Origin of the sequence: Streptomyces sp. NPDC102360, assembly GCF_044766085.1 — a bacterium.
GTDB lineage: Bacteria > Actinomycetota > Actinomycetes > Streptomycetales > Streptomycetaceae > Streptomyces.
In genome coordinates this window covers 129892-240612 of sequence record NZ_JBIWLG010000009.1, presented here as the reverse complement: position 1 = coordinate 240612, position 110721 = coordinate 129892, and the positions used below count along the sequence as shown (strand labels likewise).

Annotated in this window: 120 protein-coding genes and 4 tRNA genes (1 of these 124 only partly in view); 99 read left to right on the top strand and 25 right to left on the bottom strand. The window is 69.2% G+C overall.

What is annotated here, in order from left to right:
• Positions 1-239: 239 nt before the first annotated feature.
• The 3 genes from ACIRHA_RS30725 to ACIRHA_RS30715 form a co-directional block, all read right to left on the bottom strand.
• Entirely contained in the window at positions 240-899 is a 660-nt protein-coding gene (locus ACIRHA_RS30725; RefSeq protein WP_403852881.1) for a LuxR C-terminal-related transcriptional regulator, read from the bottom strand.
• Positions 900-1328: 429 nt separating this feature from the next.
• A complete protein-coding gene (locus tag ACIRHA_RS30720; RefSeq protein ID WP_403852625.1) occupies positions 1329-2747 on the bottom strand; it encodes a sensor histidine kinase in 1419 nt (472 codons plus the stop codon).
• Between the two features lie 117 nt (positions 2748-2864).
• Positions 2865-4058, bottom strand: a complete 1194-nt coding sequence (locus tag ACIRHA_RS30715) for a sensor histidine kinase (protein WP_403852623.1) — start codon at positions 4056-4058, stop codon at positions 2865-2867.
• 254 nt (positions 4059-4312) lie between these two features.
• On the opposite strand from ACIRHA_RS30715, the gene ACIRHA_RS30710 reads away from it, so the two are divergent.
• From ACIRHA_RS30710 to ACIRHA_RS30650, 13 genes are all read left to right on the top strand, one after another.
• Positions 4313-4711 carry an NADH-quinone oxidoreductase subunit A gene (locus tag ACIRHA_RS30710; protein ID WP_326020931.1) on the top strand — a complete coding sequence of 133 codons (399 nt, stop codon included), beginning with the start codon at positions 4313-4315 and terminating at the stop codon, positions 4709-4711.
• Positions 4712-4716: 5 nt separating this feature from the next.
• Positions 4717-5370, top strand: coding sequence for an NADH-quinone oxidoreductase subunit B (locus ACIRHA_RS30705; RefSeq protein ID WP_403852879.1), 654 nt, complete (start codon positions 4717-4719; stop codon positions 5368-5370).
• Complete coding sequence (locus tag ACIRHA_RS30700; protein ID WP_403852621.1) at positions 5367-6386, top strand: NADH-quinone oxidoreductase subunit C; 1020 nt, start codon at positions 5367-5369, stop codon at positions 6384-6386. The genes ACIRHA_RS30705 and ACIRHA_RS30700 overlap by 4 nt, the downstream gene beginning before the upstream one ends.
• Positions 6383-7351, top strand: coding sequence for an NADH-quinone oxidoreductase subunit H (locus tag ACIRHA_RS30695; protein ID WP_403852619.1), 969 nt, complete (start codon positions 6383-6385; stop codon positions 7349-7351). The genes ACIRHA_RS30700 and ACIRHA_RS30695 overlap by 4 nt, the downstream gene beginning before the upstream one ends.
• Entirely contained in the window at positions 7351-7977 is a 627-nt protein-coding gene (locus ACIRHA_RS30690; RefSeq protein WP_403852617.1) for a NuoI/complex I 23 kDa subunit family protein, read from the top strand. Before ACIRHA_RS30695 ends, ACIRHA_RS30690 begins: the two co-directional genes overlap by 1 nt.
• Positions 7974-8576, top strand: a complete 603-nt coding sequence (locus ACIRHA_RS30685; protein WP_403852615.1) for an NADH-quinone oxidoreductase subunit J — start codon at positions 7974-7976, stop codon at positions 8574-8576. The genes ACIRHA_RS30690 and ACIRHA_RS30685 overlap by 4 nt, the downstream gene beginning before the upstream one ends.
• On the top strand, positions 8576-8986 hold the full coding sequence (gene nuoK / locus ACIRHA_RS30680; RefSeq protein WP_403852613.1) for an NADH-quinone oxidoreductase subunit NuoK: 411 nt from the start codon (positions 8576-8578) through the stop codon (positions 8984-8986). The genes ACIRHA_RS30685 and nuoK overlap by 1 nt, the downstream gene beginning before the upstream one ends.
• Positions 8983-11010: an NADH-quinone oxidoreductase subunit L gene (locus ACIRHA_RS30675; protein ID WP_403852611.1), complete on the top strand. Its 2028-nt coding sequence runs from the start codon at positions 8983-8985 to the stop codon at positions 11008-11010. Before nuoK ends, ACIRHA_RS30675 begins: the two co-directional genes overlap by 4 nt.
• A gap of 6 nt (positions 11011-11016) precedes the next feature.
• Positions 11017-12609 (top strand): NuoM family protein, encoded by a 1593-nt coding sequence (locus ACIRHA_RS30670; protein WP_403852609.1) that lies wholly within the window; start codon positions 11017-11019, stop codon positions 12607-12609.
• Entirely contained in the window at positions 12606-14141 is a 1536-nt protein-coding gene (locus ACIRHA_RS30665; RefSeq protein WP_403852607.1) for an NADH-quinone oxidoreductase subunit N, read from the top strand. Before ACIRHA_RS30670 ends, ACIRHA_RS30665 begins: the two co-directional genes overlap by 4 nt.
• An 84-nt stretch (positions 14142-14225) precedes the next feature.
• Positions 14226-14681, top strand: coding sequence for an MscL family protein (locus ACIRHA_RS30660; protein ID WP_403852605.1), 456 nt, complete (start codon positions 14226-14228; stop codon positions 14679-14681).
• Positions 14682-14866: 185 nt separating this feature from the next.
• The gene (htpX, locus tag ACIRHA_RS30655) at positions 14867-15730 is read left to right on the top strand and encodes a zinc metalloprotease HtpX (protein ID WP_403852603.1); all 864 of its coding nucleotides are present in this window, start codon (positions 14867-14869) and stop codon (positions 15728-15730) included.
• On the top strand, positions 15727-16119 hold the full coding sequence (locus ACIRHA_RS30650; protein WP_403852601.1) for a YccF domain-containing protein: 393 nt from the start codon (positions 15727-15729) through the stop codon (positions 16117-16119). Before htpX ends, ACIRHA_RS30650 begins: the two co-directional genes overlap by 4 nt.
• Here ACIRHA_RS30650 and ACIRHA_RS30645 read toward each other — a convergent pair.
• The gene (locus ACIRHA_RS30645; RefSeq protein ID WP_403852600.1) at positions 16116-17384 is read right to left on the bottom strand and encodes an APC family permease; all 1269 of its coding nucleotides are present in this window, start codon (positions 17382-17384) and stop codon (positions 16116-16118) included. The genes ACIRHA_RS30650 and ACIRHA_RS30645 overlap by 4 nt on opposite strands.
• A gap of 168 nt (positions 17385-17552) precedes the next feature.
• On the opposite strand from ACIRHA_RS30645, the gene ACIRHA_RS30640 reads away from it, so the two are divergent.
• Positions 17553-17825, top strand: coding sequence for a GlsB/YeaQ/YmgE family stress response membrane protein (locus tag ACIRHA_RS30640; protein WP_403852598.1), 273 nt, complete (start codon positions 17553-17555; stop codon positions 17823-17825).
• A gap of 94 nt (positions 17826-17919) precedes the next feature.
• On the opposite strand, the gene ACIRHA_RS30635 is transcribed toward ACIRHA_RS30640, so the two are convergent.
• On the bottom strand, positions 17920-18408 hold the full coding sequence (locus tag ACIRHA_RS30635; RefSeq protein WP_403852596.1) for a YajQ family cyclic di-GMP-binding protein: 489 nt from the start codon (positions 18406-18408) through the stop codon (positions 17920-17922).
• A 224-nt stretch (positions 18409-18632) separates the two neighbouring features.
• On the opposite strand from ACIRHA_RS30635, the gene ACIRHA_RS30630 reads away from it, so the two are divergent.
• The 5 genes from ACIRHA_RS30630 to ACIRHA_RS30610 all read left to right on the top strand — a co-directional run bounded on the left by ACIRHA_RS30630 (position 18633) and on the right by ACIRHA_RS30610 (position 22970).
• Positions 18633-18714, top strand: a tRNA-Tyr gene (locus tag ACIRHA_RS30630).
• A gap of 262 nt (positions 18715-18976) precedes the next feature.
• Entirely contained in the window at positions 18977-19909 is a 933-nt protein-coding gene (locus ACIRHA_RS30625) for a calcium-binding protein (protein ID WP_403852594.1), read from the top strand.
• A 236-nt stretch (positions 19910-20145) separates the two neighbouring features.
• Positions 20146-22044 (top strand): RiPP maturation radical SAM C-methyltransferase, encoded by a 1899-nt coding sequence (locus tag ACIRHA_RS30620; protein ID WP_403852592.1) that lies wholly within the window; start codon positions 20146-20148, stop codon positions 22042-22044.
• Entirely contained in the window at positions 22041-22661 is a 621-nt protein-coding gene (locus tag ACIRHA_RS30615) for a DUF5825 family protein (RefSeq protein WP_403852590.1), read from the top strand. The genes ACIRHA_RS30620 and ACIRHA_RS30615 overlap by 4 nt, the downstream gene beginning before the upstream one ends.
• Before the next feature lie 90 nt (positions 22662-22751).
• Positions 22752-22970 (top strand): hypothetical protein, encoded by a 219-nt coding sequence (locus ACIRHA_RS30610; RefSeq protein ID WP_266713014.1) that lies wholly within the window; start codon positions 22752-22754, stop codon positions 22968-22970.
• 71 nt (positions 22971-23041) lie between these two features.
• Here the strand turns inward: ACIRHA_RS30610 and ACIRHA_RS30605 are convergent, their stop codons facing one another.
• Complete coding sequence (locus ACIRHA_RS30605) at positions 23042-23698, bottom strand: SDR family oxidoreductase (protein ID WP_403852588.1); 657 nt, start codon at positions 23696-23698, stop codon at positions 23042-23044.
• A gap of 70 nt (positions 23699-23768) precedes the next feature.
• The gene (locus ACIRHA_RS30600) at positions 23769-25019 is read right to left on the bottom strand and encodes an amidohydrolase family protein (RefSeq protein ID WP_403852586.1); all 1251 of its coding nucleotides are present in this window, start codon (positions 25017-25019) and stop codon (positions 23769-23771) included.
• Positions 25020-25259: 240 nt separating this feature from the next.
• Here ACIRHA_RS30600 and ACIRHA_RS30595 point away from each other — a divergent pair.
• The 9 genes from ACIRHA_RS30595 to ACIRHA_RS30555 all read left to right on the top strand — a co-directional run bounded on the left by ACIRHA_RS30595 (position 25260) and on the right by ACIRHA_RS30555 (position 30202).
• Positions 25260-25332: transfer RNA gene (locus ACIRHA_RS30595), tRNA-Thr, on the top strand.
• A 34-nt stretch (positions 25333-25366) separates the two neighbouring features.
• Positions 25367-25439 (top strand) — tRNA-Met (locus tag ACIRHA_RS30590).
• 89 nt (positions 25440-25528) lie between these two features.
• Positions 25529-25693 carry a 50S ribosomal protein L33 gene (gene rpmG / locus ACIRHA_RS30585; protein WP_351338345.1) on the top strand — a complete coding sequence of 55 codons (165 nt, stop codon included), beginning with the start codon at positions 25529-25531 and terminating at the stop codon, positions 25691-25693.
• A 98-nt stretch (positions 25694-25791) separates the two neighbouring features.
• On the top strand, positions 25792-26244 hold the full coding sequence (locus ACIRHA_RS30580) for a MaoC family dehydratase N-terminal domain-containing protein (RefSeq protein ID WP_403852583.1): 453 nt from the start codon (positions 25792-25794) through the stop codon (positions 26242-26244).
• Between the two features lie 5 nt (positions 26245-26249).
• Positions 26250-26678: a MaoC family dehydratase gene (locus tag ACIRHA_RS30575; protein WP_403852581.1), complete on the top strand. Its 429-nt coding sequence runs from the start codon at positions 26250-26252 to the stop codon at positions 26676-26678.
• A 163-nt stretch (positions 26679-26841) separates the two neighbouring features.
• The gene (locus tag ACIRHA_RS30570) at positions 26842-27405 is read left to right on the top strand and encodes a TetR/AcrR family transcriptional regulator (protein ID WP_403852579.1); all 564 of its coding nucleotides are present in this window, start codon (positions 26842-26844) and stop codon (positions 27403-27405) included.
• 87 nt (positions 27406-27492) lie between these two features.
• Positions 27493-28929 (top strand): DHA2 family efflux MFS transporter permease subunit, encoded by a 1437-nt coding sequence (locus ACIRHA_RS30565; RefSeq protein WP_403852577.1) that lies wholly within the window; start codon positions 27493-27495, stop codon positions 28927-28929.
• A 29-nt stretch (positions 28930-28958) separates the two neighbouring features.
• Entirely contained in the window at positions 28959-29084 is a 126-nt protein-coding gene (locus ACIRHA_RS30560; protein ID WP_403852575.1) for a hypothetical protein, read from the top strand.
• A gap of 62 nt (positions 29085-29146) precedes the next feature.
• Positions 29147-30202: a UDP-N-acetylmuramate dehydrogenase gene (locus tag ACIRHA_RS30555; protein ID WP_403852573.1), complete on the top strand. Its 1056-nt coding sequence runs from the start codon at positions 29147-29149 to the stop codon at positions 30200-30202.
• A 21-nt stretch (positions 30203-30223) separates the two neighbouring features.
• On the opposite strand, the gene ACIRHA_RS30550 is transcribed toward ACIRHA_RS30555, so the two are convergent.
• Positions 30224-30856 carry an NAD(P)-dependent oxidoreductase gene (locus tag ACIRHA_RS30550; protein WP_403852571.1) on the bottom strand — a complete coding sequence of 211 codons (633 nt, stop codon included), beginning with the start codon at positions 30854-30856 and terminating at the stop codon, positions 30224-30226.
• 106 nt (positions 30857-30962) lie between these two features.
• Here ACIRHA_RS30550 and ACIRHA_RS30545 point away from each other — a divergent pair, with 106 nt between their 5' ends.
• Positions 30963-31568 carry a TetR/AcrR family transcriptional regulator gene (locus tag ACIRHA_RS30545; RefSeq protein WP_403852569.1) on the top strand — a complete coding sequence of 202 codons (606 nt, stop codon included), beginning with the start codon at positions 30963-30965 and terminating at the stop codon, positions 31566-31568.
• A gap of 12 nt (positions 31569-31580) precedes the next feature.
• On the opposite strand, the gene ACIRHA_RS30540 is transcribed toward ACIRHA_RS30545, so the two are convergent.
• Positions 31581-32603 (bottom strand): adenosine deaminase, encoded by a 1023-nt coding sequence (locus tag ACIRHA_RS30540; RefSeq protein ID WP_403852567.1) that lies wholly within the window; start codon positions 32601-32603, stop codon positions 31581-31583.
• A gap of 126 nt (positions 32604-32729) precedes the next feature.
• A complete protein-coding gene (locus tag ACIRHA_RS30535) occupies positions 32730-33977 on the bottom strand; it encodes a pyridoxal phosphate-dependent aminotransferase (protein ID WP_403852565.1) in 1248 nt (415 codons plus the stop codon).
• 202 nt (positions 33978-34179) lie between these two features.
• Between ACIRHA_RS30535 and ACIRHA_RS30530 the strand changes: the two genes are divergently transcribed.
• From ACIRHA_RS30530 to tuf, 16 genes are all read left to right on the top strand, one after another.
• Positions 34180-34252, top strand: a tRNA-Trp gene (locus ACIRHA_RS30530).
• A gap of 107 nt (positions 34253-34359) precedes the next feature.
• Positions 34360-34644, top strand: a complete 285-nt coding sequence (gene secE / locus ACIRHA_RS30525; RefSeq protein ID WP_403852563.1) for a preprotein translocase subunit SecE — start codon at positions 34360-34362, stop codon at positions 34642-34644.
• 79 nt (positions 34645-34723) lie between these two features.
• Positions 34724-35599 carry a transcription termination/antitermination protein NusG gene (gene nusG / locus ACIRHA_RS30520; RefSeq protein ID WP_403852561.1) on the top strand — a complete coding sequence of 292 codons (876 nt, stop codon included), beginning with the start codon at positions 34724-34726 and terminating at the stop codon, positions 35597-35599.
• A gap of 203 nt (positions 35600-35802) precedes the next feature.
• Positions 35803-36237 (top strand): 50S ribosomal protein L11, encoded by a 435-nt coding sequence (rplK, locus tag ACIRHA_RS30515; protein WP_040252631.1) that lies wholly within the window; start codon positions 35803-35805, stop codon positions 36235-36237.
• A gap of 77 nt (positions 36238-36314) precedes the next feature.
• Positions 36315-37046: a 50S ribosomal protein L1 gene (rplA, locus tag ACIRHA_RS30510; RefSeq protein WP_351338310.1), complete on the top strand. Its 732-nt coding sequence runs from the start codon at positions 36315-36317 to the stop codon at positions 37044-37046.
• Positions 37047-37176: 130 nt separating this feature from the next.
• Positions 37177-37875 (top strand): hypothetical protein, encoded by a 699-nt coding sequence (locus ACIRHA_RS30505; protein WP_403852559.1) that lies wholly within the window; start codon positions 37177-37179, stop codon positions 37873-37875.
• A gap of 74 nt (positions 37876-37949) precedes the next feature.
• Positions 37950-38909, top strand: coding sequence for a hypothetical protein (locus ACIRHA_RS30500; RefSeq protein WP_403852557.1), 960 nt, complete (start codon positions 37950-37952; stop codon positions 38907-38909).
• A gap of 265 nt (positions 38910-39174) precedes the next feature.
• A complete protein-coding gene (gene rplJ / locus ACIRHA_RS30495) occupies positions 39175-39705 on the top strand; it encodes a 50S ribosomal protein L10 (RefSeq protein ID WP_351338303.1) in 531 nt (176 codons plus the stop codon).
• Positions 39706-39849: 144 nt separating this feature from the next.
• Positions 39850-40236: a 50S ribosomal protein L7/L12 gene (gene rplL / locus ACIRHA_RS30490; RefSeq protein ID WP_403852555.1), complete on the top strand. Its 387-nt coding sequence runs from the start codon at positions 39850-39852 to the stop codon at positions 40234-40236.
• 584 nt (positions 40237-40820) lie between these two features.
• Positions 40821-44306, top strand: coding sequence for a DNA-directed RNA polymerase subunit beta (gene rpoB, locus ACIRHA_RS30485; protein ID WP_403852553.1), 3486 nt, complete (start codon positions 40821-40823; stop codon positions 44304-44306).
• A gap of 97 nt (positions 44307-44403) precedes the next feature.
• Complete coding sequence (locus ACIRHA_RS30480) at positions 44404-48303, top strand: DNA-directed RNA polymerase subunit beta' (protein ID WP_327662002.1); 3900 nt, start codon at positions 44404-44406, stop codon at positions 48301-48303.
• Positions 48304-48422: 119 nt separating this feature from the next.
• Positions 48423-48953, top strand: a complete 531-nt coding sequence (locus tag ACIRHA_RS30475; protein ID WP_403852551.1) for a DUF1707 and DUF4190 domain-containing protein — start codon at positions 48423-48425, stop codon at positions 48951-48953.
• 264 nt (positions 48954-49217) lie between these two features.
• Positions 49218-49589 (top strand): 30S ribosomal protein S12, encoded by a 372-nt coding sequence (gene rpsL, locus ACIRHA_RS30470; RefSeq protein WP_003948652.1) that lies wholly within the window; start codon positions 49218-49220, stop codon positions 49587-49589.
• Positions 49590-49591: 2 nt separating this feature from the next.
• The gene (gene rpsG, locus ACIRHA_RS30465; RefSeq protein WP_266713060.1) at positions 49592-50062 is read left to right on the top strand and encodes a 30S ribosomal protein S7; all 471 of its coding nucleotides are present in this window, start codon (positions 49592-49594) and stop codon (positions 50060-50062) included.
• 39 nt (positions 50063-50101) lie between these two features.
• Positions 50102-52228, top strand: coding sequence for an elongation factor G (fusA, locus tag ACIRHA_RS30460; RefSeq protein WP_403852549.1), 2127 nt, complete (start codon positions 50102-50104; stop codon positions 52226-52228).
• 152 nt (positions 52229-52380) lie between these two features.
• Positions 52381-53574: an elongation factor Tu gene (gene tuf, locus ACIRHA_RS30455; protein ID WP_403852547.1), complete on the top strand. Its 1194-nt coding sequence runs from the start codon at positions 52381-52383 to the stop codon at positions 53572-53574.
• A 121-nt stretch (positions 53575-53695) separates the two neighbouring features.
• On the opposite strand, the gene ACIRHA_RS30450 is transcribed toward tuf, so the two are convergent.
• Positions 53696-55687, bottom strand: coding sequence for a PIG-L family deacetylase (locus ACIRHA_RS30450; protein WP_403852545.1), 1992 nt, complete (start codon positions 55685-55687; stop codon positions 53696-53698).
• A 576-nt stretch (positions 55688-56263) separates the two neighbouring features.
• Between ACIRHA_RS30450 and rpsJ the strand changes: the two genes are divergently transcribed.
• The 31 genes from rpsJ to truA all read left to right on the top strand — a co-directional run bounded on the left by rpsJ (position 56264) and on the right by truA (position 73881).
• Entirely contained in the window at positions 56264-56572 is a 309-nt protein-coding gene (rpsJ, locus tag ACIRHA_RS30445) for a 30S ribosomal protein S10 (RefSeq protein WP_003948644.1), read from the top strand.
• 17 nt (positions 56573-56589) lie between these two features.
• Positions 56590-57234 (top strand): 50S ribosomal protein L3, encoded by a 645-nt coding sequence (gene rplC / locus ACIRHA_RS30440; protein ID WP_403852543.1) that lies wholly within the window; start codon positions 56590-56592, stop codon positions 57232-57234.
• A 7-nt stretch (positions 57235-57241) separates the two neighbouring features.
• Complete coding sequence (gene rplD / locus ACIRHA_RS30435; protein WP_351338280.1) at positions 57242-57895, top strand: 50S ribosomal protein L4; 654 nt, start codon at positions 57242-57244, stop codon at positions 57893-57895.
• The gene (gene rplW, locus ACIRHA_RS30430) at positions 57895-58314 is read left to right on the top strand and encodes a 50S ribosomal protein L23 (protein WP_403852540.1); all 420 of its coding nucleotides are present in this window, start codon (positions 57895-57897) and stop codon (positions 58312-58314) included. The genes rplD and rplW overlap by 1 nt, the downstream gene beginning before the upstream one ends.
• Positions 58315-58352: 38 nt before the next feature.
• Entirely contained in the window at positions 58353-59189 is an 837-nt protein-coding gene (gene rplB / locus ACIRHA_RS30425; RefSeq protein ID WP_266713074.1) for a 50S ribosomal protein L2, read from the top strand.
• A gap of 12 nt (positions 59190-59201) precedes the next feature.
• Positions 59202-59483 (top strand): 30S ribosomal protein S19, encoded by a 282-nt coding sequence (gene rpsS / locus ACIRHA_RS30420; RefSeq protein ID WP_266713077.1) that lies wholly within the window; start codon positions 59202-59204, stop codon positions 59481-59483.
• A 42-nt stretch (positions 59484-59525) separates the two neighbouring features.
• A complete protein-coding gene (gene rplV, locus ACIRHA_RS30415; RefSeq protein ID WP_266713079.1) occupies positions 59526-59873 on the top strand; it encodes a 50S ribosomal protein L22 in 348 nt (115 codons plus the stop codon).
• On the top strand, positions 59873-60715 hold the full coding sequence (rpsC, locus tag ACIRHA_RS30410) for a 30S ribosomal protein S3 (RefSeq protein WP_266713081.1): 843 nt from the start codon (positions 59873-59875) through the stop codon (positions 60713-60715). The genes rplV and rpsC overlap by 1 nt, the downstream gene beginning before the upstream one ends.
• A 5-nt stretch (positions 60716-60720) precedes the next feature.
• Positions 60721-61140: a 50S ribosomal protein L16 gene (gene rplP, locus ACIRHA_RS30405; protein ID WP_018528356.1), complete on the top strand. Its 420-nt coding sequence runs from the start codon at positions 60721-60723 to the stop codon at positions 61138-61140.
• On the top strand, positions 61140-61364 hold the full coding sequence (gene rpmC / locus ACIRHA_RS30400; RefSeq protein WP_010036720.1) for a 50S ribosomal protein L29: 225 nt from the start codon (positions 61140-61142) through the stop codon (positions 61362-61364). The genes rplP and rpmC overlap by 1 nt, the downstream gene beginning before the upstream one ends.
• A complete protein-coding gene (rpsQ, locus tag ACIRHA_RS30395; protein WP_266713085.1) occupies positions 61364-61648 on the top strand; it encodes a 30S ribosomal protein S17 in 285 nt (94 codons plus the stop codon). The genes rpmC and rpsQ overlap by 1 nt, the downstream gene beginning before the upstream one ends.
• Before the next feature lie 104 nt (positions 61649-61752).
• On the top strand, positions 61753-62121 hold the full coding sequence (rplN, locus tag ACIRHA_RS30390; RefSeq protein ID WP_003974257.1) for a 50S ribosomal protein L14: 369 nt from the start codon (positions 61753-61755) through the stop codon (positions 62119-62121).
• A 2-nt stretch (positions 62122-62123) separates the two neighbouring features.
• Entirely contained in the window at positions 62124-62447 is a 324-nt protein-coding gene (gene rplX, locus ACIRHA_RS30385) for a 50S ribosomal protein L24 (RefSeq protein ID WP_160506664.1), read from the top strand.
• Positions 62447-63004 (top strand): 50S ribosomal protein L5, encoded by a 558-nt coding sequence (gene rplE, locus ACIRHA_RS30380; protein WP_403852538.1) that lies wholly within the window; start codon positions 62447-62449, stop codon positions 63002-63004. The genes rplX and rplE overlap by 1 nt, the downstream gene beginning before the upstream one ends.
• A 5-nt stretch (positions 63005-63009) precedes the next feature.
• Entirely contained in the window at positions 63010-63195 is a 186-nt protein-coding gene (locus ACIRHA_RS30375; protein WP_003948630.1) for a type Z 30S ribosomal protein S14, read from the top strand.
• Between the two features lie 207 nt (positions 63196-63402).
• Entirely contained in the window at positions 63403-63801 is a 399-nt protein-coding gene (gene rpsH, locus ACIRHA_RS30370) for a 30S ribosomal protein S8 (RefSeq protein WP_266713091.1), read from the top strand.
• A gap of 24 nt (positions 63802-63825) precedes the next feature.
• Positions 63826-64365, top strand: coding sequence for a 50S ribosomal protein L6 (rplF, locus tag ACIRHA_RS30365; protein ID WP_266713093.1), 540 nt, complete (start codon positions 63826-63828; stop codon positions 64363-64365).
• 3 nt (positions 64366-64368) lie between these two features.
• Positions 64369-64752 (top strand): 50S ribosomal protein L18, encoded by a 384-nt coding sequence (gene rplR, locus ACIRHA_RS30360; protein ID WP_403852536.1) that lies wholly within the window; start codon positions 64369-64371, stop codon positions 64750-64752.
• Positions 64753-64819: 67 nt separating this feature from the next.
• Positions 64820-65425, top strand: a complete 606-nt coding sequence (gene rpsE / locus ACIRHA_RS30355) for a 30S ribosomal protein S5 (protein ID WP_266713097.1) — start codon at positions 64820-64822, stop codon at positions 65423-65425.
• Positions 65425-65604 (top strand): 50S ribosomal protein L30, encoded by a 180-nt coding sequence (gene rpmD / locus ACIRHA_RS30350; protein WP_326020845.1) that lies wholly within the window; start codon positions 65425-65427, stop codon positions 65602-65604. The genes rpsE and rpmD overlap by 1 nt, the downstream gene beginning before the upstream one ends.
• A 2-nt stretch (positions 65605-65606) precedes the next feature.
• Entirely contained in the window at positions 65607-66062 is a 456-nt protein-coding gene (gene rplO, locus ACIRHA_RS30345) for a 50S ribosomal protein L15 (RefSeq protein WP_266713101.1), read from the top strand.
• A 269-nt stretch (positions 66063-66331) separates the two neighbouring features.
• Positions 66332-67645, top strand: a complete 1314-nt coding sequence (secY, locus tag ACIRHA_RS30340; protein ID WP_351338255.1) for a preprotein translocase subunit SecY — start codon at positions 66332-66334, stop codon at positions 67643-67645.
• Positions 67645-68292: an adenylate kinase gene (locus tag ACIRHA_RS30335; protein ID WP_403852533.1), complete on the top strand. Its 648-nt coding sequence runs from the start codon at positions 67645-67647 to the stop codon at positions 68290-68292. The genes secY and ACIRHA_RS30335 overlap by 1 nt, the downstream gene beginning before the upstream one ends.
• A 125-nt stretch (positions 68293-68417) precedes the next feature.
• Positions 68418-69254 (top strand): type I methionyl aminopeptidase, encoded by an 837-nt coding sequence (gene map / locus ACIRHA_RS30330; RefSeq protein WP_403852531.1) that lies wholly within the window; start codon positions 68418-68420, stop codon positions 69252-69254.
• 431 nt (positions 69255-69685) lie between these two features.
• The gene (gene infA, locus ACIRHA_RS30325) at positions 69686-69907 is read left to right on the top strand and encodes a translation initiation factor IF-1 (protein WP_003948620.1); all 222 of its coding nucleotides are present in this window, start codon (positions 69686-69688) and stop codon (positions 69905-69907) included.
• Positions 69908-69965: 58 nt separating this feature from the next.
• Complete coding sequence (rpmJ, locus tag ACIRHA_RS30320) at positions 69966-70079, top strand: 50S ribosomal protein L36 (RefSeq protein ID WP_003974245.1); 114 nt, start codon at positions 69966-69968, stop codon at positions 70077-70079.
• A gap of 208 nt (positions 70080-70287) precedes the next feature.
• Positions 70288-70668, top strand: a complete 381-nt coding sequence (rpsM, locus tag ACIRHA_RS30315; RefSeq protein ID WP_403852529.1) for a 30S ribosomal protein S13 — start codon at positions 70288-70290, stop codon at positions 70666-70668.
• Positions 70669-70733: 65 nt separating this feature from the next.
• Complete coding sequence (gene rpsK, locus ACIRHA_RS30310) at positions 70734-71138, top strand: 30S ribosomal protein S11 (RefSeq protein WP_003948617.1); 405 nt, start codon at positions 70734-70736, stop codon at positions 71136-71138.
• Between the two features lie 120 nt (positions 71139-71258).
• Positions 71259-72281, top strand: a complete 1023-nt coding sequence (locus ACIRHA_RS30305) for a DNA-directed RNA polymerase subunit alpha (RefSeq protein ID WP_003966937.1) — start codon at positions 71259-71261, stop codon at positions 72279-72281.
• Between the two features lie 166 nt (positions 72282-72447).
• Positions 72448-72945 (top strand): 50S ribosomal protein L17, encoded by a 498-nt coding sequence (gene rplQ / locus ACIRHA_RS30300; protein WP_403852527.1) that lies wholly within the window; start codon positions 72448-72450, stop codon positions 72943-72945.
• Between the two features lie 81 nt (positions 72946-73026).
• A complete protein-coding gene (truA, locus tag ACIRHA_RS30295) occupies positions 73027-73881 on the top strand; it encodes a tRNA pseudouridine(38-40) synthase TruA (RefSeq protein WP_403852525.1) in 855 nt (284 codons plus the stop codon).
• Positions 73882-73902: 21 nt separating this feature from the next.
• On the opposite strand, the gene ACIRHA_RS30290 is transcribed toward truA, so the two are convergent.
• Positions 73903-74751, bottom strand: a complete 849-nt coding sequence (locus ACIRHA_RS30290; protein ID WP_403852524.1) for a hypothetical protein — start codon at positions 74749-74751, stop codon at positions 73903-73905.
• Positions 74752-75108: 357 nt separating this feature from the next.
• Between ACIRHA_RS30290 and rplM the strand changes: the two genes are divergently transcribed.
• The 3 genes from rplM (at position 75109) to glmM (ending at position 77570) form a co-directional block, all read left to right on the top strand.
• Positions 75109-75552, top strand: a complete 444-nt coding sequence (gene rplM, locus ACIRHA_RS30285) for a 50S ribosomal protein L13 (RefSeq protein WP_403852522.1) — start codon at positions 75109-75111, stop codon at positions 75550-75552.
• A gap of 44 nt (positions 75553-75596) precedes the next feature.
• Positions 75597-76112 carry a 30S ribosomal protein S9 gene (gene rpsI, locus ACIRHA_RS30280; RefSeq protein WP_327661994.1) on the top strand — a complete coding sequence of 172 codons (516 nt, stop codon included), beginning with the start codon at positions 75597-75599 and terminating at the stop codon, positions 76110-76112.
• A gap of 99 nt (positions 76113-76211) precedes the next feature.
• Positions 76212-77570, top strand: a complete 1359-nt coding sequence (glmM, locus tag ACIRHA_RS30275; protein ID WP_403852520.1) for a phosphoglucosamine mutase — start codon at positions 76212-76214, stop codon at positions 77568-77570.
• Here glmM and ACIRHA_RS30270 read toward each other — a convergent pair.
• Together ACIRHA_RS30270 and coaA are read right to left on the bottom strand one after the other, a co-directional pair.
• The gene (locus ACIRHA_RS30270) at positions 77567-78517 is read right to left on the bottom strand and encodes a DUF389 domain-containing protein (protein ID WP_403852518.1); all 951 of its coding nucleotides are present in this window, start codon (positions 78515-78517) and stop codon (positions 77567-77569) included. The two genes, glmM and ACIRHA_RS30270, sit on opposite strands and share 4 nt — an antisense overlap.
• Before the next feature lie 17 nt (positions 78518-78534).
• Positions 78535-79548: a type I pantothenate kinase gene (coaA, locus tag ACIRHA_RS30265; protein WP_403852516.1), complete on the bottom strand. Its 1014-nt coding sequence runs from the start codon at positions 79546-79548 to the stop codon at positions 78535-78537.
• Between the two features lie 176 nt (positions 79549-79724).
• On the opposite strand from coaA, the gene ACIRHA_RS30260 reads away from it, so the two are divergent.
• Together ACIRHA_RS30260 and ACIRHA_RS30255 are read left to right on the top strand one after the other, a co-directional pair.
• Complete coding sequence (locus ACIRHA_RS30260; RefSeq protein WP_403852514.1) at positions 79725-79970, top strand: hypothetical protein; 246 nt, start codon at positions 79725-79727, stop codon at positions 79968-79970.
• 48 nt (positions 79971-80018) lie between these two features.
• The gene (locus ACIRHA_RS30255) at positions 80019-80390 is read left to right on the top strand and encodes a holo-ACP synthase (protein WP_403852511.1); all 372 of its coding nucleotides are present in this window, start codon (positions 80019-80021) and stop codon (positions 80388-80390) included.
• A gap of 29 nt (positions 80391-80419) precedes the next feature.
• Here the strand turns inward: ACIRHA_RS30255 and infA (ACIRHA_RS30250) are convergent, their stop codons facing one another.
• The 3 genes from infA (ACIRHA_RS30250) to ACIRHA_RS30240 all read right to left on the bottom strand — a co-directional run bounded on the left by infA (ACIRHA_RS30250) (position 80420) and on the right by ACIRHA_RS30240 (position 83082).
• Complete coding sequence (gene infA / locus ACIRHA_RS30250; RefSeq protein ID WP_403852508.1) at positions 80420-80668, bottom strand: translation initiation factor IF-1; 249 nt, start codon at positions 80666-80668, stop codon at positions 80420-80422.
• Entirely contained in the window at positions 80665-81459 is a 795-nt protein-coding gene (locus ACIRHA_RS30245; RefSeq protein WP_403852505.1) for a GNAT family N-acetyltransferase, read from the bottom strand. Before ACIRHA_RS30245 ends, infA (ACIRHA_RS30250) begins: the two co-directional genes overlap by 4 nt.
• Before the next feature lie 177 nt (positions 81460-81636).
• Positions 81637-83082, bottom strand: a complete 1446-nt coding sequence (locus ACIRHA_RS30240) for an NAD(P)H-hydrate dehydratase (RefSeq protein WP_403852503.1) — start codon at positions 83080-83082, stop codon at positions 81637-81639.
• A gap of 145 nt (positions 83083-83227) precedes the next feature.
• Here ACIRHA_RS30240 and alr point away from each other — a divergent pair, with 145 nt between their 5' ends.
• The 3 genes from alr to tsaE all read left to right on the top strand — a co-directional run bounded on the left by alr (position 83228) and on the right by tsaE (position 86270).
• Positions 83228-84409, top strand: a complete 1182-nt coding sequence (alr, locus tag ACIRHA_RS30235; protein ID WP_403852500.1) for an alanine racemase — start codon at positions 83228-83230, stop codon at positions 84407-84409.
• A gap of 120 nt (positions 84410-84529) precedes the next feature.
• The gene (locus tag ACIRHA_RS30230) at positions 84530-85768 is read left to right on the top strand and encodes an alpha/beta fold hydrolase (RefSeq protein WP_403852497.1); all 1239 of its coding nucleotides are present in this window, start codon (positions 84530-84532) and stop codon (positions 85766-85768) included.
• The gene (gene tsaE / locus ACIRHA_RS30225) at positions 85731-86270 is read left to right on the top strand and encodes a tRNA (adenosine(37)-N6)-threonylcarbamoyltransferase complex ATPase subunit type 1 TsaE (protein WP_403852494.1); all 540 of its coding nucleotides are present in this window, start codon (positions 85731-85733) and stop codon (positions 86268-86270) included. The genes ACIRHA_RS30230 and tsaE overlap by 38 nt, the downstream gene beginning before the upstream one ends.
• Positions 86271-86591: 321 nt before the next feature.
• On the opposite strand, the gene ACIRHA_RS30220 is transcribed toward tsaE, so the two are convergent.
• The gene (locus tag ACIRHA_RS30220; protein ID WP_403852491.1) at positions 86592-87146 is read right to left on the bottom strand and encodes a hypothetical protein; all 555 of its coding nucleotides are present in this window, start codon (positions 87144-87146) and stop codon (positions 86592-86594) included.
• 116 nt (positions 87147-87262) lie between these two features.
• Between ACIRHA_RS30220 and tsaB the strand changes: the two genes are divergently transcribed.
• From tsaB to ACIRHA_RS30200, 4 genes are read left to right on the top strand one after another with little or no spacing between them, the layout of a single operon-like run.
• Entirely contained in the window at positions 87263-87928 is a 666-nt protein-coding gene (gene tsaB, locus ACIRHA_RS30215) for a tRNA (adenosine(37)-N6)-threonylcarbamoyltransferase complex dimerization subunit type 1 TsaB (protein WP_403852488.1), read from the top strand.
• 26 nt (positions 87929-87954) lie between these two features.
• Positions 87955-88446, top strand: a complete 492-nt coding sequence (rimI, locus tag ACIRHA_RS30210; protein ID WP_403852877.1) for a ribosomal protein S18-alanine N-acetyltransferase — start codon at positions 87955-87957, stop codon at positions 88444-88446.
• Positions 88439-89533, top strand: a complete 1095-nt coding sequence (tsaD, locus tag ACIRHA_RS30205) for a tRNA (adenosine(37)-N6)-threonylcarbamoyltransferase complex transferase subunit TsaD (RefSeq protein ID WP_403852485.1) — start codon at positions 88439-88441, stop codon at positions 89531-89533. The genes rimI and tsaD overlap by 8 nt, the downstream gene beginning before the upstream one ends.
• Positions 89530-89778: a hypothetical protein gene (locus ACIRHA_RS30200; RefSeq protein WP_403852483.1), complete on the top strand. Its 249-nt coding sequence runs from the start codon at positions 89530-89532 to the stop codon at positions 89776-89778. Before tsaD ends, ACIRHA_RS30200 begins: the two co-directional genes overlap by 4 nt.
• Here the strand turns inward: ACIRHA_RS30200 and ACIRHA_RS30195 are convergent.
• Both ACIRHA_RS30195 and ACIRHA_RS30190 read right to left on the bottom strand, forming a co-directional pair.
• Positions 89775-90089 (bottom strand): class I SAM-dependent methyltransferase, encoded by a 315-nt coding sequence (locus ACIRHA_RS30195; protein WP_403852875.1) that lies wholly within the window; start codon positions 90087-90089, stop codon positions 89775-89777. The two genes, ACIRHA_RS30200 and ACIRHA_RS30195, sit on opposite strands and share 4 nt — an antisense overlap.
• Positions 90090-90140: 51 nt before the next feature.
• On the bottom strand, positions 90141-91337 hold the full coding sequence (locus tag ACIRHA_RS30190) for a methyltransferase domain-containing protein (RefSeq protein ID WP_403852873.1): 1197 nt from the start codon (positions 91335-91337) through the stop codon (positions 90141-90143).
• A gap of 82 nt (positions 91338-91419) precedes the next feature.
• Here ACIRHA_RS30190 and ACIRHA_RS30185 point away from each other — a divergent pair, with 82 nt between their 5' ends.
• The 4 genes from ACIRHA_RS30185 (at position 91420) to groL (ending at position 95361) form a co-directional block, all read left to right on the top strand.
• Entirely contained in the window at positions 91420-92376 is a 957-nt protein-coding gene (locus tag ACIRHA_RS30185) for a polysaccharide deacetylase family protein (protein ID WP_403852480.1), read from the top strand.
• The gene (locus ACIRHA_RS30180; protein WP_403852477.1) at positions 92373-93095 is read left to right on the top strand and encodes a polysaccharide deacetylase family protein; all 723 of its coding nucleotides are present in this window, start codon (positions 92373-92375) and stop codon (positions 93093-93095) included. Before ACIRHA_RS30185 ends, ACIRHA_RS30180 begins: the two co-directional genes overlap by 4 nt.
• Before the next feature lie 213 nt (positions 93096-93308).
• Positions 93309-93617 (top strand): co-chaperone GroES, encoded by a 309-nt coding sequence (groES, locus tag ACIRHA_RS30175; RefSeq protein WP_018528412.1) that lies wholly within the window; start codon positions 93309-93311, stop codon positions 93615-93617.
• A gap of 118 nt (positions 93618-93735) precedes the next feature.
• Entirely contained in the window at positions 93736-95361 is a 1626-nt protein-coding gene (groL, locus tag ACIRHA_RS30170; protein ID WP_403852474.1) for a chaperonin GroEL, read from the top strand.
• A 143-nt stretch (positions 95362-95504) separates the two neighbouring features.
• Here the strand turns inward: groL and ACIRHA_RS30165 are convergent, their stop codons facing one another.
• The 3 genes from ACIRHA_RS30165 to ACIRHA_RS30155 form a co-directional block, all read right to left on the bottom strand.
• On the bottom strand, positions 95505-96278 hold the full coding sequence (locus tag ACIRHA_RS30165) for an SDR family NAD(P)-dependent oxidoreductase (RefSeq protein WP_403852471.1): 774 nt from the start codon (positions 96276-96278) through the stop codon (positions 95505-95507).
• Positions 96279-96298: 20 nt separating this feature from the next.
• A complete protein-coding gene (locus ACIRHA_RS30160; RefSeq protein WP_403852468.1) occupies positions 96299-97840 on the bottom strand; it encodes a multicopper oxidase family protein in 1542 nt (513 codons plus the stop codon).
• A gap of 163 nt (positions 97841-98003) precedes the next feature.
• Positions 98004-98678: an MOSC domain-containing protein gene (locus tag ACIRHA_RS30155; RefSeq protein WP_403852466.1), complete on the bottom strand. Its 675-nt coding sequence runs from the start codon at positions 98676-98678 to the stop codon at positions 98004-98006.
• 81 nt (positions 98679-98759) lie between these two features.
• Here ACIRHA_RS30155 and ACIRHA_RS30150 point away from each other — a divergent pair, with 81 nt between their 5' ends.
• A complete protein-coding gene (locus ACIRHA_RS30150; protein WP_403852463.1) occupies positions 98760-99656 on the top strand; it encodes a LysR family transcriptional regulator in 897 nt (298 codons plus the stop codon).
• A gap of 89 nt (positions 99657-99745) precedes the next feature.
• On the opposite strand, the gene ACIRHA_RS30145 is transcribed toward ACIRHA_RS30150, so the two are convergent.
• On the bottom strand, positions 99746-100087 hold the full coding sequence (locus ACIRHA_RS30145; protein WP_266713167.1) for a WhiB family transcriptional regulator: 342 nt from the start codon (positions 100085-100087) through the stop codon (positions 99746-99748).
• Positions 100088-100479: 392 nt separating this feature from the next.
• Between ACIRHA_RS30145 and ACIRHA_RS30140 the strand changes: the two genes are divergently transcribed.
• The 4 genes from ACIRHA_RS30140 to ACIRHA_RS30125 all read left to right on the top strand — a co-directional run bounded on the left by ACIRHA_RS30140 (position 100480) and on the right by ACIRHA_RS30125 (position 104861).
• The gene (locus ACIRHA_RS30140) at positions 100480-101091 is read left to right on the top strand and encodes a response regulator transcription factor (protein WP_003948568.1); all 612 of its coding nucleotides are present in this window, start codon (positions 100480-100482) and stop codon (positions 101089-101091) included.
• Between the two features lie 279 nt (positions 101092-101370).
• Entirely contained in the window at positions 101371-101958 is a 588-nt protein-coding gene (locus ACIRHA_RS30135; protein ID WP_351334597.1) for a sigma-70 family RNA polymerase sigma factor, read from the top strand.
• Between the two features lie 149 nt (positions 101959-102107).
• Entirely contained in the window at positions 102108-103616 is a 1509-nt protein-coding gene (gene guaB / locus ACIRHA_RS30130; RefSeq protein ID WP_403852459.1) for an IMP dehydrogenase, read from the top strand.
• Between the two features lie 120 nt (positions 103617-103736).
• Positions 103737-104861 (top strand): GuaB3 family IMP dehydrogenase-related protein, encoded by a 1125-nt coding sequence (locus ACIRHA_RS30125; RefSeq protein WP_403852456.1) that lies wholly within the window; start codon positions 103737-103739, stop codon positions 104859-104861.
• A gap of 179 nt (positions 104862-105040) precedes the next feature.
• Here the strand turns inward: ACIRHA_RS30125 and ACIRHA_RS30120 are convergent, their stop codons facing one another.
• Positions 105041-106294 carry a nucleotide sugar dehydrogenase gene (locus tag ACIRHA_RS30120; protein ID WP_403852453.1) on the bottom strand — a complete coding sequence of 418 codons (1254 nt, stop codon included), beginning with the start codon at positions 106292-106294 and terminating at the stop codon, positions 105041-105043.
• Positions 106295-106607: 313 nt separating this feature from the next.
• Here ACIRHA_RS30120 and ACIRHA_RS30115 point away from each other — a divergent pair, with 313 nt between their 5' ends.
• On the top strand, positions 106608-108314 hold the full coding sequence (locus tag ACIRHA_RS30115) for a glycerol-3-phosphate dehydrogenase/oxidase (protein WP_403852450.1): 1707 nt from the start codon (positions 106608-106610) through the stop codon (positions 108312-108314).
• A 664-nt stretch (positions 108315-108978) separates the two neighbouring features.
• Positions 108979-110721: the 5' portion of a serine/threonine-protein kinase gene (locus tag ACIRHA_RS30110; RefSeq protein WP_403852447.1), read on the top strand. It continues 267 nt past the right edge of the window; the window shows 1743 of its 2010 coding nt (coding positions 1-1743); it begins with the start codon at positions 108979-108981; its stop codon lies beyond the right edge, outside the window.

Genomic DNA, 110721 nt, shown 5'->3' with positions numbered 1-110721 from the left:
TCCCTCGAGGCGGCTGTGCGGGCACGGCCGGCCCACCGGCCCTACCACGGCCCCACCCTACGTCTGTAAGGGTCGCCTTCCTGAGGTGATTCGCATGGTGGACCGCCAAATGAGACGGCTGGTCGCCCCGATTTGTGTGGTGATTCCCCTGTGAAGACGCGCTCGGCCGGTCGGTGGTTCTTCGGTGCCCCTACGGTGCTCCCTGCGTTGCTCGCGATATCTGACAGGGTGTCAGGTATTCAGGAGTTCAGGTAGGTGAGCACCGCCAGTACGCGGCGGTGATCCCCGTCACTCTGGGAAAGTCCCAGCTTCAGGAAGATGTTGCTGACGTGCTTCTCGACCGCGCCGTCGCTCACCACGAGCTGCCGGGCGATCGCCGAGTTCGTACGCCCCTCCGCCATCAGCCCGAGCACCTCGCGCTCGCGGGGCGTGAGGTTCGCCAGCACGTCCTGCTTGCGGCTGCGCCCGAGCAGCTGCGCGACGACCTCGGGGTCGAGCGCGGTGCCACCCTCGGCGACCCGCACCACCGCGTCCACGAACTCCCGCACCTCGGCGACCCGGTCCTTGAGCAGGTACCCGACGCCACGGCTCGATCCGGCGAGCAGTTCCGTGGCGTACTGCTCCTCCACGTACTGCGACAGGACCAGCACCCCGAGGTCCGGGAACCGGGCCCGCAGGCGCACCGCCGCGCGCACGCCCTCGTCCGTGTGCGTCGGCGGCATCCGTACGTCCGCGACGACCACGTCCGGCAGCTGTGCCTGGTCCCCCAGCTCGATGATGGTCTTGACCAGCGCTTCCCCGTCGCCGACGCCCGCGACGACCTCGTGCCCGCGGTCCGTGAGCAACCGGGTCAGGCCCTCCCTGAGCAGCACTGAATCCTCGGCGATGACGACCCGCACCTTGTCCTCCACGTTCTTAGGCCCCCCAGCGCACGAGCGTCCCGACACGGTGTGTGCCGGGATCGATCGATCCTGATGCCCCAGCATCCCAGGATCGGGGGGTGTGCGCGGGGGAGCGGACGCCTCCGGTTGAGGGGGCGGCCCCCTTCGGTGATGGAGGCCGGGCCAATCAAGCCCCTGCGGCGCTTGAGCAGCGGGGTCCGGGGCGGAGCCCAGGTCTTTCCAGCCTGCCGGCGATGGAGGCCAGGTCTTTCCAGCCTGCCGGCGATGGAGGACAGGTCTTTCCAGCCCCGCCGGCGTTTGAGGCGCGGGGTCCGGGGCGGAGCCCCGTGGCGTGGGGGCGGCGCCGCGCAACGGGGACAGGGGCCCGGCCCCGGTGCGGCGAAGGCCCCGGGGCCGGGCGAGGGTGACCGGGGGCTCAACCCCGGGTCAGGCCCGGCGCCATGGCAGCTCCGCCGTCACCCGGGTGGGCCCACCCGTCGGCGACTCGACCACCAAGATCCCGTCGACCGCATCGAGCCGCCCGGCCAACGCCGCCAACCCCGAACTGCCGGAGGCCACCGCTCCGCCGCCCCCGTTGTCGTACACCTGCACCATCAACCGGTCCTGCGACCGCCACACGTCGACCATCGCCCGCGTGGCCCGGCTGTGCTCGCTCACGTTCTGGAGCAGTTCGGAGACCGTGAAGTACGCGATGCCCTCGATGGCCGGCGCCGGCCGCTCCGCCAGGTCGACCTCCACCTGTACCGGCACCGCACACCGCGACGCCACCGCCGACAACGCCGCGTCGAGCCCCCGGTCCGTGAGCACCGCCGGATGGATCCCGCGCGCCAGGTCCCGCAGCTCCTGCAACGCCGTCTTCACCTCGCCGTGCGCCTCGTCCACCATGCGCGCCGCCGTCGCCGGGTCCTCGCCGAGCTTCTCCTTGGCCACCCCGAGATCCATGGCCAGGCTGACAAGCCGGGCCTGCGCCCCGTCGTGCAGATCCCGTTCTATGCGGCGCAGGTCGGCCGCCGCCGTGTCGGCCACCACGCCCCGGTCCGACTCCAGCTCCACCACGCGCGACGCGAGCCGCGAGGGGCCGAGCAGCCCCACCACCATCACCCGGTCCACCGTCGTCAGCGCCCGGATCACCCACGGCGTGGCCAGCGTGACGAGCAGCCCGAGCCCCGCCGTCACCGCGATCTCGAAGGGGTTGTCCAGATACACGGCGTGGCCGGCGTCCCCGTACAACTGAATCCCGTCCTGCCCCACGTACGTGGGGAACACCCAGCGCCACACCGGATACGTGAGCATCGTCCAGCCGGTCGCCCAGAAGCTCAGCCCCACGGCGAACCCGAACACCGCCCACGGCAAGTGCAGCACCCCGTACAGCAGATGCCGCCACGAGACACCGCTCTTGAGCGTCGCCCCGATCCACGCCATCGGCCCGCCCGTGCGCGGCCGCAGCGGCTCCGGCGTACCGACCTCGACGCCGAGCAGCCCGCGCGCCCGCACCCGCTCCAGCGCCCCGAGCCCGCGCGACCCGGCGAGCGCCGCCGCGAGCACCGGAACCCCGATGAACGTGATCAGCAGGCCCATACCCAGCGACGTCATCGTCACGGCCCACACGAACCCGATGATGCCGAGCGGCAGGCTGAGCATCAGATACCCGAATTCCCGCCACGTCCGCCCCTCGATCGGCGCCCGCAGCCCGGCCGGCAGCCGCCGCAGACCCCGGCGGGGGCCGGAGCCGGCGCCACGACCACCGTCGTAGCTGCCGTCGGAGCCGTAGCCGTGGTCCTCGTAGGAGGACGAGTACGCGGATGCGTCGCTCTGCTCGCGATATCCGTACTGGTGCGTGGCCATCGGTGTCCGTCCGTTCTGCTCAGGTCTGCCGGGGTAGCCGTTGTTCTGCTTCCAGCCTCCTCGCGGGCGCGTCCCGCGACCATGCGGCGGGTCGGCGTCTTCGACCGGGGGTTTTCCCTACCCCTGCCGTATCGGCTCGGTCCGGTCGCGCCACGGCAGCTCCGCCGTGACCGTGGTCGGGCCGCCGTCCGGCGAGTCCACGACGAACAGACCGTCGACCGCGTCGAGCCGCTCCGCGAGGCCCGACATGCCGGTCCCCTTGTCCAGGCTCGCGCCGCCCCGCCCGTCGTCCCACACCTGTATGAGCAGCCGGTCCTGCGAGCGCCACACATCCACCGAGGCGGACCGCGCGCCGCTGTGCTTGCTCACGTTCTGGAGCAGCTCGGAGACGGTGAAGTACGCGATGCCCTCGATCGCCTCCGCCGGCCGGCCCGACAGCTCGGCCGTCACCTTCACCGGCACCGTGCAGCGCGAGGCCACGGCGGACAGGGCCGCGTCGAGCCCGCGGTCGGTGAGCACCGCGGGATGGATGCCGCGCGCCAGGTCCCGCAGCTCCTGCAGCGCGAGCTTCACCTCGCCGTGCGCCTCGTCGACCATCGCCGCCACCACCTCGTCGGCCTGGCCCTCCAGGAGCTTCTCCTTCGCGAGACCGAGGCCCATGGCCAGATTGACCAGCCGGGCCTGCGCCCCGTCGTGCAGATCGCGCTCGATGCGCCGCAGGTCGGCGGCGGCCGTGTCGACGACGACGCCACGGTCCGACTCGAGTTGGGCGATCCGTCGCTCCAACTCGTCGGAGGGGGAGAGCAGTGCCCGCACCATCGCCCGGTCCGCGTTTCCCAGACCGCGCACGATGAACGGCAGCACCGGCCACAGCACGAAAAGGCCGACCAGCGTGATCGTGAACGTCAGCACGGCCCACGGCAACCGGATCACTTCGTACAGCACCGTGCGCCAACCCACCGGGTCCTTGAGCCCGGTCCACAGCCAGCCGAAGAAGCCGCCCGTGCGCCGCATCGGAAGCGGGCTCGGCTCCTCGATGCGCACGCCGAGCAGCGCCCGCGCCCGCCCCCGCTCCGCCTTGCCGAGCAGCCGCGCGCCCCTGAGCCCGGCGGCGATCAGCGGAAGCCCGATCACCGTGACCGTGAGCCCCGCGCCGAGGGCCACCATCGTGACGGCGTACACGAACCCGAAGACGGACAGCGGGAAGCTGCTCAGGAGATAGGCGATCTCCTTCCACGTGGCGCTGTCGTACCCAAGTCGTGGCGGAGGCAGCACCGGATGGTCTTCGGGAGTGTCGAGTGGCTCGGTCATAGCGGCAAGAGTGCCCTGGCCCGGGGCGGGGCGCCATGAGGGCGACCTCCAAGTTGAGCGGGGGTTAACCCCACCACGAACGCGACCTCGGATCCCGTCCCGGATCCCGTCCCGGATCTCGTCCCGGATCCCGTCCCGGACTCCACCTCGCCCAAGCCGCTCGGCCCCGGGCTGCTTACCGTCCCTTTAACAGGGCCTAGACTCCCGTGCGTACAGATCGTCGAACACAACGAACTCGCGAGGGGCGCAGGTACGTGACGGGATCGGACGTGACCGTCATCGCGGCGGACTACTTCCAGTCGTACTCGGTGGTCGGGCTGCTCGCCGTCGTCGGCGTGCTCTTCGTCGCCGTCGCCTTCGGCTCGGGGAAGCTGCTGCGCCCGGTGGTTCCCACCAGGGAAAAGTTCCTCACGTACGAATGCGGCGTCGACCCCGTCGGGGACGGCTGGGCCCACACCCAGGTCCGCTACTACGTGTACGCGTTCCTCTACGTGATCTTCGCGGTCGACTCGATCTTCCTCTTCCCTTGGGCCACGGTCTTCGCCGCGCCGGGATACGGCGCGACGACCCTCGTCGAGATGTTCATCTTCCTCGGCTTCCTCACCGTGGGCCTGCTGTACGCATACAAGAAGGGCGTCCTTACGTGGACGTGAGCGCCGTGACTCCTGCTCCCGAGACCCCTGCTCCCGTGACTCCTGCTGCCGAGGCCCCAGCGCCCGTGGATCTGCCGGATCCCCTCGGGCCGAAGAAGCTGGGCGTGCTCTCGCGGCTCGCCCCCGAGCCGATGAAGGTGGTCCTCAACTGGGGCCGCCGCTACAGCTTGTGGGTCTTCAACTTCGGCCTCGCCTGCTGTGCCATCGAGTTCATCGCCGCGTCCATGGCGCGCCACGACTTCATCCGGCTCGGCGTGATCCCGTTCGCACCGGGCCCGCGCCAGGCCGACCTGATGGTCGTGTCCGGCACGGTGACCGACAAGATGGCGCCCGCCGTGAAGCGGCTCTACGAGCAGATGCCCGAGCCGAAGTACGTCATCTCGTTCGGCGCCTGCTCCAACTGCGGCGGCCCGTACTGGGATTCGTACTCGGTGACCAAGGGCGTCGACCAGATCATCCCCGTCGACGTGTACGTGCCCGGCTGCCCGCCCCGGCCCGAGGCGCTCCTCCAGGGCATCCTCAAGCTCCAGGAGAAGATCGCCCGCGAGTCGCTCGGCGAGCGGTACGTGTCCGCCGACGCGGCGGCCGGGCGGCCCTCCGCGGCGGCGCTGAGCAGCGGTCTCGTACAGCCGCCCGCGCCTTCCGGGGGTGAGCGATGAGCTGGCTGCCGAGCCCCGTCGAGGAGCTGTTCGGCGCCGAGGCCACGGTCGAGGAGGCGTACGACCTACTGACCGTCGATGTGCCGGCGGCCGAGTGGATCGCGGCTCTGACGACGGCCCGTACGACGCTGGAGTGCACGTATTTCGACTGGTTGAGCGCCGTCGACGAGCCGGAGGCCGGGTTCCGCGTGTGCGCGCACGTCGCCGCCGTGGCACCCGGGTCCGTACGTCGCCTGCTGTTGCGTACGACCGTTCCGCACGCGGCACCCGTGCTCGCGTCGGCGGTCGACGTGTACGCGGGCGCGGCCTGGCACGAGCGCGAGACGCACGAGATGTTCGGCGTCGACTTCACCGACCACCCGGGCCTCGACCCGCTCCTCCTGCCCGACGGCTTCGAAGGCCACCCGCTGCGCAAGGACTTCGTGCTCGCGGCCCGCGTCGCGAAGGCGTGGCCCGGCGCGAAGGAGCCCGGCGAGTCCGAGCACGGCGGCCCCAAGCGGCGCCAGATGCTGCCACCCGGCGTCCCCGACCCGAACGAATGGGGCCCGATGAAGGGGCAGTTGCCGCCCGCACCGGCCCGACCCGCGCGGGGCGCGCGCGCCGCGGGCGCCGGTGCGGCCGGGCGTGCGGCGGGCGCGGCGGGGGCCGCGGGACGTGCGGCGGGGGAGCGTCCTCCGCGGCGTACCCGGTCCGCGAGCCAGGGCTCGGCTAGTCAGGGCTCGGCGAGCCAGGGCTCGGCGAGCCAGGCGGCCGCACCTGCGGAGGCCCCGGAGCCCGCGTCCGCGCCCGCGCCCGCGCCGAAACCCGCCACGAGCGACGCCCCTTGGCACCACGCCAAGCCGGCCTTCGACGAGGAGTCGCCGAAGCGGGAAGCCACTCCGGAAGCCGCTCCCGAAACCACCCCGGAAGCCGCTCCCGAAGCCGCCCCGGAAACCACCCCGGAAGCCGTTCCCGAAGCCACCCCGGATGCCGCTCCGGACGAGAACCCGACAGACAACAACGGAGGCAACGAGTGAACGACGCCCTCGACGTCGCTCTGCGCCTCGTCGTCGTCTTCGTCGCCTTCCTGGTGCTGCCCCTGGTCGTCGGTCAGACCGAACACAAAGTCATGGCGCACATGCAGGGCCGCCTCGGCCCCATGTACGCGGGCGGCTTCCACGGCTGGGCCCAACTGGTCGCCGACGGTGTCAAGTTCGCGCAGAAGGAGGACGTGGTCCCGGCCGATGCCGACCGCCGCGTCTTCCAGCTCGCCCCTGCCGTGGCCCTCCTCCCGTACCTCCTCGTGCTGCTCGCCATCCCGGTCGGCCCCGGCGACGGCGCGGTCGGCGCGGTCATCGACGCGGGCATCTTCTTCGTCCTCGCGGTGATGGGCGTCGGCGTCCTCGGCTCGCTGATGGCGGGCTGGGCGAGCGCCAACAAGTTCTCCCTCCTGGGCGGCCTGCGCACCGCCGCCCAACTCCTGGCGTACGAACTCCCGATGCTGCTCGCGGCGGCCTCCGTGGCCATGGCCGCGGGAACGGTCTCCCTCCCCGGCATCCTCGACGCCTTCGAGTGGTGGTGGCTGCCCTGGCAGATCGTCGGGGCCCTGGTCTTCTTCGTGGCGGGTCTTGCGGAGCTGCAGCGCCCGCCGTTCGACATGCCGGTCGCCGACTCCGAGATCATCTTCGGCGCGTACACCGAGTACACGGGCCTGCGCTTCGCCCTGTTCCTCCTCGCCGAGTACGCGGGCATCGTGGTGCTCTGCGGACTGACCACGGTGCTGTTCCTGGGCGGCTGGCACGGGCCGTGGGGCGCCGAAGGACTGGGCTGGGTGTGGACCCTGCTCAAGACCGCCGTCCTGGCCTTCGTCGTCATCTGGCTCCGCGTCACGTACCCGCGACTGCGCGAGGACCAGCTGCAGAAGCTCGCCTGGACCACCCTCGTCCCCCTCGCCCTCGCGCAGATCGCGCTCACCGGAATCGTGAAGGTGGCGATCAACTAATGCCCGCGAACTTCCCGGGGTCCGGCCTGGCCAAGGGCCTCGCCGTCACCCTCCGCACGATGACGCGCAAGACCGTCACCGAGCAGTACCCCGAAGCCCAGCCCGAACTCCCGCCCCGTACCCGCGGCGTGATCGGTCTGTTCGAGGAGAACTGCACGGTCTGCATGCTGTGCGCCCGCGAGTGCCCCGACTGGTGCATCTACATCGACTCCCACAAGGAGACGGTGCCGCCCGCCGTCGAGGGCGGCCGCGAGCGCAGCCGCAACGTCCTCGACCGTTTCGCCATCGACTTCTCCCTCTGCATGTACTGCGGTATCTGCATCGAGGTGTGCCCCTTCGACGCGCTGTTCTGGTCCCCGGAGTTCGAGTACGCCGAGACCGACATCCGCGAACTCACCCACGAACGCGACAAGCTCCGCGAGTGGATGTGGACGGTCCCGTCCCCACCCGCCCTCGACCCCGCGGCCGAGGACCCCAAGGAACTGACGGCGGCCCGCAAATCCGCGGACAAACTGGCGGCAGCCCAGGAGGCGGCTGCCGAGGAGGTGGCTGCCCAGGAGCCGTCCGCGCCGGGAGCCGACCCGAAGGCCACCCCCAACGACCCCGGAGAGGAGCCCACCGCATGATCCTCGCCGCAGCGGCGGCCGTCGCCACGGCAGCCGACAGTCCTGGCTTCCTCTCCCCGTCGGGCGTCGAGATCGCCTTCGTGCTCGTGGGCCTCGTGACCTTCGCCGCGGCGATCGTCACCGTCACCACGAAGCAACTGGTGCACGCCGCCCTGTGGCTGGTCGTCGCCCTCGGCGGGCTCGCCGTCGAGTACCTCCTGCTCACAGCCGAGTTCATCGCCTGGGTGCAGGTCCTCATCTACGTCGGTTCCGTCGTGGTCCTCCTCCTGTTCGGCCTGATGCTGACCCGCGCGCCCATCGGCCGCTCCCCGGACGCGGACAGCCCCAACCGCTGGGCCGCCCTGACCGTGGCCATCGCCTCCGCCGCCGCCCTGATCTGGGTCGTCGTCGACGCGTTCCGTACGACCTGGATCGACCTCGACGGTCCTGTGCAGGGCAGCACGGACGTGACCGGCTCGATCCTCTTCAAGCACTGGGTCCTGCCGTTCGAGGCGCTCTCGGTCCTGCTCCTCGCCGCCCTGGTCGGCGCGATCGTCCTGTCCCGCAGGCAGAACACCACCGCGGCCCCCGCGACGTCCGAAGGTGAGGGAACCCGCTGATGCACCTCGCCTACCCCGCCGTTCTCTCCTCCCTCCTCTTCTGCACGGGCCTGTACGGCGTACTGGCCCGCCGCAACGCGATCCTGGTCCTGATGTCGGTCGAGCTGATGCTCAACGCCGTCAACCTGAACCTCGTCGCCTTCGACGTCTGGCTGCGCGACACCCTCCACGCGGGCCAGGCCCTGACCCTCTTCACCATCGCCATCGCCGCCGCCGAGATCGGCATCGGCCTGGCGATCGTCCTGGCCGTCCACCGGAACCGCGGCACGTCGGACATCGACAAGCTCCGCGACTCCGCCGAGCCCCAGGACCCGGCCGACGATCCGGACGACGACCCGCACCACCCGTCCGAGACCCCGGCGGCCGCCACCGCCGGCACCACGGACGAGAAGGCCGAGGCCACCGCGTGACCACGACGAACCTCGCCGTCCTCGTCCCCCTCCTGCCGTTCCTCGGCGCCGTCGCCGGCCTGCTCCTCGGCCGCACGGCCCCCGCCTTCGCCCGCCCGCTGGCCGTCCTGCCGACGCTGGCGGCGCTGGCCCTCGCCGTCGTGGTCGCCCTCGACCAGGGCGGCGGCACGGGCAACGGCACTGCCGCCCTCGACGCGCACACCCAGCTCGCCCCGACCGGCTCCGTACCGATCGAACTCGCCCTGCACATCGACGGATTCGCCGCCCTCGTCGCCGTCCTCGTCGGCCTGGTGTCGACCTGCGTGCAGATCTACTCCACGGGCTATCTGCGCGACGACCCGCGCTACCCCTCGTACGCCGCTCTCGTTTCCCTCTTCACCTCCGCGATGCTCCTGGTCGTCTACTCGGGCGACCTGATGGTGCTGCTGGTCGGCTGGGAAGTCATGGGCATCTGCTCGTACTTCCTCGTCGGCCACTACTGGGAGACCCCCGAAGCGCGCGCCGCCTCCCTCAAGGCGTTCCTGGTCACGAAGCTCGGCGACGTCCCTTTCCTCATCGGCCTGTTCGCGCTCGCCGTGGACACGGGCTCGTTCCGCATCACGACGATCCTGGGCAAGGTCACGAGCGAGGCGGGCCTCGACCACCCGACCCTGATCGCCCTTCTGCTCCTCGCCGGTGTGGCGGGCAAGTCCGCGCAGTTCCCGCTGCACACCTGGCTGCCCGACGCGATGGCGGGCCCCACGCCCGTCTCCGCCCTGATCCACGCCGCGACGATGGTCGCCGCCGGCGTCTACTTCGTCGCTCGTCTCCTCCCGGTCTTCGCCGCCTCCCAGGCAGCGCTGATCGTCCTCGCCGTCATGGCCGCCGTGACCATGCTCGGCTCGGCTCTCGCCGCGCTCGCGCAGGACGACATCAAGCGCGTCCTCGCGTACTCGACCGTCGGTCAACTCGGCTACATGACCGGCGCCCTGGCCGTCGGCAGCCGCGACGCCGCCGTCTTCCACCTCCTCTCGCACGGCGCCTTCAAGGCGCTGCTGTTCCTCGGGGCGGGCGTGATCATCCACGCCGCCGGCACCAACTCGCTGGCCGCGATGTCCCGGATGAAGGGCCTGCGCGACCGCGTGCCCGACGCCTTCTGGACCATGACCGTCGCGCTGCTCGCGCTCGCCGCGATCCCGCCGTTCAGCGGCTTCTTCTCCAAGGAGGCCGTCCTTGGCGCCGCCGAGTACACCGCCATCGGCCATGAGCACGGCGCCCTGACCGCGCCGACCGCCTCCGGCTGGATCGTCCTCGTGGCAGGCCTGATCACGGCCCTGCTCACCGCCGCCTACGCGACCCGGCTCTGGCTCCTCGCGTTCAAGGGCAGCGGTGCCGAGGCCCCCGACCACGGCAAGCAGCCGGTCACGATGAACGTCGTCCTGTGGGTCCTGGCGATCCCCTCCCTCGGCTTCGGACTGCTCGCGGGCGTGCTCCCCGACTGGTTCGACGGCGTGTCCCTCACCCCGACGCTGACCACCTCCGTCCTCGGCACCGGCTTCGCACTCGTCGGCGGCCTGGTCACCTACGCGGCCTGGCGCCACACCACGTCGATGGCGGCCCGCCGCACCCCGATCGGCGCCGTCGCCGTCGATACCGAGTCCGGCGACGCGGGTCTGGTCGAGGCCGAGGCCATCGCGACCCACACCCCCGCGTACGGCGACATCGCGGCGGCCCCCGACCCGGCCGACCCCGGTCGTCTCCTGCTCGGCCCGCTGCACCGACACGCGGCCGTCGGCTTCCACCTCGACGCCGTCTACGCGGCGCTCTTCGTCCGCCCGGTGCAGGCCGGCGCCGCACTGGTCGGCTTCCTCGACCGCGCCGTCGTCGACACCTACGTACGCGGAGCGGCTGAAGCGCCGAAGGCGCTGGGCTGGGCCGTGCGCAGGGCCCAGACCGGAAACGTGCAGACCTACCTCAGCGCACTGCTCGCAGGCACCGTCGTCCTGGTGGTCGCCGTCGTCCTCGTCGCCACCGCCGGAGCGTGAGCAGCCGTGATCGATATCAGCGAATCCGTGATGCAGTTCTTTCTCGCATTGATCGTCGTCGGCCCGCTCATCGGTGCCGTGCTCGCCCTTCTCCCGGCCCCTCCCGGGCTGAAGGGGAAGTCACCCGACCAGGCCGTGCTCCGCCACGGCGTGACCGTGACCGGCGTGATCCTCATCGCCGCGATCGTCCTCGCGCTCGGCTTCGACCACGACCAGCCGTCGAAGATGCAGGCCACGACCGACATCAGCTGGATCCCCGCGCTCGACGTGCGTATCCACCTCGGCATCGACGGCATCTCCCTCCCCCTCCTCGTGCTCACGGCGCTGCTGACGTTCCTGTGCGCGCTGTACTCCTACTTCCACATGCCGGCCGGGCCGTCCCCCAAGGCGTTCGTCGCGCTGATCCTCGTCCTGGAATCGGGAACGCTCGCGACCTTCGCCGTCCTGGACCTCCTGCTCTTCTTCCTCGCGTTCGAGATGGTCCTCATCCCGATGTACTTCCTCATCGCCCGCTGGGGCGGTGCGCAACGGACGCAAGCCGCCTGGAAGTTCATCCTCTTCACGCTGCTCGGCTCGGTCGTGATGCTGCTCGGCCTTCTCCTTATCGGCGTTAAGTCGGGCACGTTCGACATGATGGCACTCGCCACTGACAACGGCCGGGGTCTGACCGCGTCCGTGCAGGTCATCGCCGTTCTGGCGATCGGGATCGGGCTCGCGGTGAAGACCCCGATGTGGCCGCTGCACAGCTGGCTGCCCGACGCCCACACCGCTGCCCCGACCGTCGGGTCGGTCCTCCTCGCCGGTGTCCTGTTGAAGATGGGTACGTACGGGTTCGTCCGGATCCTGCTCCCCATCGCGCCCGACGGGATGCGGACCTTCGATCCGTACCTCGCCGCGCTCGCCGTCGTCGGGATCATCTACGGGTCCCTGGCCTGCCTGAACCTGTCCAAGCAGGGCGCGAAGGGTGACCTCAAGCGCCTCATCGCGTACTCCTCCGTCGGTCACATGGGCTTCGTGCTGCTCGGCATCGCGACGATGACCCCGACCGGCGTGAACGGCGCGCTGTTCGCCAACATCGCCCACGGCCTCATCACCGGCCTGCTCTTCTTCCTCGTCGGCGCGCTCAAGGACCGGACGGGCACCAGTGACCTCGACGCCCTCGCCGAGCAGGGCGGCATGGCCCTGTACGGCAAGGCGCCGCGGCTCGGCGGCCTGCTCGCGTTCGCCGCCGTCGCCTCGCTCGGACTGCCGGGGCTCGCCGGTTTCTGGGGCGAAATGCTGGCGCTGTTCGGCGCGTTCAAGCCCGCCGACGGCCTCAGCCGCCCTGCGTTCCTGGTCTTCATGGCGATCGCGGCCCTCGGCACGCTGCTCACCGCCGCGTACATGCTGATCGTGGTCCGCCGCATCTGCATGGGCCCCCGCCCGAAGGAAGCCCCGGCGGCTCCGGAGGCGCCCGTGTTCGCCGATGTGCGCGGCTACGAGTTCGCCGCCTGGACCCCGCTCGTCGTCCTCACCGTCCTCGCGGGCCTGTGGCCCGCAGCCCTGCTCGGCCTCACGAACCCCGCCGTGCAGAAGCTCCTCGCAGGAGGCCTCCAGTGATCGCCGTCGCCGCGCCCTCCGTGGCGTCCCTCGTCCAGTCCGTCGACTGGGTCGCCATCGCGCCGCCCACGATCGCGGCGGTCGTGGCCCTCGTCGTGCTGGTCGCCGACCTGTTCGTGGCGGAGCGCCGCAAGCCGCTCCTGGGCTGGATCTCCATCGCGGGCCTTGCCGCCGCGGCGCTCGCACTGCTGCCGCTGATCGGGGACGAGCGCTCCACGTTCTGCCTCAAGGGCGCGCCGTACGATGCCTGCAGCTACACGGCGGACCGTTTTACGCTCGTCATCCAGTTCCTGGTTCTGGCCGGCGCCCTGCTCACCGCGCTGCTCTCGGTCAGCTCCCTGAAGGACGCCAAGAACGCGAACAGGCCTCTCCCCGAAGGGGAGTTCTGGTTCCTCCTCCTGTCCTCGGCCGCGGGGGCGGCCCTGCTGCCCGCCTCCCGTGACCTGGCCACGCTCGTCGTCGCCCTGGAAGTCGCCTCGCTCCCCGCCTTCGCCCTCGTGGGCCTCAAACAGGGCGACAGGCGCTCCTCCGACGCGGCCCTGAAATTCTTTCTCTCCTCGGTCACCGCGACCGCCGTCACCCTGCTCGGCGTGAGCTTCGTGTACGCGTCCACGGGCAGCCTGCACCTGACGCGGGTCGCCACCGAACTCACCCACGTGGACGGGCAGTTCCACACCCTGGCCCAGACCGGTGTCGCGCTCACCCTCGTGGGCTTCGCCTTCAAGACGGCCGCCGTACCGTTCCACTTCTGGGTACCCGACACCTACGTAGGCGCGCCGTTGCCGATCGCCGCCTACTTGTCGGTCATCGGCAAGGCCGTCGGCTTCTCCGGCCTCATCCTCGTCACGGTCGTCGCGTTCCCCTCGTACGCCGACGTATGGGGTCCGGCCCTGGCCGCGCTCGCCGCGCTGACCATGACCGTCGGAAACGTGGCCGCCATCCGCCAGCAGGCCACGCGCGCGTACAGCGCCGTCCGCCTGCTCGCCTGGTCCTCCGTCGGCCAGGCCGGCTACCTCCTGGTACCGATCGCCGCGGCCGCCTACTCGGACGACCCCCAGAAGTCGATCGGCTCCACCCTCGCGTACGCCCTCATGTACGCCGCGGTGAACCTCGGCGCGTTCGCGGTGGCCGCCCTGGTCGCCCGTACGAAGCCGCTGAACCGCATCAGCGACTACCGGGGCCTGTACGCCTCGAACCCGCTCGCCGCGCTCGTCCTGGGCTTCTTCCTGCTGTGTCTCGCGGGCCTGCCGCCGGGCATCATCGGCCTGTTCGCGAAGGTCACGGTCTTCTCGGCGGCCGTCGACGCGGGGCTCGGCTGGCTCGCCGTCGTCATGGCCGTGAACGTCGTGATCGCGCTCTTCTACTACCTCCAGTGGACCGCGACCCTGTTCCGCGCCCCTGAAGGCGCACCCGCCGTCCACCGCGCGACCAGGCCGCTCACAGCGGCGATCGCCGTCACAGCCGTCATCGGAGTGGCCCTCTCCGGCGCACCCCAAATGGTCCTGCGTTTTGCCTCGACGGGCCTCTTCTAGGCACCCTCGTACGGCACCACATGTACGGGCCGGTCACCGGCCCCCCACCAATGACCACAGCCCCACATCAAGGAGACAGGCGTCGTGCTGAGCGGGTTCAAGGACTTCATCCTTCGCGGAAACATCATCACGATGGCCATCGGCCTCGCGGTCGGAACCGCGTTCACGGCTGTGGTCACCGCACTCAGTACGGCGTTCATCGCGCCACTCATCGGCGTCGCCACGAAGTCCACCGGCGACTTCGGTGAGGCGCACTTCACGGTCGAGGGCACCGACTTCCCGTACGGCAAGTTCGTCAGCGCGATCATCGCCTTCCTGATCACCGCCGCGGTGCTCTACTTCTGCATCGTCGTCCCGATGATGAAGCTCCAGGCGCGCCTGGACCGCGGCAAGCCCGTCGACATCAAGGCGGCCCTGCGCGACTGCCCGCGCTGCTACACCCAGATCCCCGGCGTCGCCACCCGCTGCGCGCACTGCACGAGCGAGATCGAGGCGGACCCGGAGGCCCTGGAGCTGGCGGGTCTGCCGCAGCAGCGCTGACCCGGTCGGCCTACACGACCGCACGGGCCCGTCCCGAGCGGACAAGGGAACTCGTCCTCCTCGTCTGGCGTTGACCAGTCAGGGAGGGTCCACTGGACGTGGAAACACACACGACTCCAGACCCAGTGGAAGCAGCAGACAAGCAAGCAGTGGGTTCCCCTGCCGCACCATCAGGAGGACGTACCGTGCACCGCCGGCACAACGGGTTGAAGACCGCCGTACTCCTCGGAGGCCTGTCCGCCCTCATCCTCGTCATCGGCAGCTTCTTCGGCCGTACGGGGCTCATCGTCGGGCTCGTCATCGCCCTGGGGACGAACGCGTACGCGTACTGGAACAGCGACAAGCTGGCCCTGCGCGCGATGCGCGCCCGCCCGGTGAGCGAATTCGAGGCGCCCGCGCTGTACCGGATGGTGCGCGAGCTCTCCACGCAGGCGCGTCAGCCCATGCCGCGCCTGTACATCTCTCCTACGGAGGCGCCGAACGCGTTCGCGACGGGCCGCAACCCGCGCAACGCCGCGGTGTGCTGCACCGAGGGAATCCTGCGCATCCTGGACGAGCGCGAGCTGCGCGGTGTCATCGGGCACGAGCTGAGCCACGTCTACAACCGCGACATCCTGATCTCCTCGGTCGCCGGAGCCCTCGCCTCCGTGATCATGTTCCTCGTCAACTTCGCTTGGCTGATCCCGGTCGGCCGCTCGAACGACGACGACGGACCCGGCATCTTCGGAATGCTCCTGATCATGATCCTGGGGCCGCTCGCGGCATCCCTGATCCAGCTCGCCATCAGCCGCTCCCGCGAGTACGAGGCCGATGCCTCGGGTGCCCAGCTGACCGGGGACCCGCTGGCCCTGGCGAGCGCCCTGCGCAAGCTCGAGGCGGGCACGAAGCAGCTGCCCCTGCCGCCGGAGCCGCGCATCGAGACGGCGAGCCACATGATGATCGCCAACCCCTTCCGCCCCGGCCAGGGAATGTCGAAGATGTTCTCCACGCACCCGCCGATGGCGGAGCGCGTTTCCCGGCTGGAGCAGATGGCAGGTCGCCAACAGTGAAGACAATCCTCAACGTCATCTGGCTGATCCTGAGCGGCTTCTGGCTGTTCCTCGGCTACCTGCTGGCCGGCGTGCTGCTCTGCATCACGATCATCGGGATCCCCTTCGGTATCGCTTCCTTCAGGATCGGCGTCTACGCACTGTGGCCCTTCGGGAAGACGACCGTCGAGCGCAGGGACGCGGGCGCGCCCTCCTGCGTCGGCAACGTCCTGTGGCTGATCCTCGCGGGCTGGTGGCTGGCCCTGGCGCACATCTTCACGGGCCTCGCCCTGTGCGTGACGATCATCGGGATCCCGTTCGGCATCGCCAACTTCAAGATGATCCCGCTCTCGCTGCTGCCCCTCGGCCGCGAAATCGTGCCCACGAACCAGCCGTTCGCGGCGCGCTAGGCCGCGCCGCCTCCGGTGCCGTGCGCACTACGCGCGCGTAGCCGGACCGCGTAGGCGAGCGCCCCCAGGGCGATGACACCCGCACCCGCCGCAACGGACGAAGCGGGCAGCGAGCACGCCAGCGCCAGGCATCCCGCGGCCCCGAGCGCCGGCAGCGCCCGCGCGCGTACCGCGGAACTCAGCGTCCACGCCGAGGCGTTGGCGATCGCGTAGTACACCAGCACGCCGAACGACGAGAACCCGATCGCCCCGCGTACGTCGCCGAAGGCCGCTACGACGGCCACCACGGCCCCGACCGTGAGCTCGGCCCGCCGCGGCACCCGGAAGCGCGGGTGCACGGCCGCCAGGGCGCCCGGCAGATGCCGGTCCCGCGCCATCGCGAGCGTCGTCCGGGACACACCCAGGATCAGCGCCAGCAGCGACCCGAGCGCCGCTACCGCCGCCCCCGCCCGCACCACCGGTACGAGGCCGTCGCCGCCCGCCTCCCGTACGGCGTCGGCCAGCGGGGCCGAGGCCCGCGCGAGCCCGTCCACGCCGAGCACGGCGACGGCGGCGGCGCCCACGGCGGCGTACACGACCAAGGTGATCCCGAGCGCCGTGGGGATCGCCCGCGGAATGGTCCGCGCCGGATCCCGCACCTCCTCGCCGAGCGTCGCCACGCGCGCGTACCCGGCGAACGCGAAGAACAGCAGCCCGGCGCCGCTCAGCACGCCGCTCAGGCCCTCGGAGAGCCCGGGAGCGAGCCGCCCGCCCTCGGCGCTCCCCGAGCCCGCGCACACCACCGCGACGGCCGCCAGCACGGCGAGCACGACCGCGACGACGATCCGTGTCAGCCAGGCCGACTTCTCCACCCCGAAGCAGTTCACGGCAGTCAGCGCCACGACCGCGGCGACCCCCACCGCATGAGCCTGCCCCGGCCACACGTACGTCCCCACGGTCAGCGCCATCGCCGCGCACGAGGCCGACTTGCCGACGACGAACGCCCAGCCCGCCAGATACCCCCAGAAGGGCCCGAGCCGCTCCCGCCCGTACACGTACGTGCCTCCGGACACGGGATACACGGCCGCGAGCCGCGCCGACGACATCGCGTTGCAGTAGGCCACCACAGCCGCCACCGCGAGTGCGTACAGCACCCCGGTGCCGGCTGCCCGCGCCGCGGGCCCGAGCGCGGCGAAGACGCCCGCCCCGATCATCGATCCGAGACCGACGACCACGGCGTCCCGCACACCAAGCGCCCTGCGAAGCGGGGTTCCCGACTGTGTCATGTGACGCACATTAAAGGGCTCGTGCAACCACACCATGTCTACCCGTCGTCCTTCTGGGCAGCAGGGAGCCGGGGCGGCGACGCACTCGGCGACCCGGCGAGAAGGACGCAACAAGGCGCTACAGCAAGGCAGTAGGCGCCACAGCACTACAGAGGGGCAGAACGCGGCATGGGCATCATCGGCTGGATCATCCTTGGACTACTGGCCGGTGCCATCGCCAAGTTCCTGTTGCCCGGCCGGGATCCGGGCGGCTTGATCGGCACGACCCTCATCGGCGTCGCGGGCTCCTTCATCGGCGGCTGGATATCGTCCCGTTGGCTGGACCGCCCCATATCCACGGACTTCTACGACGGCGCGACCTGGGTCGCCGCGATCGGTGGCGCCCTCGTCCTCCTGGTCGCCTACCGCATCTTCTTCGGCAACTCACGCAGTCGCCGCTGAGCTGCAGCCGGCAGCAAGGAGGGGCGGCACCCGTCGGGTGCCGCCCCTTCGCTTACGTAGACCGCTGTAAAGCTGCCCTGCAGGCGGTCCAGTCCTACCGGTAGTTCACAAACTGCAGCGCGAAGTCGAAGTCCTTGCCCTTGAGCAACTGCTGGACGGACTGCAGATCGTCACGGCTCTTGGAGCTGACGCGCAGCTCGTCGCCCTGAACCTGTGCCTTGACGCCCTTCGGCCCCTCGTCGCGGATGGTCTTCGCGACCTTCTTGGCGTTCTCCTGGGAGATGCCCTCCTCGATCGAGGCGAAGATCTTGTACTCCTTGCCGGACAGCTGCGGCTCACCGGCGTCCAGCGACTTCAGCGAGATCCCACGCTTGACCAGCTTGGTCTGGAAGATGTCGAGGATGGCCTTGACCCGCTCCTCGCCGTTGGCCTCCATCAGGATCTTCTCGCCGGACCAGGAGATCGAGGCGCCCACGTTCTTGAAGTCGTAGCGCTGCGAGATCTCCTTGGCAGCCTGGTTGAGGGCGTTGTCGACCTCCTGCTGCTCGACCTTCGAGACGATGTCGAAACTGGAGTCGGCCATGTCCTGTGGCTCCTTGTATCGGGGGTGGATCGGGTGCTGGTCGGGTTCCGACCGGGTTCTGCTCGGGCTGCGCGCCGGGGAAGTCGCGCCAGGAGCAGCCTAGCCACCGTGCCGTGCCCGGCCGCCGTTCAATCGGGTGGCGAAGCACCCCTGTGCATCAGGTATTGTTTACGTCGTTGCCAGCGAGCACCGCCGCAAAGCGGGGCCCGGGGCAGCGAACCCAAGGCGGTGTGCCCGAGCGGCCAAAGGGAGCAGACTGTAAATCTGCCGGCTCAGCCTTCCCAGGTTCGAATCCTGGCGCCGCCACACTTGGGATAGACCCCTCCGAACTGCGGAAACGCAGCGCGGAGGGGTCTTCTTTTTGTTCGAACGCCGATTGTTCGAACGCCGATCGTCGACGAGTGCCGGGTGATGCACCTCACAGGCCCCAATCGTCACGCGCGTACAACCCTCTCGCTTCATCGCCGATCAAGACTGTGCGGCCGCTGTGGCCGTGCGTGATGTGAGTCCGCCCGAGCCCGTCCGTGACCTGCATCCGCCCGTCGTGAGTCGATAACGGAGCCTCCTCATGCCCCAGCACTCCCGCAGTAAGTTGACGTCCGGCAAGAAGGTGATCCTGGGTGTCAGCGCACTGGCCGCCTCCGGGGTCGCCGTCGGCCTGCTCGTCACACCGTCCGCGACGGCGGGTGGGACCGGCGCGGCCGAGGCGCTGGAGCAGAGCAAGGCCGCGGTCGCCGACGCGTCGGATGCGAAGGACGCCGCGCCGAAGCCCAGAGCCCTGGCCGCCGACGGCACTGCCGACGCCACCGTCGTCTCCGGCATCACCGTCAACGGCGGCAACAGCGCCCAGGTCGGGACGACGAACACGCAGACGATCACCGTGAAGTGGACGGTCGGCGGCGGGTCGAAGCTCTACGGCAGCCACGCGTCGATCTGGCGCGGCACCGACCAGGACAGCGGACTGAAGCAGTACATGAACTCCGAGCAGTTCGATGCGGACACGGACCCCTGCGTCCAGTCCGGGGAGGCCACGTTCAGCTGCAAGGCCACCTTCAAGATCGACCCCGAGTACGACCTGAAGAACGAGGACGCCGGAGCCTGGAAGATCGACCTCTACGCGATCACCGAAGCGACCACCGACGTGCGCACGGAGAACGCCAAGACCTGGTACCTCAAGCGCTGGTCCCGGCTGAGCAACAACGCGGCCCCCGAGCCCGTCGCCAAGGGCAAGAAGATCACGATCACCGGCAAGCTGGAGCGCGCCAACTGGGACACCCACAAGTACGCGGGCTACACCCAGCAGACCGTCCGCCTCCAGGAGCGTTCGCTGACCGGCTCGTACGCCACCACCAGCAGCCACAGCACCGGCACCGGAAGCCTGGCGGGCGTCGAGAAGCAGACTCGCACCGCCACCACCGACCGCTGCTACCGCTACAAGTTCGAGGGCACCTCCACCACGCCGCCGGTCACCGCCACCGGTGACTGTGTGGACGTGCGCTGAGCCCACTGGCCTGGCTGACCACACCGGGTCAGCCAGGCCACGGACCCTTGGGCGCCGTACCGCTCGGTGTGGGCTGCGCCGAAGCCGTACAGGTGGGTGCGGCGTCTATGTGGGGTCTATGTGGGGCCTCTGAGGCCCTCCCGTACGCCCTTGTGCGACGGGTGGGACGCCCATAGGGTGAGTCGGCTTGTGGTGGCAAGAAGAGGCGGGACGTCATGCGCGTTGGGCTGGTGACCATGCCCTGGCATGCGATCGACCTGCCCTCCCTCCAAGTAGGTCTGCTGCACCAGCTGCTGCGGGAGGTCCGCCCGGACGACGAGGTGCGCGAGTTCCACGGCTCGCTGCGCTGGGCGGAGCTGCTTCTCGAGCGCACGGGCGGTCGACTGAACCCCAGCGACTACGAAGCGATCGGCAGCGACTCGATCTTCCACGGGATCGGCGACTGGGTGTTCTCCGGAGTCCTCTACGACGACGAGGACTGGGGCGCCGCACAGCTGCGGTCGTACGCGCGCGAGCGCGGTGTGCCCGCAGACACCCTGGACACGGCCTTCGAGATGCGTCGCCATGCCGCCGAGTACATCGAGCGCTGCGCGACCGAGGTGCTGGCGCACGAGCCCGACGTCGTCGGGTTCACGAGCACGTTCATGCAGAACGTGGCGTCCCTCGCCCTCGCCAGGGAACTCAAACGCCGTCACCCGAAGTTGACCGTTGTCTTCGGCGGCAGCAACTGCGAGGGCCCCATGGGGCACGCCCTGCACCGCAACCACCCCTACGTGGACCACGTCGTGCGCGGCGAAGGTGAGTACGCCTTCCCGGCCCTCCTCGCCCACCTGGACGCGGGCACGCCCCCCGACGACGTTCCGGGCCTCTGCTGGTGGGACGGCGGCGTCTCCCGGGTCAACACCGAACCCCACCGCACTGTGGCTCCGGCCCACATACCGTCGCCCGATTACGACCAGTGGCAGGCGGACATCGAGGCGTCGACGGTCCTCGAATACCTGTATCCCAAGCTGGTCGTCGAGGGAGCCCGCGGCTGCTGGTGGGGCGAGAAGCACCACTGCACCTTCTGCGGCCTCAACGGCAGCACCATGGCGTTTCGCGCCAAGCCCGGCGAGCGGCTGTGGAGCGAGATCGAACGCCTCGTGCGCCGCCACCGCATCCTCGACATCGTCACCGTCGACAACATCATCGACATGGCGTACTTCAAGGACTTCCTGCCGCTCGCCGCCAACAGTGGCTGGGACCTGCGGATCCACTACGAAGTGAAGTCCAACCTCAGCCGGGAACAGATCGGCCAACTCGGCGCCGCGGGCGTCGTGCTGATCCAGCCCGGCATCGAAAGCCTCAGCAACCGCGTCCTCGACCTGATGGACAAGGGCGTCACCGGCGCCCGCAACATCCGCACGCTGCGCGAGTTCGACAACCATGAGGTCACCTGTACCTGGAACTACCTCTACGGGTTCCCCGGCGAGACAGTGCGGGACTACGCGCGCGTGCTCGACCAGCTGCCCGCCCTCGTACACCTCCAGCCGCCGAGTGGCGCCTTCCGCATCCAACTGGAGCGCTTCAGCCCGCACTTCACCGATCCCGCCCTGGGTTTCGGCAAGCGGCGTCCCGCCGACATGTACCAGCACGTGTACGAGCTGCCTGAGTCCGAACTCGCCGAGCTGGTCTACCTGTTCGACACCGAGGACGCCGGCATCGGCGGGGATACGGAGGACCGGCTACTGCGGGCCGTGGCGCAATGGCGTGCGCAGCACGCCACGTCGACCCTCGTCATGGAGCAGGCGGGAGAGGACGAGAACACCCTCCTCGTACGGGACCGCCGCGAGGGCTGGCCGCGCCGCACCTACTGGTTCAACGGCTGGGAGGCGGCCGCTCTGCGCATCCTGGAGGAGGGCGCGGGCGAGCCCGCCCTGCAGCGCAAACTCGCCGACGCGGGCCACGACGTACCGGTCGAAGAGCTGGGGGAGTGGGTCGCGCAGGCCGTCACGTTCGGTCTCCTCTTCCGCGACACCGGCACCTACGTGTCCCTGCCCACCCGCACCGCGCCGATCCGCGTCGATAGCGCAGCCTCCACCGCCTCCACCGCCTCCACCGCCTCCACCGCCTCTGCCCCGGCGGCCTCCGGATGACCGCGCTCCCTGCCCTCGTCCCGCACCGCGTCATCGGCACCCGCGTCCGCGTGAGCGAGCCGCTGCCCTTGCGTGGTGACGGCCGCGCCATCACTCGGGCGGTCCAGTTCCTGCGTGAGTGCCAGGCTGCGGGGCTGAGCACGCACTGGGAGGCGGCCACCGACCCGCGTCATACGTATGACGGACCCGGGGCCTCTGAGGGCGCGGCAGGTGTTACGTATGACGGCTCCGCCCTCACGGACCGTGTCACGTATAACCTCCGCACCCTGCATCACCTTCCACCCCCAGCCCAACAGGCCGACGAGCCAGGCGAGTTGGCGACATGGCGGGCCGAGCACACCTACGGGATGCTCTACCACCGCCGCGGCCCGGGATTCGTCACCGTCATGGACCGTCGAGAGCGCCCCGCCTCGGCGCGATTCACGCTCGACCACCCCGACCTGCTCACCGCGTTCGACACGCTGAGCGACGCCACACCGCTCGACACGCTCGCTCCCGCCCACCAAGAAGCGGCCCGCCACCTGGCCGAGGAAGGGCTCGCACTGATCGTGGACGGGTGGGCAGTGGCGCTGCCGCCACGCATGCGCCGCTGGCCCGTGCCGTGCATGGGGATCTGACGCCGCGTCGCACGACAAGAAACCCCCTCAGGGCCCGTCCTGAGGGGGTTTCACCGTGTGTCCGCGGCGATCACCACGCAGACTGAACCCATGCCGACCACATCCCGCCGCCGACACTGCCCCGAATGCCGCCGTGAGATCGCGGTCGTGGCGGGCCGTTTCGCCCGCCACGATCCGCCCGGCACCCGCGCCGCGGGAGAGCTGGTCTCCTGCCCCGGCTCACGGCGCCCCGCCCAACTGGGCGCCGTCCAGGACGCGCTCGACGGCTACGTGGTCCCGCACGTGCCGGGCCAGATGCCGCTGTTCTGAAGCCCGCGTGCCGCTGTTCCGAGGCACGCGCGCGGACCGGCCGCCCGCCCGTCCGCGCCCCCGCCCGCGACTCAGTTGCCCGCGACCGACTTCACCGCCACCGTGACCGGCGTGGAGCCGGAGATCAGCTCCAGCGTCAGCCCCGCCGTGGCGGCCGTGTCCACCAGCTCCGCGAGGACGGCCGCCACGTCGTCGCGCGGCACCGGCCCGCGCCCGGTCGAGGCCTCCAGGCGGACGAGCCCGGTCCCCGCGTCGTTCGTCAGCTGACCGGGCCGCAGGATCGTCCAGTCGAGCCCGGTACGGCGCCGTACGTTGTCGTCGGCCGCACCCTTGGCCCGCAGGTAGACGTCGAAGACGTCGTCGCCCTGGTGCGCGGCGTCCGCCGCCATGGCCGACACCACGATGTAGCGGCGGACCTTGGCCCGCTCCGCGGCATCCGCGAACAGCACGGCGGCGTCCCGGTCCACGGTGTCCTTTCGGCCGACGCCGCTGCCCGGACCCGCGCCCGCCGCGAAAACGGCCGCGTCCGCACCCTGCAGATGCGCCGCGACCTCCTCCACGGACGCCGACTCCAGGTCGCACAGGACGGGTTCCGCGCCGGCCGACCGCAGGGCGTCACCCTGCTCCGGCTTGCGGATGATCCCCGCTACTTCGTCCCCGCGCGCGGAGAGCAGCCGCTCGAGCCGCAGCGCGATCTGACCATGACCCCCAGCGATGACAATGCGCATGTCTTCGACGGTACGCCCGGGACGGGCGGTTCACCGTGCAACCATGCGCGACCGGGCCCCGTACGAGTGTTCAAGCGGGGCTCCCGCCGCCGTACTTGGCCGCCCGCCCCTGCCGCGGCAGATCGAGGGCGACCGCGGCGGCCGAGTCGCAGTACTCCCGCACCGCGCTGGTCCTCGCCACGACGCGCCCCCGGTGCACGACGATCCGGCTGTACGCGAGGGAGAGCGCCCCCGCGAGCCGTTCGCCCCGCACCGCGAGCAGCTCCGCGGGGAACCCCGCCTCCACGCGCACCTCCGGCAGGCCGAGCGCCGCCCTGGCCGTCGAACTCACCGCTTCGTAGGCGTCCTGCGGTCGCATCCCGTAGCGCGATGCCAGCAAGTAGGCGGCCTCCAGCGGGTCGCCGCGGCCCACGGGGTTCGACACGTCGCGCAGCGCCCCGCTGCCCGCCGCGATCGGCACCCCGGCCGCCCGCAGCAGCCGCACCGGCGCGACGGTCCGCTCGTCCACCCCCGCACACCCTCCCTGCGGCAGGCACGTCACCGTCACCCCGGCGGCCGCGAGCCGGTCCACGGCGGGCCGTGCCGCCTCCTCCGGAAGCCTGGAGAGTCCGCCCAGTGGTCCGACGGTGACGCCCGTGCGCAGACCGCCGACCGCCGCCGCGAGCCGACCGAGCCGCACCGGATCGGCCCCGTCCGTGTGCAGGTCGACCGGGCACCCGTGTTCGGCGGCGACTTCAAGCACCGCCTCTACGTAGCCCGTTGGGTCGGGGTCCAGATCGGGGCAACCGCCTACTACGGAGGCGCCCATTTTGACGGCGTCCCGCAACATGGCGAGCCCGTCGACCCCGGCGAGCCCAGTCAGCAGCCGGGGCATCGCCACCGTCCGCAGATCCGCGAGCCCCACCAGCGACCGCCGGGCCTGGAGCACCGCCTCCATGGAACCGAGCCCCTCCATGTCGCCGATCCGCACATGGGAACGCAGGGCGGTCGCCCCGTGGCCGAGTTGCAGCAGGGTGCTCTCGGTGGCCCGGCGCTGGATGTCCTCGGGGGCGTACGAGACGGGGCCCTCGCAGTCGGCCGAAAGGGCCGTGTCCGCGTGCGCGTGGGGTTCGACGGGGGCAGGAAGCAGCAGGCAGCCGGTGAGGTCCAGGCGTGAGCCGCGCGCGGTGAGGCTGCCGGCCGTGCCGACCGCCTCGATGTGCCCGCCGTCGAGCCGCACGTCCACGGTCCTGCCGTCGGTGAGCCGGGCGCCGCTCAGCAACAGTCCGGAGCCCTCGGGCACGTCGGGTGACGGTGGCTGCTGTGAGGGGCTGTCGGACATCGCGCTCCTGAGGGCTCGGCTGAGGGCTCGGCGAGGACGCGTATCGCGTCCAAGATCACGCAGGGTGGGTCGAGCCTAGAACCGGGACAGGGGCGCTTCGAGGACCGCCGAAATAGTCGTACCGGTGGGGCCCGAGGGGCTCATGTGCCTGGCACGGAAACGCGGCATCGTTCCCGGCGGGTGGGGGCGTGAAACGGATTTGGGCGATCGGCGCGCGACCGTGTAATGTCTTCATCGCTCGCCCCAATAGCTCAGTCGGTAGAGCGTCTCCATGGTAAGGAGAAGGTCTGCGGTTCGATTCCGCATTGGGGCTCTGGTGCACGCGTCCAACGCAGCGCATGCATCGCAGCGGTGTAGCTCAGTCGGTAGAGCAAGCGGCTCATAATCGCTGTGTCACCGGTTCAAGTCCGGTCACCGCTACTAACAGTAGCCGATTGCGGGGTCGGTCCTTCAGTCGGCTACTCTTTTATGCGTTAATCCATCCGTCCCGTCCGTCAAGGAGCACTCACGTGGCTGCCACCGACGTCCGCCCGAAGATCACGCTGGCCTGCGTGGAGTGCAAGGAGCGGAACTACATCACCAAGAAGAACCGGCGTAACAACCCGGACCGTCTTGAGATGAACAAGCACTGCCCGCGTTGCAACGCGCACACCGCGCACCGCGAAACGCGATAAATCAGGCTCGTACACGAGGCCGTCCCCACTTCGGGGGCGGCCTCGTGTCGTTTCGTTGATCAGGCAGATCGAGAACACATCCAGGAGGTGCCGAGCCCATGGCGCTCGACCAGTCCTTCGTGGGGCGGACCTATCCGCCCACCGACCCGTACGAGGTCGGCCGGGAGAAGATCCGTGAGTTCGCGGAGGCGGTGGGGGACACGAATCCCGCGTACGTCGACCGTGCCGCCGCCGAGGAGCTCGGTCACCCCGATGTGATCGCCCCGCCGACCTTTGTGTTCGCGATCACCTTCAAGGCCGCGGGTGAGGTCATCCACGACCCGGAGCTGGGGCTCGACTACAGCCGCGTCGTGCACGGCGACCAGAAGTTCGCCTACACGCGCCCGGTGCGGGCCGGCGACCGGCTGACCGTCACCTCGACCATTGAGGGCATCAAGTCGCTCGCGGGCAACGACATCATCGACGTACGGGGTGAGGTGCACGACGAGGCCGGTGAGCACGTCGTGACCGCCTGGACCAAGCTCGTCTCGCGCGCCGCAGAGGAGGCCTGATCGCCATGGCGACGAACATCAAGTACGCCGATGTCGAGGTCGGCACCGAACTGCCCGCACAGTCCTTCCCTGTGACACGTGCCACGCTCGTGCAGTACGCGGGCGCCTCCGGTGACTTCAACCCGATCCACTGGAACGAGAAGTTCGCGGTCGAGGTCGGCCTGCCGGACGTGATCGCGCACGGCATGTTCACGATGGCCGAGGCGATCCGTGTCGTCACCGACTGGGCCGGCGACCCGGCCGCCGTCGTCGAGTACGGTGTCCGCTTCACCAAGCCGGTCGTCGTGCCGAACGACGACAAGGGCGCCGAGATCGAGGTCAGCGCCAAGGTCGCGGCCAAGCTCGACGACAACCGCGTACGGGTCGACCTGGTCGCCATGAGCGCGGGGCAGAAGGTGCTCGGGATGTCGCGGGCGGTCGTTCAGCTGGTCTGATCGCTGCCTACGTAGCTGTGAGTAAGGGGCGTCTCCCTGGGGAGGCGCCCCTTACGCGTGCCGTGCCCCTGCGTGTGCCGAAATGAGGCCCCTGCGCGTGCCGGATACGCGTGCCGGTTCGGAGGGATTGACGTAGATAGTGATTGGCCACTAACTTGGCCACATGGTCAGGATGAGTGCGGAGGAGCGGCGCGAGAGTGTCATCCGCGCGGCGATCACCGAGTTCTCGCGGGGTGGCTACAACGGCACCTCGACCGAGACGATCGCCAAGCGGGTCGGTGTCTCCCAGCCGTATCTCTTCCGCCTCTTCGCAGGGAAGCAGGCCATCTTTCTCGAAGCTGCCCGGCGCTGCTGCCGGGACGTCACCGACGTATTCCAGAAGGCGTACGACGGGGCGGCGGCCGAGGGGGAGGAGTCGATGCAGTGCATGGGTGCGGCGTACCAGTCGCTCATCTCGGACGACCCCGAGAAGCTGCACATGCAGATGCAGATGTACGTGGCCGTCTCCGCCGCAGAGGCGGCTGGTGACCACGAGTTCGGCGAGGCACTGCGCGCCGAGTGGATGAAGATGTGGGATGTGGTCAACGAGGCCATGGGTGCGGACGTGGGGGAGACGACCCAGTTCCTCGCCTACGGAATGCTGATCAACGTCCTTGTCTCGATGGGCTTCCAGCCCGATCACCGGGTCTGGGCGGGATTCGACACCTCGGCTCAGCCGGGGCGGTAAGCAGCCACCTGTGTCACGGGGGTGCGCACTTTTGTGCCCATCAAAGTTAGTCATCAATAACTAACCTAGGGATCTCAAGGGGAAGCAATGTCACAGCAGCCAACCGCACAGAACCGCGGAGGAGCCCTCTGGGCCCTCCTCATCACCAGCGTCGCCGGATTCATGGCGGCCCTCGACAACCTCGTCGTCACCACGGCCCTGCCGTCCATCCGTCAAGATCTCGGCGGCGCGCTCGACGACCTGGAGTGGACGGTCAGCGCCTACACGCTGACCTTCGCCGTGCTGCTGATGTTCGGCGCGGCACTGGGGGACCGCTTCGGGCGCAGGCGGCTCTTCCTGGCCGGTCTCACGGTCTTCACCGTGGCCTCCGCCGCCGCGGCCATGGCGCCCGGCATCGACTCCCTGATCGCGGCCCGTGCCGTGCAGGGCGTCGGTGCCGCGATCATGATGCCGCTCACCCTGACCCTGCTCACCGCGGCCGTCCCGGTGGCCAAGCGCGGCTTGGCGTACGGGATATGGGGCGCGGTCAACGGGCTCGCCGTCGCCTCCGGCCCGCTCATCGGCGGCAGCCTCACCGAGCACATCTCCTGGCACTGGATCTTCTGGCTGAACGTTCCGCTGGGCCTCGCCCTGCTGCCGCTCGCCCGGCTGCGCCTGAAGGAGTCGTACGGCTCCGGTGCCCGGCTCGACGTCGTGGGCACCCTGCTCGCCAGCGGCGGTCTGTTCGGCATCGTGTACGGCCTGGTGCGCGCGCCCGTCGTCGGGTGGACCGACCCCCTCGTGCTGACCGGCCTGTTCGCGGGGACGGCGCTGCTCGCCGGGTTCGTGCGCCACGGGATCCGCAATGAGAACTCCATGTTGCCCATGCGGCTCTTCCGCTCCCGGGCGTTCGCCGGGATCAACGCGGCGAGCCTGCTGATGTTCCTCGGGATGTTCGGCTCGATCTTCCTGCTCAGCCAGTTCTTGCAGGGCGTGCTCGGCTACTCGCCGACCGAGGCGGGCCTCAGGATGCTGCCCTGGACCGGAATGCCGATGCTCGTCGCACCGATCGCCGGGATCCTCTCGGACCGCATCGGCGGCCGGCCCGTCGTCGCGGCGGGGCTGTTTCTGCAGGCCGTCGGACTCGGCTGGTTCGCCGCCGTGGTCTCCGCCGACGTCTCGTACGCCGCCCAGCTGCCGGCCCTGATCGTCAGTGGCGTCGGCATGGCCCTCTACTTCGCCCCGGCCGCCAACCTGGTCATGTCCAGCGTCCTGCCGCAGGAGCAGGGCATCGCCTCCGGCGCCAACAACGCGCTGCGCGAGGTCGGCGGTGCGCTCGGCATCGCGGTCATGTCGTCGGTCTTCTCAGCTCAGGGCGGCTACGACTCCGCACAGCACTTCGTGGACGGGATCGAACCCGCGCTGTGGGTGGGCGCGGGGATCGTGGCCGTGGCCGGTGCCGCCGCCCTGTTCATTCCGCGGAAGGGGCGCGCTACGCCCGTCCCGCGGGACCCTGAGCCTGCGCCGGTCCTGGAAAACGCCTGATCACTGGAGATCCACCCGGGAGGAACGCCATGCCGACCCTGCCCTGGACCACCCCGAACACCCCACCCGCGCGCGTGGAGGCCCACCTCACCTGGAAGGCGTCGACCGGCGAGCTGCCGCTCCGTTGGAAGGACGTCCTGCCGCGCTTTCAGTGAGCCCGGCCCCGGCAATGGCGTCCCCGTCCGAGCGGCGGGGCCGTTCTCGTACCCTTGAGCGCGTGCAGGAACTCCACGACGCCCCTCTCGCCCCCCTGACCACCTTCCGGCTCGGCGGGCCCGCCACCCGGCTGCTCACCGCGACCACCGACGCCGAGGTGATCGACGCGGTGCGCGAGGCCGACGCCACCGGCACGCCGCTGCTGATCATCGGCGGCGGCAGCAACCTCGTCATCGGCGACAAGGGCTTCGCGGGCACCGCCCTGCGCATCGCCACCAAGGGCTTCGAACTCGACGGTACGCAGCTGGAACTGGCGGCCGGTGAGGTCTGGACCGACGCCGTCGAGCGCACCGTCGAAGCCGGACTCGCGGGCGTCGAGTGCCTCGCCGGGATCCCGGGCTCCGCCGGCGCGACGCCGATCCAGAATGTGGGGGCGTACGGCCAGGAGGTCTCCGCCACGATCACCGAGGTGATCGCCTACGACCGCACGGCCGGCGAGACCGTCACGATCCCCAACGCCGAGTGCGCCTTCTCCTACCGGCACAGCCGCTTCAAGGCCGAACCCGACCGCTACGTAGTGCTGCGTGTGCGGTTCGAGCTGGAGGACGCGGGCGGCCTCAGCGCGCCCCTGAAGTACCCGGAGACCGCGCGCGCCCTCGGCGTCGAAGCGGGCGAGCGCGTGTCGGCCGTCCTCGCGCGCGAGACCGTCCTGAAGCTGCGCGGCGGCAAGGGCATGGTGCTCGACCCGGAGGACCACGACACCTGGTCGGCGGGCTCGTTCTTCACCAACCCGATCCTTACGGATGCGGAGTTCGCGGCCTTCCACGCGCGCGTGGTCGAGCGCCTGGGGCCGGACGCCAAGGCCCCCGCGTTCCCCGCGGGGGAGGGCCTCACCAAGACCTCGGCGGCCTGGCTCATCGACAAGGCGGGCTTCACCAAGGGCTACGGAACCGGCCCCGCCCGCATCTCCACCAAGCACACGCTCGCCCTGACCAACCGCGGCGAGGCCACCACGGAGGACCTGCTCGCGCTCGCCCGCGAGGTCGTCGCCGGGGTCAGGGACGTCTTCGGTGTGACGCTGGTCAACGAGCCGGTGGCGGTCGGCGTCAGCCTCTGAGCCGCCCCCACCGGGGAGCCTTCAGTAGGCGACCCCGACCCCCTGCTTCACCGTCGCCGGGTCGTCCACCATCGCCAGCATCGCGTGCGCCACGTCCGCGCGGCCGGCGAAGCGCCCCGCGCGCGGGAAGCCACCGACGACCGTGCGGTACGAACCGGTGACCGGCTTGTCCTGGAGGCGGGGCGGCCGCACCGAGGTCCAGTCCGTGGCGCTGCGCGCCAACTCCGCCTCCATGTCGGCCAGGTCCACGTAGACGGGCTTCAGGATCCGGCCGATCATGCCGATCATCATGCGGTCGACGAGCGGCGAGTCGGCGGGCTGCGGCCCCACAGGGCCCGCGCTGACCACCACCAACCTGCGCGCTCCCTCCGCCTCCATCGCCTTCAGGACCGACCGCGTGAGCTCGGCGGCGATGCCCGCGTCCGCGCGCCTGCGGGCGCCCAGGCCGGACAGCACGGCGTCCCGGCCCGCGACCGCCGGGCGCAGCGACTCGGGGTCCTTCAGGTCGGCCCTGAACACATCCAGGCGCTCGCCGGTCACGGTGAAGCGCGCCGGATCGCGGACCACCGCCGTGACCTCGTGCCCTGCCTCCAGGGCCTGCCTGACGATCTCCTGTCCGATCCCGCCCGTCGCGCCGAAAACCGTGAGCTTCATGGCGTACCTCCAGGTGCGCTCGCGTAGTGGGTGAGTGTTCACTCACCACGGTTCACCTTTAGAGTGAGTGAGTACTCACCCCGCGTCAAGGTTGGTTGGAGCCCACATGGACCAGAAGCCGGCCCGTGTCCGCATCGTCGACGCGGCCCACGAACTCATGCTGAGTATCGGTCTCGCCCGGACGACCACCAAGGAGATCGCCAAAGCGGCGGGCTGCTCCGAAGCGGCGCTCTATAAGTACTTCGCCAACAAGGAAGAGCTCTTCGTGACGGTGCTGGGAGAGCGCCTTCCGAAGCTCGGTTCCCTGCTCGGCAGGCTCCTCAAGGAGGGGGCCGGGGACCCCGACCGTACGGTCGAGCAGAACCTCACCGACATCGCCTACGAAGCGGCGCTCTTCTACGAGCAGACGTTCCCGATGGCGGCGTCCCTGTACGCGGAGCCCAAGCTCAAGCGCCGCCACGAAGAGGTGATGCGGGAACTGGGCACAGGGCCGCACAAGCCGATCCAGGGACTGGACGCCTACTTGAGGGCGGAACAGAGGTCCGGGCGCATCAGCGCCGAAGCCGACACGCACGCCGCCGCCTCGCTCCTCCTGGGGGCCTGCTCCCAGCGCGCCTTCGCCTACGAGATGTCCCCGGACGGCAAGCCGCCCCAGCCGGTGGACGAGTTCGCGGCCCACATCGCGCGCACGCTCCTCAACGGGATCGCCTGAGCCCCCGCCCGGTCAGGCGGCCAGCCACTCCTCGATGCCGCCCAGAAGCTTCTCCTTGACGTCGTACGGCGCCGCGGAGCCGCGCACCGACTGCCGGGCCAGCTCGGCCAGTTCGGCGTCGGAGAAGCCGTGGTGGCGGCGTGCGATGTCGTACTGGGCGGCGAGCCGCGAGCCGAACAGGAGCGGGTCGTCCGCGCCCAGCGCCATCGGCACCCCGGCCTCGTACAGCGTGCGCAGCGGCACGTCCTCGGGCTTCTCGTAGACGCCGAGGGCGACGTTCGAGGCCGGGCACACCTCGCAGGTCACGCCCCCGTCCGCGAGGCGCTTCAGCAGCCGCGGATCCTCGGCGGCCCGCACGCCGTGGCCGACCCGCGTCGCGTCCAGGTCGTCGAGGCAGTCGCGCACGGACGAGGGCCCGGTCAGCTCGCCCCCGTGCGGCGCGCTCAGCAGCCCGCCCTCCCTCGCGATGTGGAAGGCCCGGTCGAAGTCCCGCGCCATGCCCCGCCGTTCGTCGTTGGAGAGCCCGAAACCGACGATGCCCCGGTCCGCGTACCGCACCGCGAGGCGCGCCAGCGTACGGGCGTCCAGCGGATGCTTCATACGGTTCGCGGCGACCAGGACGCGCATCCCGAGGCCGGTCTCCCGCGCGGCGCTGTCCACGGCGTCGAGGATGATCTCCAGAGCCGGGATCAGGCCGCCGAGACGCGGCGCGTACGACGTCGGGTCGACCTGGATCTCCAGCCACCCGGACCCGTCCGCGATGTCCTCCTCCGCGGCCTCCCGCACCAGACGCTGAATGTCCTCGGGCTCCCGCAGACAGGACCGCGCCGCATCGTAGAGCCGCTGGAAGCGGAACCAGCCGCGCTCGTCCGTCGCGCGCAGCTTCGGCGGCTCGGCCCCGGTCAGCGCCTCGGGCAGCCGCACCCCGTACTTGTCGGCGAGTTCCAGCAGGGTCGTGGGCCGCATCGACCCGGTGAAGTGCAGATGCAGGTGGGCCTTGGGCAACTGACGTACATCACGTCCTACACGCTCCATCCCAAGATCCTGCCGTACACACCTGTCGTACCGGTAGCGCCTTTCCACCTTCGGGGCCCTGCCCGAACGAACAAGCGGGCCGCCTCCGTAGGGAGACGGCCCGCTTGCACACGCTTACGTAGAAGCTCAGTCGCGCGCCTCGGCGAGCAGCTTCTGGATGCGCGATACGCCCTCGACGAGGTCCTCGTCACCGAGCGCGTACGAGAGCCGCAGGTAACCCGGCGTACCGAAGGCCTCGCCCGGCACTACCGCGACCTCGGCCTCCTCCAGGATGAGCGCGGCCAGCTCGACGGAGCTCTGCGGGCGCTTGCCGCGGATCTCCTTGCCGAGCAGCCCCTTCACCGTCGGGTACGCGTAGAAGGCGCCCTCGGGCTCCGGGCAGACGATGCCGTCGATCTCATTGAGCATCCGCACGATCGTCTTGCGACGCCGGTCGAAGGCCTCACGCATCTTCTCCACGGCCGTCAGGTCGCCGGACACGGCGGCGAGCGCGGCCGCCTGCGCCACGTTGGAGACGTTCGACGTGGCGTGCGACTGCAGGTTCGTCGCGGCCTTCACCACGTCCTTCGGGCCGACGATCCACCCGACGCGCCAGCCGGTCATCGCGTACGTCTTCGCCACGCCGTTGACCACGATGCACTTGTCGCGCAGCTCCGGGACGATCGCCGGCAGCGACGTGAACTTCGCGTCTCCGTAGACGAGGTGCTCGTAGATCTCGTCCGTCATCACCCACAGGCCGTGCTCCACGGCCCAGCGGCCGATGGCCTCGGCGTCGGCCTCGCTGTAGACGGCGCCCGTCGGGTTCGAGGGCGACACGAACAGGACGACCTTGGTGCGCTCGGTACGCGCGGCCTCCAGCTGCTCCACGGAGACGCGGTAGCCGGTCGTCTCGTCGGCGACGACCTCCACCGGCACACCGCCCGCGAGGCGGATCGACTCCGGGTACGTGGTCCAGTACGGGGCCGGGACGATGACCTCGTCGCCCGGGTCGAGGATCGCGGCGAACGCCTCGTAGATGGCCTGCTTGCCGCCGTTCGTCACCAGGATCTGCGAGGCGTCGACCTCGTAGCCGGAGTCGCGCAGCGTCTTCGCGGCGATCGCGGACTTCAGCTCGGGCAGCCCGCCGGCCGGGGTGTAGCGGTGGAACTTCGGGTTCTTGCAGGCCTCGATGGCCGCCTCGACCACGTAGTCCGGCGTCGGGAAGTCGGGTTCACCGGCGCCGAAGCCGATCACCGGGCGACCGGCGGCCTTGAGGGCCTTGGCCTTGGCGTCGACGGCGAGGGTCGCGGACTCGGAGATCGAGCCGACCCGGGCCGACACCCGACGCTCGGTGGGAGAGGAACCTGCGGACGGAGAAGGAGTTGCAGCGCTCATGGCCCCATCGTTCCAGACCGGAAACCCGCGGGGCACACGGGTTTCGAAGACCGGGACACCGCTCTTGATCCACTTGCGGATGTCGCTCGTTCGACGGGGGGCTCCGGAACACGTACACTCACTGCTCGTTGGCCTTCAACGGCCGCGCCTTCCGAACCGCACTCCGTGCGTCCGGGCGGATGCGGTACGTTGGGGGAGACAAAGGGTCGTAGCTCAATTGGTAGAGCACTGGTCTCCAAAACCAGCGGTTGGGGGTTCAAGTCCCTCCGGCCCTGCTACACACTCCTTCGCCAGGATGTGTGCGCATGTACGTACTGCATTGCACCGCCGTGCGGCTCCACCGGGCGCGGCACGGCCACGACCCGGAATCAGGTGAGGACGAGTGACGGACGCCGTGGGCTCCATCGACAAGCCTGATGCCCAGGATGAAGCGCTGGAGTCCAAGAAGGCCCGCAAGGGCGGCAAGCGCGGCAAGAAGGGCCCCTTCGGCCGTCTCGCGCTCTTCTACCGCCAGATCGTCGCGGAACTCCGCAAGGTCGTCTGGCCGACTCGCAATCAGCTCTCGACGTACACCACAGTGGTGATTGTGTTCGTCGTCATCATGATCGGTCTTGTCACCGTGATTGACTATGGCTTCAACCACCTTGTCAAGTACGTATTCGGCTGAGCCGAAAAGCGGAGGGCGCCGAAGTCCGGCGCCCCTTTCGCGCGTTCCACCCCTATGTATCCAGGAAGAAGCAGCCACAGTGTCTGACCCGAACCTGAACGAGGCGATCGAGCCGGTCGAGTCCGCTGAGGACGAGCTCGACATCGTCGAGGCGGCGGACGCCGAGGACCCGGACCAGGCAGAGGCTGCCGACACCGCAGCCGGCGAGCCCGCCGAGGAAGCCGCGGTCGAGACCGTGGTGGACGCCGAGGCCGAGGCCGCCGAGGAAGCCCAGGCGGAGGAAGCCCCGGCCGATGCCGAGGACGCCGCCGAGGCCGAGGCCGTAGCGGAAGAGCCGGTCGACCCGATCACCGCGCTCCGTGACGAGCTGCGCGGCCTGCCCGGCGAGTGGTACGTGATCCACACCTACGCGGGCTACGAGAAGCGCGTGAAGGCCAACCTGGAGCAGCGCGCCGTCTCGCTCAACGTCGAGGAATTCATCTACCAGGCTGAAGTCCCCGAGGAAGAGATCGTCCAGATCAAGAACGGCGAGCGCAAGAACGTCCGGCAGAACAAGCTGCCCGGTTACGTGCTCGTCCGCATGGACCTGACGAACGAGTCCTGGGGCGTCGTCCGCAACACGCCCGGCGTCACCGGCTTCGTGGGCAACGCCTACGACCCGTACCCGCTGACCCTGGACGAGATCGTCAAGATGCTCGCCCCGGAGGCCGAGGAGAAGGCCGCCAAGGAGGCCGCCGAGGCCGAGGGCAAGCCGGCTCCGGCCCGCAAGGTCACCGTCGAGGTCCTGGACTTCGAGGTCGGCGACTCGGTCACCGTCACCGACGGCCCGTTCGCGACGCTGCAGGCGACGATCAACGAGATCAACGCCGACTCGAAGAAGGTCAAGGGCCTCGTCGAGATCTTCGGTCGCGAGACCCCGGTCGAGCTGAGCTTCGACCAGATCCAGAAGAACTAGCCCTTCCGGCGCCTTCTGGGCACACGCTTCCGAACAGGTCAGATGGGCTGCAAAGCCCGTCTGACCTGCTCGGTTTTTAGCCGCGCATGGATACCCGTTATCGTTGTGCGGTATGCCTCCATCCGGATGATCTGGACGATCATCGATCAGCCTTGATCAGGATGGCGGCTGAACACTCTCACTAAGACCCGGAGAGAGAGCACATGCCTCCCAAGAAGAAGAAGGTCACGGGGCTCATCAAGCTCCAGATCCAGGCCGGCGCCGCCAACCCGGCCCCGCCTGTCGGCCCCGCGCTGGGCCAGCACGGCGTGAACATCATGGAGTTCTGCAAGGCCTACAACGCCGCGACCGAGTCGCAGCGCGGTTGGGTCATCCCTGTGGAGATCACGGTCTACGAAGACCGTTCGTTCACCTTCATCACCAAGACCCCGCCGGCCGCGAAGATGATCCTCAAGGCCGCTGGTGTCGAGAAGGGCTCCGGCGAGCCGCACAAGACCAAGGTCGCCAAGATCACCGAGGCGCAGGTCCGCGAGATCGCCACCACCAAGATGCCCGACCTCAACGCCAATGACCTGGACGCCGCGTCCAAGATCATCGCCGGCACCGCCCGCTCCATGGGCGTCACGGTCGAGGGCTGACCTCCACCTCGCAGATCCATCCGTGGCAGGGCCTGCTCGGCCCGCACCACGACTCCTCTAGAACTCAGGAGAAGCAAGTGAGCAAGCGCAGCAAGTCTCTCCGCGCTGCGGACGCCAAGATCGACGGGGCCAAGTCCTACGCCCCGCTCGAGGCCGTCCGTCTCGCCAAGGAGACCTCCACGTCGAAGTTCGACGGCACCGTCGAGGTCGCCTTCCGCCTGGGCGTTGACCCGCGCAAGGCCGACCAGATGGTCCGTGGCACCGTGAACCTCCCGCACGGCACCGGTAAGACCGCCCGGGTCCTGGTCTTCGCGACCGGTGACCGTGCTGCGGCCGCGGAAGCCGCCGGCGCCGACATCGTCGGCTCCGACGAACTGATCGCCGAGATCGCCAAGGGCAACCGCCTGAACGAGTTCGACGCCGTCGTCGCCACCCCGGACCTCATGGGCAAGGTCGGCCGCCTCGGCCGCGTGCTCGGCCCGCGTGGCCTCATGCCGAACCCGAAGACCGGCACGGTGACCCCGGACGTGGTCAAGGCCGTGAACGAGATCAAGGGCGGCAAGATCGAGTTCCGCGTCGACAAGCACGCGAACCTGCACTTCATCATCGGCAAGGTGTCCTTCGACGACACCAAGCTGGTGGAGAACTACGGCGCGGCCCTGGACGAGATCCTTCGTCTGAAGCCGTCCGCCGCCAAGGGTCGCTACATCAAGCGGGCCGCCATCAGCACCACGATGGGCCCCGGCATTCAACTCGACTCCAACCGCACCCGGAACCTCCTCGTCGAGGAGGACCCGGCCGCGGTCTGAGCCCTACAAGGCTCGCTGTAGTCGCTACGGGCCCCGCACCTTTCGAGGTGCGGGGCCCGTTCCGCTTTTCCGGTCCGCGGGGTGCCGTGGCTGCGCTAGCTTCGCGGTGACCGACCGGGGGAGTGAGTGGATGCTGCGGTACGCGCGCGTGGGGACTCTGGCCGCTGTGGGCATCCTGCTGACCGCTTGCGGCGGGACACCGGAGCACCGGGCCGGCGAGACGCGCGAAGCGCGCGAGGCGCTGCGCGCGGCCCGGCAACAGGTCGCCGCTGCGGGCTCGGCTGGCGTCGACGCGACGATGGCCACCGGCGAGCGGCTGACCTCGCGCAGCACGGGCGTGCTCGGCTGGGCGGACGGCGTCGAGGGCACCCTGACCGTGCGGGTCACGGGCGGCGAACTGGCCTCCTCCACGCGCGCGTTGGGCGGCGACCCGTCCCAGACCCGCTTCCTTCCGGACGCCCAGTACACGCGCATGAGCGACCGGTTCGCCGATCTCAAGGGCGGCCGGCACTGGATCCGCCGCCCGTACGACACCCGCAGCGACCTCACCCCGGCCGACACGCTCAAGGCCCTCATCGGCGCCGCGGACGTCCACAGGGTCGGGCCGGAGGCCGTGCGCGGCACCCGGACCACCCACTACCGGGGGACCGCGGGCCGTCGGCACATCGACGTATGGCTCGATGCCCGGCATCGCCTGGTGCGGCGTACTCAGCACGTGGGTGATGTCACGGTGACCGTTCACTACCGCGACTACGGCGCCCCGGCCGCGGCCGAACGCCCGGCCGCACGCGACACCGTGGACTTCGCGGACGTGACAGGCGCCGGATGAAGCTGTGGCCGGGCTGTCCGAGGCGTCCGCTATCGTGCGGGCAGATCAAGACGCGCCAAGGGGTGGGATTCAAGATGACTGTTTCCGTACGACGTGTGGTCGGCGCCGCTGCCGCCACCGCCCTGCTCTGTTCGGCCGTCGCCGCCTGTGGTGGCGGGGACGACAAGGGCAGCGAGAAGAAGGCCTCCGGGACCGGGTCCCAGTCGGTCGCGCAGGCCGTCACGGCCGCGTACAAGAAGACCTCCGCGGCCAAGTCCGCCAAGGTCGACATGACCATGAAGATGCCGACGGCGGCCCAGGGCGGCGGCGACATGAAGATGTCCGGCACCATGGGCTGGGACCCGACCGTCATGGATATGACGATGTCGGGCTCCGCGTTCTCGGCCGGCGGTCCTGACGCGCCCAAGAACATCCGCATGCTCATGAAGGACAACGTGATGTACATGGACATGGGCGCGTCCGCGGCCAAGTCCATGGACGGCAAGCGCTGGATGAAGATGGACCTCGCCGCCATGGCGAAGAAGTCCGGCGACGAGAAGCTGGCGAGCCAGATGACCGGCAGCCTGGACAACATGAACCAGGACCCGGCCAAGCAGATCGCGGTCCTGCTCGACTCGCCGAACCTGAAGCACCTCGGCTCGGCCACGGTGGACGGCGCCGAGACGGAGCACTACAAGGGCAAACTGACGGTCGACGAGATGCTGGCGAAGAACGACTCGCTGAAGGTCCTCGGCAAGTCCGAGCGCGACCAGCTGCTCAAGAACGTCAAGAAGGCCGGTATCAAGACCTACGACACCGAGCTCTGGATCAACAAGGACGACCTGCCGGTCCGGCTCGACGTCACGATGGACAGCTCGCAGGGCGCCATCCAGATGTCGGAGAAGTTCTCCGACTACGGCGCCGCGGTGAAGGCCGCCACGCCGCCCGCGAGCCAGACCTTCGACATGATGCAGATGCTCAAGGAGCTCGGCGGGGCATCCGGCGCCGGCGGCGCCACCGGTTCCGGTTCCTCGGGTGTTGACAGCGGCGTCTGAGCGGATTTGCTCGACACGCCCCGCTTCACGTAACCTTCTACAGAAGCCAAAGACCGCTGGTCGTTGCCGTCCGCTCGCAAGAGGGGCCGGTGGCCGAAGGATCCGCTGAAACTGCGGACGACCCGCGCAGGTGTTCGTGGAAGTGCTCCCTCATGGATTCGTCCGTGACGGTCGAGCTCACGCCCCGTGCGCCTGCGCCGGGGCGTTTCGTTTTCCCAGCCTCCTTGCGAGCGGTCCTCATCACCCGGAAGGAGGCCGACGCTCTATGCCGACGCCCGACAAGGCTGCCGCGGTAGCCGAGCTCACGGACAAGTTCCGCAGCTCGAACGCCGCTGTGCTGACCGAGTACCGGGGTCTCACCGTGGCCCAGCTCAAGCAGCTGCGCCGTTCGCTCGGTGAGAACTCCGAGTACGCCGTGGTGAAGAACACGCTGACCAAGATCGCGGCCAACGAGGCCGGGATCAACGCGCTGGACGACCTCTTCGCGGGTCCGACGGCGGTTGCCTTCGTCACCGGTGACCCGGTGGAGTCGGCGAAGGGTCTTCGTGACTTCGCCAAGGACAACCCGAACCTCGTCATCAAGGGCGGTGTCCTTGACGGCAAGGTGCTGTCCGCCGACGAGATCAAGAAGCTTGCGGACCTCGAGTCCCGCGAGGTTCTGCTCTCCAAGCTGGCCGGTGCCTTCAAGGCGAAGCAGTCGCAGGCTGCCTCCGTCTTCAACGCGCTGCCGACGAAGCTCGTCCGCACCGTGGACGCGCTCCGTGCCAAGCAGGACGAGCAGGGCGGTGCCGAGTAATTCGGCTCGCTTTCTGATCCTCGCCGCCTGAGACGGCGGCAGGGATCGCAGCGGGCCGAACTTCTACGAAGTAATGCCGACAGGCATACGCCCGCCTCACCCAGTACATCCGGCACCTGCCGATTTAGTGGAAGGACCGCCATCATGGCGAAGCTCACCCAGGACGAGCTGCTTGCGCAGTTCGAGGAGATGACCCTCATCGAGCTCTCCGAGTTCGTGAAGGCCTTCGAGGACAAGTTCGACGTCGAGGCTGCCGCTGCCGCCCCGGTCGTCGTCGCCGGTGCCGCTGGTGGCGCCGCCGCCGAGGCCGCCGAGGAGCAGGACGAGTTCGACGTCGTCCTCACCGGCGCCGGTGACAAGAAGATCCAGGTCATCAAGGTCGTGCGCGAGCTGACCTCCCTGGGCCTCAAGGAGGCCAAGGACCTCGTCGACGGCACCCCGAAGCCGGTCCTCGAGAAGGTCGCCAAGGACGCTGCCGAGAAGGCCAAGGAGCAGCTCGAGGCTGCCGGCGCGGCTGTCGAGGTCAAGTAAGACCTCTTCGAGTCTGTCGACTCCTCTCCGGTGAAACTGCTCCCCCGGGAGCTGTAACGCCGAGGTACCGAAGGGCGATCACCCAGTTGGGTGGTCGCCCTTCGGCGTTGTCCGGATCGCAGGCCGAGGGTGCCTTGCGCTGTCGGACGCGCAGAGTATGGTGATCTTCGTTGTGCCTGGCGCCACCCTTGTTCGGCCAAGAGGGGGCCTTGACGAACAGCACGCAGCGCGCAATTCTCAGGACGCGTCGTCACAACGATCCGGATCCGAGGCATGGATCGACGGCGAAGAGGGCAGTAAGGATGTGCGCTCAGCGCACAGGGAACGCCGCAGACGGTGAACGGTTGAGAACAACGAGGGTCTCAAAAAACCCGCACTGGACATCAGTGGGCCTTCTGGCTACACTGTCCCTTTGCGCTGCCTGTTAGCTGCTCCCTGCCCGTCACCAGGGGCATGCCCTCGCCTCAGCACCGTGGATTGAACCGGCTCTGATCTGGCCATACGCCAGATCAGGGGCTCTGTCCCGTGTATGGCTTGGGACCGGTACGCGCGTAGTGAGTCCGAGCCCTCGGAAGGACCCCCTCTTGGCCGCCTCGCGCAACGCCTCGATCGCGAATACGAACAACGGCGCCAGCACCGCCCCGCTGCGCATCTCCTTTGCAAAGATCAAGGAGCCCCTCGAGGTTCCCAACCTGCTCGCGCTGCAGACCGAGAGCTTTGACTGGCTGCTCGGTAACACCGCTTGGCAGAGTCGGGTCGAGGAGGCTCTGGAGTCGGGTCACGACGTCCCCACGAAGTCCGGTCTGGAGGAGATCTTCGAGGAGATCTCCCCGATCGAGGACTTCTCCGGGTCGATGTCCCTGACTTTCCGCGACCACCGCTTCGAACCGCCGAAGAACTCGATCGACGAGTGCAAGGACCGCGACTTCACGTACGCCGCCCCGCTCTTCGTCACCGCCGAGTTCACCAACAACGAGACCGGCGAGATCAAGTCCCAGACGGTCTTCATGGGCGACTTCCCGCTCATGACCAACAAGGGCACCTTCGTCATCAACGGCACCGAGCGTGTCGTTGTCTCCCAGCTGGTCCGCTCGCCGGGTGTCTACTTCGACTCCTCCATCGACAAGACGTCCGACAAGGACATCTTCTCCGCCAAGATCATCCCGTCCCGGGGTGCCTGGCTGGAGATGGAGATCGACAAGCGCGACATGGTCGGTGTGCGCATCGACCGCAAGCGCAAGCAGTCCGTCACCGTTCTCCTGAAGGCTCTCGGTTGGACGACCGAGCAGATCCTCGAGGAGTTCGGCCAGTACGAGTCCATGCGCGCCACCCTGGAGAAGGACCACACTCAGGGCCAGGACGACGCGCTGCTCGACATCTACCGCAAGCTGCGTCCGGGCGAGCCGCCCACGCGTGAAGCCGCGCAGACGCTGCTCGAGAACCTCTACTTCAACCCGAAGCGCTACGACCTCGCGAAGGTCGGCCGCTACAAGGTGAACAAGAAGCTCGGTGCCGAGGAGCCGCTGAACGCGGGCGTGCTCACGACCGACGACATCATCGCCTCCATCCGGTACCTCGTGAAGCTCCACGCGGGCGAGACCGAGACGGTGGGCGAGTCGGGCCGGGAGATCGTCGTCGAGACCGACGACATCGACCACTTCGGCAACCGCCGTATCCGTAACGTCGGCGAGCTGATCCAGAACCAGGTCCGTACGGGTCTCGCCCGTATGGAGCGCGTCGTGCGCGAGCGCATGACGACCCAGGACGTCGAGGCGATCACGCCGCAGACCCTGATCAACATTCGCCCGGTCGTGGCGTCGATCAAGGAGTTCTTCGGTACCTCGCAGCTGTCCCAGTTCATGGACCAGAACAACCCGCTGTCGGGGCTGACGCACAAGCGTCGTCTGAACGCCCTCGGCCCGGGTGGTCTGTCCCGTGAGCGGGCCGGCTTCGAGGTCCGTGACGTTCACCCGTCGCACTACGGCCGCATGTGTCCGATTGAGACCCCTGAAGGTCCCAACATCGGTCTCATCGGTTCGCTCGCCTCGTACGGCCGGATCAACCCGTTCGGCTTCATCGAGACGCCGTACCGCAAGGTCACCGAGGGTGTCGTCGGCGACGAGGTCGACTACCTGACGGCCGACGAGGAGGACCGCTTCGTCATCGCGCAGGCCAACGCGCCGCTGACGGAGGAGCTCACCTTCGCCGAGGCCCGCGTCCTGGTCCGCCGCCGTGGCGGAGAGGTCGACTACGTCCCCGGTGACGAGGTCGACTACATGGACGTCTCGCCGCGCCAGATGGTGTCGGTCGCGACCGCGATGATCCCGTTCCTCGAGCACGACGACGCCAACCGTGCCCTCATGGGCGCGAACATGATGCGTCAGGCCGTGCCGCTGATTAAGTCCGAGGCGCCGCTCGTCGGCACCGGCATGGAGTACCGCTGCGCCACCGACGCCGGCGACGTGCTCAAGGCCGACAAGGACGGTGTGGTCCAGGAGGTCTCCGCGGACTACATCACCACCGCCAACGACGACGGCACGTACAGCACGTACCGCCTGCACAAGTTCTCCCGCTCGAACCAGGGCACTTCTGTCAACCAGAAGGTCGTCGTGGACGAGGGCGCGCGGATCATCACCGGCCAGGTCCTGGCCGACGGTCCCGCGACCGAAGAGGGCGAGATGGCCCTCGGTAAGAACCTGCTCGTGGCGTTCATGCCGTGGGAGGGTCACAACTACGAGGACGCGATCATCCTGTCGCAGCGCCTCGTGCAGGACGACGTCCTCTCCTCGATCCACATCGAGGAGCACGAGGTCGACGCCCGTGACACCAAGCTCGGCCCGGAGGAGATCACCCGGGACATCCCGAACGTCTCCGAGGAGGTCCTCGCCGACCTCGACGAGCGCGGCATCATCCGTATCGGTGCCGAGGTCGTCGCCGGCGACATCCTCGTCGGCAAGGTCACGCCCAAGGGTGAGACCGAGCTGACGCCGGAGGAGCGCCTGCTCCGCGCGATCTTCGGTGAGAAGGCGCGCGAGGTGCGCGACACCTCGCTGAAGGTGCCGCACGGTGAGATCGGCAAGGTCATCGGCGTCCGCGTCTTCGACCGCGAAGAGGGCGACGAGCTGCCGCCGGGCGTGAACCAGCTGGTTCGTGTCTACGTGGCGCAGAAGCGCAAGATCACCGATGGTGACAAGCTCGCCGGCCGTCACGGCAACAAGGGCGTCATCTCGAAGATCAACCCGATCGAGGACATGCCGTTCCTGGAGGACGGCACCCCGGTCGACATCATCCTCAACCCGCTGGGTGTGCCGTCCCGAATGAACCCGGGACAGGTTCTGGAGATCCACCTCGGCTGGCTCGCCAGCCAGGGCTGGGACGTCTCCGGTCTGAGCGACCAGTGGGCCCAGAGCCTGCAGTCGATCGGCGCCGACCAGGTCGAGCCGCGTACGAACGTCGCGACCCCGGTCTTCGACGGCGCGCGTGAGGACGAGCTCGCGGGTCTGCTCGAGAACGCCCGGCCGAACCGCGACGGCGACCGCATGGTCCTCCCGTCCGGTAAGGCGAGGCTGTTCGACGGCCGCTCCGGCGAGCCGTTCCCGGACCCGATCTCGGTCGGGTACATGTACATCCTCAAGCTGCACCACCTGGTCGACGACAAGCTGCACGCCCGGTCGACCGGTCCGTACTCGATGATCACCCAGCAGCCGCTGGGTGGTAAGGCCCAGTTCGGTGGCCAGCGCTTCGGTGAGATGGAGGTGTGGGCGCTGGAGGCGTACGGCGCCGCTTACGCCCTCCAGGAGCTGCTGACCATCAAGTCCGATGACGTCACCGGCCGCGTGAAGGTCTACGAGGCCATCGTCAAGGGCGAGAACATTCCCGAGCCGGGCATCCCTGAGTCCTTCAAGGTGCTCATCAAGGAAATGCAGTCCCTGTGCCTCAACGTGGAGGTGCTGTCCTCGGACGGCATGTCCATCGAGATGCGCGACACCGACGAGGACGTCTTCCGCGCTGCGGAAGAGCTCGGCATCGACCTGTCCCGGCGCGAGCCGAGCAGCGTCGAAGAGGTCTGACGGGAGTCCGGCCGGGGGCTCGTCACGAGCCCCCGGCCGACCCCGCGACCCCCGTTTCAGACCACAGACTTACAACCCTGAGAGGGATTGACGCATAGTGCTCGACGTCAACTTCTTCGATGAGCTCCGGATCGGTCTGGCCACCGCTGACGACATCCGTCAGTGGAGCCACGGCGAGGTCAAGAAGCCCGAGACCATCAACTACCGCACGCTCAAGCCGGAAAAGGACGGGCTCTTCTGCGAGAAGATCTTCGGTCCGACCCGGGACTGGGAGTGCTACTGCGGTAAGTACAAGCGCGTCCGCTTCAAGGGCATCATCTGCGAGCGCTGCGGCGTGGAGGTCACGCGCGCCAAGGTGCGTCGTGAGCGGATGGGCCACATCGAGCTGGCCGCTCCTGTCACCCACATCTGGTACTTCAAGGGCGTCCCGTCGCGCCTTGGCTACCTGCTCGACCTCGCCCCGAAGGACCTCGAGAAGGTCATCTACTTCGCGGCGTACATGATCACGTTCGTCGACGAAGAGCGCCGTACCCGCGACCTGCCCTCCCTCGAGGCGCACGTCCAGGTCGAGCGTCAGCAGATCGAGAACCGTCGCGACTCCGACCTGGAGGCCCGCGCCAAGAAGCTCGAGACCGACCTGGCCGAGCTCGAGGCCGAGGGTGCCAAGGCCGATGTGCGCCGCAAGGTGCGCGAGGGTGCCGAGCGCGAGATGAAGCAGCTGCGCGACCGTGCGCAGCGCGAGATCGACCGTCTGGACGAGGTCTGGTCGCGCTTCAAGAACCTCAAGGTCCAGGACCTCGAGGGCGACGAGCTGCTCTACCGCGAGCTGCGTGACCGTTTCGGCACGTACTTCGACGGCTCGATGGGTGCCGCGGCGCTGCAGAAGCGCCTGGAGACCTTCGACCTCGAGGAGGAGGCCGAGCGCCTCCGCGAGATCATCCGTACCGGCAAGGGCCAGAAGAAGACCCGTGCGCTCAAGCGCCTCAAGGTCGTCTCCGCGTTCCTGCAGACCAGCAACAGCCCCAAGGGCATGGTGCTCGACTGCGTGCCGGTCATCCCGCCGGACCTGCGTCCGATGGTGCAGCTGGACGGTGGCCGCTTCGCGACCTCCGACCTGAACGACCTGTACCGCCGCGTCATCAACCGCAACAACCGCCTGAAGCGGCTTCTCGACCTCGGTGCTCCCGAGATCATCGTGAACAACGAGAAGCGCATGCTCCAGGAGGCCGTGGACGCCCTCTTCGACAACGGTCGTCGTGGTCGCCCGGTGACCGGTCCCGGTAACCGCCCGCTGAAGTCCCTGAGCGACATGCTCAAGGGCAAGCAGGGTCGTTTCCGTCAGAACCTTCTCGGTAAGCGTGTGGACTACTCCGCGCGTTCCGTGATCGTCGTCGGTCCGCAGCTGAAGCTGCACCAGTGTGGTCTCCCGAAGGCCATGGCGCTGGAGCTCTTCAAGCCGTTCGTGATGAAGCGCCTGGTCGACCTGAACCACGCGCAGAACATCAAGAGCGCCAAGCGCATGGTGGAGCGCGGCCGCACGGTCGTGTACGACGTCCTCGAAGAGGTCATCGCCGAGCACCCGGTTCTGCTGAACCGTGCTCCCACCCTGCACCGCCTCGGCATCCAGGCCTTCGAGCCGCAGCTGGTCGAGGGCAAGGCCATTCAGATCCACCCGCTCGTCTGCACCGCGTTCAACGCGGACTTCGACGGTGACCAGATGGCCGTGCACCTGCCGCTCTCCGCGGAGGCGCAGGCCGAGGCCCGCATCCTGATGCTGTCCTCGAACAACATCCTGAAGCCCGCCGACGGCCGTCCGGTGACGATGCCGACCCAGGACATGGTCCTCGGTCTGTTCTTCCTCACCACCGACGGTGAGCTCCGTGACGTCAAGGGCGAGGGCCGCGCGTTCGGCTCCACGGCCGAGGCGACCATGGCGTTCGACGCCGGCGAGCTGGCGCTCCAGTCGGCCGTGGACATCCGCTTCCCGGTCGGCACCATGCCGCCGCGCGGCTGGACCCCGCCGCCCGTCGAGGAGGGCGAGCCCGAGTACCAGCCGGGTGACAGCTTCCGGCTGCGGACGACCCTGGGCCGCGCGCTCTTCAACGAGCTGCTGCCCGAGGACTACCCGTTCGTCGACTACTCGGTGGGCAAGAAGCAGCTCGGCGAGATCGTCAACGACCTCGCGGAGCGCTACCCCAAGGTCATCGTGGCGGCGACGCTCGACAACCTGAAGGCGGCCGGCTTCTACTGGGGCACCCGCTCCGGCGTCACCGTGGCCATCTCCGACGTCGTCGTTCCCGAGGCGAAGAAGGAAATCGTCGCGGGCTACGAGGCGCAGGACGAGAAGGTCCAGAAGCAGTACGAGCGCGGTCTCATCACGAAGGAAGAGCGCACTCAGGAGCTCATCGCGATCTGGACCAAGGCGACCAATGAGGTCTCCGAGGCGATGAACGCGAACTTCCCGAAGACCAACCCCATCTTCATGATGGTTGACTCGGGTGCCCGAGGAAACATGATGCAGATGCGTCAGATCGCGGGTATGCGTGGTCTGGTGTCGAACGCCAAGAACGAGACGATCCCGCGTCCGATCAAGGCCTCCTTCCGTGAGGGCCTGTCGGTGCTGGAGTACTTCATCTCGACTCACGGTGCTCGTAAGGGTCTGGCGGACACCGCCCTGCGTACCGCCGACTCGGGTTACCTGACCCGTCGTCTGGTGGACGTCTCGCAGGACGTCATCATTCGCGAGGAGGACTGCGGCACCGACCGTGGCCTCAAGCTCCAGATCGCGGAGCGTGGCGCCGATGGCGTGCTGCGCAAGACCGAGGACGTCGAGACCAGCGTCTATGCCCGCATGCTCGCCGAGGACATCGTCGTCGACGGCAAGGTCATCGCGCCGGCCAACGTCGACCTGGGTGACGTGCTCATCGACGCCCTCGTCGCCCACGGCGTCGAGATCGTCAAGACCCGCTCGGTGCTCACCTGTGAGTCCGCGGTCGGCACCTGTGCCTTCTGCTACGGCCGCTCGCTGGCCACCGGCAAGCTGGTCGACATCGGTGAGGCGGTCGGCATCATCGCCGCCCAGTCCATCGGTGAGCCCGGTACCCAGCTGACGATGCGTACCTTCCACACCGGTGGTGTGGCAGGTGACGACATCACCCAGGGTCTGCCCCGTGTCGTCGAGCTCTTCGAGGCTCGTACGCCGAAGGGTGTCGCCCCGATCTCCGAGTCCGCGGGCCGTGTCCGCATCGAGGAGACCGAGAAGACCAAGAAGCTCGTCGTCACCCCCGACGACGGCAGCGACGAGATCCCGTTCCCGATCTCGAAGCGTGCCCGTCTGCTGGTGGGCGAGGGCGACCACGTCGAGGTCGGCCAGAAGCTGACCGTGGGTGCCACCAACCCGCACGACGTGCTGCGCATTCTGGGTCAGCGTGCGGTCCAGGTGCACCTGGTCGGCGAGGTCCAGAAGGTCTACAACTCGCAGGGTGTGTCGATCCACGACAAGCACATCGAGATCATCATCCGGCAGATGCTGCGCCGCGTGACGATCATCGAGTCCGGCGACGCCGAGCTGCTGCCCGGCGAGCTGGTCGAGCGCTCGAAGTTCGAGGGCGAGAACCGTCGTGTGGTCACCGAGGGCGGTCACCCCGCCTCCGGCCGTCCGCAGCTGATGGGTATCACCAAGGCCTCGCTGGCGACGGAATCCTGGCTGTCGGCCGCCTCCTTCCAGGAGACGACCCGAGTCCTGACGGATGCGGCGATCAACGCCAAGTCCGACAGCCTCATCGGCCTCAAGGAGAACGTCATCATCGGTAAGCTCATCCCGGCCGGTACGGGTCTGTCCCGCTACCGCAACATCCGGGTGGAGCCCACCGAGGAGGCCAAGGCCGCGATGTACTCGGCCGTCGGCTACGACGACATCGACTACTCGCCGTTCGGCACCGGCTCCGGCCAGGCCGTTCCGCTGGAGGACTACGACTACGGTCCGTACAACCAGTAGGCGAATAGCTGCTTGAAACCGCAGGGCGGTCACTCCGGGGAGAACCGGGGTGGCCGCCCTGCGGCGTATTGACGCATGATGGACACCACAACATGTCCGGGTCCCGGGGGAGTGGTCTCGTGTCGAATCCGTCGTGGCAGCCGGTCCCGTGGCCGGGCCAGCAGGGTCATCAGCCGTCGATGCTGGCCGCGCACGCGGACCGGGAGCGCGCCGTCGATGTGCTGCGCGCGGGGTTCGCGGAGGGACGCCTGCAGCAGAGCGAGTACGAGCGGCGGATCGAGCGGGCCTATCAGGCGCGCACGGTCGGGGAACTGACCACGCTCGTCGCCGATCTGCCGCAGGGGCCGGCGCCGCAGCAGCAGTTCCAGCAGCAGATGATGGGCGTGCCCCAGACGTTCCTGCCGCCGCCCCCGCCGGCTACCAACGGCAAGGCGATCGGGGCCCTGGTGTGCGGTGTGGGCACGATTTTCAGCGGTGGGGTGTCCAGCATCCCCGCGGTGATTCTGGGCCACATGGCGCGCAAGGAGATCCGCGAGCGGGGCGAGACCGGTGACGGCATGGCGGTGGCCGGGCTGGTGCTCGGGTGGCTGTTCGTGGCCTTCTGGAGCCTGATCATCGTCGTGGCAGTGGTGTCGGCGGGCAGTCAGTAGGAGCGGTCGCGCCCGGCGTGTCCTGGCTCCGGGGTATTTGTTTTGACCACAGCGTATGAGATAGGTACGCTCAGACCTTGTGCCTGGGGTGTGCCTGGGCTCGTGTGCGTGTCATCAGCCGCACGGCGAGTCCGATCAGGGCCACCGCAATCTGCCGTTTTCCCACCTTCGGTGGGGGTCTGCAGTATTCGACACACCCGACCGCGTGGGTCGGGAAAGTTCCAGGTTAGCTTTACTACTCGGCACACAGAAACCGGAGAAGTAGTGCCTACGATCCAGCAGCTGGTCCGGAAGGGCCGGCAGGACAAGGTCGAGAAGAACAAGACGCCCGCACTCGAGGGTTCGCCCCAGCGCCGTGGCGTCTGCACGCGTGTGTTCACGACCACCCCGAAGAAGCCGAACTCGGCCCTCCGTAAGGTCGCGCGTGTGCGTCTGACCAGCGGCATCGAGGTCACGGCCTACATTCCGGGTGAGGGACACAACTTGCAGGAGCACTCCATCGTGCTCGTGCGCGGCGGCCGTGTGAAGGACCTGCCCGGTGTTCGTTACAAGATCATCCGCGGTTCGCTTGACACCCAGGGTGTCAAGAACCGCAAGCAGGCCCGCAGCCGCTACGGCGCCAAGAAGGAGAAGTAGAAATGCCTCGTAAGGGCCCCGCCCCGAAGCGCCCGGTCATCATCGACCCGGTCTACGGTTCTCCTCTGGTGACCTCCCTCATCAACAAGGTGCTGCTGAACGGCAAGCGCTCCACCGCCGAGCGCATCGTGTACGGCGCCATGGAGGGCCTGCGCGAGAAGACCAGCAACGACCCGGTCATCACCCTGAAGCGCGCGCTTGAGAACATCAAGCCGACCCTCGAGGTCAAGTCCCGCCGTGTCGGTGGCGCGACCTACCAGGTTCCGATCGAGGTCAAGCCCGGCCGCGCCAACACCCTCGCGCTCCGCTGGCTCGTCGGCTACTCCCGCGCCCGTCGCGAGAAGACGATGACCGAGCGTCTGACGAACGAGCTGCTCGACGCCTCGAACGGCCTCGGCGCTGCCGTCAAGAAGCGCGAGGACACGCACAAGATGGCCGAGTCCAACAAGGCCTTCGCGCACTACCGCTGGTAGTCGCAACCCACATCGAGACCGAGAGAAGACTGAAGCCTTATGGCTACCACTTCACTTGACCTGGCCAAGGTCCGAAACATCGGCATCATGGCCCACATCGACGCGGGCAAGACGACCACCACCGAGCGGATCCTCTTCTACACCGGCGTCTCGTACAAGATCGGTGAGGTCCACGACGGCGCTGCCACGATGGACTGGATGGAGCAGGAGCAGGAGCGTGGCATCACGATCACGTCTGCTGCGACGACCTGCCACTGGCCGCTCGAGGACAACGACTACACGATCAACATCATCGACACCCCGGGGCACGTCGACTTCACCGTTGAGGTGGAGCGCTCCCTGCGTGTGCTCGATGGTGCCGTGACGGTGTTCGACGGTGTCGCCGGTGTCGAGCCGCAGTCCGAGACGGTGTGGCGTCAGGCCGACCGTTACGGCGTGCCGCGCATCTGCTTCGTCAACAAGCTGGACCGTACCGGCGCCGAGTTCCACCGCTGCGTGGACATGATCTCGGACCGCCTGGGCGCCCAGCCGCTCGTCATGCAGCTCCCCATCGGGGCCGAGGCCGACTTCCAGGGTGTCGTCGACCTCGTCACGATGAAGGCGTACGTCTGGTCGGCCGAGGCCGCCAAGGGCGAGGCCTACGACACCGTCGAGATCCCCGACACGCACAAGGAGGCTGCGGACGAGTACCGCGGCAAGCTCCTTGAGGCCGTCGCGGAGAACGACGAAGAGATCATGGAGCTGTACCTGGAGGGCCAGGAGCCCTCTGTGGAGCAGATGTACGCCGCGATCCGTCGTATCACCATCGCGTCCGGCAAGTCCGACGGCACCACGGTCACCCCGGTGTTCTGCGGTACCGCGTTCAAGAACAAGGGCGTTCAGCCCCTGCTCGACGCGGTCGTGCGCTACCTGCCGACCCCCCTTGACGTCGACTCCATCGAGGGTCACGACGTGAAGGACCCGGAGAAGGTCATCGCGCGCAAGCCGTCCGAGGACGAGCCGCTGTCGGCCCTCGCCTTCAAGATCGCGAGCGACCCGCACCTGGGCAAGCTCACCTTCATCCGGGTTTACTCGGGTCGCCTGGAGGCCGGCACCGCGGTGCTGAACTCCGTCAAGGGCAAGAAGGAGCGCATCGGCAAGATCTACCGCATGCACGCGAACAAGCGTGAGGAGATCGCGTCGGTGGGCGCCGGTGACATCGTCGCCGTCATGGGCCTGAAGCAGACCACCACCGGTGAGACGCTGTCCGACGACAAGAACCCGGTCATCCTGGAGTCCATGGACTTCCCGGCGCCGGTCATTCAGGTCGCCATCGAGCCCAAGTCCAAGGGTGACCAGGAGAAGCTGGGTGTCGCCATCCAGCGTCTCGCGGAGGAGGACCCCTCCTTCCAGGTGCACTCGGACGAGGAGACCGGCCAGACCATCATCGGTGGTATGGGCGAGCTCCACCTCGACGTCCTTGTCGACCGCATGAAGCGGGAGTTCAAGGTCGAGGCCAACGTCGGCAAGCCGCAGGTCGCGTACCGCGAGACCATCCGCAAGACGGTCGACAAGGTCGACTTCACGCACAAGAAGCAGACTGGTGGTACCGGCCAGTTCGCGAAGGTGCAGATCTCGATCGAGCCGATCGAGGGTGGCGACGCGAGCTACGAGTTCGTGAACAAGGTCACCGGTGGTCGTATCCCGAAGGAGTACATCCCTTCGGTCGACGCCGGCTGCCAGGAGGCCATGCAGTTCGGCATCCTCGCCGGTTACGAGATGACCGGTGTTCGCATCACGCTGCTCGACGGTGCCTTCCACGAGGTCGACTCCTCCGAGCTCGCCTTCAAGATCGCCGGTTCGCAGGCGTTCAAGGAGGCCGCGCGCAAGGCCGGTCCCGTGCTTCTCGAGCCGATGATGGCCGTTGAGGTCATCACGCCCGAGGACTACATGGGCGATGTCATCGGTGACGTCAACTCCCGCCGTGGCCAGATCCAGGCCATGGAGGAGCGGATGGGCGCCCGCGTCGTCAAGGGCCTGGTACCGCTGTCGGAGATGTTCGGCTACGTCGGCGACCTCCGCAGCAAGACGTCGGGTCGCGCGAGCTACTCGATGCAGTTCGACTCCTACGCCGAGGTTCCGCGGAACGTCGCCGAGGAGATCATCGCGAAGGCCAAGGGCGAGTAACTCACTCGAGTTCACGCTTTAGGCTTGACTCCGGAGCTCTTGGGGCATTTCCCGGCAACAGCCACGAAATGCCCCGGGGCCCTGGCTTTCCAGCAAAGATCACCTGGCGCCGATGAAGCAAGGCGTACAGAACCACTCCGCAGGAGGATTCAGTGGCGAAGGCAAAGTTCGAGCGGACTAAGCCGCACGTCAACATCGGCACCATCGGTCACATTGACCACGGTAAGACGACCCTCACGGCCGCCATTACCAAGGTGCTGCACGACGCGTACCCGGACCTGAACGAGGCCTCGGCCTTCGACCAGATCGACAAGGCTCCCGAGGAGCGCCAGCGCGGTATCACGATCTCGATCGCGCACGTCGAGTACCAGACCGAGGCGCGTCACTACGCCCACGTCGACTGCCCGGGTCACGCGGACTACATCAAGAACATGATCACGGGTGCCGCGCAGATGGACGGCGCCATCCTCGTGGTCGCCGCCACCGACGGCCCGATGCCGCAGACCAAGGAGCACGTGCTCCTGGCCCGCCAGGTCGGCGTTCCGTACATCGTCGTCGCGCTGAACAAGGCCGACATGGTGGACGACGAGGAGATCCTGGAGCTCGTCGAGCTCGAGGTCCGTGAGCTCCTCTCCGAGTACGAGTTCCCGGGCGACGACGTTCCGGTCATCAAGGTCTCGGCGCTCAAGGCGCTCGAGGGCGACAAGGAGTGGGGCGAGTCCGTCCTCAACCTGATGAAGGCCGTCGACGAGGCCATCCCGGCCCCCGAGCGTGACGTCGACAAGCCGTTCCTGATGCCGATCGAGGACGTCTTCACGATCACCGGTCGTGGCACCGTCGTCACCGGTCGTATCGAGCGTGGCATCCTCAAGGTCAACGAGACCGTCGACATCATCGGCATCAAGACCGAGAAGACCACCACCACGGTCACCGGCATCGAGATGTTCCGCAAGCTGCTCGACGAGGGCCAGGCCGGTGAGAACGTCGGTCTGCTCCTCCGTGGCATCAAGCGCGAGGACGTCGAGCGCGGCCAGGTCATCATCAAGCCCGGTTCGGTCACGCCGCACACCGAGTTCGAGGCCCAGGCCTACATCCTGTCCAAGGACGAGGGTGGCCGCCACACGCCGTTCTTCAACAACTACCGTCCGCAGTTCTACTTCCGTACGACGGACGTGACGGGCGTTGTGACCCTCCCCGAGGGCACCGAGATGGTCATGCCGGGCGACAACACCGAGATGTCCGTCTCGCTGATCCAGCCCGTGGCCATGGAAGAGGGCCTGAAGTTCGCCATCCGTGAGGGTGGCCGGACCGTGGGCGCCGGCCAGGTCACCAAGATCAACAAGTAAGTCTCACTTACCTGTTGGGCTTGATGCCTGGTAGCTCATAGAGCACCTGCTCCAAGAGCACCTGAGAGGGCCCGTACGACTTCGGTCGTACGGGCCCTTTCTGCTGTCCTTTTTACGTTGGTCAGGCGCGCGCCTGCGTCGGCCGCCACAGCCACGGCCGGGCATCGGGGGAGAGGCCCGCGGCAGCCGGCCCGCGGGCGGTCAGGACCAGGGCAGGGCCGTCCAGGGCGACCGGCGCCGTGTTCGGGCGGATGGTGCGGCCCGCGTGGTGCAGCCGGACGTTGCCGTCGGTGTCACGGCCGAGGAGGTACGCGCCCGCCGCCGCCACCGGCCCGTAGCCGGGGAAGTCGACGCGTGGGCCGCCGGGGGACAGTAGCTCGGCGGATGCGGGCGGACGGTAGTAGAGCCGGTCTCCGGACGCGGCGACGGCGTCCGCGGGGGCGGGCAGGCCGGACAGCGGCGCGGGGCCCCGAGGCGTCCAGTGGTGGACGGTGTCACGGCCCGCGGCGTACACGTGCACGTCTCCGTCCTCGCCGACGACCGCCGTGAGCCCGTCCTGGACCGGGCCGCCGCCGAGCTCGCGCCACGGGGACCAGGACCCGGACCCGTCGCGCACCCGCGTGCTGACGCCCTGCCCCGCATCGCGTACGAAGAGGTGGACGCGGCCGTCCGGAGCGGCGGCCGCCACCGGGACACCGATGCGGCGGCCGCGGTCGGGATCGCTCTCCGGGTTGCCGAGGCCCTTCCACGCCTGCCGTTCCAGGGCCACGATCTCGCGCACGTCGGCGCCGTCCTGGACGGACGCGAGGCGCAGGCCGAGGACGAGGTGGCCGCCGTCGGGGAGCGCGACCGCCGTGAGGGCCGGAGCGAGCGGGCCGCCGCCGAGGTCCGCCGGATTCCCGAATTCGCCGTCCTTCTCGGTGTACCGGACGGCGCGCAGCCCCAGCACCCCGTACGCGGTGAGCCGCCCGTCGGCGTCCGGGGCGAGGGCGAGCCGGGGCCCCGGATAGCGGTAGTGGGTGGCGCGGACCCAGCCCTTGCGGTTGGTGAGGGGGCGGTCGCCGCCGACGTTGTAGTCGCCGCAGCCGGAGGGGTTGCCGCAGCTCCAGTCGGGGGCGGCGCCGTACGGGACGAGCTGGGCGGCCTTCGCCCGGAGGACCTGTGGTGGCAGGTTCTTCGGCCAGTGGTTGTTGTAGTAGCCGCGGAAGGCGGTCGTGGCGAACGCGGGCGGCCCGCCCTTGGCGCGCTGCGTCCAGCGGATCAGCGCGGCCCAGCTGAAGCAGGCGACGGCGGTGTGGTCGGCGTGGTCGGAGTAGCCGGGCTGCTCGCTGTCGCGGATCCGCGTGAGCCGGTCGCTGTGCTGGATGTCGGGGTCCGGGTCCAGGGTGTGCACGAGGGTGGGGCGATAGCGCTCGAAGAGCGCGACGAGCACATCGGTCAGGGACTCGCGGTCGTACGTCTGGACGGCGTGCAGCGGGGAGCCGACGGGGACGAGGGTGCGCAGGATCAGGCCCGGTTCGCGCCAGAGCGCGGGGACGCCCATATGGCCCTCCGGGGTGTGCATCGCGAGGTTGAGGTGCACCAACTCGACGCTGTGGCCCCGGTGTTGGAGCGAGTCGACCTCGACCTGGAAGCCGCCGGGCAACCGGACGGCGGCCGTGGTCCAGCGGGTGAAGACGGGCAGGCCGAGCTGGGTCGCGTACGCCTGGCGCAGGCCCTGGTGGCGGGCGGCGGAGTAGGCCGCCTTGTCGGGGGCCGGGTCGCGGTCGGCCGGCGTCTTGTTCCGGCCGTCGGCCTCGCCCGCGGTGACGTACACGCAGACGACCGGGGCGCCCGCGTCGAGGGCGTGCCGGGTGTCCGGGTTCATGAAGTACAGGTCGTCGTCGGGGTGGGCGAGGATCTGGAGCAGCAGGGCGCGCTCGGCCTGTGCGGCGGTGCGGCCGGTGGCGGGGGAGGGGACGGTGCTGCGGGGCGGCGGTGCGGGGGTGGCGCGGGAGCAGGCGGAGAGGGTGCCCGCGGCGGCGAGCGCGGCGGCGCCGATGAGGGTGCTCCGGCGGCCGGGGCCGCGCCCAACGAGTATGTGGGGAGGGGGAGTTGCAGGTCTTTCCCGCACGGTGGCGCACACTCCGTTCGCTGCCGAGGCAGCGTTCGGGGGGTGGTGCGCTCGCCTCTGTTCAGGTGGTTCACCTCAACAGAGGGGCAATGTGACGCCAGGGTTCCGGTGATCTCGGTCTCGGGGCGAGGGGGCCTTGTGCGCGGGACACGGACACCCCTGGTTTGACCTTCGTCACTGAGGGGGTACTCTCTACGGCTCGATTGGCCCCGGACGTGCCCTGTGTGGCAGACTGTCGGGGTTGCTCGGTTGAGTGCCGATGCTGCGCGCCTCCCGCCGGGAGGACCGAAAGCGAGTCCCACAGTACTCGTCGGCTGTATCTACCTCTCGGGGTAGCAATCGGCCGGACGTACGGGAATCTTTCGGGAAGCGTCAGCGAGGTTCCTCTGCCAGGCGCTCGGTGGGTTTCTTCCCCCGTGTACATGCGGTCTTGGCCGCAGACCCCTTAGCAGGGACATCCATGCGGATATTTCTGTGAGCGGGACTGCGACACGCCCGACCGCGTGGGGCGGAGGAAGTGTGAAACAGGGCCCCCGGGTTCCAGAGCGTTACGAGAGACAGGACTACTAAGTAGCCATGGCGGGACAGAAGATCCGCATCCGGCTCAAGGCCTACGACCACGAGGTCATCGACTCCTCGGCGAAGAAGATCGTCGAGACGGTGACCCGCACTGGTGCGTCGGTCGCGGGCCCGGTGCCGCTGCCTACCGAGAAGAACGTGTACTGCGTCATCAAGTCGCCGCACAAGTACAAGGACTCTCGCGAGCACTTCGAGATGCGCACGCACAAGCGCCTCATCGACATCCTCGACCCGACTCCGAAGACCGTTGACTCCCTGATGCGACTCGACCTTCCGGCCGGCGTCGACATCGAGATCAAGCTCTGAGGGCCGGTGATCTGAAGATGACTAAGCAGATCAAGGGCATCCTGGGCGAGAAGCTCGGCATGACGCAGGTGTGGGACGAGAACAACCGTGTTGTTCCGGTCACCGTCGTCAAGGCCGGTCCGAACGTGATCACCCAGGTTCGCACCAACGACGTCGACGGTTACGACTCCGTCCAGCTCGCCTTCGGCGAGATTGACCCGCGCAAGGTGAACAAGCCCCTCAAGGGCCACTTCGCCAAGGCCGATGTCACCCCCCGTCGCCACCTCGTCGAGATTCGTACCTCGGACTCCTCCGAGTACACCCTCGGCCAGGAGATCACCGCTGAGGTGTTCGATGGTGGCGTCAAGGTCGACGTGACCGGCCAGAGCAAGGGCAAGGGCTTCGCCGGCGGCATGAAGCGCCACAACTTCCGTGGTGGCAAGGCATCGCACGGTGCCCACCGCGTGCACCGCAAGCCGGGTTCCATCGGCGGTTGCGCCACCCCCGGCCGTGTGTTCAAGGGCACCCGCATGGCGGGCCGCATGGGCAACGAGCGGGTCACCACCCAGAACCTGACCGTCCACGCCGTTGACGCGGAGAAGGGTCTGCTGCTCATCAAGGGCGCGGTTCCTGGTCCGAACGGCGGCCTCGTCCTGGTCCGTACCGCGACCAAGGGGGCCTGAGGTAACGATGAGCACTGTTGACATCCTTTCGCCGGCGGGCGACAAGGCCGGGACCGTCGAGCTCCCCTCGGAGATCTTCGACGTTGAGAAGATCAGCATTCCGCTGATCCACCAGGTCGTCGTCGCACAGCTGGCCGCTGCCCGTCAGGGCACGCACAAGACCAAGCGCCGCGGTGAAGTCCGCGGTGGTGGCAAGAAGCCGTACCGCCAGAAGGGCACCGGCCGCGCCCGCCAGGGCTCGACGCGTGCGCCGCAGTTCGCCGGCGGTGGCATCGTCCACGGCCCGCAGCCGCGTGACTACTCGCAGCGGACCCCGAAAAAGATGAAGGCCGCGGCCCTGCGCCACGCCCTCACCGACCGGGCCCGCAACGCTCGCATCCACGTCGTCTCCGGCGTGGTCGAGGGCGAGGCCTCCACGAAGGCCGCCAAGACGCTGTTCGGCAAGATCTCGGAGCGCAAGCACGTGCTCCTGGTCGTCGACCGCGCCGACGAGGCCGCGTGGCTGTCCGCCCGCAACCTGCCCCAGGTCCACATCCTGGAGCCGGGCCAGCTGAACACGTACGACGTTCTCGTCTCGGACGACGTGGTCTTCACCAAGGCCGCTTTCGAGTCCTTCGTGTCTGGCCCCAAGGCCGCTGACACCGAAGGGAGCGAAGCCTGATGGCTATTCGTCACCAGAGCATCGCGTCCAAGGCTGCGAAGGCCGCGAAGGCCGCGCGCGTCGCCAAGGCGAAGCGCATCGCGACCGAGGGCAAGATCGCCGTTGAGCCCACCCCGCTGAGCAAGTCCTTCTCGGACCCGCGCGACGTCCTCGTCAAGCCGGTCGTCTCCGAGAAGTCGTACGCGCTTCTCGACGAGGGCAAGTACACGTTCGTCGTGGCCCCCGGCGCCAACAAGACCCAGATCAAGCAGGCCGTCGAGGCGGTCTTCTCGGTCAAGGTCACCGGCGTCAACACGATCAACCGTCAGGGCAAGCGGAAGCGTACGCGCAGCGGGTTCGGCAAGCGTGCCGACACCAAGCGCGCCATCGTGACCCTCGCTGAGGGCGACCGTATCGACATCTTCGGCCAGGCCTCCTAACGGAGCGCCCGGTCCGAATATCGGACGAGGACTGAGAAATGGGAATCCGCAAGTACAAGCCGACTACGCCGGGCCGTCGTGGCTCCAGCGTCGCCGACTTCGTCGAGGTAACGCGGTCCACGCCGGAGAAGTCGCTGGTCCGCCCGCTGCACAGCAAGGGCGGCCGTAACAACGCCGGTCGGATCACCGTTCGCCACCAGGGTGGCGGACACAAGCGCGCCTTCCGAGTGATCGACTTCCGTCGTCACGACAAGGACGGCGTGCCGGCGAAGGTCGCTCACATCGAGTACGACCCGAACCGCACTGCGCGCATCGCGCTCCTGCACTACGCGGACGGCGAGAAGCGCTACATCCTGGCTCCGCGCGGTCTCGCGCAGGGCGCCAAGGTGGAGAACGGCCCCGCTGCCGACATCAAGCCCGGTAACAACCTGGCGCTCCGCAACATCCCGGTCGGTACCACGATCCACGCGATCGAGCTCCGTCCCGGTGGTGGCGCCAAGTTCGCCCGCTCCGCGGGTGCCTCCGTGCAGCTGCTCGCGAAGGAGGGCTCGATGGCCCACCTTCGTATGCCCTCCGGCGAGATCCGCCTGGTCGACGTGCGCTGCCGCGCCACCGTCGGCGAGGTCGGCAACGCCGAGCAGAGCAACATCAACTGGGGCAAGGCCGGCCGCATGCGCTGGAAGGGCGTCCGCCCGACCGTGCGTGGTGTCGTGATGAACCCGGTCGACCACCCGCACGGTGGTGGTGAAGGCAAGACCTCCGGTGGTCGTCACCCGGTCTCGCCGTGGGGTCAGAAGGAGGGTCGTACTCGTGATCGCAACAAGGCGAGCAACAAGTACATCGTCCGCCGCCGCAAGTCGAACAAGAAGCGCTAGGAGCGGGTTTAGATGCCGCGCAGTCTCAAGAAGGGACCCTTCGTCGACGGCCACCTCGTAAAGAAGGTGGACGTACAGAACGAAGCCGGTTCCAAGAACGTCATCAAGACCTGGTCCCGCCGCTCGATGATCATCCCCAGCATGCTGGGTCACACGATCGCGGTGCACAACGGCAAGACCCACATCCCGGTGTTCGTCACCGAGTCGATGGTCGGCCACAAGCTCGGCGAGTTCTCGCCGACGCGCACCTTCCGGGGTCACGTCAAGGACGACCGGAAGTCGAAGCGCCGCTAAGGCGGGGTGGAATCGACTATGACTAACACCGAAGGGACAACCATGGAAGCCAGGGCCCAGGCGCGGTACATCCGCGTCACGCCCATGAAGGCCCGCCGCGTGGTGGACCTCATCCGTGGCATGGACGCCACGGAGGCTCAGGCGGTCCTGCGATTCGCCCCGCAGGCCGCGAGCCAGCCGGTGGGCAAGGTGCTCGACAGCGCCATCGCCAACGCCGCGCACAACTACGACCACCCCGACGCGTCTTCGCTGGTCATCAGCGAGGCGTACGTGGACGAGGGTCCGACCCTGAAGCGGTTCCGTCCGCGTGCTCAGGGCCGTGCCTACCGGATCCGTAAGCGGACCAGCCACATCACCGTGGTCGTCAGCAGCAAGGAAGGAACCCGGTAATGGGCCAGAAGGTAAACCCGCACGGGTTCCGGCTCGGTGTCACGACCGACTTCAAGTCGCGTTGGTACGCCGACAAGCTGTACAAGGACTACGTCAAGGAAGACGTCGCCATCCGTCGGATGATGACGTCCGGCATGGAGCGCGCCGGCATCTCGAAGGTTGAGATCGAGCGCACCCGTGACCGCGTGCGGGTGGACATCCACACCGCTCGTCCCGGCATCGTCATCGGCCGCCGTGGCGCCGAGGCCGACCGCATCCGCGGTGACCTCGAGAAGCTCACGGGCAAGCAGGTCCAGCTCAACATCCTCGAGGTGAAGAGCCCGGAGACCGACGCTCAGCTGGTGGCCCAGGCCGTCGCCGAGCAGCTGTCCTCCCGCGTCTCCTTCCGCCGCGCCATGCGTAAGAGCATGCAGGGCACGATGAAGGCCGGCGCCAAGGGCATCAAGATCCAGTGTGGCGGTCGTCTCGGCGGTGCCGAGATGTCCCGTTCGGAGTTCTACCGCGAGGGCCGCGTGCCCCTGCACACGCTCCGCGCCAACGTGGACTACGGCTTCTTCGAGGCCAAGACGACCTTCGGCCGCATCGGCGTGAAGGTCTGGATCTACAAGGGCGACGTCAAGAACATCGCCGAGGTTCGCGCCGAGAACGCCGCGGCCCGCGCCGGTAACCGTCCGGCCCGTGGCGGTAACGACCGCCCGGCCCGTGGTGGTGGCCGTGGTGGCGAGCGTGGCGGTCGCGGTCGTAAGCCGCAGCAGCAGTCCGCGCCGGCTGCCGAGGCCCCCAAGGCCGACGCTCCCGCCGCTGCCGCTCCGGCTGCTGAGAGCACCGGAACGGAGGCCTGACCGAAATGCTGATCCCCCGTAGGGTCAAGCACCGCAAGCAGCACCACCCGAAGCGCAGCGGTATGTCCAAGGGTGGCACGCAGGTTGCGTTCGGCGAGTACGGCATCCAGGCGCTCACGCCGGCGTACGTGACGAACCGTCAGATCGAGGCCGCTCGTATCGCCATGACGCGTCACATCAAGCGTGGCGGCAAGGTCTGGATCAACATTTACCCGGACCGCCCCCTCACCAAGAAGCCTGCCGAGACCCGCATGGGTTCCGGTAAGGGTTCGCCGGAGTGGTGGGTCGCCAACGTCAAGCCCGGACGCGTGATGTTCGAGCTGTCGTACCCCAACGAGAAGACCGCGCGTGAGGCCCTGACTCGCGCAGCTCACAAGCTGCCGATGAAGTGCAAGATCGTTAAGCGCGAGGCAGGTGAAGCGTGATGTCGGCCGGAACCAAGGCGTCTGAGCTGCGCGAGCTGGGCAACGAGGAGCTCCTCAACAAGCTCCGCGAGGCCAAGGAAGAGCTGTTCAACCTCCGCTTCCAGGCGGCGACGGGTCAGCTCGAGAACCACGGCCGGCTCAAGGCCGTCCGCAAGGACATCGCGCGGATCTACACCCTCATGCGCGAGCGCGAGCTGGGCATCGAGACGGTGGAGAGCGCCTGATGAGCGAGAAGACTGTGACTGAAGAGACTGCCGCCCGCGGCTTCCGCAAGACCCGTGAGGGTCTTGTCGTCAGCGACAAGATGGACAAGACCGTCGTCGTCGCTGTCGAGGACCGCGTCAAGCACGCCCTGTACGGCAAGGTCATCCGCCGTACGAACAAGCTCAAGGCGCACGACGAGCAGAACGCTGCCGGCGTCGGCGACCGCGTCCTCCTGATGGAGACGCGTCCGCTGTCGGCGAGCAAGCGCTGGCGCATCGTCGAGATCCTCGAGAAGGCCAAGTAATTCTCTGAGGCATCCCTCAGAGTTCGTTCCGCCAGGCTCGGCAGGGGCCCATCTCGTAAGAGAGAAGCCCCTGCCGGGAACCGGCAGACAAACAGGAGATAGACGTGATCCAGCAGGAGTCGCGACTGCGCGTCGCCGACAACACGGGTGCGAAGGAAATTCTCACCATCCGTGTTCTCGGTGGCTCGGGTCGCCGCTACGCGGGCATCGGTGACGTCATCGTCGCCACCGTGAAGGACGCGATCCCCGGTGGCAACGTGAAGAAGGGTGACGTCGTCAAGGCGGTCATCGTTCGCACCGTCAAGGAGCGTCGCCGTCCGGATGGCTCGTACATCCGCTTCGACGAGAACGCCGCCGTCATTCTGAAGAACGACGGCGACCCCCGCGGCACCCGTATCTTCGGCCCGGTCGGCCGTGAGCTGCGCGAGAAGAAGTTCATGAAGATCATCTCGCTCGCGCCGGAGGTGCTGTAAGCATGAAGATCAAGAAGGGCGACCTGGTACAGGTCATCACCGGTAAGGACAAGGGCAAGCAGGGCAAGGTCATTGCCGCTTACCCGCGCGACGAGCGCGTCCTGGTCGAGGGTGTCAACCGGGTCAAGAAGCACACGAAGGCCGGCCCGACCGCCAGCGGTTCGCAGGCCGGCGGCATCGTGACCACCGAGGCCCCCGTCCACGTCTCCAACGTCCAGCTGGTCGTGGAGAAGGACGGCAACAAGGTTGTCACGCGTGTCGGTTTCCGCTTCGACGATGACGGCAACAAGATCCGCGTTGCCAAGCGGACGGGTGAGGACATCTGATGACGACCACCACCACTCCGCGTCTGAAGACGAAGTACCGCGAGGAGATCACGGGCAAGCTGCAGGAGGAGTTCTCGTACGAGAACGTCATGCAGATCCCCGGTCTCGTGAAGGTCGTCGTGAACATGGGTGTCGGCGACGCCGCCCGTGACTCGAAGCTCATGGACGGTGCCGTCCGTGACCTGACGACGATCACCGGCCAGAAGCCGGCCATCACCAAGGCTCGCAAGTCCATCGCGCAGTTCAAGCTGCGTGAGGGTCAGCCGATCGGTGCCCACGTCACGCTCCGTGGCGACCGCATGTGGGAGTTCCTGGACCGCACCCTGTCGCTCGCGCTGCCGCGCATCCGCGACTTCCGTGGTCTGTCCCCCAAGCAGTTCGACGGCCGTGGCAACTACACCTTCGGTCTCACGGAGCAGGTCATGTTCCACGAGATCGACCAGGACAAGATCGACCGCGTCCGGGGTATGGACATCACCGTGGTCACCACGGCGACCAACGACGACGAGGGCCGTGCCCTTCTGCGTCACCTCGGCTTCCCGTTCAAGGAGGCGTAAGCGAGATGGCGAAGAAGGCACTTATTGCCAAGGCTGCTCGTAAGCCGAAGTTCGGTGTTCGTGGCTACACGCGCTGCCAGCGCTGCGGCCGCCCGCACTCCGTGTACCGCAAGTTCGGCCTGTGCCGCGTCTGCCTTCGTGAGATGGCTCACCGTGGCGAGCTGCCGGGCGTGACCAAGAGCTCCTGGTAGTCCCTTAATTGGGACTGCCCGGATCTCTCGGTAAGTAAAGGGTCGGCAGAGCCCGTCCCCCGCATGGCTTAGGCTTGTGGGGTTGGGCTCTGCTGCCCTACCGACTTACTACGCCGTAGGTCCCCGCGCCGCACCCGTCCCGCCCCTGTGTGGGGAGAGGGATGGCGCATACAGGAAACCCCGGCGAGAGAGGCCGAAGGCCAATTCATGACCATGACTGATCCGATCGCAGACATGCTTACGCGTCTGCGGAACGCGAACTCGGCGTACCACGACTCCGTGGCTATGCCGCACAGCAAGATCAAGTCGCACATCGCCGAGATCCTCCAGCAGGAGGGTTTCATCACCGGCTGGAAGGTCGAGGACGCCGAGGTCGGCAAGTCCCTCGTCCTGGAGCTGAAGTTCGGCCCGAACCGTGAGCGTTCGATCGCCGGCATCAAGCGCATCTCCAAGCCGGGTCTGCGTGTGTACGCGAAGTCCACCAACCTGCCGAAGGTTCTCGGCGGCCTGGGCGTGGCGATCATCTCCACGTCCCACGGTCTCCTGACCGGCCAGCAGGCAGGCAAGAAGGGCGTGGGTGGGGAAGTCCTCGCCTACGTCTGGTAGCGGAAGGAATCGGAGGAAACAGCTATGTCGCGTATTGGCAAGCTCCCCATCACGGTTCCCGCCGGCGTGGACGTCACCATCGACGGCCAGACGGTCGCGGTGAAGGGCCCCAAGGGTTCCCTGAGCCACACCGTTGCGGCGCCGATCGAGATCGCCAAGGGTGAGGACGGCGTTCTGGCCGTCACCCGCCCGAACGACGAGCGTCAGAACAAGGCCCTCCACGGCCTGTCCCGCACGCTGGTGGCGAACATGATCACCGGCGTGACCACGGGTTACGTGAAGAAGCTCGAAATCAGCGGTGTCGGTTACCGCGTCCTGGCGAAGGGCTCCAACCTGGAGTTCTCGCTCGGCTACAGCCACCCGATCCTGATCGAGGCGCCCGAGGGCATCTCCTTCAAGGTCGAATCGGCGACCAAGTTCTCGGTCGAGGGCATCGACAAGCAGAAGGTCGGCGAGGTTGCGGCCAACATCCGCAAGCTGCGCAAGCCCGACCCGTACAAGGCCAAGGGCGTCAAGTACGAAGGCGAAGTCATCCGCCGCAAGGTCGGAAAGGCGGGTAAGTAAGCCATGGCATACGGTCAGAAGATCGCTAAGGGCGACGCTTACAAGCGTGCGGCCATCAAGCGCCGCCACATCCGTATCCGTAAGAACATGTCGGGTACGGCGGAGCGTCCGCGCCTGGTCGTGACGCGCTCGAACCGGAACATCGTGGCGCAGGTCATCGACGACGTTAAGGGTCACACCCTCGCGTCGGCGTCGACCCTGGACACGTCGATCCGCGGCGGCGAGGGCGACAAGTCCTCGCAGGCCAAGTCGGTCGGCGCCCTGGTCGCCGAGCGCGCCAAGGCCGCCGGTGTCGAGGCTGTCGTGTTCGACCGTGGTGGTAACCAGTACGCCGGGCGCATTGCCGCCCTGGCGGACGCCGCCCGCGAAGCCGGACTCAAGTTCTGAGTCTTGCCCGTTCGCGCAGCGCCTTTTGATGCTGCGTAGCTAGCGGAAACAGAGAGAGGTAATTCCAATGGCTGGACCCCAGCGCCGCGGTGGCGGTGCCGGTGGCGGCGAGCGGCGGGACCGGAAGGGTCGCGACGGTGGCAACGCCGCCGAGAAGACCGCGTACGTTGAGCGCGTTGTCGCGATCAACCGCGTCGCCAAGGTTGTGAAGGGTGGTCGTCGCTTCAGCTTCACTGCGCTCGTCGTAGTGGGCGACGGTGACGGCACCGTGGGTGTCGGTTACGGCAAGGCCAAGGAGGTGCCGGCCGCCATCGCCAAGGGTGTTGAGGAGGCCAAGAAGCACTTCTTCAAGGTCCCCCGTATCCAGGGCACCATCCCGCACCCGATCACGGGCGAGAAGGCTGCGGGCGTCGTCCTGCTCAAGCCGGCTTCCCCCGGTACCGGTGTTATCGCCGGTGGCCCGGTGCGTGCCGTGCTCGAGTGCGCGGGCGTGCACGACATCCTGTCGAAGTCGCTCGGTTCGTCGAACGCGATCAACATCGTGCACGCGACCGTGGAGGCCCTCCGGGGTCTGCAGCGTCCCGAGGAGATCGCGGCTCGCCGTGGTCTGCCCCTCGAGGACGTCGCTCCCGCGGCCCTGCTGCGTGCGCGTGCCGGGGCTGGTGCAGCGTAATGGCACAGCTCAAGATCACGCAGACGAAGTCGTACATCGGCAGCAAGCAGAACCACCGTGACACCCTGCGTTCCCTTGGTCTCAAGGGGATCAACACGCAGGTCGTCAAGGAGGACCGCCCCGAGTTCCGCGGCATGGTTCAGACCGTGCGCCACCTCGTGACGGTTGAGGAGGTCTGATCATGGGTGAGCAGAACCCGCTCAAGATCCACAACCTCCGTCCGGCCCCGGGCGCCAAGACCGCCAAGACCCGTGTCGGTCGTGGTGAGGCGTCGAAGGGTAAGACGGCCGGTCGTGGTACCAAGGGCACCAAGGCCCGTTACCAGGTTCCGGAGCGCTTCGAGGGTGGCCAGATGCCCCTCCACATGCGTCTCCCGAAGCTCAAGGGCTTCAAGAACCCCTTCAAGGTCGAGTTCCAGGTCGTGAACCTGGACAAGCTCGCCTCGCTGTACCCCGAGGGTGGCGAAGTCACCGTCGAGGGTCTGGTGGAAAAGGGTGCTGTCCGTAAGAACAGCCTCGTCAAGGTCCTGGGCCAGGGCGAGATCACCGTGGCGCTGCAGGTGACGGTCGACTCCGTCTCCGGCTCCGCCAAGGAGAAGATCACCGCCGCAGGCGGTACGGTCACCGAGCTCGTCTGAGGCAATCGGGCGTCTTGATGACGTGAACGTCCCTACCGGGGATGCCCCATCTTTGGGGCATCCCCGGTTGGTCGTTCCTAGGGGAGCAGTTACGCCGGTAAGGTGGCGTCCGTTGTTGCTGTATCCCATTAGTGGGCTCTGCCCTCGGGCCGGGCTCAGTGTGCCCCCGGCACCAAACCCGGTCCTTGGCCGTTAGACCGTTTACGTATTTGTCGAATCCTCAAGACCGTCACCTCTGGCGCACGCGCGCGGGGGTCGCAGGAGGCACCGTGCTCACCGCGTTCGCCCGGGCGTTCAAGACGCCCGACCTGCGCAAGAAGCTGCTCTTCACGCTGGGCATCGTCGTGATCTACCGGCTCGGCGCTCATGTGCCGATCCCAGGGGTGGATTACCAGAACGTCCAGACGTGTATGAACCAGGCCAATTCCAGCTCGGGCCTCTTCGGCCTGGTCAACATGTTCAGCGGTGGCGCGCTGTTGCAGATCACGGTCTTCGCGCTCGGCATCATGCCGTACATCACCGCGAGCATCATTCTGCAGCTGCTCACCGTGGTGATCCCGCGTCTGGAAGCCCTCAAGAAGGAGGGCCAGGCCGGCACGGCGAAGATCACGCAGTACACGCGCTACCTGACCGTGGCGCTCGCCATCCTTCAGGGCACCGGCCTCGTCGCCACCGCCCGCACCGGCGCGCTCTTCCAGGGCTGCCCCGTCGCCAGCGAGATCGTGCCGGACCAGTCGATCTTCATCACGATCACGATGGTCATCACGATGACCGCCGGCACCTGCGTGATGATGTGGCTCGGCGAAATGATCACCGACAAGGGCATCGGCAACGGTATGTCGATCCTGATGTTCATCTCGATCGCCGCGACGTTCCCGTCCGCGCTGTGGGCCATCAAGAAGCAGGGCTCCCTGGCCGACGGCTGGATCGAGTTCGGCACCGTCATCCTGGTCGGCCTCGTCATGGTCGCCCTGGTGGTCTTCGTCGAGCAGGCCCAGCGCCGTATCCCGGTGCAGTACGCGAAGCGCATGATCGGCCGCCGTTCCTACGGCGGTACGTCCACGTACATCCCGCTCAAGGTGAACCAGGCCGGTGTGATCCCGGTCATCTTCGCGTCGTCGCTGCTCTACATTCCGGCACTGGTCGCCCAGTTCGCCGGGGGTGATTCGCAATGGAAGGTCTGGATCGACGACCACCTGACCAAGGGAAATCACCCGATTTACATCGTCACGTACTTCCTCCTGATCGTTTTCTTCGCGTTCTTCTACGTGGCGATCTCGTTCAACCCCGAGGAAGTCGCCGACAACATGAAGAAGTATGGTGGCTTCATCCCGGGCATCCGGGCTGGCCGACCGACCGCTGAGTACCTTTCGTACGTGCTCAACCGGATCACCTGGCCGGGTTCGCTGTATTTGGGCCTGATCGCTCTCGTGCCGACGATGGCGTTGGTTGGTTTCGGGGCAAACCAGAACTTCCCGTTCGGTGGCACGAGCATCCTGATCATCGTGGGTGTCGGCCTGGAGACGGTGAAGCAGATCGAGAGCCAGCTCCAGCAGCGCAATTACGAAGGGTTCCTCCGCTGATGCGTATCGTCCTCGTCGGGCCGCCCGGTGCTGGCAAGGGAACGCAGGCCGCGTTCCTGGCCAAGAACCTGTCGATTCCGCACATCTCCACGGGCGACCTCTTCCGTGCCAACATCAGCCAGGGCACGGAGCTGGGCAAGAAGGCCAAGTCCTACATGGACGCCGGCCAGCTGGTTCCGGACGAGGTCACCATCGGGATGGCGAAGGACCGCATGGAGCAGCCGGACGCCGTGAACGGCTTCCTGCTCGATGGTTTCCCGCGCAACGTCTCGCAGGCCGAGGCGCTCGACGTCGCCCTCAAGGCCGACGACGTCACGCTGGACGCGGTCCTGGACCTGGAGGTCCCCGAGGACGAGGTGGTCAAGCGCATCGCCGGCCGCCGCATCTGCCGTAACGACTCCGCACATGTCTTCCATGTCGAGTACAAGCAGCCGAAGGCCGAGGGTGTCTGTGACACCTGCGGCGGCGAGCTGTACCAGCGCGACGACGACAAGGAAGAGACCGTGCGCAAGCGGCTCGAGGTCTACCACACGCAGACCGAGCCGATCATCGACTACTACCGGGAGCAGGGGCTCGTCGTGACGATCTCCGCCCTGGGCAAGGTCGAGGACGTCACGACGCGGGCCATGGAGGCCCTGAAGCGCTGAGCGCTTTCCGTACGTACCACGTGCCTGAGGCCGCGGTTCCCCGTCGGGGGGGATCGCGGCCTTAGTGTTGGGGTGGACTGGACGTACGTAACCCTCGTACCGGATGACGGAGAGCGCAGGCCCCCATGGTGCAGATCAAGACCCCCGACCAGATTCGCAAGATGCGGGAGGCGGGGCTTGTCGTCGCGGCGATCCACGCGGCGACCCGTGAGGCGGCCGTGCCGGGCGCGACCACCAGGGATCTGGACGAGGTCGCCCGCAAGGTGCTCGCCGAGCACGGGGCGAAGTCGAACTTCCTCGGGTACGGGGGGTTCCCCGCGACCATCTGCACCTCGAAGAACGAGGTCGTGGTGCACGGCATCCCGAGCGAAGAGGTCGTCCTTGAGGACGGCGACATCATCTCGATCGACTGCGGGGCGATCGTCGACGGGTGGCACGGTGACGCCGCGTACACCGCTTTCGTCGGGTCCGGGCACTCCGCGGAGCTGATCGAGCTGTCGCGGGTCACCGAGGAGTCGATGTGGGCCGGGCTCGCCGCGATGAAGTCGGGTAACCGGCTGGTCGACATCTCCCGTGCCATCGAGTCGTACATCCGCCGACAGCCGAAGCCGGGCGGCGGGAAGTACGGGATCGTCGAGGACTACGGCGGCCACGGCATCGGGACCGAGATGCACATGGACCCGCACCTGCTGAACTACGTCGAGCGGCGGCGGGGGAAGGGTCCGAAGCTGGTGCCCGGCTTCTGCCTCGCCATCGAGCCGATGGTCTCCCTCGGTACGCCGAGGACGGAGACGCTGTCCGACGACTGGACCGTCATCACGACGGACGGCACCTGGTCCTCCCACTGGGAGCACTCCGTCGCCCTCACCGAGGACGGCCCCCTGGTCCTCACCGCCCCCGACGGCGGCAAGGCGAAGCTGGCGGAGCTTGGTGTGACGGCGGCGCCGGACCCGCTGGGCTGATCGCGGGGCGCGGCATCGGGGTGGGGCTGGACGTTGCGCTTGCCCCGCGACGGGGTGCCGCCTTGCCCACCCTGCCGCCCCTGGCGGCAGATTGCCCAAGGCGGCCGGGGCGGCGGCGATTGCCCAAGGCGGCCGGGGCGGCGGCAGATTGCCCAAGGCGGGCGGGGCGGCGGCGATTGCCCAAGGCGGCCGGGGCGGCGGCAGATTGCCCAAGGCGGGCGGGGCGGCGGCGATTGCTCAAGGCGGCCGGGGGTGGCGGCAGATTGCCCGGGGCGGCGCGGCGGGGCTTAATGATCTTCCTCGTGGGGCAGAATCACGAGATTCGTCTTTCCGGGGGTACTGACGTAGACTGACTCGTCGGCTCTCGTGTATGCGCATGTCTCCATGCGGACACGGAAGTCGATCAAGGTAGTCGATTCGAAGGGCGAAGCGTGGCCAAGAAGCAAGGTGCCATCGAGATCGAGGGCACTGTCGTCGAGTCTCTGCCGAACGCCATGTTCAAGGTCGAGCTCCAGAACGGCCACCAGGTCCTGGCACACATCAGCGGCAAGATGCGCATGCACTACATCCGTATCCTCCCTGACGACCGGGTCGTGGTGGAGCTGTCTCCGTACGACCTCACGCGTGGCCGGATCGTCTACCGGTACAAGTAGATCTTGCCCTAGTCCCGCTTCGGCGGGCCGCCGGCAACTGACCCGGAGAACCTCACCCATGAAGGTCAAGCCGAGCGTCAAGAAGATCTGCGACAAGTGCAGGGTGATCCGCCGTCACGGTCGGGTCATGGTGATCTGCGACAACCCGCGCCACAAGCAGCGCCAGGGCTGACGTAGACCCGTTCACTGCAGTTCGTTCGTAGATCTCGCGCGACGCAGCACATCAAGTACATACGCAGAGCCCGCCGGCGACGGTTCGTCGTGGCGACACCTTCGGTCGGAGGCCGAGGACTCAGTTCGTACCAACCCTTTGGAACAAAGGGGACGGCGGCTGGGAGTGGTTCTGCTACAGACCTCCGAAGAATCAACAGGAGCCATGAATGGCACGCGTTGAAGGTGTTGACCTCCCGCGCGAGAAGCGCATTGAGGTCGCCCTCACCTACGTGTTCGGCATCGGCCGCACGCGCGCCCAGGAGACCCTGGACGCGATCGGTGTCGACCGCAACATCCGCGTTCGCGACATCAGCGAGGAAGACCTCGTAAAGATCCGCGAGTACGTGGACCAGAACTTCCAGACCGAGGGTGACCTCCGTCGCGAGATTCAGGCCGACATCCGCCGCAAGGTCGAGATCGGCTGCTACCAGGGTCTGCGCCACCGTCGCGGCCTGCCGGTGCACGGCCAGCGCACCAGCACGAACGCTCGTACCCGCAAGGGCCCGCGTCGCGCCATCGCCGGTAAGAAGAAGCCGGGCAAGAAGTAGTCCTCAGCGGACGCTCATCAGCGGTCTTCGCTGTAGGACCGACCACCTCCCTGTAGGAGAACGACATGCCCCCCAAGGGTCGTCAGGGCGCTGCCAAGAAGGTGCGCCGCAAGGAAAAGAAGAACGTCGCTCACGGCCACGCGCACATCAAGAGCACGTTCAACAACACGATCGTGTCCATCACGGACCCGACCGGCAACGTGATCTCGTGGGCCTCCGCCGGCCACGTCGGCTTCAAGGGCTCGCGTAAGTCCACGCCGTTCGCCGCGCAGATGGCCGCCGAGTCGGCTGCCCGTCGCGCGCAGGAGCACGGCATGCGCAAGGTCGACGTCTTCGTCAAGGGCCCGGGTTCCGGTCGTGAGACCGCCATCCGCTCCCTGCAGGCGACCGGCCTCGAGGTCGGCTCGATCCAGGACGTCACGCCGACGCCGCACAACGGCTGCCGTCCCCCCAAGCGCCGTCGCGTCTGACGCACGTCGCTTGACTTGAGGTTTACGGGCGGTACGGCTCTTCGGGGCGGTATCGCCCGTACCCTTGGCAGTACTCAAGGGCATCAAATAGTGGGTGCCCATGACTGAAGGATTCATTTCATGCTGATTGCTCAGCGTCCCTCGTTGACCGAAGAGGTCGTCGACGAATTCCGCTCCCGGTTCGTGATCGAGCCGCTGGAGCCGGGCTTCGGCTACACCCTCGGCAACTCCCTCCGCCGCACCCTCCTCTCGTCGATCCCCGGCGCTGCTGTCACCAGCATCCGTATCGACGGTGTCCTGCACGAGTTCACCACCGTGCCGGGCGTCAAGGAGGACGTCACCGACCTCATCCTGAACATCAAGCAGCTGGTCGTCTCCTCGGAGCACGACGAGCCGGTCGTGATGTACCTGCGCAAGCAGGGTCCGGGTCTGGTCACCGCCGCCGACATCGCGCCCCCGGCCGGTGTCGAGGTGCACAATCCCGACCTGGTCCTCGCCACGCTGAACGGCAAGGGCAAGCTGGAGATGGAGCTGACCGTCGAGCGCGGTCGCGGTTACGTCTCCGCGGTGCAGAACAAGCAGGTCGGTCAGGAGATCGGGCGCATCCCGGTCGACTCGATCTACTCGCCGGTTCTCAAGGTCACGTACAAGGTCGAGGCCACGCGTGTCGAGCAGCGGACCGACTTCGACAAGCTGATCGTCGACGTCGAGACCAAGCAGGCGATGCGTCCCCGCGACGCCATGGCCTCCGCCGGTAAGACGCTGGTCGAGCTGTTCGGTCTCGCCCGCGAGCTGAACATCGACGCCGAGGGCATCGACATGGGTCCGTCCCCGACGGACGCCGCTCTTGCCGCCGATCTGGCGCTGCCGATCGAGGAGCTCGAGCTCACCGTTCGGTCGTACAACTGCCTCAAGCGCGAGGGCATCCACTCCGTGGGTGAGCTCGTCGCCCGCTCCGAGGCGGACCTGCTCGACATCCGCAACTTCGGTGCGAAGTCGATCGACGAGGTCAAGGCGAAGCTGGCCGGCATGGGCCTGGCCCTCAAGGACAGCCCGCCCGGATTCGACCCGACCGCCGCCGCCGACGCCTTCGGCGCCGACGACGACGCGGACGCCGGGTTCGTGGAGACCGAACAGTACTGAGTCGCTCCGCTTCGGCGGACGGTTTGCTGCTGCGGGACCGTGGTTGCGGTTGCGCAGTTCCCCGCGCCCCTTTCAGGGGCCCGGGGTCTTCGACGGGCAACCCTGCCCGCTCGAACACTGACCCTGGTACCTCGTACGGCCAGGGCAGACACCTAGGAGAAACATCATGCCGAAGCCCACCAAGGGTGCCCGTCTGGGCGGCAGCGCCGCGCACGAGAAGCTGCTTCTCGCGAACCTCGCGAAGTCGCTCTTCGAGCACGGCAAGATCACGACGACCGAGGCCAAGGCCCGTCGTGTGCGTCCGTACGCGGAGCGTCTGGTCACCAAGGCGAAGAAGGGCGACCTTCACAACCGCCGTCAGGTGCTCCAGGTCATCACGGACAAGAGCGTCGTCCACACGCTCTTCACCGAGATCGCCCCGCGCTACGAGAACCGTCCGGGTGGTTACACCCGTATCACCAAGATCGGTAACCGTCGTGGCGACAACGCGCCCATGGCTGTCATCGAGCTGGTCGAGGCCCTGACGGTCCAGCAGCAGGCCACCGGTGAGGCCGAGGCCGCCACCAAGCGTGCCGCCAAGGACGCCGAGGCCAAGACCGAGGTTCCCGCCGAGACCACCGAGGCGCCGGCCGAGGCCGCCGCCGAGGAGTCCAAGGACGCCTGAGGCTGACGCCTTGTGTGTGAGCGGGTCCGCCCTTCCGGGGCGGGCCCGCTTTCCGTTTCTCCTAGCTAGGGACTGTGGGTTGTGAGTGATGAGGTGGCGGACGGGTTCGTCCGGCTGCGGCTCGATGTGAGCTACGACGGCAGGGACTTCTCCGGCTGGGCCAAGCAGGCCTCCGGGCGGCGGACCGTGCAGGGGGAGATCGAGGACGCGCTCCGTACGGTGACCCGGGCCGAGCGGACGTACGACCTGACGGTCGCCGGGCGGACCGACGCCGGGGTGCACGCGCGGGGCCAGGTCGCGCACGTGGACCTGCCGGCCGAGGTCTGGGGCGAGCACCGGGAGAAGCTGCTGAAGCGGCTCGCGGGGCGGCTGCCGAAGGATGTGCGGGTGTGGTCGGTGGCCGAGGCGCCGAGCGGCTTCAACGCGCGTTTCTCGGCGATCTGGCGGCGGTACGCGTACCGGGTGACGGATCATCCGGGCGGCGTCGATCCGCTGCTGCGGGGCCATGTGCTGTGGCACGACTGGCCGTTGGACGTCGACGCCATGAACGAGGCCGCCGAGCGGCTGCTCGGCGAGCACGACTTCGCCGCCTACTGCAAGCGGCGGGAGGGCGCGACCACCATTCGTACGCTGCAGGAGCTCAGCCTCGTGCGCGACGAGGAAGGGATCGTCACGGCGACCGTGCGCGCCGACGCCTTCTGCTACAACATGGTGCGATCCCTGATGGGGGCGCTGCTGTTCGTGGGGGACGGGCACCGGGGGCCCGAGTGGCCCGGGAAGGTGCTCGCCGCCGGGGTGCGGGACTCCGCCGTGCACGTGGTGCGGCCGCACGGGCTGACGCTGGAGGAAGTCGGCTATCCCGCCGACGAGTTGCTCGCCGCGCGCAACAAGGAGGCGCGCAACAAGCGGACGCTCCCGGGCGCCGGATGTTGCTGAGGGCGGCGCCCGGGGTGGCGGTCAGCCCGACGTCGCGGCCGCGGAGGCCTGGATCTCGCCGCGCCGCTTGATCTGCTGGAAGGTGAATTCCTGGAGGTCGTCGCCGAGGGAGAACACCGTGGTGTCCTTCTTCGTGGCGTCCTGGCCGTCGGTGCGGCCGCCGTTGGTGAAGTACGTATAGCGGCCCACGGAGTTCGCGGTGAAGCGGCACGTCGTGGTGCGGCAGAACGTGGGCACCCCGGAGCCGGGCAGCGAGACGACCGAGCCGTCGAAGTCGTACTGCTCCTTGGCCTTCGTCGCCTGCGCCTTCGTCTTGAAGACGGCGACACCGATGGTGACCGCGGAGTTGCCCTTGTAGTACGTGGCGCGGATCAGCTGGTTGCAGTCGTTGCTCTTCAGCACCCCGGAAAGACCCTTCTGTGCGGCCGACGCGCAGTCGGTCGCGCGGGCCGTGGCGCCCTTCGTGTAGACGCGGTCACCGAAGGTGAGCTTCTTGCCGGGGAAGAGCGTGTCCGCGCTGAGCGGGGCGCTGTCCTTCGCGGCGTTGTTGATGAAGTCGTTCGGATCGAGCGGGGGCGGCGGGGTCGTCGCGTCGAAGGACGGCCCTCCCGACTTGCCCTCGCTGGGAATGTCCGCCGTGCTCGGCAGCTGGTCGGCCGGTTTGTTGGCGGCGTCGTTCCTGCTGTTCGTCGAGACGATGCCCCACGCGACCGCCGAGCCGACGGCGAGCGTGGCGACGATCGCGCCGCCGATCACCATCCAGCGCTTCTTGCGCGCGCGTGCCTCTGATGCCTCCGCGAGCGACGCCCAGTCCGGGGTCGACCCGTTGTCATTGGGCCCCCACGGGGATCCCCCTTGCCCGAAACTCATGGGGCGCATCTTAGAGGTACGGCCTGGTGTGGCATCGCCCTCGTCCCGTGGTGGAGGTGTGAGGGGTTCTCGCGCGTTACCGTGAAGGGACACGGCACAGTGGAGTACAGGGCCTCCGGATTCACCGGGGCCCACGCGTTTTGACCCGTACGGGGCAGCGCGGGTACTCTCGACAGTTGTTATACGTATTGGCTTGGTCGTTCTCACGCGAAGGGCCCTTACGTAGGTTCCCTGGAGCAGTTACCAGTGGCTCGCATACGGGCAGCGTCCCCGGCACTGTGAGCCCCAGCTGCATGATCGCTTCAGTGGTGCCGTGTGTCAGGACCCCATTCACTGAAGAAGCGAAGGCATACGACCGTGCGTACGTACAGCCCCAAGCCCGGCGACATCTCTCGCCAGTGGCACGTCATTGACGCCCAGGACATCGTCCTGGGTCGTCTGGCGACCACCGCTGCCACCCTTCTGCGTGGCAAGCACAAGCCGACCTATGCGCCGCACATGGACATGGGCGACTTCGTCGTCATCGTCAACGCCGACAAGGTGCACCTGTCCGGCAACAAGAAGACCCAGAAGATGGCGTACCGCCACTCCGGCTACCCGGGTGGTCTGCGCTCCGTCCGTTACGACGAGCTCCTGGAGAAGAACCCGGAGAAGGCCGTCGAGAAGGCCATCAAGGGCATGCTCCCCAAGAACACGCTCGGCCGTCAGATGCTCTCGAAGCTGAAGGTCTACTCGGGCGACACGCACCCGCACGCTGCCCAGCAGCCGGTGCCGTTCGAGATCACCCAGGTCGCGCAGTAGTTCCGGCCACACCCCCTAAGACAGAAAAGAATCTGAGGAGAATCGTGGCCGAGACCACTGCCGAGACGCCGGTCGAAGAGATCGCCGACGTCGAGAGCTACACCACCGAGTCCGACGCCCCCGTCGAGGGCGAGTACACCTCGGAGTCCAACCCGGCCCGCTTCGGTGACCCGCAGCCGGCCGCCGGCCTGGGCCGTCGCAAGAACGCCATCGCGCGCGTTCGCATCGTGCCCGGCACCGGCAAGTGGAAGGTCAACGGGCGCACGCTCGAGGACTACTTCCCGAACAAGGTCCACCAGCAGGAAGTCAACGAGCCCTTCAAGGTGCTCGAGCTCGACGGCCGCTACGACGTCATCGCCCGCATCTCGGGCGGCGGCGTCTCCGGTCAGGCCGGCGCCCTGCGCCTCGGCGTGGCCCGCGCGCTGAACGAGGCCGACGTGGACAACAACCGCGGCGCCCTCAAGAAGGCCGGCTACCTCCGCCGCGACGACCGTGCGGTCGAGCGCAAGAAGGCCGGTCTCAAGAAGGCCCGCAAGGCCCCGCAGTACAGCAAGCGCTAAATTCCGCTGCCTGCTTGTTCTTCCGTTCGCCCCGGCGGCACGTATCGTGCCGCCGGGGCGTTCGGCTTATGACGATGTGAAGGTTCGGAGGACATCAAGGTGGGACGACTCTTCGGCACGGACGGCGTGCGCGGCGTCGCCAACGCGGATCTGACGGCGGAGCTCGCGCTCGGTCTGTCGGTGGCGGCGGCACATGTTCTGGGCGAGGCAGGCAGTTTTGAGGGCCATCGCCCGGTGGCCGTGGTCGGCCGAGATCCGCGCGCCTCGGGCGAGTTCCTGGAGGCCGCGGTCGTCGCGGGCCTGGCCAGCGCCGGAGTCGACGTGCTGCGCGTGGGCGTGCTGCCCACGCCCGCGGTGGCGTACCTGACGGGCGCGCTCGGCGCGGACCTCGGCGTGATGCTCTCCGCGAGCCACAACGCCATGCCGGACAACGGCATCAAGTTCCTCGCCCGCGGCGGCCACAAGCTGGACGACGCCCTGGAGGACCGGATCGAGGCGATCTACGAGGAGCACAGCACCGGTGCCCCGTGGGCCCGCCCGACGGGTGCGGGCGTGGGCCGCGTGAAGTCGTACGGCGAGGGCCTCGACCAGTACATCGCGCACCTCGCGGGCGTGCTGCCGAACCGGATCGAGGGCCTGAAGATCGTCCTCGACGAGGCGCACGGCGCGGCCTCCCGGGTCTCTCCGGAGGCCTTCACCCGCGTCGGTGCCGAGATCATCACGATCGGCGCGGACCCCGACGGGCTGAACATCAACGACGGGTGCGGTTCGACGCACCTGGACCTGCTGAAGGCCGCCGTCGTCGAGCACGGCGCCGACTTCGGCATCGCGCACGACGGGGACGCCGACCGCTGCCTGGCCGTGGACCACACCGGCTCCGAGGTCGACGGCGACCAGATCATGGCGGTGCTCGCGCTCGACATGAAGGCGCGCGGCGTGCTGCGCGACGACACGCTGGTCGCGACCGTCATGTCGAACCTGGGCCTGAAGCTGGCGATGGAGCGCGAGGGCATCAACCTCGTGCAGACCGCCGTCGGCGACCGGTACGTCCTGGAGAACATGAAGGAGAACGGGTTCGCGCTCGGCGGCGAGCAGTCCGGGCACGTCATCGTCCTCGACCACGCGACGACCGGCGACGGCACGCTGACGGGCCTGCTGCTCGCGGCGCGCGTCGCGCAGACCGGGCGGACGCTGAAGGACCTCGCGAGCGTCATGGAGCGGCTGCCGCAGGTGCTCATCAACGTGCCGGACGTGGACAAGTCCCGCGTCACCACGTCCAAGGACGTCGCGACGGCCGTGGCGGACGCGGAGCGTGAACTCGGCGCGACCGGGCGGGTGTTGCTCCGCTCGTCCGGTACGGAGCCGCTGGTGCGGGTGATGGTCGAGGCCGCGGACATCGCGCAGGCCCGGTCCGTCGCGGAGCGCCTGGCCGACGTCGTGAAGTCGGCGCTCGGCTAGTCGACCGCCGGTTTCCTGGCGGTACGTTCGCGCTGCTTGGCCCAGAAGAACTTCTGGGCGAGGAGCGTGACCGTACCGGCCAGGACGATGCCCAGCAGGTTCAGCAGGAGCTGCTCGGTGGAGCCCCACGTCTGCTTCATGTCGCCGTAGCTCAGCGCCACCGCGGCGTTCGCCGCCGCCGGGACCGTGGTCACCGAGATGGCGACGCCCACCAGGGCGCCGGACTTCGCCGAGGTGAGCGAGAGGGTGCCGGCCGCGCCCGCGAGCACGGCGACCACGAACGAGAACCAGTCGGGCGCGTAGACGAACCCGGTGTTCGGCCGGTCCGCCTCCAACTGGCCCTCGCTGAACAGGTTCACGGCGTCCATGAAGTAGCTGAAGCCCACCGTCACCGCCATCGCCACGGCGAAGCCGACGAGCAGGGCGACCAGGGAACGCCACGCCAGGCGCGGCGCCTTGCGCACCAGGGCCGTGCAGAACCCGGCGAGCGGGCCGAACTCCGGGCCGACCGCCATGGCGCCCACGATCAGGATCGCGTTGTCGAGCACGACACCGCACGCCGCGATCATCGTCGCGATGACCAGGAACGCCACGTACGTGATCGTGAGCGTGGACTCCTCGTGCGTGGCGTCCGAGAGCTGCTCCCACAGGACCGCGTCCGCGCCCTCGCCCGGCGCGTCCTCCTCGGCCTTGTCGGCGCGCAGGGACAGCGACAGGTCGATGTTCTCGACGGAGATCGAGCCCGACCGGTCGATTCCCAACTTCCGCAGACCGCCGATGAGTTCGTCGCCGGCCTCGCGGGCGACGTCGCACATGACGACATCGCCCGAGGGGTCGCGGGCGGCGTCCGGGAGCACCACCAGGTGCGTGGTGCCGGTCGTCTTCCCGATCAGACGCACCACGTCGTCCGTGGTGTCGGACGGCGTGATGAGGCGCAGATGCAGCATGGAGGTCTTTCTAGCAGCTACAGCTTGCGCAGGCGCAGGCGCTGCACCTTGTGGTCGGGGCCCTTGCGGATCACGAGTCCCGCGCGGCCGCGGGTGGGGGCCACGTTCTCCAGGAGGTTGACCTTGTTGACGGTGCGCCAGGTGGTGCGCGCGTAGTCCAGGGCCTCCTCCTCGGAGACCTGCGTGTACTTCCTGAAGTACGAGGACGGGTCCTGGAAGGCCGTCGCGCGCAGCTTGCGGAAGCGGTTGAGGTACCAGGCCTCGATGTCCTCGGCGCGCGCGTCGACGTACACGCTGAAGTCGAAGAAGTCGGCGAGGCCGACGCGGGTGCGGCCGTCCTTGCCGGGCAGGGCAGGCTGCAGCACGTTGATGCCCTCGACGATGAGGATGTCGGGGCGGCGCACCACGAGCTTCTCGTCGGGCACGATGTCGTAGATCAGGTGCGAGTAGACCGGGGCGGTCACCTCGTCCTTGCCCGCCTTGATGTCGGCGACGAAGCGGGTCAGGGCGCGCCGGTCGTACGACTCGGGGAAGCCCTTGCGCGACATCAGGCCGCGGGCCTCGAGCTCCTTGGTGGGAAGCAGGAACCCGTCGGTGGTGACCCGCTCGACGCGCGGGTGCTCGGGCCAGCGGGAGAGCAGGGCCTGGAGGAGGCGGGCGACGGTCGACTTGCCGACCGCCACGGAGCCGGCGACCCCTATGACGAAGGGTGTGCCGGACTGGGCCGCCTTCTTGTTCGTCTCGCCGAGGAACGTGTTGAGCGCCCCGCGCAGGCCGTCGGTCGCGCCCACGTACAGATTCAGCAGGCGGGAGAGCGGCAGGTAGATGTCGCGGACCTCGTCCAGGTCGATCACGTCACCGAGGCCGCGCAGTCGCTCCAGCTCTTCCGCTGTCAGCGGCAGTGGCGTCTTGTCGCGCAGTGCGCTCCATTCGGTGCGGGTGAGGTCGACGTAGGGAGTCACCTCCGGCTTCTGCCGGTGGGTGCTCCGGGAGGTCGCTTGTGGCTTGGACTCGGAGACCGGAGAGATCACAGTCCATTGTTACGGCAGTGTGGCCCGCGGCGGCAGGTGGGGTGTGTCACGCCGGGGGATGCGGGAACCCCGTTCGTCACAGGTTCGCCACAGGTATGGACCGTACGTGGGGGTGGCGATACATTCCGTGCACCCGTGGGACGCAAGGCTGCTCGCGGGGTGGGAGGGGAACCGTGATGGCAGCGCTTCGTGTGCCGAATTTCGTCCGCCGCAAGGCGGTGGATGCCTCCGCGATGGACGACTGGGCGAGTCACGTCTGCAGCGAACTCGCGCTCGAACTGCCCGACGAGGACATCGCCGAGGATCTGGACGACTGCCTCGACCTCTACCGCTACGGCAGCAAGCCGCGCTGCGAGGAGATCGAGTACCTGGAACTCGTGCGGGACGCGCAGGACCGGATCGACAGGGGACGGACGGCCTGAGGCCGCCCTGGCGGGGGAGCGCGGCCCGGCGACCGTAAGGTCTGCTGCATGAGCATCATCGGGGTCGGTATCGACGTGGCCGAGATCGAGCGGTTCGCGGCGTCGCTGGAGCGCACGCCGAACCTGGCCGGACGCCTTTTCCTGGACGGCGAGCTGCTGCTGCCCAGCGGGGAGCGGCGCGGGATCGCCTCGCTCGCGGCCCGGTTCGCGGCGAAGGAGGCCGTCGCCAAGGCGCTCGGCGCGCCGGCCGGGCTGCGCTGGACCGACGCGGAGGTGTGGGTCGAGGAGAGCGGGCAGCCCCGGCTCCGGGTGACAGGGACGGTGGCCGCGCGGGCGGCGGAGCTGGGTGTGCGGGGGTTCCATGTGTCGCTGAGCCATGACGCGGGGGTCGCGTCCGCGGTGGTGGTGGCCGAGGGGTAGACCGCCCCTTCGGCCACCACCGGCAGGCCCTACGACCGGTAGCGGAACACGATGCGGCCCCTGGTCAGGTCGTACGGAGTGATCTCCACCTGGACCCGGTCCGCCAGCAGGATCTTGATGTAGTTCTTGCGGATCTTGCCGCTGACGTGCGCGAGCACCCGGTGCCCGTTGTCGAGCTCCACCGTGAACATCGCGCTGCGCAGGCACTCGACGACGGTGCCCTCGGCGTGGACGCCGCTGCCTCCGGTGTTCTTCGCGGTTCTCCTCGTCTCGCTCATCGGGCCAGCTCCAGTGCGCGGTTCACGCGCCGCGCGCCGATGCCGTCGAACAGCGCCTTCGCCGCTTCGTTCGCCTCGTCCACCTCGGCCGACGCGGCCTGTGCGCCGCAGCGGTGCAGGGTGTTCAGTACGTCGGCCAGGAGGGCCCGCGCGATGCCGCGGCGCCGCGCGTCGGTGCGGACCGCGAGCAGGCCGATGCGGGGGCGCCGGGTGGCCGTCGCCAGGCGCAGCAGGCCCAGGTAGGCGCCGTCCGGGGCCTCGGCCACGGTGTACTTCGTGGGATCGACGACGGTGACCCCCGGTGGCAGCGGCCGCACCTCCGCGGGCATGGTGCGCCAGCCGGCCGCGGCCTCGACCTCGTCCCGGATCGTCCGGTCGAGGGCGCGCAGCCGCGCCTCGTCGGCCGCGCCGTACGGGACGACGGCGACGTCCGCGGGCGGGAGCGCCGCCCCGAGCCCGGTGACGGCGGGGTCGGTGGGTACTTCGTACTCCCACTCGGCGCGGCCGACCGTGAAGCCGAACTCCCGCCATTTCGACGTCAGTTCGGTGTCGTTCTCGTCGACGACGGTGTGCAGCGGGCCCGGCAGGTCCGCGAGCAGGGTCTCGGCCAGCGCCGCGAACGCGGTGTCGTGCCAGGCGTCGACGCTGATGAAGACGCGGCCGTCGGGCCGGTGCGCGGCGTGGCCGCGGCCGATCACCTCGTCGTTCTCCAGCGCGTGCCATTGGTGGTCGGCCACGCGGGTGACGACGAGTGGGGGTGGGGCTGTGCGGCGAGTGCGGTGTGTGGTCATCGGTGTCCCCTTTCGGAGGCCCTCGATCGTGAGATCTTCGGGGTGCTCCCGGCGACACCTGCTGTCAGCCGCCGGACCGTGACGAGCTGAGGGAGCACCCATGGGTGACTGCGTTCACGGGTCTCACCTCCAAGCTCTGACTGCACGGTCGTCGACGACGGTAGCAAGGGGCGGGCGTCAGCCGAAGTGGTTTTCCGTGACGTCCTGCCAGGCGCTCCGCAGCGCCCCCGCCACGTCCTGTGCGGACACCGGTGCGCCCTGCGCCGCGTGCCGGGCCGCCAGGCCGTGCAGGTACGCGCCCGTCGAGGCCGCGTCGAGGGGGTGCAGGCCCGCCGCGAGCAGCGAGCCCGTCAGGCCGGAGAGGACGTCGCCGCTGCCGGCCGTGGCGAGCCACGGGGTGCCGGTGGGGTTCACGCGGGCCGGGCGGCTGTCGTCCGGCGGCGAGACCAGGGTCGTCGAGCCCTTCAGGAGGACCGTGGCGGCATAGCGGGCCGCCAACTCCCGTACGGATGCCAGGCGTTCGGTCTCCACCTGGTCGCGGGTCACGCCGAGGAGCGCGGCCGCCTCTCCGGCGTGCGGGGTCAGCACGGTGGGCGCCGTGCGGGCGCGGACCGTCGCCGGATCCGCGAGGCGCAGCCCGTCCGCGTCGATCAGGACCGGGACGTCCGAGGCCAGGACGTCGTGCAGGCCCGACGTGTCGTCGCCGAGGCCGGGGCCGATCACCCACGCCTGGACCCGGCCCGCCTTCGCCGGCGGCCCGGCCGAGACGAGCGTCTCCGGGAAACGGGCGAGCACCGCGTCCGCGGCCGGGCCCACGTACCGGACGGCACCCGCGCCGCCGTGCAGCGCGCCCGCCACCGCCAGGACCGCCGCGCCGGGATAGCGGGCCGAGCCGGCGACGATGCCGACGACGCCGCGCCGGTATTTGTCGCTCTCGCCGGTGGGTTCCGGGAGCAGGGCCGCGACGTCCGCGTACTGGAGTGCCTCAAGACACGTTTCGTCGGGGGTGAGTTCGAGGCCGATGTCGACGAGGCGGAGCGCGCCGGCGTACTCCCGCGCCGGGTCGACGAGGAGGCCCGGCTTGTACGTTCCGAAGGTGACGGTCGCGTCCGCCCGTACCGCGTCGCCGCGCACTTCGCCGGTGTCGGCGTCCACGCCGCTCGGCAGGTCGACGGCCACGACGGTGCCCCGTGCCGCGTCGGCCAGTTCGGCCGCGCGGGGGCGCAGACCGCCCTTGCCGCCGATGCCCACGATGCCGTCGACGACGAGGTCGGCGCGGCCCACGCGTTCCGTGGCGTGCTCGTCCTGCGCGTCGAGGGCCGTGCCACCGGCCGCGCGGAGCGCCGCGAGGCCCGAGGCGTGCGCGCGCTCCGGGGAGAGCAGCAGCGCCGTGACGCCCGCGCCGCGCCGGGCCAAGCGGGCGCCCGCGTACAGGGCGTCGCCCCCGTTGTCCCCGCTGCCGACCAGGAGGACGACGCGGGAGCCGTACACCTTGCCGAGCAGGTCGGCGCAGGCGGTGGCGAGGCCCGCCGCCGCGCGTTGCATCAGCGCACCCTCGGGCAGCCGCGCCATGAGGGCGCGCTCGGCGGATCGGACCGTCTCTACGTCGTGAGCGAGTCGCATGCCATCGAGTGTCCCGCAGGGCCGCCGCCCCGGCCGAAGCGATTCGCCGCCCCGGCCGAAGTGATTCGCCGTCCCGGCCGAAGCGATGTGTGCCGGATCGGCCAACGGATTTCGTGTCACACCCCTCTGAGACACTGACCTCACCATGAACGAGAACGTGACTGCCCCGCTCCGCGCCCGCGCCGAGATCGATCTGGCCGCGCTCAGGGCCAATGTGAGGACCCTGCGCGCGCACGCGCCCGGAGCCGCGTTCATGGCGGTCGTGAAGGCGGACGCGTACGGGCACGGCATGCTTCCGGTCGCGCGCGCCGCCAAGGACGCGGGGGCCGAGTGGCTGGGGGCCGCCACCGCCGAGGAGGCCCTCGAACTGCGCGCGGCGGGTCTCACCGGGCGCATCATGTGCTGGCTGTGGGTGCCGGGCGGGCCCTGGCGGGCGGGCATCGAGGCCGATCTCGACATGTCGGTGAGCGGCATGTGGGCGCTGCGGGAGGTCACCGACGCCGCGCGCGCGGCGGGCCGGGTCGCCCGTATCCAGCTCAAGGCCGACACAGGGCTCGGGCGGAACGGATGCCTGCCCGGCGACTGGCCCGAGCTCGTACAGGAGGCGCTGAAGGCGCAGCGGGACGGGTTCGTGAACGTCACCGGGCTCTGGTCGCACTTCGCGTGCGCCGACGAGCCGGGGCACCCGTCCATCGCCGCCCAGCTGACCGCCTTCCGGGAGATGGTCGCGTACGCGGAGGCCGAGGGCGTCACCCCGGAGGTCCGGCACATCGCCAACTCGCCGGGGACGCTGACCCTCCCGGAGACGCACTTCGACCTCGTGCGCCCCGGCATCGCGATGTACGGGATCTCGCCGAGCCCCGAGGTCGGCACGCCCGGCGACTTCGGGCTTCGCCCCGTGATGACGCTGAAGGCGAATCTCGCGCTCGTGAAGCACGCTCCGGGTGGACTCGGGGTCAGTTACGGGCATCACTACGTCACACCGGGCGAGACGACGCTCGGCCTCGTCCCCCTGGGCTACGCGGACGGCATCCCGCGGCACGCGTCCGGCACGGCCCCGGTCCTGATCGGCGGCAAACGGCGCACGATCGCGGGCCGGGTGGCCATGGACCAGTTCGTCGTCGACCTCGGCGGCGACGAGCCGGCCGCCGGGGACGAGGCGGTGCTCTTCGGACCCGGTGACGGCGGCGAGCCGACCGCCGAGGACTGGGCGGTCGCGTCGGGCACCATCGCGTACGAGATCGTCACGCGCATCGGATCCCGCGTACCGCGCGTCTACGTAGACGAAGAGGGCGGCGGCGAAGAAGGCGGCACCACGCGCGCGTGACCGGCGTCACGGCTTGAAGGTCCACCGACACGGCGGTCCGAGCCGCCACCATGTGAAGCAACAACGGAACGGGTAACCCGACACCGGGCGACAGGCAGGACGCGGAGCAGGGAGCGGCACGTGAGCGAGAGCAGCGCACCGGCCACGGCGGCCGTCGTCGAAGCGGCGGAACAGGCCGCGTCGGGGAACTGGCGGCGGGCCGGCCTCGCGGGCACCGCCATAGGCGTGGTCGCGGCCGGGGCCGCCGCGGGCGTCGCCATCGAGCGGCTGACCGTGGGCCGCGGGATGCGCAGGAAGGCGCGGCTCGCCCTCGACGCGTCGGGGCCCTACGGATCGCTGCGCGGCGTGCCGGGAAAGGCGTACGCGGAGGACGGCACGGAGCTGTACTACGAGGTCGACGAGGCCGAGCCGGAGCCCTCCGGCTCCCGTCGGCGCCGCCTGTTCGGCCGCAAGAACCCGGCGCCCGTCACCGTCGTCTTCAGCCACGGCTACTGCCTGGGCCAGGACTCCTGGCACTTCCAGCGCGCGGCCCTGCGCGGCGTCGTCCGCTGCGTGTACTGGGACCAGCGCAGCCACGGGCGTTCGGGGCGCGGCGCCGAGCAGGTCGAGGACGGGGTGCCCGTCTCCATCGACCGGCTCGGCGGCGACCTGCTGGCCGTCATCGACGCGGCCGCGCCCGAGGGGCCGCTCGTCCTCGTCGGCCACTCCATGGGCGGCATGACCGTCATGGCGCTCGCCGACCGGTGTCCGGAGCTGGTCCGCGACCGGGTCGTGGGCGTCGCCCTCGTCGGTACGTCGTCGGGGAAGCTCGGCGAGGTCAACTACGGGCTTCCGGTGGCCGGGGTGAACGCGGTGCGGCGGGTGCTGCCCGGCGTGCTGAAGGCGCTCGGGCAGCGGGCGGACCTGGTGGAGAAGGGGCGCCGCGCGACGGCCGACCTGTTCGCCGGGATCATCAAGCGGTACTCGTTCGCCTCGCGGGACGTCGACCCGGCCGTCGCCCGGTTCGCCGAGCGGATGATCGAGGGGACGCCGATCGACGTGGTCGCCGAGTTCTACCCGGCGTTCGAGGAGCACGACAAGGCGGACGCCCTGGAGCACTTCGCGGACCTGCCCGTGCTCGTCCTCGCGGGGGAGCACGACCTGGTCACGCCGAGCGACCACAGCGAGGCGATCGCGGCGCTGCTGCCGGACGCCGAGTACGTGCTTGTGCCGGATGCCGGGCACCTCGTGATGCTGGAGCACCCGGAGGTCGTGACGGACCGTCTCGCGGACCTGCTGGTGCGCGCGGGAGCCGTGCCGACAGCCGCTACCGTGGGGATTTATGGAGACACCGGCAACACCGCACAGCCCGGCGGCTGAGCCCGCCACCGCGCCCGTCAATACGGTCACCGTCACCGTCAACTCCCCGGACGAGATGCGGGAGTTGGGGCTCGCCCTGGCCAAACAGCTGCGCCCCGGCGACCTCGTGATGCTCACCGGCGAGCTGGGCGCGGGCAAGACGACGCTGACCCGCGGGCTCGGCGCGGGCATGGGCGTACGCGGCGCGGTGACCTCGCCGACCTTCGTGATCGCCCGCGTGCATCCGCCGCTCGGTGAGGGTCCGGCCCTGGTGCACGTCGACGCGTACCGGCTCGGGGGCGGGCTCGACGAGATGGAGGACCTCGACCTCGACGTGTCCCTGCCGGATTCCGTGGTCGTCGTGGAGTGGGGCGACGGCAAGGTGGAGGAGCTGTCCGACGACCGGCTGCACGTGATCATCGACCGGGCCACGGGTGACACGACCGACGAGGTCCGGGTCGTGACGTTCCACGGGATCGGGGAGCGGTGGGCCGGGGCGGGCCTGGGGTCGCTGGCGGGCTGATCGGCCGCGGGGGCGGGAGCGTATCCCGACAGGGCGTCGGCAAATTCTTGCGCGGTGTGGCTTCGGCGTGTTCACATGGGGGCCGGTACTGGTTAGGTCTACCTAACTACGACTGCTCCGGCCCTCGGGAGGCGTCCATGTCGGCTTCAGAACACAACGTGTCGATGGAGGAGCTGCTCGCGTCCTGTGCGGCGGCGCGGGTTGTGTCTACGCCGCCTGCTCCGCCGGTTCGCCGGGATGCGTTGCGCCGGGACGGGGTCGCGGACGCGGGGCGCTGCCCCGGACCCCGCGCCTCAAACTCCGGCGGGGCTTGATCACCGGTTACTTGACGACGACGACCTTCGCGCCGATCGTCGCGAACTGCCACATCGCGTCGGCATCCTTGCGGGACTCGCGGATGCCGCCGGTCTGCTTGCCGGGGTCGGGGGCGGCCGTCGAGCCGTTGACCGCCGCGCTGAAGCCGATCGCCACGCCGTTCGTATTGGCGAAGCGGACCACGTGCTCGATCGGGACGCCGTCGGTGCCGGTGATGGAGCCGGAGCGGGAGGTCACCGCGTACGAGCCGGGCGCCGGGTCCACCGTGCCGGGCGTCACCCGGAACGTCGACTCCGTCTTGTTGCCCGCGCCGACCAGCCACACCCGGTCGCCGTCCAGCGCGTACACGACACGCTCGCCCTTGCCGGAGCCCGCGGGCAGCGCCTTCGGGTCCGTCTTCTTCTTGGGCGTCTTCGACGCCGAGGCGGAGGGCAAGGAGCCCTTCTTCTTCTCGGCGAGGTCGGAGGGCGCGCTCGCCGACGCCTGGTAGGCGAGGAAGCCGACCACGACGAGTGATCCCGCCGTGAGCGCGGTCACGAATCCGGTGCTGCTCCGTGCCACCAGGTGCCTGCCTCTCAAGTACGAACCTCAGGGTGACGGTAGCAGTCGAGGCCCGGCGGCCCGGCCTTGCACGACGTACGGACGTGTCCGCCTTCAGGTGGTCGTAGGCTGTTCGCGTGCTGTTGCTCGCGCTGGATACCGCCACCCCCGCCGTCACCGTCGCCCTGCACGACGGGACCTCCGTCGTGGCCGAGTCGAATCAGGTGGACGCCCGCAGACACGGGGAACTGCTGTTGCCCGCCGTCGACCGGGTGCTCACCGAGGCCGGCCTGCGGCTCGACGCCGTCACCGGGATCGTCGTGGGCGTGGGCCCAGGACCGTACACAGGGCTGCGTGTCGGGCTGATGACCGCCGACACGTTCGGGCTCGCGCTCGGTGTGCCCGTGTACGGCGTGTGCACGCTCGACGGGCTCGCTTACGAGGCGGGAGACGCCCTGGACGGGGCGGGGCCCTTCGTCGTCGCCACCGACGCGCGGCGCAAGGAGGTGTACTGGGCGCGCTATGCCGACGCGCGGACCCGGGTCACCGAAGCGGCCGTCGACCGGCCCGCCGACCTCGCCTCCGACGTGGCGGGGCTGCCCGCCGTCGGCGCCGGCGCGCTGCTCTACCCGGACACCTTCCCGGACGCGCGCGGGCCCCAGAACGTGTCGGCCGCGGCGCTCGCCGCCCTCGCCGCGGAGAAGCTGGCCGCGGGCGAGGAGCTCCTCGAACCGCGCCCCCTCTACCTGCGCCGCCCCGACGCGCAGGTTCCCAAGAACTACAAGGTGGTCACCCCCAAGTGACAGCCGTGGACGTATCGCTGCGCGAGATGCGCTGGTGGGACATCGACCCCGTGCTCGCCCTGGAGAAGGAACTCTTCCCGGACGACGCCTGGTCGCGCGGCATGTTCTGGTCCGAGCTCGCGCACGCCCGCGGCCTCGGTTCCACGCGGCGCTACGTGGTCGCGTACGAGGGCGAGAGGCTGGTCGGGTACGGGGGCGTGGCCGCGTCCGGCACCGCGTCCGACGGCGGCTCCGCCGCGGGGGCCGACATCCAGACCATCGCCGCCGCCCGCGACCACTGGGGCACCGGGCTCGGCGCCCGGCTGCTCACCGAACTGCTGCGGCACGCCACCGCCTTCGAGGTCGACCAGGTGATGCTCGAAGTACGCGTCGACAACACGCGGGCGCAGAAGCTGTACGAGCGCTTCGGCTTCGAACCGATCGGCTTCCGGCGCGGCTACTACCAGCCCGGCAACGTAGACGCGCTCGTGATGCGCCTGAACACCCATACCGTGAGTGAAGAGAAGAACCATGGCTGACGAACCGCTCGTCCTCGGTATCGAGACCTCCTGCGACGAGACCGGCGTCGGCATCGTCCGCGGCACCACCCTGCTCGCCGACGCCGTCGCGTCCAGCGTCGACGAACACGCCCGCTTCGGCGGCGTCGTCCCCGAGGTCGCCTCCCGCGCGCACCTGGAGGCGATGGTCCCCACGATCCAGCGCGCCCTGAAGGACGCGGGCGTCACGGCGAAGGACCTCGACGGCATCTCCGTCACGGCGGGGCCCGGCCTCGCGGGCGCGCTGCTCGTCGGTGTCTCGGCCGCCAAGGCGTACGCGTACGCGCTCGACAAGCCGCTCTACGGCGTCAACCACCTGGCCTCGCACATCTGCGTCGACCAGCTGGAGCACGGCACGCTGCCCGAGCCGACGATGGCGCTGCTGGTGTCGGGCGGCCACTCCTCGCTGCTCCTCTCCACCGACATCACCTCGGACGTACGTCCCCTGGGCGCGACCATCGACGACGCCGCCGGCGAGGCCTTCGACAAGATCGCGCGCGTGCTGAACCTCGGCTTCCCGGGCGGGCCCGTCATCGACCGGTACGCGAAGGAGGGCGACCCGAACGCGATCGCCTTCCCGCGCGGGCTCACGGGTCCCCGCGACCCTGCCTACGACTTCTCCTTCTCCGGCCTCAAGACCGCGGTGGCCCGCTGGATCGAGGCCAAGCGGGCGGCGGGGGAGGACGTGCCGGTGCGCGATGTGTCCGCGTCCTTCCAGGAAGCGGTCGTCGACGTCCTGACCCGCAAGGCGGTCAAGGCCTGCAAGGACCAGGGAGTCGACCACCTCATGATCGGCGGTGGCGTCGCCGCGAACTCGCGGCTGCGGGCGCTGGCCGAGGAGCGCTGCGAGCGGGCCGGGATCCGGCTGCGCGTGCCGCGCCCCAAGCTGTGCACGGACAACGGCGCGATGGTCGCCGCGCTCGGCGCGGAAATGGTGGCCCGCAACCGGCCGTCCTCCTCCTGGGACCTGTCCGCGGACTCCTCGCTCCCGGTGACGGAGCCGCATGTCCCCGGCCACCACCATCACGACCACGTGCACGAGGTCAGCAAGGAGAACCTGTACTCATGACGGTCGCGCTGATGTGGGAGGCCCGTGCCGTCGACGGCCGTGGCGAGGAGCTGCTCGCCTGGGCCAAGTCCCAGGTCCTCGACGGCGAACCCGAGCGCCGCGAGACGTTCCGCGCCCCACAGGACCGGGTCCTCGTCATCACGTGGTGGGACGCGGAGTACGACGCGAAGCTGCCCGAACTCCCGGAACCGGGCGACGATTTGGTGACCCGGACGGTCCACCGCTGGCGGTTCGAGACGGCCTAGCGGCTTTCCGCCGTGTCCGCCGTGTACGACAACAGGTAGCGCCAGAAAAGCAGTTGGCGCACCTCACTGCCGGGCAGGAGTCGCGCGTAGTGGCCGGGCGGGAGTTCGGCCCGCGCGGCGTCGGCGACGCGGTAGCGCGGCCCGCCACCGGCCGCCTCCGCGAGGGCCGGCGTCGCCGGATCCGGGTCGACCGCGTCGACCCGGTACCCGTGCGCCACGAGCCGCCGCGCGAACCGTCCCGTGCCGCATCCGACATCGAGCGTGACGCGGCCTCCGGCGGTCGGGAGCAGCGGCCGGCCGGGCGGGCAGATTAAGCCCCTGCGGCGATTGAGCAGCGGGGTCCGGGGCGGAGCCCCGTGGCGTCAACGCACCGGCGCGCCGATGAGCATCGTGGGCGCCCCCGCAACCCGCGTGAGAAACACCGTAACCGCCCGCTTCCCGAAGGGCTTCGGCATCGCCTTCCGCCGCAACTCCTCCGGCTCCACCGCCGACCCCCGCTTCTTCACGGTCAGCACCCCGACCTCCCGCTCCCGCAGCAACGCCTTCAACTTCTTCACGTTGAACGGAAGTTGGTCCGTGATCTCGTACGCGGCCGCGTAGGACGTGGGCCGCAACTCGTCCCCCGTCACGTACGCGATCGTCTCGTCGACGAGCCCGCCACCGACCTCCTCGGCCACCTCGGCGACCAGATGCGCCCGGATCACGGCCCCATCGGGCTCGTACAAGTACCGCCCCACAGACCGCACTTCGGGATCCGGCAGCCCGCGCCCGACGAGCGCCCGCGGCCCCGGCAGCAACGTCGCCCGCATCCGGCCGGGAGACGTACCGAACCACAGCACGGCCTCCTTCACGTCACCGCCGTCCGAGATCCACTCGGCATCCGCCTCCGCGGGGATCGCCTCGTGCGGAATGCCGGGAGCGATCTTCAGCGCGGCGCGCGGCGCCTTGAGCGCGGCGGACACGGCCCAGGACAGCGGAGGCGAGTACGCCTCGGGGTCGAAGATCCGCCCACGGCCGCCACGCCGCGCAGGATCCACGAACACCGCGTCGTACGCGGAGGTGTCCACCTCGGTGACGTCCGCCTCGCGCACCTCGATGAGCCCGGCGAGACCGAGCGCCTCCGCGTTCGCCCGCGCCACCGCGCACGTCAGCGGATCCCGGTCGACGGCAAGCACCCGGATCCCCGCGCGGGCGAGCGCGATCGCGTCGCCGCCGATGCCGCAGCACAGGTCGGCGACGGAGCGCACGCCCAGCCGCTCGAAGGCGCCGGCCCGGTACGCCGCCACGCTCGTCCGCGTCGCCTGCTCGACCCCGTTCGGCGTGAAGTACATCCGGCCCGCGTCCTCGGCCCCGAACTTCGCGACCGCCCGCTGCCGCAGCCGCGCCTGGGCGAGCGCGGCCGAGACGAGCTCGGCGGGGTGCTCGCGGCGCAGCCTCGTGGCGAGGGCGAGCTCCTGGGCCGGATCGTGATCCCGGAGTTCGTCGAGCAGGGCCAGGCCCTCGGGGGTCAGGAGGTCGGAGAAGGCGTCGGGCGAAGGGGAGGAGCTCACCCGGTCCATTGTGGGCCAGGCGGGCGACGGTGCACGCCAGGCGGCGGTGTCGGCCCGGGAACGGGCCCGCGAGCTGCCAGGATCCGGCGCCATGCAACTAGTACGACAAAACGGAGAAAGCGTCCGAAAGTTGGTCAGGAAGAGACGCTGTGTCCGTCTCCTGGGCGCGCTGCTCGCCACCTCCGCCCTCGCCACAGGATGCGCGACCGGCGGCGGCCCCGATCCGGTGCAACCGGCCCCCGGTCAGCAGGCGCACAAGGGCCTCCAGGCGCCTCCCGCCCGGGCCCTCGACTCGTACGCGGCGAAACTGCGCGCCCAGCGGGCCGCGCTCGTCGCGGCGAGCAAGCGCTGGGGCCTCGCGGACGTGCCGCTGACCGCGCCGCCCGCGCCCGCGCCCGCGAAGAGGCCGGCCATCGAGGCGCGCAAGGGCTTCGAGGTCGACGGCCAGAAGGAACTCGGCCTGCCGCCCGTGTTCACGTCGATCCCGACCAAGGACAAGGTCGTCTTCCTCACCATCGACGACGGGGCCGAGAAGGACCCGCGGTTCCTGAAGATGATGAGCGAGCTGCGGATCCCGTACACGGCGTTCCTGACCGACTCCGAAGTCAGGCCCGGATACGGCTACTTCAAGAAGATGCAGGCCCGCGGCGTCACCCTCAACAACCACACCCTGACCCACCCGTTCCTGCCCGCCCTCTCGTACGCCCGCCAGAAGCGCGAGATCTGCGGCATGCAGAACGTCATCGAGAAGAAGTACGGCGAACGGCCCACGCTCTTCCGCCCGCCCTTCGGCGACTACAACCGGGACACCCTGCGCGCCGCCAAGGCCTGCGGCATCGAGTACGCCCCGATCTGGAACGCCGAGGCGTTCGTGGACCGCATGGACTACCGCGAGTGGGACCGCAGCATCCATCCGGGCGACATCCTGCTCACGCACTTCAGGGGCCGGAAGGACTGGAAGGGCACGATGCCCGACATGATCCGGAACCTCATGAAGTACCTCACCGACAGGGGCTACGCGGTGGCGCGCCTGGAGGACTACCTGTGACACGGCGCGGGCCGTGGGCGCGGCTGCTCGGCTGCGCCCTGGCCGCAGCAGTGCTGGCCGGATGCGCGGGGGAGGCCGCCCCGGGCGAGCGGGCGGCGGCCGGGGCGCGGAACGGCCCGCAGCGGACGGTCCCGCCGGTCGTCTCCCGCGTCCCCACCCACGACAAGGTGGTCTTCCTGGCGTACGAGGGCGGGGCCGGGGGTGAGGACGGGGACGGAGCCGGGACCGGAGCCGGGACTGGGGCCGGGGTCGGGCGGGACCCGGGGGCCGTCGGCCTGTTCCGTGAGCGGCGCGTCCCGGTCTCGCTCTTCCTCGCGGGTGCCGCGGGTGCCGCGGGTGCCGCAGGTGCCGCGGGCGCCGGAGGCGCGTCCCTGGGCGCCCAGGTGCAGAACCGCACCCTCACCCACGCCCTCCTGCCCGGCCTCGGATACGTGGAGCAGCACGCCGAGATCTGCGGTCAGCGCGACCGCATCGAGGCCCGCTTCGGCACGGCGCCCCGCCTCTTCCACCCGCCTTCGGGCGCGTACGACGGGAACACCCTGCGGGCGGCGGGCGCGTGCGCGGTCGACGCGATCGTCGTGTGGCGCGAGCCGCGGGGCGACCCGCGGCCCGGCGACATCCTTCCGGTCCACGGGATGCGGCACGAGGCGGCCGGCCGGCTGCTGGACCGCGTACGGCAGGCGGGGCTCACGGTCGGGAGGCTGGAGGACTACCTGTGACCTGGTGAGCCCGGTGATCCGGGTGACCCGCGACGGAGTCGATTAGCAGTCCGCTTGACCGAGTGCTAATCGCGGTCATAGTCTCGCTTCTGGCACTCACCAGTGGAGAGTGCCAACAGCGACGGGCAGGTCCGGCACCCGCGACGACGGATCCACCTGGTCGCCACCCCAGACTGTTAACCCCGTGAGATCTCCGAAGGGGGAGACCGGATCGTGACGACCACCAGCTCCAAGGTTGCCATCAAGCCGCTTGAGGACCGCATTGTGGTCCAGCCGCTCGACGCCGAGCAGACCACGGCCTCTGGCCTGGTCATTCCGGACACCGCGAAGGAGAAGCCCCAGGAGGGCGCCGTCCTCGCCGTGGGCCCGGGCCGCTTCGAGAACGGCGAGCGCCTTCCGCTCGACGTCAAGGTCGGCGATGTCGTGCTCTACAGCAAGTACGGCGGCACCGAGGTGAAGTACAACGGCGACGAGTACCTCGTCCTCTCGGCTCGCGACGTGCTCGCGATCGTCGAGAAGTAATTCACCCAAGCCTTCCCGGCTTCACCGAAGCAGAATGCTTTGAACCGCGCCCCTGGCCCCCGCTGAGAATGCCGGGTGCGAGGGGCGCGGTTCGTTTCGAGAGGACTGATTCAGCTCCATGGCGAAGATCCTGAAGTTCGACGAGGACGCCCGTCGCGCCCTCGAGCGCGGCGTCAACAAGCTTGCCGACACGGTCAAGGTGACGATCGGCCCCAAGGGTCGCAACGTCGTCATCGACAAGAAGTTCGGCGCCCCGACCATCACCAACGACGGCGTCACGATCGCCCGTGAGGTAGAGGTCGAGGACCCGTACGAGAACCTCGGCGCGCAGCTGGTGAAGGAGGTGGCGACCAAGACCAACGACATCGCGGGTGACGGTACGACCACCGCCACCGTGCTGGCCCAGGCCCTGGTCAAGGAAGGCCTGCGCAACGTCGCCGCCGGCGCCTCCCCGGCCGCCCTGAAGAAGGGCATCGACGCCGCGGTCAAGGCCGTGTCCGAGGACCTCCTCGCGACCGCCCGCCCGATCGACGAGAAGTCCGACATCGCCGCCGTCGCCGGTCTGTCCGCCCAGGACAACCAGGTCGGCGAGCTCATCGCCGAGGCGATGGACAAGGTCGGCAAGGACGGTGTCATCACCGTCGAGGAGTCCAACACCTTCGGCCTGGAGCTCGACTTCACCGAGGGCATGGCCTTCGACAAGGGCTACCTGTCCCCGTACTTCGTCACCGACCAGGAGCGTATGGAGGCCGTCCTCGACGACCCGTACATCCTGATCCACCAGGGCAAGATCGGCTCGATCCAGGACATGCTCCCGCTCCTGGAGAAGGTCATCCAGAACGGTGGCTCCAAGCCGCTCCTGATCATCGCCGAGGACGTCGAGGGCGAGGCCCTGTCGACCCTGGTCGTGAACAAGATCCGCGGCACGTTCAACGCCGTGGCCGTGAAGGCCCCCGGCTTCGGTGACCGCCGCAAGGCGATGCTGCAGGACATGGCCACCCTCACCGGTGCCACCGTCATCGCCGAGGAGGTCGGCCTCAAGCTCGACCAGGCCGGTCTCGAGGTGCTCGGCTCCGCGCGCCGCGTGACCATCACCAAGGACGACACCACCATCGTCGACGGTGGCGGCAAGTCCGAGGACGTGCAGGGCCGCGTCGCGCAGATCAAGGCCGAGATCGAGAACACGGACTCGGACTGGGACCGCGAGAAGCTGCAGGAGCGCCTGGCCAAGCTGGCCGGCGGCGTCTGCGTCATCCGCGTCGGTGCGGCCACCGAGGTCGAGCTCAAGGAGAAGAAGCACCGTCTGGAGGACGCCATCTCCGCGACCCGCGCCGCGGTCGAGGAGGGCATCGTCTCCGGTGGTGGCTCCGCTCTGGTGCACGCCTCCAAGGTCCTCGACGACTCCCTCGGCAAGGAGGGCGACGAGGCCACCGGCGTCGCCGTCGTCCGCCGCGCCGTCGTCGAGCCGCTCCGCTGGATCGGCGAGAACGCCGGCCAGGAGGGCTACGTGATCGTCTCCAAGGTCAAGGAGCTCGACAAGGGCCACGGCTACAACGCCGCGACCGGCGAGTACGTCGACCTGGTCAAGGCCGGCGTCATCGACCCGGTCAAGGTCACGCGCTCCGCCCTGGAGAACGCCGCCTCCATCGCCGCCCTGCTGCTCACGACCGAGACCCTGGTCGTCGAGAAGCCGGCCGAGGAGGAGCCCGAGGCCGCCGGCCACGGGCACGGTCACTCGCACTGATTCGCTGCCGCTCCGGCGGCCGCCGACCGAGGCCCGGCTCCCCGTCGCGGGGAGCCGGGCCTCGGCCTTTGCCCATCAAGCCCCGCCGGCGTTTGAGGCGCGGGGTCCGGGGCGGAGCCCCGTGACGTGGGGACGGACGACCGTTACTGGGGGCCGTACTTGCGCCCCGTGCGCGACGTGACTCCGCCCAGGATGGCTCGCGGCGTCACCTTCACCACACCCATGAGCGCCTTGTACCGCGGGTCCGGGATCGACAACGACTTGCCGCGAGCCAGATCGCCCAGCGCCGCCGCCACCAACTTGTCCGCGTCGAGCCACATCCACCTCGGAATGTTGCCCGTGCCCATCCCGGCCCGCTCATGGAACTCCGTACGGACGAAGCCGGGGCACAGCGCCATCAACCGCACCCCGCTGCCCGCGAGATCCTTCGCCGCGCCCTGCGTGAACTGCACGACCCACGCCTTCGAGGCCCCGTACGTGCCGCGGGGCACGAAGGCCGCCACCGACGCCACGTTCACCACGCCGCCGCGCCCGCGCTCCCGCATCGCCCCCGCGGCCGCCGACGTCAGCCGCAGCACCGCCTCGCAGTGCACCTTCAGCATCGTCAGCTCATCGGCCATCGGGACTTCCAGGTACTGCCCCTTGTTGCCGAACCCGGCGTTGTTGACGAGCAGGTCGACCGCCGCCCTACGGTCCGTAAGGCGCGCCTCGACCGCCGCGATCCCGTCGTCCGTGGCCAGGTCGGCGGTGAGTACCTCGGCCTCGATGCCGTGCCGGTCGTGCAGCTCTGTCGCCTGCTCGTGCAGCCGCTTGGTGTCGCGCGCGACGAGCACCAGGTTGTGTCCGTCGGCGGCGAGCCGCCGTGCGAACGCGGCGCCGATGCCCGCAGTGGATCCCGTGATCAGTGCCGTAGTCATGGATCAAGGGTAGTGACGCGTCAGTGGTGCCCGTGGGCACCCGGGCCCGCCCCCACCTGCGGACGTGCCGCCTGTCCCTTGTCGACGACCACGAACTGGCCCATCATCCCGCGGTCCTCATGGGCAAGGAGATGGCAGTGGTACATGAACGGGACCTCGGGGTCGGCGAACTCGGGCCCGCCGTCGAACCGCAGCGCCAGCTTCATCGTCGTCCCGCTCGGCAGGAGCACGGTGTCCTTGCGTCCGCGCAACGCGGCGGGCGGCTTCTTCCCGTTGACCTCCACCACCCGGAACTGCACGTCGTGGACATGGAAGTTGTGCGGCATGCCGTTGTTGTTGCGCACCGTCCACACCTCGGTGGTGCCGCGGGTGACGGTGTCGTCGATGCGGCCCATCTCCATCGCGCGCCCGTTGATCCCGCTCGTCTTGAGGTCGAAGTGGCGCGAACGCACCGCGTCACCCGCCTCCGGAAGCTCCAACTCGCCCAGAGCGGAAGGAAGTTCGGGGGAGGGGCGCAAGTGCTCGGCGGCCCGCAACTGGAGTACGTCGAACGCGTCGTCCCCGCCGCTGAACCGGGTCTGCCACGCGCCCCCGTAGCCGTCCTGCGGGAAGCTGCGCAGCACGGCACGCTCCCCGGGCTCCATCCGCACCACGACCTCGGCCCGCTCACCCGGCGACAACCGCACCCGGTCCGTCCTGGCGGGCCGCTCGAGGAGCCCGCCGTCCGTCCCGACGAGCGCGATGTCCCGCCCGTCCGAGAACCCGAAGTCGTACGTCCGCGCGGTCGAGGCGTTCAGCAGCCGCAGCCGGACCCGCTCGTCCCGTACGACCTTGTAGGGGGCGAGGGTGCCGTTCACCATGGTCCGGTCCCCGAGGAAGCCGACGGACCGCATCATCTCGTGCCCGTGGTCGAACTTCGCCCCGTCGAAGGTCACGTCTTGCACGATCACCGGCAGATCGTCGACCCCATACGTCTTCGGCAGCGCGAGCCGCGCGCTCTTCTCGTCGTCCACGAGGAACATCCCGGCGAGCCCCCGCTGCACGTGCCGCTCCGTCCTCCCGTGCGGATGCGGGTGGTACCAGAGCGTGGCCGCGGGCTGGCCGACGGTCCACCGGGGCGTCCAGGTACCGCCCGGCTCGACCATCTGGTGCGGCCCGCCGTCCATCCGGGCGGGCAGATGCATGCCGTGCCAGTGCACGGTGGAGGCCTCGCCCAGCCCGTTGTGGACACGGACCCTGACCTTCTCGCCGCGCTGCGCGCGCAGCGTCGGCCCGAGGTAGTCCCCGTTGAAGCCCCACGTGTCCGTCGTCCGCCCCGGCTGGAAGGACTTCTTCCCTTCCCGCATCCGCAGGTCGAAGACGCGGGCGCCGTCTTTCTTGTCGATGCGCGACGGTGCGAGCGGTGGCACCGCGAGCTCGTTGCGGAACTCCGCCTTGCCGACGGTGCTCACCTTTGCGTCGCTCCACAGCCACAGCACGCCACCGCCGATCGCGAGGGCGAGGACGGCGACGAGCGAGCCGAGCACGACGAGTACGCGCTGCATACGCGGTTTCCGGGTCATGCCCCGAGCGTTCCGCCGACCGGTGGCGGCCCGCATCGGGGACGCTCCCGGACCCGTCCCCGACCTCAACCCCCGTACCCCGCCAGGGTTTTCCCCGAGACGGCAAAACGGCGATGCGCCGAGATGCCGGTGCGGCAGACGGCCAGCCTGCCGGGCGGCGGCCTTAAGCCCCCTGCTTCTCCTTCTCCACGTACTCCCGCGCCTGCCGCACGGCCTCCGGGTGCAGCGTGTCCGCCGCCGCGAGCAACCGCGGCAGCAACCCCCGCTCAGTCGTCACCGCCCGGAACTGAAGCGCCACTGTCACCTCGTGCTCCGGCCGGTGCACGACCTCGATGGGATCACCCACCCGGATCTCGCCCGGTTCGATCACCCGGAAGTACGCCCCCGGCGCCCCCTCCCGCGTGAACCGCTTGACCCAGCCCCGCTCGCCCAGATGCCCCTGGAAGGTCCGGCACGGAATGCGGCCGGACGTCACCTCCAGGATCAGGTCGGGCCCGACCCGCCAGCGCTCGCCGATCCTCGCGCCCGATACGTCGATCCCCTCCGTCGTGAGGTTCTCGCCGAACGTGCCGCTGGGCAGCGGCCGGTCGAGCTCCTTGCTCCACGCGTCCAGGTCCTCACGCGCGTACGCGTACACCGCCTGGTGGTCCCCGCCGTGGTGCCGCAGGTCGCACACCGCGTCCCCGGCGAGGCCGCTCGCGCCGGTCCCCTTGGTCCCCGGCGCGGACACCCGCACGGGACCGGTGACGGGCCGCTTGTCGATGCCCGTGACCCCCTCGGGCTGGTCCGTGTACTCGGCGGGCTCGGGCCGCCCCAGATTCAGCGACAGAAGCTTCATGCGCGGAACGCTACGGGACCGGACCCCAAAGTCGCCACGCATTATTCGGCGCGATATCCAAGCGTCCCTTATACTTGAAGAGTGATCGAGGCCCGTCATCTCCGTGTCCTGCGCGCCGTCGCCGCCACCGGCTCCTTCTCCGCGGCGGCCCGCGAGCTGGGTTGCACCCAGCCTGCCGTGAGCCAGCAGATGAAGGCCCTGGAGTCCTCGGCCGGCACCCCGCTGCTGATCCGCACCGGCCGCGAGATGCGCCTGACGCAGGCGGGCGAGGCCCTCGTGCGGCACGCGTCGGGCATCCTCGCCGGGCTCACGGCCGCCGAGGAGGAGATCGCCGCGATCGCCGGGCTGCGGGCGGGCCGGGTCCGGCTCGTCTCGTTCCCCAGCGGCAGCTCGACGCTCGTCCCCACCGCCCTCGCCGCCCTGCGCGCCGAGCACCCCGGCACGCGCGTGTCCCTGGTCGAGGCGGAGCCGCCGCGCTCCGTGGAGATGCTGCGCGAGGGGGACTGCGATGTGGCCCTCGCCTTCCGGTACGAGGGCGCGCACGCCGCCGAGGACTGGGACGACCTCGTCGTACGGACGCTGTTCGCGGACCGGCTCGTGGGCCTCGTCCCCGAGGGGCACGCGCTGGCCGGGGCGGGCTCGGTCACCATCGACGCGTTCGCGGACGAGCCGTGGATCGCGGGCTGCCCGCGCTGCCGCCGCCAACTGGTCGAGGTATGCAGGGGCGCCGGGTTCGCCCCGCGCATCGACTTCGCGACGGACGACTATCCGGCGGTGGTCGGCCTCGTCAGCGCCGGGCTCGGCGTGGCGGTCCTTCCCGAACTGGCCATCGAGTCCGTTCGCCCCAAGGGTGCACGCACAGTGACCGTCGAGCCCGCGGTGCGCCGCGAGATCGTCGCGCTCACCCTGCCCGATCTGGCCCAGGTGCCCGCGGTCCGCGCGACCCTCGACCACCTCGCCAGGGCCGCGACGCGCTGAACGAGGCCGCGAGGTACTGAACGCGGAGGCGGGCGCCGCTCGGGGCGCCGGCCTCCGCAGGTCGTTCAGATGGTTGCAGAAACGTTCCTTCAGTTGTGTGCGCCGCTTGTGGCGGCCTGTCCTCCACTCGGGGCCGACGCCGTGACGAGCCGGTTTCGGGCTCGCCCCATGAGCTCTTCGCGCTCGTCCTCCGTGAGGCCGCCCCACACGCCGTACGGCTCACGCACCTGTAGGGCGTGAGCAGCGCACTCCGCGCGTACCGGGCACCTCATGCAGACCTCCTTGGCCGAGTTCTCACGGGCGCTGCGTGCCGCCCCACGTTCGCCCTCCGGGTGGAAGAAGAGCGAGCTGTCCACCCCGCGGCAGGCCGCGAGGAGCTGCCAGTCCCACAGATCGGCGTTCGGTCCGGGAAGGCGGGAGAAATCTGCCATTGCTGTGTCCCCTTGTAGCCGTTCAGACGCGGATACGGTGCACATGACCGTACATCTACTGTCTAAGGAGATGAAAATATGACTCATTGCGAATCTAGCTACAGACACCAGCAAAAGGAAGGAAAACCTTCCAAATGGGGCATAGCTTGTGATGAAACCTTGTGGGTCCGTCGCGCTGTCCGCACCGTGTTCGCGCCCTCACGTAGAGTGCCGAAGGAGGCCGTCCGACCCGTAACTCTTTCGAGTGACCGTCGTTGAGAGTGCGGAGGCGGTTGAAGGAACAAGCGCTCGGGCAGGTGTCCGATTGCCTTGTTGAGTGTCGACCGCACAGGTGACGATTCGTACACAGCCTGGAGGCTCAAGGTGACGCGCATCAGCTGCGGAGGACGGTCATGACATCCGTCCTCGTCTGCGACGACTCCCCGCTTGCCCGAGAGGCGCTGCGCCGCGCGGTCGCGACCGTGCCCGGCGTCGAGCGCGTGACGACCGCGGCCAACGGCGAGGAAGTCCTCCGCCGCTGGGGCGCCGATCGCTCGGACCTGATTCTGATGGACGTACGCATGCCCGGTCTGGGCGGCGTCGAGACAGTGCGGCGGCTGCTCTCCGCCGACCCCGGTGCGCGCATCATCATGCTCACCGTGGCCGAGGATCTGGACGGTGTGGCCCTCGCGGTCGCCGCCGGCGCCCGCGGTTATCTGCACAAGGACGCCTCGCGCGCCGAGCTGCGGGCCACGGTGACGCAGGCGCTCGCCGACCCGACCTGGCGGCTCGCGCCGCGCAGGCTGCGCTCGGCCGAGATGGGAGCCGCCCCCACGCTCACCGCGCGGGAGATCCAGGTGCTCGAGGGCATGAGCCACGGGCGGTCCAACGCCGAGATCGGGCGCGAGCTGTTCCTCTCCGAGGACACGGTCAAGACGCACGCGCGTCGCCTGTTCAAGAAGCTCGGCGCCTCGGACCGTGCGCACGCGGTGGCGCTCGGGTTCCGCTGGGGCCTGGTTCGCTGACGACGAGCCGCTGATCGGCACGCCCCCGCGCCCTTCGGGGCGCGGTGGACCCGTCGTGAGGGACGCCGCTCCGGCCTGTCGCGCAGCGACTTTTCGACGCTTCGCGCGCGATGCCGCATCCTTGGGGGTGTGGAGTTCCTCGGGGACGAGTCGGGCGAGCAGGGTCAGCGAGAGGGGAGGGCGCAGGAAATGAGTTCCGGCGCACCTGCTCATAACGCTTCGGTGCACAACTACGGGCACGGTGTCACGGGCCGAAAGGCGTCGGGGCACCATGGACCGATGCGTGACGACGAGGCAGCGACTCCCCAGGGGGTCATCGGTACGCTCGTCGGCCGCGCCGTGGACGGTGACGAGCAGGCCACGCACGATCTGCTCGCGCATGTCCACCCCCTCGCGATCCGCTACTGCCGCACGCGTCTTTCCCGACTCCCGGGTGACGCGCGGCACTTCGTGGAGGACCTCGCCCAGGAGGTCTGCGTCGCGGTACTGCTCGCGCTGCCGCGCTACAAGGACACCGGGCGGCCCTTCGAGGCCTTCGTCTTCGCCATCGCCGCGCACAAGGTCGCCGATCTGCAGCGGGCGGCCATGCGCGGGCCCGGGTCCACGGCCGTGCCCTCCGACGAGATGCCCGAGCGGCCCGACGACTCCCTCGGTCCGGAGGAGCGTGCGCTGTTGAACAGCGACGCCGCGTGGGCCAAGCAGCTGCTCGCCAACCTTCCGCAGAACCAGCGGGAGCTGCTCCTGCTGCGTATCGCCGTCGGGCTCACCGCGGAGGAGACCGGGCAGATGTTGGGCATGTCACCCGGAGCCGTACGCGTGGCGCAGCACCGGGCGCTGAGCAGGCTCCGGGCGCTCGCCGAGCAGTAGTGGGGCGCTCTCGGAGCGGTAGTACATTTCCCTGACGTGTACGTGTAAACGTACAAAGAACGCCGATGATCTTGATCGTGGAATGAGACACCCCCGCGGGCCGTTAGCATGGACATCCGCACCGATCAAGGCCATTTGGGGAAGGTGTCATGACTGCAAACGTCGACGGAGTGCCCGAGAAATTCGCGACACTCGGGCTGACCTACGACGACGTGCTGCTGCTGCCGGGCGCGTCGGACATGGCGCCCGACCAGATCGACACCGCCTCGTACGTCTCGAAGAACGTGCGGGTGAACATCCCGCTGCTGTCCGCCGCGATGGACAAGGTCACCGAGTCCCGCATGGCGATCGCCATGGCGCGGCAGGGTGGTGTGGGTGTCCTGCACCGCAACCTGTCGATCGCCGACCAGGCGAACCAGGTGGATCTCGTGAAGCGCTCCGAGTCCGGCATGGTCACCGACCCGATCACGGTGAACCCGGACGCGACGCTCGCCGAGGCCGACGCGATCTGCGCCAAGTTCCGCATCTCCGGTGTGCCGGTGACCGACGGCGGCGGCAAGCTGCTCGGCATCGTCACCAACCGCGACATCGCCTTCGAGAACGACCGCAGCCGTCAGGTCCGCGAGGTCATGACGCCGATGCCGCTCGTCACGGGCAAGGTCGGCATCTCCGGCGTCGACGCCATGGAGCTGCTGCGCCGCCACAAGATCGAGAAGCTTCCGCTGGTCGACGACGCGGGCATCCTCAAGGGTCTCATCACGGTCAAGGACTTCAAGAAGGCCGAGCAGTACCCGAACGCCGCGAAGGACTCCGAGGGCCGGCTGCTCGTCGGTGCCGCGGTGGGTGTGGCCGGTGACGCCTTCGAGCGCGCCCAGGCCCTCATCGAGGCGGGCGTCGACTTCATCGTCGTCGACACCGCGCACGGGCACTCGCGGCTCGTCGGCGACATGGTCGCCAAGATCAAGTCCAACGCGGGCGGCATCGACGTCATCGGGGGCAACATCGCCACCCGTGACGGCGCCAAGATGCTCGTCGACTCCGGTGCCGACGGCATCAAGGTCGGTGTCGGACCGGGCTCGATCTGCACCACGCGCGTCGTCGCCGGTATCGGCGTCCCGCAGGTCACGGCCATCTACGAAGCCTCCCTCGCTGCCAAGGAGGCCGGGGTCCCGGTCATCGGCGACGGTGGCCTGCAGTACTCCGGTGACATCGCCAAGGCGCTCGTCGCCGGCGCCGACACCGTGATGCTCGGCTCGCTGCTCGCGGGCTGCGAGGAGTCGCCGGGCGAGCTGCTCTTCATCAACGGCAAGCAGTTCAAGTCGTACCGCGGCATGGGTTCGCTGGGCGCCATGCAGACGCGCGGCGAGCAGCGGTCCTTCTCCAAGGACCGGTACTTCCAGGAGGGTGTGGCCTCCGACGACAAGCTGGTCCCCGAGGGCATCGAGGGCCAGGTGCCCTACCGGGGCCCGCTGTCCGCGGTCGTGCACCAGCTCACCGGTGGCCTGCGCCAGTCGATGTTCTACGTCGGCGGGCGCTCGGTTCCTGAGCTGCAGACCAACGGCCGGTTCGTCCGGATCACGTCGGCGGGCCTCAAGGAGAGCCACCCGCACGACATCCAGATGACGGTCGAGGCGCCGAACTACAGCCGAAGCAAGTAACAGCAGGTCAGACGTGATGGGGCGGCCCCGGGAGCACCGGGACCGCCCCACACGCGTGTGTCAGGGATACTGGACAGGCAAGGCCCAAGTGGGACCCAGATGTGAAAGGCGCCCCCCAACGTGACTGAGATCGAGATCGGGCGCGGCAAGCGCGGCCGCCGCGCGTACGCCTTCGACGACATCGCCGTCGTACCGAGTCGGCGCACCCGCGACCCGAAGGAGGTCTCGATCGCTTGGCAGATCGATGCCTACCGCTTCGAGCTGCCGTTCCTGGCGGCCCCCATGGACTCCGTCGTCTCGCCGGCGACCGCGATCCGCATCGGTGAGCTGGGTGGACTCGGTGTCCTCAACCTCGAGGGCCTGTGGACCCGCTACGAGGACCCGCAGCCGCTGCTCGACGAGATCGCCGAGCTGACGCCCGAGGCCGCGACCCGTCGCCTCCAGGAGATCTACTCCGCGCCCATCCAGGCGGACCTGATCGGGCAGCGCATCAAGGAGGTGCGCGACTCCGGTGTCGTCACCGCCGCCGCGCTCTCCCCGCAGCGCACCGCCGAGTTCTCCAAGGCGGTCGTGGACGCGGGCGTCGACATCTTCGTGATCCGCGGGACCACGGTCTCCGCCGAGCACGTCTCCGGCGCCGCCGAGCCGCTGAACCTGAAGCAGTTCATCTACGAGCTGGATGTCCCGGTCATCGTGGGCGGCTGCGCCACGTACACCGCCGCGCTGCACCTCATGCGGACCGGTGCGGCGGGTGTGCTCGTCGGCTTCGGTGGCGGCGCCGCGCACACCACGCGGAACGTGCTGGGCATTCAGGTGCCGATGGCCACCGCCGTGGCTGATGTGGCTGCTGCCCGCCGTGACTACATGGACGAGTCCGGTGGCCGCTACGTGCACGTCATCGCCGACGGTGGCGTGGGCTGGTCCGGCGACCTGCCCAAGGCGATCGCCTGCGGCGCCGACTCCGTGATGATGGGCTCCCCGCTGGCCCGTGCCACGGACGCGCCCGGCCGCGGTCACCACTGGGGCATGGAGGCCGTCCACGAGGACGTGCCGCGCGGCAAGAAGGTCGACCTCGGCACGGTCGGCACGACCCAGGAGGTCCTGACCGGGCCCTCGCACACGCCCGACGGGTCGATGAACTTCTTCGGCGCGCTGAAGCGGGCCATGGCGACGACCGGCTACAGCGAGCTCAAGGAGTTCCAGCGGGTCGAGGTCACGGTGGCGGATGCGACGCATAAGCGGTAGCGCGTAGCGCTGGCGCTGTGCCGTAGCGCGAAGCGGGTGGGCCTCACTGGAAAGGTGGGGCCCACCCGCTTTTTTGCGCAGTTCCCCGCGCCCCCAAACAGAGGAGTTGCCCCGCGGTCCCGAACCGTGCGGTTGCCCCGCGGTCCCGGACAGTGGGGTTGACCGCGGTTCCAGGAGGATCAGAGGCGGTGGGCCGCGCCTGCCGGGGTGGCTCCCCTTGTGTCCAGGAGGAGTTGGGCCTTTACGGAGAGGCCCTGGAGGTCGTACGTGCGGTGCTGTTGCAGCAGGATCGTCAGGTCGGCGTCGGCAGCGGCCTCGTAGAGGGAGTCGGCGCGCGGGACCGGGCGGTCCAGGACGTTCCAGGACGGCACGTACGGGTCGTGGTAGCTGACGGCGGCGCCGAGTTGCATGAGGCGGGTGGCGATCTCCTCGGCGGGGGCGGCCTGCTGGTCGGCGAGGTCGGGCTTGTAGGTGATGCCGAGGAGCAGGATCCGGGCGCCGCGGGCCGACTTGCCGTGCTCGTTGAGGAGCGTGGCCGCGCGCTGGACGACGTACGACGGCATGTGGTGGTTGACCTGGCGGGCCAGTTCGACCATGCGCAGGGGGCGGGTGGGCAGGTGTGGGCCCGTGAGGTCCTGGGCGAGGGCGTGGCCGCCGACGCCGGGGCCGGGGCGGAAGGCCTGGAAGCCGAAGGGCTTCGTCTCCGCGCAGCGGATGACGTCCCACAGGTCCACGCCCAACTCGTGGCAGAGCACCGCCATTTCGTTGACCAGGGCGATGTTGACGTGCCGGTAATTGGTCTCCAGGAGGTGCACGGTTTCCGCTTCCCGCGGACCACGCGCGCGTACCACCTTGTCGGTCAGGCGGCTGTAGAAGGTGGCCGCCGACTCGGTGCAGGCCGGGGTGTGGCCGCCGATCACCTTGGGGGTCGACGTGTAGGGGTGCAGGCGGTTGCCGGGGTCGACGCGGCCGGGGGCGTGGGCGAGGTGGAAGTCGCGGCCCGCGCGCAGGCCCGAGCCCTCTTCCAGGACGGGGAGGAGCAGCGTCTGCGTGGTGCCCGGCGGCACGGGCGACTCGATGATCACCGTGGTGTGCGGGCGGAGCCGGGCGGCGAGCGCGCGGGTCGCCTCGACGACCGGGGTGAGCATCGGCGCCCCGTCGGGTCCCTGCGGGGTCGGGGCGCAGATCACGGCGGTGCGGACGCGGGCGAGCTCGGCGGGGTTGGCCGTGGGGCGGAAGCCCGCGGAGAGCATGCGGCGGAGGTCGGCGGCGGTGAGGGCCGCCGCGTCGCCGCCGCCGGGGAGCCGGCCCGCCGCGAGATCCCGGGCACGGGCCGGATCGTGGCCGATGGTCGCGATACCGGCCGCCACGGCGGCCTGCGCGAGGGGCAGGCCGAGGTGGCCGAGGCCGATGACGGCGAGGTCTGCGGGCATGGCGGTTGCCGTCCTTTCCCGAGGAGCGGACCCGGTCACTAGCCGGAGCGGGACCAGGGCGCAAGCCCTGTGGACAGGATGAGCGAGCGCACTGTCAGACTAGGAGTAAATATGACCGATATGTCGCATTGCACAGCAATGCGTTTGCGAGTGTTGCGCCGCGAGTCTCCGCAGGTTGTCCACAGGTGCGGGCCCGCTGGTGGCCCGAACCGGTCAGCGGGTGAAGAATCGGGACATGACGCGTGCGCTTCGAGGTACATGAGGCCGGGCACACCACACGCGTGAGCCACGCCGACGACAGCGGGAGGCAGCAGTGAAGGCAGCGACACTGGGACCCGAGCAGCGCGCGGAGGCCCTCGCGGCCATGGCCGAGCGCGAGCTGGACATTCTCGTGGTGGGCGCCGGAGTGGTCGGCGCGGGCACGGCGCTCGACGCGGTGACCCGCGGCCTGTCCACCGGGATCGTCGAGGCGCGGGACTGGGCCTCCGGCACGTCGAGCCGTTCCAGCAAGCTGATCCACGGCGGGCTCAGGTATCTGGAGATGCTGGACTTCGCCCTCGTCCGCGAGGCGCTGAAGGAGCGCGGACTGTTGCTGGAGCGGCTCGCCCCGCATCTCGTGAAGCCCGTCGCCTTCCTGTATCCGTTGCAGCACAAGGCATGGGAGCGGGTGTACGCCGGGTCGGGTGTCGCGCTGTACGACGCGATGTCGATGGCGCGCGGGCACGGGCGCGGCCTGCCGATGCACCGGCATCTGAGCCGGAAGCACGCGCTGCGGGTCGCTCCCTGTCTGAAGAAGGACGCGTTGGTCGGAGCGCTTCAGTACTACGACGCGCAGATGGACGACGCCCGGTACGTGGCGACCCTGGTGCGGACCGCCGCCATGTACGGCGCCAAGGCCGCCAACCGTGCGCGGGTCACCGGGTTCCTGCGGGAGGGCGAGCGGGTCGTCGGGGCGCGGGTGGAGGACGTGGAGGGGGGTGGCGAGTACGAGATCCGGGCCAAGCAGGTCGTGAACGCGACGGGCGTGTGGACGGACGACACGCAGGCGATGGTCGGGGAGCGCGGGCAGTTCCATGTGCGGGCTTCCAAGGGGATCCATCTGGTGGTCCCGAAGGATCGGATCAACTCGACGACCGGGCTGATTCTGCGGACCGAGAAGAGCGTGCTGTTCGTCATTCCGTGGGGGCGGCACTGGATCGTCGGGACGACGGACACCGGCTGGGATCTCGACAAGGCGCATCCGGCCGCGTCGAGTGCGGACATCGACTATCTGCTTGAGCACGTCAACTCCGTGCTCGGTGTCCCGCTTTCGCGTGATGACGTGCAGGGCGTCTACGCGGGGCTGCGGCCGCTGCTCGCAGGGGAGAGCGATGCGACGAGCAAGTTGTCGCGGGAGCACACCGTCGCGCATCCCGCGCCGGGGCTCGTCGTGGTGGCGGGCGGCAAGTACACGACGTACCGGGTCATGGCCAAGGACGCGGTCGACGAGGCCGTGCACGGGCTCGACCAGCGGGTCGCCGAGTGCGTGACCGAGGAGGTGCCGCTGGTGGGCGCCGAGGGGTACCGGGCGCTGTGGAACGCGCGGGCGCGGATCGCGGCGCGTACGGGGTTGCACGTGGTGCGGGTCGAGCATTTGCTGAACCGGTACGGGGCGTTGGCCGAGGAGGTCCTCGAACTCGTTTCCGCCGACCCGGGGTTGGGGGCGCCGCTCACCGGTGCCGACGACTATCTGCGGGCCGAGGTCGTCTACGCGGCCTCGCACGAAGGGGCGCGGCACCTCGACGATGTGCTGACGCGGCGGACCCGGATCTCCATCGAGACCTTCGACCGGGGGGTGCGGTGTGCGCGGGAGGCGGCGGAGTTGATGGCGCCTGTTCTTGGGTGGGACAAGGATCAGGTGGAGCGGGAGGTCGAGCATTACGAGAAGCGGGTGGAGGCGGAGCGGGAGTCGCAGCGGCAGCCGGATGACCTCACGGCGGATGCGGCGCGGCTTGGGGCGCCGGACATCGTGCCGCTTTGACCTTCGGTGGGGCGGGTTTTGTTGTTGCGGGTGCCGGGGTTGCGGTCGCGGGGCGCTGCCCCGGACCCCGCTGCTCAATCGCCGCAGGGGCTTAAGGGGTTGGGGCGCTGCCTCGGGACCCGCGGGCTCTCGTCGGGAGAGCGGGGCTTGATGGTGGTGTCGCAGGGGAGTTTTTCCGGGGAGAGGACCATGCCGTAATGGCCGTTCGTGGTGCGGGTGTTGAGCATCGTGCGGAGGGACGCGGGTGGGAGGAGGTGCCCCTCGAGGGGGCTGCGTAGAAGTGGCTTCTTGGTGATGCTGCCCGCGCGCACATGATCGGAGCGGGTGAGGCCGGGACTGGTGGTGGTGAAGTGGCTGGTGGAGCCGTCGGTTGCCAGGAGCGCGGCCGACGGGGCCTTGCCTCGCGTCACGAGCAGCGGAAGAGTGTCGTCCGCAGGTGCCGTCGGGCCCGGCGCGCTGCTCGGGGCCAGGCACACGATGGCCGCGGCCGGCGGTATGGCCAGGAGTGTCCGGAGTACGGGCAACGACGGTTCCTTCGGGGGTGAGGGCGCACCATTGTGGGACGTTCCTGTGCGTGTCGGGTGGGGGTGACCCGGCGCGCGGAGTGGTGGTCCGGTGATGGGACAATGAAGGCCCTGTCAGGGCCGGTTGCTAGAGGGGACGCATGTCGGAGGCGGAGCGGGCGGACGAGGCCCGTGAGGACAAGGGTGCTCGTCGGGATTCTTCCGCTCGGGATGCTCAGGAGGCTTCCGTGAAGGCTCCGGAGGGCCGGCTGCTCGCCGGCCGGTACCGGCTCGGCGATGTGCTCGGCCGGGGCGGCATGGGCACCGTGTGGCGGGCCAAGGACGAGACGCTCGGGCGCACGGTGGCGGTGAAGGAGCTGCGCTTCCCCGGCGCCATCGACGACGAGGAGAAGCGCCGCCTGATCACGCGTACGTTGCGTGAGGCGAAGGCGATCGCGCGGATCCGCAACAACGGCGCGGTGACGGTCTACGACGTGGTCGACGAGGACGACCGGCCGTGGATCGTCATGGAGTTGGTCGAGGGCATGTCCCTCGCCGAGGCCATCCGCGAGGACGGGCTGCTCGAACCCCGGCGGGCCGCCGAGGTCGGGCTCGCCGTGCTCGACGTGCTGCGCTCCGCGCACCGCGAGGGCATCCTGCACCGCGACGTGAAGCCGTCCAACGTGCTGATCTCGGAGGACGGGCGCGTCGTTCTGACGGACTTCGGGATCGCGCAGGTCGAGGGCGATCCGTCGATTACCTCGACCGGGATGCTGGTTGGTGCCCCTTCGTACATCTCGCCCGAGCGTGCCCGCGGGCACAAGCCGGGCCCCGCCGCCGACATGTGGTCGCTCGGCGGGCTGCTGTACGCGGCCGTGGAGGGCGTCCCGCCGTACGACAAGGGGTCGGCGATCGCCACGCTGACCGCCGTGATGACCGAGCCGGTGGACCCGCCGAAGAACGCGGGTCCGCTGGAGCCGGTGATCTACGGGCTGCTCGACAAGGACCCCGACCAGCGGCTCGACGACGCGACCACGCGGTTGATGCTGAACGACATCATCCACGCCCCGGAGCCGAAGCCGGCCCCCGAGCCGGAGCCGGTCGAGGCCACGAAGGTGGTGCCGCTGCCGCCCGCTCCCGCGCCGAAGAAGCGCAAGGAGCCCAGGAAGCCCAGGGAGAAGGGCGCCGCGGCGGCCAGGGCCGCTGCCGCCAGGGCTGCTGCCGCCTCGGCCGCGGCCGGTGTCGCCGCCAGGAGCGAAGAGACCGCGGAGAAGATGCGCGGCGCCCTGAAGAACGTACGCAAGGCGGCCGCCGCCGCGACGGCCCCGAAGGAGAAGTCGGAGGAGCCCGGGGCGACCGCGCCCGCCGGCCCGGCCGCGGGCGGTGCGCGCCCCGGTGGCGCGGCCGTCCTCGCGGACGCGCTGCGCGGCCGCTCCCTCGTCATCGGCTCCCTCGTCGTCGCGCTCGTCGTGCTCGCAGGCGTCCTGGCCCTCGTCCTGAACAACGGCGACGGCGCGGACGCGAAGGGCGGAGACAAGGGCGCGTCGTCCGGGGCCACGGCCGGCGCGGACGACAAGAACGCCGGCAGTGGCGACAAGAACGCCGGCAGCGGTGGCCAGGACAAGGGCTCCGGCGACGACAAGAAGCCCTCTGAAAGCGCGTCAGCGAGCGACTCCGCGTCTCCCAGTACGAGCGCGAGTTCCTCGCCGGGCGGTGCCGCCGAAGGCAAGTCCGGCGCGGCCGTCAAGGAGACGTACAAGCACTCCCAGGGCTTCTCGATCGGCCTGCCCAAGGGGTGGAAGTACGTCAGGACGGAGTCGGCGGGGGCCCGTTTCACCGGGCCCAACGGGCAGCGCTTGCTGGTCGGTTGGACCAGCAGCCCCAAGTCCGACCCGGTCGCGGAC

Bases quoted from the DNA above. Each gene is read 5' to 3' on its own strand.
- ACIRHA_RS30720 (WP_403852625.1), bottom strand. From the start codon at position 2,747: ATGGCCACGCACCAGTACGGATATCGCGAGCAGAGCGACGCATCCGCG.
- ACIRHA_RS30715 (WP_403852623.1), bottom strand. From the start codon at position 4,058: ATGACCGAGCCACTCGACACTCCCGAAGACCATCCGGTGCTGCCTCCG.
- ACIRHA_RS30700 (WP_403852621.1), top strand. From the start codon at position 5,367: ATGAGCTGGCTGCCGAGCCCCGTCGAGGAGCTGTTCGGCGCCGAGGCC.
- ACIRHA_RS30690 (WP_403852617.1), top strand. From the start codon at position 7,351: ATGCCCGCGAACTTCCCGGGGTCCGGCCTGGCCAAGGGCCTCGCCGTC.
- ACIRHA_RS30685 (WP_403852615.1), top strand. From the start codon at position 7,974: ATGATCCTCGCCGCAGCGGCGGCCGTCGCCACGGCAGCCGACAGTCCT.
- nuoK (WP_403852613.1), top strand. From the start codon at position 8,576: ATGCACCTCGCCTACCCCGCCGTTCTCTCCTCCCTCCTCTTCTGCACG.
- ACIRHA_RS30645 (WP_403852600.1), bottom strand. From the start codon at position 17,384: ATGACACAGTCGGGAACCCCGCTTCGCAGGGCGCTTGGTGTGCGGGAC.
- ACIRHA_RS30640 (WP_403852598.1), top strand. From the start codon at position 17,553: ATGGGCATCATCGGCTGGATCATCCTTGGACTACTGGCCGGTGCCATC.
- ACIRHA_RS30635 (WP_403852596.1), bottom strand. From the start codon at position 18,408: ATGGCCGACTCCAGTTTCGACATCGTCTCGAAGGTCGAGCAGCAGGAG.
- ACIRHA_RS30625 (WP_403852594.1), top strand. From the start codon at position 18,977: ATGCCCCAGCACTCCCGCAGTAAGTTGACGTCCGGCAAGAAGGTGATC.
- ACIRHA_RS30620 (WP_403852592.1), top strand. From the start codon at position 20,146: ATGCCCTGGCATGCGATCGACCTGCCCTCCCTCCAAGTAGGTCTGCTG.
- ACIRHA_RS30615 (WP_403852590.1), top strand. From the start codon at position 22,041: ATGACCGCGCTCCCTGCCCTCGTCCCGCACCGCGTCATCGGCACCCGC.
- ACIRHA_RS30610 (WP_266713014.1), top strand. From the start codon at position 22,752: ATGCCGACCACATCCCGCCGCCGACACTGCCCCGAATGCCGCCGTGAG.
- ACIRHA_RS30605 (WP_403852588.1), bottom strand. From the start codon at position 23,698: ATGCGCATTGTCATCGCTGGGGGTCATGGTCAGATCGCGCTGCGGCTC.
- ACIRHA_RS30600 (WP_403852586.1), bottom strand. From the start codon at position 25,019: ATGTCCGACAGCCCCTCACAGCAGCCACCGTCACCCGACGTGCCCGAG.
- ACIRHA_RS30580 (WP_403852583.1), top strand. From the start codon at position 25,792: ATGGCGCTCGACCAGTCCTTCGTGGGGCGGACCTATCCGCCCACCGAC.
- ACIRHA_RS30575 (WP_403852581.1), top strand. From the start codon at position 26,250: ATGGCGACGAACATCAAGTACGCCGATGTCGAGGTCGGCACCGAACTG.
- ACIRHA_RS30570 (WP_403852579.1), top strand. From the start codon at position 26,842: ATGGTCAGGATGAGTGCGGAGGAGCGGCGCGAGAGTGTCATCCGCGCG.
- ACIRHA_RS30565 (WP_403852577.1), top strand. From the start codon at position 27,493: ATGTCACAGCAGCCAACCGCACAGAACCGCGGAGGAGCCCTCTGGGCC.
- ACIRHA_RS30560 (WP_403852575.1), top strand. From the start codon at position 28,959: ATGCCGACCCTGCCCTGGACCACCCCGAACACCCCACCCGCGCGCGTG.
- ACIRHA_RS30550 (WP_403852571.1), bottom strand. From the start codon at position 30,856: ATGAAGCTCACGGTTTTCGGCGCGACGGGCGGGATCGGACAGGAGATC.
- ACIRHA_RS30545 (WP_403852569.1), top strand. From the start codon at position 30,963: ATGGACCAGAAGCCGGCCCGTGTCCGCATCGTCGACGCGGCCCACGAA.
- ACIRHA_RS30540 (WP_403852567.1), bottom strand. From the start codon at position 32,603: ATGGAGCGTGTAGGACGTGATGTACGTCAGTTGCCCAAGGCCCACCTG.
- ACIRHA_RS30535 (WP_403852565.1), bottom strand. From the start codon at position 33,977: ATGAGCGCTGCAACTCCTTCTCCGTCCGCAGGTTCCTCTCCCACCGAG.
- rplK (WP_040252631.1), top strand. From the start codon at position 35,803: ATGCCTCCCAAGAAGAAGAAGGTCACGGGGCTCATCAAGCTCCAGATC.
- ACIRHA_RS30505 (WP_403852559.1), top strand. From the start codon at position 37,177: ATGCTGCGGTACGCGCGCGTGGGGACTCTGGCCGCTGTGGGCATCCTG.
- ACIRHA_RS30500 (WP_403852557.1), top strand. From the start codon at position 37,950: ATGACTGTTTCCGTACGACGTGTGGTCGGCGCCGCTGCCGCCACCGCC.
- rplJ (WP_351338303.1), top strand. From the start codon at position 39,175: ATGCCGACGCCCGACAAGGCTGCCGCGGTAGCCGAGCTCACGGACAAG.
- rplL (WP_403852555.1), top strand. From the start codon at position 39,850: ATGGCGAAGCTCACCCAGGACGAGCTGCTTGCGCAGTTCGAGGAGATG.
- rpsG (WP_266713060.1), top strand. From the start codon at position 49,592: ATGCCTCGTAAGGGCCCCGCCCCGAAGCGCCCGGTCATCATCGACCCG.
- fusA (WP_403852549.1), top strand. From the start codon at position 50,102: ATGGCTACCACTTCACTTGACCTGGCCAAGGTCCGAAACATCGGCATC.
- rpsJ (WP_003948644.1), top strand. From the start codon at position 56,264: ATGGCGGGACAGAAGATCCGCATCCGGCTCAAGGCCTACGACCACGAG.
- rplC (WP_403852543.1), top strand. From the start codon at position 56,590: ATGACTAAGCAGATCAAGGGCATCCTGGGCGAGAAGCTCGGCATGACG.
- rplD (WP_351338280.1), top strand. From the start codon at position 57,242: ATGAGCACTGTTGACATCCTTTCGCCGGCGGGCGACAAGGCCGGGACC.
- rplW (WP_403852540.1), top strand. From the start codon at position 57,895: ATGGCTATTCGTCACCAGAGCATCGCGTCCAAGGCTGCGAAGGCCGCG.
- rplB (WP_266713074.1), top strand. From the start codon at position 58,353: ATGGGAATCCGCAAGTACAAGCCGACTACGCCGGGCCGTCGTGGCTCC.
- rpsS (WP_266713077.1), top strand. From the start codon at position 59,202: ATGCCGCGCAGTCTCAAGAAGGGACCCTTCGTCGACGGCCACCTCGTA.
- rplV (WP_266713079.1), top strand. From the start codon at position 59,526: ATGGAAGCCAGGGCCCAGGCGCGGTACATCCGCGTCACGCCCATGAAG.
- rpsC (WP_266713081.1), top strand. From the start codon at position 59,873: ATGGGCCAGAAGGTAAACCCGCACGGGTTCCGGCTCGGTGTCACGACC.
- rplP (WP_018528356.1), top strand. From the start codon at position 60,721: ATGCTGATCCCCCGTAGGGTCAAGCACCGCAAGCAGCACCACCCGAAG.
- rpmC (WP_010036720.1), top strand. From the start codon at position 61,140: ATGTCGGCCGGAACCAAGGCGTCTGAGCTGCGCGAGCTGGGCAACGAG.
- rpsQ (WP_266713085.1), top strand. From the start codon at position 61,364: ATGAGCGAGAAGACTGTGACTGAAGAGACTGCCGCCCGCGGCTTCCGC.
- rplX (WP_160506664.1), top strand. From the start codon at position 62,124: ATGAAGATCAAGAAGGGCGACCTGGTACAGGTCATCACCGGTAAGGAC.
- rplE (WP_403852538.1), top strand. From the start codon at position 62,447: ATGACGACCACCACCACTCCGCGTCTGAAGACGAAGTACCGCGAGGAG.
- ACIRHA_RS30375 (WP_003948630.1), top strand. From the start codon at position 63,010: ATGGCGAAGAAGGCACTTATTGCCAAGGCTGCTCGTAAGCCGAAGTTC.
- rpsH (WP_266713091.1), top strand. From the start codon at position 63,403: ATGACCATGACTGATCCGATCGCAGACATGCTTACGCGTCTGCGGAAC.
- rplF (WP_266713093.1), top strand. From the start codon at position 63,826: ATGTCGCGTATTGGCAAGCTCCCCATCACGGTTCCCGCCGGCGTGGAC.
- rplR (WP_403852536.1), top strand. From the start codon at position 64,369: ATGGCATACGGTCAGAAGATCGCTAAGGGCGACGCTTACAAGCGTGCG.
- rpsE (WP_266713097.1), top strand. From the start codon at position 64,820: ATGGCTGGACCCCAGCGCCGCGGTGGCGGTGCCGGTGGCGGCGAGCGG.
- rpmD (WP_326020845.1), top strand. From the start codon at position 65,425: ATGGCACAGCTCAAGATCACGCAGACGAAGTCGTACATCGGCAGCAAG.
- rplO (WP_266713101.1), top strand. From the start codon at position 65,607: ATGGGTGAGCAGAACCCGCTCAAGATCCACAACCTCCGTCCGGCCCCG.
- ACIRHA_RS30335 (WP_403852533.1), top strand. From the start codon at position 67,645: ATGCGTATCGTCCTCGTCGGGCCGCCCGGTGCTGGCAAGGGAACGCAG.
- map (WP_403852531.1), top strand. From the start codon at position 68,418: ATGGTGCAGATCAAGACCCCCGACCAGATTCGCAAGATGCGGGAGGCG.
- rpmJ (WP_003974245.1), top strand. From the start codon at position 69,966: ATGAAGGTCAAGCCGAGCGTCAAGAAGATCTGCGACAAGTGCAGGGTG.
- rpsM (WP_403852529.1), top strand. From the start codon at position 70,288: ATGGCACGCGTTGAAGGTGTTGACCTCCCGCGCGAGAAGCGCATTGAG.
- rpsK (WP_003948617.1), top strand. From the start codon at position 70,734: ATGCCCCCCAAGGGTCGTCAGGGCGCTGCCAAGAAGGTGCGCCGCAAG.
- ACIRHA_RS30305 (WP_003966937.1), top strand. From the start codon at position 71,259: ATGCTGATTGCTCAGCGTCCCTCGTTGACCGAAGAGGTCGTCGACGAA.
- rplQ (WP_403852527.1), top strand. From the start codon at position 72,448: ATGCCGAAGCCCACCAAGGGTGCCCGTCTGGGCGGCAGCGCCGCGCAC.
- ACIRHA_RS30290 (WP_403852524.1), bottom strand. From the start codon at position 74,751: ATGAGTTTCGGGCAAGGGGGATCCCCGTGGGGGCCCAATGACAACGGG.
- ACIRHA_RS30270 (WP_403852518.1), bottom strand. From the start codon at position 78,517: ATGCTGCATCTGCGCCTCATCACGCCGTCCGACACCACGGACGACGTG.
- ACIRHA_RS30260 (WP_403852514.1), top strand. From the start codon at position 79,725: ATGGCAGCGCTTCGTGTGCCGAATTTCGTCCGCCGCAAGGCGGTGGAT.
- ACIRHA_RS30255 (WP_403852511.1), top strand. From the start codon at position 80,019: ATGAGCATCATCGGGGTCGGTATCGACGTGGCCGAGATCGAGCGGTTC.
- infA (WP_403852508.1), bottom strand. From the start codon at position 80,668: ATGAGCGAGACGAGGAGAACCGCGAAGAACACCGGAGGCAGCGGCGTC.
- ACIRHA_RS30245 (WP_403852505.1), bottom strand. From the start codon at position 81,459: ATGACCACACACCGCACTCGCCGCACAGCCCCACCCCCACTCGTCGTC.
- ACIRHA_RS30240 (WP_403852503.1), bottom strand. From the start codon at position 83,082: ATGCGACTCGCTCACGACGTAGAGACGGTCCGATCCGCCGAGCGCGCC.
- alr (WP_403852500.1), top strand. From the start codon at position 83,228: ATGAACGAGAACGTGACTGCCCCGCTCCGCGCCCGCGCCGAGATCGAT.
- tsaE (WP_403852494.1), top strand. From the start codon at position 85,731: ATGGAGACACCGGCAACACCGCACAGCCCGGCGGCTGAGCCCGCCACC.
- rimI (WP_403852877.1), top strand. From the start codon at position 87,955: ATGCGCTGGTGGGACATCGACCCCGTGCTCGCCCTGGAGAAGGAACTC.
- tsaD (WP_403852485.1), top strand. From the start codon at position 88,439: ATGGCTGACGAACCGCTCGTCCTCGGTATCGAGACCTCCTGCGACGAG.
- ACIRHA_RS30200 (WP_403852483.1), top strand. From the start codon at position 89,530: ATGACGGTCGCGCTGATGTGGGAGGCCCGTGCCGTCGACGGCCGTGGC.
- ACIRHA_RS30190 (WP_403852873.1), bottom strand. From the start codon at position 91,337: ATGGACCGGGTGAGCTCCTCCCCTTCGCCCGACGCCTTCTCCGACCTC.
- ACIRHA_RS30185 (WP_403852480.1), top strand. From the start codon at position 91,420: ATGCAACTAGTACGACAAAACGGAGAAAGCGTCCGAAAGTTGGTCAGG.
- groL (WP_403852474.1), top strand. From the start codon at position 93,736: ATGGCGAAGATCCTGAAGTTCGACGAGGACGCCCGTCGCGCCCTCGAG.
- ACIRHA_RS30165 (WP_403852471.1), bottom strand. From the start codon at position 96,278: ATGACTACGGCACTGATCACGGGATCCACTGCGGGCATCGGCGCCGCG.
- ACIRHA_RS30160 (WP_403852468.1), bottom strand. From the start codon at position 97,840: ATGACCCGGAAACCGCGTATGCAGCGCGTACTCGTCGTGCTCGGCTCG.
- ACIRHA_RS30155 (WP_403852466.1), bottom strand. From the start codon at position 98,678: ATGAAGCTTCTGTCGCTGAATCTGGGGCGGCCCGAGCCCGCCGAGTAC.
- ACIRHA_RS30145 (WP_266713167.1), bottom strand. From the start codon at position 100,087: ATGGCAGATTTCTCCCGCCTTCCCGGACCGAACGCCGATCTGTGGGAC.
- ACIRHA_RS30140 (WP_003948568.1), top strand. From the start codon at position 100,480: ATGACATCCGTCCTCGTCTGCGACGACTCCCCGCTTGCCCGAGAGGCG.
- ACIRHA_RS30135 (WP_351334597.1), top strand. From the start codon at position 101,371: ATGCGTGACGACGAGGCAGCGACTCCCCAGGGGGTCATCGGTACGCTC.
- guaB (WP_403852459.1), top strand. From the start codon at position 102,108: ATGACTGCAAACGTCGACGGAGTGCCCGAGAAATTCGCGACACTCGGG.
- ACIRHA_RS30120 (WP_403852453.1), bottom strand. From the start codon at position 106,294: ATGCCCGCAGACCTCGCCGTCATCGGCCTCGGCCACCTCGGCCTGCCC.